This window comes from Aquibium oceanicum (genome assembly GCF_001889605.1).
Classification (GTDB): domain Bacteria; phylum Pseudomonadota; class Alphaproteobacteria; order Rhizobiales; family Rhizobiaceae; genus Aquibium; species Aquibium oceanicum.
Map to the genome: position 1 here is coordinate 3,159,699 of NZ_CP018171.1, position 111,781 is coordinate 3,271,479.

Genomic DNA, 111,781 nt, shown 5'->3' on the forward strand with positions numbered 1-111,781 from the left:
GTCGGCATCGACGATCTGGCCGACCCGCACATCCGCGAACTGCGCCAGCGGCTCGGCGAGGAGGACGACTGGGAACGGCGATTCGCGCTCGTGGAGACGTTCCTGATCGCGCGCCTCCGCAGCGGCCCGGCGGCCTCGCCGGAAATCGCCTGGGCCTACGACCGTATCCTGCGGCGGCGCGGCGGCGAGCGCGTCGCCGACATCGCAACCGCGCTCGGCTGGAGCCGCAAGCATCTCGCCGAACGCTTCCGCACCGAGATCGGCATCGGTGCCAAGGCGGTCTCGCGCATGGCGCGCTTCAACCGCGCGCTGGAGATCGCCCGTCAGGAAGCGCGGCGCGACTGGGCCGGCATCGCGGCCGATTGCGGCTATTCCGACCAGGCGCATCTGGTGCGCGAATTCAGGATATTCTCCGGCAGTTCGCCCACCGCGCTGGCGCCGCATCTCGCCTGAAGCGACGGTTACATTTCTTCAAGACCGGCCGGCGCGCCGAGGGCAGGATGCGACCCGTCATCCCAACCGGAAAGGAAATGCAATGGACATCGAAGCCCCCCGCATCTACCCCACCCTGCGGTTCCGCGACGCCGCGAAGATGATCGACTGGCTCTCCGAGGCCTTCGGCTTCACCGTGCATGCGAAACACATGGCCGATGGCAAGGTCGTCCACGCCGAGCTCGCACTCGGTTCCTCGATGATCATGTGCGGCGACGTGAAGGACGACGCCTACGGCGCCATGGTCGGCGCGCCGGAAAGTCAGGGCGGCAAATCGGTCTACATCGCCATCGACGACGCCGACGTTGCCTGCGAGCGCGCCCGGGCCGCCGGCGCCGAAATCCTCGAGGAACCCGTCGACCGCGACTACGGCAGCCGCGACTTCATCTGCCGCGACCCGGAAGGCAACGTCTGGTGCTTCGGCACGTATTGGCCCAAGGCGCAGGAGAATGCGGGATAGGAGGTCGGCGCCCCCGTTTGAAAGCATGAGGGCGTTCGCGCGCCTCTGTGCGCCTTTTCAACAACCCCTCCCCGGCTCTCTACTTGCCGCACAACTTCTGTGTCCGCGCTCGTGTTGCGCGGACGAACCGTTGGTCTACACTGGACGGCCAGAACAGACGTCAGGGAGGACGTTATGGACGCCGTCGTCGACGCCGCCACCGGCCAGTTCGAACTCAACGAGGACCAGCGCGCGATCCAGGAGATGGCGCGCACCTTCGCCGCCGACCGGGTCGCGCCGAACGCGCTGCAGTGGGACAAGGACCGGCATTTCCCCGATGACGTGATCCGCGAGACCGGCCCGCTCGGCTTCGGCGGCATCTACGTGCGCGACGACGTGGGCGGATCGGGCCTTGGCCGGCTCGACGCGGTGCTGATCTTCGAGGCGCTCTCCTACGCCTGCCCTGCCTTCTCCTCCTTCATCTCCATCCACAACATGGCTTCGTGGATGATCGACCGTTTCGGCAGCGACGAGCAGCGCCAGCGGCTCCTGCCGCCGCTGACCTCGATGGAACAGCTCGCCAGCTATTGCCTGACCGAGCCCAACTCCGGCTCCGACGCCGCGGCCCTGCGCACGAAGGCGGTCCGCAGCGGCGGCAACGGCTCCGACTACGTGCTCAACGGCGCGAAGCAGTTCATCTCGGGCGCAGGCGACAGCGACGTCTATGTCGCCATGGTGCGCACCGGCGAGGATGGGCCGCGCGGCATCTCCACGCTGGTGATCCCCAAGGATGCGCCGGGCCTGTCCTTCGGCTCGGTCGAGAACAAGATGGGTTGGCATATGCAGTCCACCCGACAGGTGATCTTCGAGGACTGCAAGGTGCCGGCCGAAAACCTGCTGTCGGGCGAAGGCGCGGGCTTCCGCATCGCCATGGCCGGGCTCGACGGCGGCCGGCTCAACATCGCCGCCTGTTCGCTGGGCGGCGCGCAGTCGGCTTTCGACAAGTCCATCGCCTATGCCGCCGAGCGCAAGGCCTTCGGCAAGACCATCGACCAGTTCCAGGCCATGCAGTTCAAGTTCGCCGACATGGAGACCGACCTCCAGGCCTCGCGCATGCTGCTCTACACCGCAGCCGCCAAGCTCGACGCCAAGGCCCACGACGCCGGCAAATGGTCGGCCATGGCCAAGCGCTTCGTTACCGACCGCGGCTTCGACGTCGCCAACGAGGCGCTCCAGGTGCTCGGCGGCTACGGCTACCTGCACGACTACGGCATCGAGAAACTGGTCCGCGACCTGCGCGTCCACCAGATCCTCGAAGGCACCAACGAGATCATGCGCGTCATCATCGCCAGGCATCTGGTGGGGAAGTAGCAGTCCAGGCAGTCGGCAGTCGGCAATAGGCAGTCGGAACTGCCGCACCCGCTACCTTCCCCCGACTGCCGACTGCCGATTGCCCACTGCCGCTCTACCAACTCATCCACCCCGGAGGACCCCCCACATGACCACCATCGCCTTCATCGGCCTCGGCAACATGGGAAATCCCATGGCCGCGAACCTGGTCAAGGCCGGGCATGCGGTGCAGGGTTTCGATCTCGTTCCCGCCAATCTCGACACCGCGAAGGCGAACGGCGTTTCGGTCATGGCCGATGCAGCCGCGGCGGTGGCGGGCGCCGAGATCGTGATCACCATGCTGCCGGCGGGCAAGCATGTCGTGTCGGTCTACGAGGAGATCGCGCCGAAGGCGGCACCGGCCACGCTGTTCATCGATTCCTCCACCATCGACGTCGCCTCGGCGCGCCGGGCGCACGCAATCGCCGGGGAGCACGGCCTGCTCTCGGTCGATGCGCCGGTTTCCGGCGGTACGGGGGGTGCCGCGGCCGGCACGCTCACCTTCATGGCCGGCGGCGCCGACGAGGCCTTCGCCAAGGCCGAGCCGATCCTGAAACCCATGGCGGGACGCATCGTCCATTGCGGCGGCGGCGGCGCCGGCCAAGCCGCCAAGATCTGCAACAACATGATCCTCGGCATCTCCATGATCGGCGTCTCGGAAGCCTTCGTGCTGGCCGAAAAGCTCGGCCTGTCTCACCAGGCACTGTTCGACGTCGCCTCGACCTCGTCGGGCCAGTGCTGGTCGCTGACGACCTACTGCCCGGTGCCGGGCCCCGTCCCCGCCTCCCCCGCCAACAAGGAATACAAGCCGGGATTCGCGGCCGCGCTCATGCTGAAGGACCTGAAGCTCGCCCAGGAGGCCGCCGGCGCGTCCGGAGCCGTGACGCCGATGGGCGCGGAAGCGGCGCAGCTCTATGCCTTGTTCAACGCCCAGGGCGGCGCGGACGCGGATTTTTCCGGCATCATCAACTTCCTGCGCGGCAAGGAAGCCTGACGAGAAGACGCCCGGAACAAAATCTCGGCGCCGGCGTAAAAAAGTGGCAGATTCAGATTTGCTTAAGCACCTGATAACTCGACGGTAAGGATGTGCGTCTAGAACGGATTGCGAGGCGGCCAACGCGAAGGTCGCCCACCGCTCCGGATCAGGTCTCGCGTACCGGAGCCGTAAGTTTCGCAAGCGTTCGAGTACAGCGAACAGCCAGGCGTATCGTGGCAAGCCGCGTTCTTCCCTGCCCGGGAGAGCGCGGTTTTCGCGTTCTGGAGACCCTTTTTGCCTATCCCTTGCGGGTGCGGCTCAGGCGCTTGTGATTGCGGCTGACCTGCCGCGCCGCCGGCTTCAGCGCCGCCACCGCCACCTCGCCAGCGAGGTCGACCAGCGGCCCGGCATGCGAGGTCGCGCGGAACATCGACATCGGCAGCATCGCCGCGCCGCGCAGGAAGGCCAGTTGCGCGGCCATGGCGCCTTCGGCCACGGCTGCCATCTTCTCCGAAACTGCTGCCAGGCTTTCGGGGCGGCCGGCCAGTACGGAGCTTCCGGCCTCGGCGGCGAGGATCGGCATGCGCATGGCCATCACCATCGGTGTCAGCATGAGCTGCTGAGCAAGCTGCGCCGCTTCGCGCGCGGTCTTGGCCGACGATCTCTTCGTCATGGATTTTCCGATCTCGTCATTTGGGGAGCGAGACCGGACACCTCCGCGCCTTCAGAGTCAATCAGGTATATTTTCGATCGCGAACGGAACCTTCCTCGCAAATCCGCCTCGTGCTGCCGCTCACCCCTTCGGCTTGAACGCCTCGTCGACAGGCGGGCGCAGCGCGTTGGCCAGCCGGTTGGTCTCGTTGGCCTTGCCCGCCACCGCCAGCACCTCCATCAGCATCGGATCGGTCATCCCCTTGGCGCGCGCGGCCGCTGTGTGGGAATAGGTGCAGTATTCGCAGCCGTTGGTCGCCGACACCGCGATATAGATGAGTTCCTTGGTCAGCGGGTCGAGCGCGCCCGGCCCCATGATCTCCTTCAGGCTCTCCCACATCCGCTTCAACTGCGCGGGATCGTGCGCCAGCACCTTCCAGAAATTGTTGATCCAGTCGCTCTTCCGCGTCGCCATGATGTCGTCGTAGACGGCACGCACCTCCGGCGAGGCATTCTCGTACTCGATCAGCGGAACGATGGGCGGGTTGGACATCGGCGTTCTCCGGTCGCATGAGTTCCCTTGAGGCTCCCGACCGACAACCGGGAGCCTCGATGCCGGTCTGGCAGCTATCCGGCCTTGGCAAGGTCTTCCTTCGCCGCGTCGAGCGCCTTCACGATCCGCTCGCAGGCCATGTCGATGATCTCCTTGGTCCAGATCAGCGGCGGCGACAGGATCATGGTGTCGCCGGTGGCCCTTAGCATCATGCCGTTGGCGATGGCGTGGTCACGCACCAGCGTTGCCGCCGAGCCGGCCGGCGCGAAGCGTTCCTTGGTCGCCTTGTCCTTCACGATCTCGATCGCGCCGAGGAAGCCGAAGCTGCGCACCTCGCCGACGAGATCGTGCCCGGCGATCCGCTCCTTCAGCGCGGCGGCAAAATACGGCCCTGTCTCGTCGCGCACGCGCTCGATCATGCCTTCCCGCTCGATGATCTCGAGGTTCTTCAGCGCCACGGCGCAGGCGACCGGATGGCCGGAATAGGTGTAGCCGTGGAAGAACTCGCCGCCCTTCTCCACGATGGTCGAGGCGACGCGGTCCGACACGAACAGCGCCGACAGCGGCTGGTAGCCCGAGGTCAGCGCCTTGGCTGTCGTCATGGTGTCGGGCTCGATGCCCATCGATTGCGCGGCGAACCATTCGCCGGTACGCCCGTATCCGGTGATCACCTCGTCCAGCATCAGGAGCACGTCGTACTTCCGGCAGATACGCTGGATCTCCGGCCAGTAGCTCGCCGGCGGGATCTTGACGCCCCCCGCCCCCTGCACCGGCTCGCCGATGAAGGCGGCGACATTGTCCGCCCCGGCGCGCAGGATCTCGTCCTCGACGGCCTTGGCGGCCCTCAGCCCGAAATCATGGTCGCTCTCGCCGGCGTGCTGCAACTCGTAGGCATAGGGCATCATCACGTGGGCGATATTGGGCACCGCCCCGTACAGCTGCCCGTGCATGGCATTCATGCCGCCGAGCGAGGTGCCGGCGATCGTCGAGCCGTGATAGGCGCTCTGGCGCGAGATCACGCGGTTCTTCTGAGGCTTGCCCTCCAGCGCCCAGTAGTGCCGCACCAGCCGCAGCGCCGTGTCGTTGGCCTCGGAGCCCGACGATCCGTAGAAGACCTGGTTCAGGTTCGGCGGCGAGATCTCGGCGAGCTTCTGCGACAGCAGCACCGGCGTCGGCGTCGAGCAGCGGAAGAAGGAATTGTAGTAGGGCAGCTCCTTCATCTGCGCATAGGCGGCCTCGGCCAGTTCGTCGCGGCCGTAGCCGATGTTGACGCACCACAGCCCCGCCATGCCGTCGAGGATCTCGTTGCCTTCCGAATCGTAGATGAACGGCCCCTTGGCATACGTGATCATCCGCGCGCCGGCGGCCCGCAGGTCCTTGTGGTCGGTGAAGGGATGCAGATGGTGCGCGCCGTCGATCGCCTGGAGCTGCGCCAGCGAAAAGTTCTGATAGGTCATGATCTTGTGATCTCCCGTTGAATCGATCCGGCAAGGGCCGGGGCGGTATCAACGGTGACGCGGCGGCGAATAGCCGATGCGCGCGCAAAGCCGCAGCAGCTCCGAATGCAGCGTGCGCCGCGACGGTGTCACGGCGGGATCCGCATGCTCGGGAAGGCGGGCGGCGAAAGGCATGCCACCAGTGTAGACGAGGCCGGGCGGAAGGTTCAAGCCGCGTCGCGTCCCCTCGCCCGCGCCCGGTACGTCGCGTAGGCGATCAGGACGAAACACAGCAAAAGGATGACCGCTGGCAGGCCCGAAGGCCCGATCCATTCCATCGCCAGGCCGGCGCCCGGCGGCCCCACCATGCCGCCGACGCCCCACATCAGCGCGAAGGCGGAGTTTCCGGCCACCAGCGCGCTGCCGGTGAAGCGGTCGCCCAGTTCCACCAGCGTCATCGTGTAGACGCCGTATCCGACGCCACCCATGATCACCAGCAGCGGCCAGATCAGCGGCGTCAGGATGAGCAGCGGCAGCAGCGCCGCGCAGGCCGCCACCGCCGAAGCGCAGGCGATCATCATGGCGCGCCCGCCGAACCGCTCGGCGGCGAGCCCGAGCGGCATCTGCAACAGGATGTTGCCGAGCGCCAGCGAAGTCACCAGCGCCGGCAGCGCGAGCTCCGGCAGGCCGTAGCCGGCGCCGAAGAGCGGTATCAGGGCATAGGTGCCCTGCTGGTCCGCCGCGGCGACCCCGACGGCGACGAGCAGCGCCGGCGCGGTTGCCGCGAACCACAGGATGCCCCTGCCCGGCGCCGCTTCCTCCTCGAAGCCCGGCATGGGGCGGCGGATCGAGGCGAGGATCGCCGCGCAGCCCAGGAATCCTCCGGTCCCGATCAGGAAGGGCGGCCAGCCGTCCGGCCCCACCAGGCTGAGCGCCAGCGGTCCGGCCGCATAGCCCGCGCCGCCGACCGTGTTGAAGACGCCCATCACGCGGCCGCGCCTGCCGGCCGGCGCCAGCGCCAGCGCCCAGACTTCACCCAGGATGTAGAGCGGATTGACGGCGAAGCCGACGAGGAATCGCAGCACGAACCAGCCGAACCAGTTCTGCAACAGCGCGATCGCCAGGAAGCAGACCGCCGCCACGACGGCGCAGGAGACCGCGAGCGTGCGCCCGCCGGCGAGCCTCACCAGACTCGGCACCAGCGGCGCCGAAAGGATGATCCCCAGCGGCATCATGGCCGCCGACGCGCCGATCATCGACGGAGAAAATCCCTGCTTCTGCATCAGCAGGGTGAAGAGCGGATAGGAAAGACCCTGCGCCGCCCCGAACACGGTTGCCGCCGCAATCACGCCGGCAAGCGCCCCGTACGGCGGTCTTCCCTCCGCTGGCAGGTCCTGCTCCTCCGCCATCAGCGCTTCACCTCGGGAGGCGCGTCACGCGCGTTTCTCGTCATCGCAGCGATCTGCGCCTGACCCGCTCCCGGTACGCGGCGAAGACGATCAGCGCCAGGCACATGGCGGCAAGCACCGCCGGCAGGCCCTGCACGCCGCCGAGTTGCATGGCGAAGCCCGAGCCGGGCGGCCCGGCAATGCCGCCGAGGCCCCACATGACCGCGAATGCGGCATTGCCAGCGACAAGCGCGGAGCCGGTGAAACGGTTGCCGAGTTCGATGAGCGCCATGGTGTAGATGCCGTAGCCGGTGGCGCCGACGACGAACAGCAGCGGCCACACCGCGACGGTCTCGATGAGTGCCGGCAGGAGCAGCACGCCGAAGGCGCTCACCCCCGCGCAGACCAGCAGCAGGTGGCGGGGCGCGAAGCGTTCGGCCATCAGCCCGAAGGGCAGCTGCAGCACGATGTTGCCGGCGATCATCACCGTGAGCAGCGCCGACATACCATGCGGAAGGATGCCGTATGCGGCGCCGTAGACCGGCAGCAGCGACAGCACGCTCTGCTCGAATGCCGCCGCCACCGCGGTCGCGAGCAGCAGCGCGGGTGCGAGATGGATGAAGCTCTTCAGCGGAACGTGCGTGCGGTCCTCCGTCATCGAGGGCAGTCGCCTCGCGATGACGATCAGGATCAGGATGCAGGCCAGGAACGCGCCGATGCCGATGAGGAACGGCGCCCAGCCTTTCGTGCCCACCAGGAACAAGGTCAGCGGCCCGCCGGCGAAGCCCGCGCCGACGATCGCGGTATAGAGACCCATGATGCGGCCGCGTCGCGCGTCGGGCGCCAGCGAGATCATCCAGACTTCGCTGAGCACGTAGAGCGGATCGATCGCCACCCCGATCAGGAAACGCAGCAGGAACCAGGCCCACAAATTCTGCAGCCATCCCACGCCGGCAAGCAGCACCGCGGCGAAGATCGCGCAGGCGATCGCCAGTGCCGGCGCACCGGCGATGCGCGTCAGCCGCGGAACCAGCGGTGCCGACACGATGATGCCGAGCGGCGTCATGGCCGCCGAAAGGCCGATCATCGCCGGCGGCAGCCCCTGCTCCTGCATGAGGAAGGTGAACAGCGGATAGGACAGCCCCTGCGCCAGCGCGAAGACGGTCACCGTCGCCGTCACGCCCGCAAGGGCGGCGACGGGCAGCGGCGGTCGCGTCTGGGCGGCTGCTTCGGTCATGGCGCTCGATAATCCGGCGATGTGCATGGGGTCGAGAGCCAGGCAGGCCTCCGGCGGTCGTCCAGCATGCGCCGACCGGCTAGCTCTTCTCCAGCATCCCGATCAGGCGCTTCGCATCCTGCGGCGCAGCGCTCTTCACGTCGTTGTCGAAGAAGCACCAGACGTCCCGCCCCTCCCCGCGCCATCTCGCGATGCTCTTCGCCCAGCTTTTCAGCGCCGCGTCGGAATAGCTGCCCTGGTAGCGCCCGCCCGGTCCGTGGTTGCGGACGTAGACCCAGGATGCGGTCACCTCGCACGGCGCCGGTGCGGACGCATGGTCGGAGATGCAGAGCGCCGCGTCGAACTCGGAAAGCAGGTCGAGGATCGCTGGCTCGTACCAGCTCTCGTGGCGGAATTCCAAGCTGTAGCGCCACTCCTTCCAGAGCCTATCGAGGAAACCGGCAAGCCGCTCCCGGTCGACCTTCATCTGCGGATGGAGCTGGAAGAGCACCGGCCCGAGCTTGTCGCCGAGAAGTTCGAGACGCGATCGCAACAGGTCGAACGAGTCCTCGTCGATCTTCAGCCGGCGGAAATGCGTGATGAAGCGAGACGCCTTCCATGCGAAGCGAAAATTGTCCGGCGTCGATTCCCGCCACTTCTCCACCGCCTCCGGCGTCGGCGTCCGGTAGAACGGCGCGTTGAGTTCGGTCGCGGCGAACTGGCCAGTGTAGTACTGCAGCGCGTCCTTCTTCTTCACGTCGCCCGGGTAGAACGGCCCCCACCAGTCGGCATAGTGCCACCCGGACGTGCCGATGCGCAGGTCGGCGGTCTTCCGCCCCCTGGAACCCGTGGCCTTGCCGCGGCTCCGGGGCGCCTTGCTCGCTTTCGTCTTCGTGCCTGTCGCGTGTCGGGCGTCCATGCCTCTTCAAACGCCGGCGGCGCCGAAATGGTCCCGCACCGTCATGGCGACGCACATGTCGCTTCCCTTGCCCTTCTGGTCGCCACCCCTGCTATCGCCCGCGCGGCGGAACGCCAAAATTGGCTGGAGGGGAACAAGGTCGATCATGAACGCAGAGATACCGCCCATCGATGGCGCTCCCGCCGCCGAGCGCTCGCGCCGGGGCGGCCGCGCCGGCAGCCGTGCCAGGGGTGCCGCGGCCTTCGAGCAGCCGCCGTTCCGCCGCCTGAAAAACCCGCTGCCGCCGACGAAGCTCGTCTCTGACGACGAGCTGGAATCGATCCACCTCGCCTCGCTGCGCGTCTTGAAGGAGATCGGCGTCGACGTGCTGCACGACGAGGCGCGGGCCATGATGAAGGCCGCCGGCGCCGACGTGCGCGACGGCTCCGAGCGCGTGCGCTTCGATGCCGACATGATTTTGGATCTCGTCTCCCACTGCCCGTCCGAGTTCACCCTGCACGCGCGCAATCCCGCCCACGACGTGCGCTTCGGCGGCAACGAGATCACCTTCTCGATGATGGCCTCGGCGCCGAACTGCTCCGACCTCGACGAGGGCCGCCGCCCGGGCAACCAGGCCGACTACCGCAACTTCCTCCGGCTCGCCCAGATGCACAACATCATCGGCTGCACCGGCGGCTATCCGGTCGAACCGATCGACATCCACCCGTCGGTGCGCCACCTCGAATGCATCCGCGACCTGTCGCTGCTGACCGACAAGGTGTTCCACATCTATTCGCTCGGAAAGGAGCGCAACCTCGATGGCATCGAGATCGCCCGCATCGCGCGCGGCGTCAGCCACGAGCAGATGCTGGAACAGCCCTCGATCTTCACCATCATCAACACCAACTCGCCGCTGAAGCTCGACATACCGATGATGGAAGGCATCATCCAGATGGCCTCGCACGGCCAGGTCGTGGTGGTCACGCCCTTCACGCTCGCCGGCGCCATGGCGCCGGTGACGATGGCCGGTGCGCTGGTGCAGCAGAACGCCGAGGCGCTCGCCGGCATCGCGTTCGCCCAGATGGTGCGCAAGGGCGCTCCGGTCGCCTATGGCGGCTTCACCTCCAACGTCGACATGAAATCCGGCGCGCCCGCCTTCGGCACGCCCGAATACATGAAGGCGCAGCTCGTCGGCGGCCAGCTCGCGCGGCGCTACGGCATTCCCTACCGCACGTCGAACACCTGCGCGGCCAACACCGTCGACGCGCAGGCAGCATACGAAAGCGTCTTCTCGCTCTGGGGCGCCGTGACGGGCGGCGGCAACCTGATCATGCATTCCGCCGGCTGGCTGGAAGGCGGGCTGCGCTGCTCGTACGAAAAGACCATCCTCGACATCGACCTGTTGCAGATGGTGGCCGAGTTCATGACGCCGCTCGACCTGTCAGACGAGGCGCTCGCCGTCGAGGCAATCCGCGACGTCGGCCCCGGCGGCCACTTCTTCGGCACCCCGCACACCCAGGAACGCTACAAGACCGCCTTCTATTCGCCCGTCCTGTCGGACTGGCGCAACTTCGAAAGCTGGTCCGAAGCCGGCTCGCCCACCGCCCTCGACAAGGCCAACAAGGTCTGGAAACAGCGCCTCGCCGAATACGAGAAGCCCCCGATCGACCCGGCGATCGAGGAAGAGATCAACGCCTTCGTGGCCAAGCGCACTGCCGAGGGCGGCGCGCCGACGGATTTCTGAGGGGCGAGTCGGGTGGAGAAGAAGCCCCCCCCTCCGTCACGGGCTAACGCCCGCGACACCTCCCCCCCACTGCGTGGGGTGGAGGATAAGCCGTCACGCGCCGCAGCGCCCATCCTCCACCCCACGCAGTGGGGGGGAGGTGCCGAGCGGAGCGAGGCGGAGGGGGGGAATCCCGAGCGTCCGTCGCGAAGCCGACGAAAGCAAGGCACCACCGAGCGCGCCCGCGCCCTGCGATGGGTCGAAAACAGTGCCGAAGGACTTCTCTGGCTCGAACTGAAAGGTGGCAAGCTCGGCGGCCACAAGTTCACCCGCCAACTCCCCATCGGCCCCTACTTCGCCGACTTCGCCTGCCGCAAGCAGAAGCTCGTCGTCGAAGTCGATGGTTCCCACCACGCCGAAAGCCCCCATGACCGCCGCCGCGACGAATTCTTCTGCACGCACGGCTGGTCCACCCTCCGCTTCTGGAACACCGACGTCCTCAAGCACCGCAGCTCCGTCTGCGAAACGATCCTCGCCGCCCTCGTCGGCCGCCTTGCCGAAAATGTCACCGCAGCCGATCTGCGCTTCGTCTACGCCGCAGGCACTCGGAAAGATCGACCCCCGCTCCGATCGGCTCCGCCGACCACCTCTCCCTCGATCGACGGGGCAGAGGAAAGGCACCCCGTGACCAGCCGCAGCGCTCTTCCTCTCCCCCCGGCGGGGGGAGAGGTGGCATCGCAAAGCGATGACGGAGTGGGGGAAGAGCCGGGCCGTCGCACCAACTCGTCCTATCCACCTCATTCACCCACGGAACCCACCTCATGAAATCCCACGTCAAGGCAGTCGTCATCGGCGGTGGCGTCGTCGGCTGCTCGGTGCTCTACCACCTGGCCAAGGCCGGCTGGACCGACATCATGCTCATCGAGCGGTCGGAGCTGACGTCCGGCTCGACCTGGCACGCGGCCGGCGGCTTCCATACGCTGAATGGCGATCCCAACGTCGCCAAGCTGCAGGCCTACACGATCTCGCTCTACGAGGAGCTGGAGAAGATGACCGGGCAGGCCTGCGGGCTGCACCTGGTCGGCGGCTTCCAGATGGCCGATACGCCCGAACGCATGGATTTCCTGCGCCTGGTGCACGCCAAGTGCCGCTATCTCGGCATGGACACCGAACTGGTCACGCCGTCCGAGGCCAAGGCCATGTTCCCGATCATGGACGAGACCAACTTCGTCGGCGCCCTGTGGGACCCCGTCGAAGGCCATCTCGACCCCTCGGGCACCACGCACGCCTACGCCAAGGCGGCGAGGATGCTGGGCGCCGAGATCGTGCTGCGCAATCCGGTCAAGGAACTGACGCAGGAGCCGGACGGCACCTGGAACGTGATTACCGAGCAGGGCACGGTCAAGTGCGAGCACGTCGTGAATGCCGGCGGGCTGTGGGCGCGCGAGATCGGCCGTATGGTCGGGCTCGAACTCCCCGTGCTCGCCATGGAGCACATGTACCTGCTCACCGAGGACATGCCGGAGGTGATGGAGTTCAACAAGGCGACCGGCCGCGAGCTCTGCCATGTCATCGATTTCCGCGGCGAGATCTACACCCGCCAGGAACGCCAGGGCATGCTGCTCGGCACTTACGAGAAGGCTTGCAAGCCCTGGTCGCCGGTCAACACGCCGTGGGATTTCGGCCACGAACTGCTGCAGCCCGACATCGACCGCATAGCGCCGTCGCTGGAAGTCGGCTTCCGCCACTTCCCCGCGATCGAGAAGGCCGGCATCAAGCAGATCATCAACGGCCCCTTCACCTTCGCCCCCGACGGCAATCCGCTGGTCGGCCCCGTCCAGGGCCTCACCAACTTCTGGTCGGCCTGCGCGGTCATGGCGGGCTTCTCACAGGGTGGCGGCGTGGGGCTCGCGCTGTCGAACTGGATGGTGAACGGCGACCCGGGCTTCGACGTCTGGGGCATGGACGTTTCCCGCTTCGGAGAGTGGGCCGGCCTGCGCTACACCAACGCCAAGGTGCGTGAAAACTATTCGCGCCGCTTCTCGATCCGCTTCCCCAACGAGGAGCTCCCCGCCGCACGTCCGGCTCAGACCACCCCGCTCTACGACATCATGCTATCGCAGAACGCCGTCATGGGCGATTCATGGGGACTCGAGACTCCGCTCTGGTTCGCGCCGAAAGGCACTGAGCCGAAGGACATCGTCTCCTTCCACCGTTCCAACGATTTCGAGCATGTCGGCAACGAGGTCCGCGGCGTGCGCGAACGCGTCGGCGTCACCGAGATCGCCAACTTCGCCAAATACGAGGTGTCAGGCGCGGGAGCGGAGGATTTCCTCAACCGGCTGATGACCAACCGCATGCCGAAGTACGGCCGCATCGTGCTCACCCCCATGCTCAACGAGCGTGGCAAGCTGATCGGCGATTTCACCATCGCCAAGGCGGGTGACGAACGCTTCATGATCTGGGGCTCGTCCGCCGCCCAGAAATACCACATGCGCTGGTTCGAGAACCACCTGCCGAAGGACGCTTCCGTCCGCATCCACCGCTTCGACCAGACGCTGGTCGGCCTCTCCATCGCCGGCCCGAAGTCGCAGGAACTGCTGCAGAAGCTCGTCGACGAGGACGTGTCGTCAAAAGCGTTCCGTTTCATGGATTTCCGCAAGATGGCGGTCGGCGGCGCGCCATGCATGGTCAACCGCATCACCTACACCGGCGATCTCGGCTACGAGATCTGGATGGCGCCGGCCTACGAACGCAAGGTCTACGCGGCCATCAAGGAGGCGGGCGAGGAGTTCGGCATCGTAGATTTCGGCATGCGCGCGCTGCTTTCCATGCGGCTAGAGAAGAACTTCCCCACCTGGTTCCGCGAGTTGCGCCCCATCTACGGCCCCTTCGAGGGCTCGATGGACCGTTTCGTCAAACTAGAGAAGAACGACTTCATCGGCCGCGACGCGGCGGCGAAGGAGAAGGCCGACGGCCCGAAGCTGCGTCGCGTCTCGATGATCGTCGACGCGCTCGATGCCGACGTGATGGGCGACGAGCCGATCTGGGCCAGGGTCGGCGACAAGGACTACGGCACCGTGGAAGCCGCCCACGGCCACGGCCCGAAGCGCTACGACGCCGAAGGCAAGATCGCCGGCCCCTCCCCCGCCGAGAAGGGCGCGGCCTCGATCCTGGGCAGCGTCGATGGCGAATGGCGCGTCGTCGGCTGGGTCACCTCGGGCGGCTACGGCCACTACGTGCAGAAATCGATGGCGCAAGGCTACGTCCCGGCCGAACTGGCCGACGACGAGAGCGAGAACCTGTTCGAGATCGAGATCCTCGGCCACCGCCGCCCCGCGCGCATCAACGTCGAGCCGCCGTTCGATCCGGCGGGCGAGAAGATGCGGGGGTGACCGGAGCCCGGTTAGCGCCTGCAGACGAAGTAGATCTCGTTGTTGAGCACCGCCGTGGTGCCCCGCAACGGCAGGCAGGCGGTGCGCTCGATGCGGAAGCCGTGCGCGACGAGCGTTTCGCGAAACCGCCGGTGGTCGAAGCCGATATGGGTGCCGCACCAGCCGTCCACCCATTCGCGATCCACCGGCCGCGAAAAGGTCGTGCGCCAGATCCGTGACGGGTTGGCGCCCTGCCTTCCGCCCTTCCACCAGCGAAAGACGTTCTTCAGCAGCGCCGACGGCCCGGTTTCGATCGGCACGCCGAAAACGAAGACGGCGCCTGCCTTGCCGAGCCTGGCGACGTTGTCGAGCAGCGCCGCGTTGGCCGCGTCGGAGAGATGTTCGCAGACCTCCATGCAGTAGACGACGTCGAACGTGCCCGCGAGTTCGTCGATGAAGTCCGGCACCGCGCCGAAGGTCGTGGCGCCCTCGAAGGTCATCTCGCCGAGCAGCCAGGGATCGTAGCCGAACAGGTTTTCCTTCGCCGTATACCGGCTGAGCTGGTTGAAGAACGCGCCGTCGCCGCAGCCATAGTCGAAGATCCTCTGGCCGGGTTCGATCGGAACGATGCGAGCGGCCTGGTCGAGCCGCCGCGAATGCGCGATGGACTTCAGGAATTCGTTGGTATTGCGGGTGAGGTCTGCGTACATCGCGACGGTTCTAGACACGACCACCGGAAACTCAAGCGCTCGCCGCGACGGTCGCAACCGACGTGAGGACGCTCCGGGAGCGCCCTCTCTTGCCGGATCGCAAATAGAACCGTAACCACAGGAACCACGACGACCGCATAGAGAATACGAAGAATGAAGGCCGCCACCCATCCGCGACAGGAAGAGCGTCTCGCCCGGCTGCGCGAATACGACATCCTCGACACCCCGCGAGAGAGCGACTTCGACGACATCGTCGGGCTGGCTTCGCAGATCTGCGAGACGCCGATCTCGGTGGTGAACCTGATCGACAGGGAGCGGCAGTGGTTCAAGGCAGAAGTCGGCCTCGGCGTTCGGGAGACGCCGCTCGAGACGTCGCTCTGCTCGCACGCGGTCCTCGAGCAGGACTACATGGAAATCCCGGACACGCTGGCCGACGACCGCACCGCCGACAACCCTTTGTGCCTCGACACGAATGGCCTGCGATTCTACGCGGGCTTCCTGCTGAAGTCCGCCGAAGGACTGCCGATCGGGACCCTTTGCGTTCTCGACACCAAGCCGCGCCGGCTTTCCGACGCCCAGCGCAATGCCCTGCGGGTGCTCGCAAGGCAGGTGGTGAACCAGCTCGACCTGCGCCTCGCCCTGTCGCGCCAGGAGCTCATGCGCCAGGAGATCGACCATCGCGTCAAGAATTCGCTCCAGTCGATCGGCGCCTATGTCAGGCAGCGGCGCAGGCGGTCGCAAAGCGATGAAGCGAAGGACACGCTCGCCGCTGTCGAGACGCGCATCGAGGCGGTAGCCTCCCTGCACGAACAGTTCTACCGCGCCGACGACGGCAGACGGCTCGACCTCGCGGAACTCGGAGCGCGGCTCCAGGAACTGACCGCCGAGATGTGCCCGCCCGGCATCTTTGTCGAGGTGCGGCTTCCCGCCGTCGAGGTCGGCGCGAAGTCCGCCTCAGCGCTCTCCATGGTCATGAGCGAATTCATCGCCAATTCCATCAAGCACGCCTTCGATGACCGCACGGAAGGACGCATCGAGGTGACGGGCGCGCTTTCAAGCGACGGCCGGATCGAGATCCAGTGCCGCGACAACGGCGCGGGCGGCGCCGGCGTGGTCACGCGGGACCGGTCCAGCGGCGGCCTCGGCCTGCGCATCATCGAGGCGGGCGTGGGACAACTCCGCGCCAGTCCCCGCTGGACGTCGGATGCCGGCGGCACCACACTGTCCTTCGCCTTCGACGGCGGGTAGACGGCGGCGGCCGACACGACGTGGTTTCAATCACAGGAAAGTCCGGGGAGTGATCACATGAAAGCAGATGCGGAGGCCTTGTCGCCGGAAGAACTCCTCGAAGCCGAGGCCGCGGTCGACCTGCCCGAAATCGGCGCGCGCGACCGCTACGACGCGCTGATGAAGGTCGTGACCAATCGCGTCACCGTGCGCGCCTTCGATCCTGACTTCGAGGTGCCGCGCGAGCATTTCGAGATGATTCTCGAGGCCGCCCGCCACGCGCCGTCCGGCGCCAACGCCCAGCCCTGGCACTTCATCGTCATCACCGAGCCCGAGTTGAAAGAGAAGATCGCCGGCTACTTCGTCGAGGAACAACGCCGCCGCGCCAAGCTCAAGATGAAGTTCCCGACGCCCGACTATCGCGGGCTCGCCACCGCGCCGGGCTTCATCGTTGTGGCGACCGATTTCCGCTGGGTCTCCGCCTTTCCGGTGCTGAAGGACGACACGTCGGACCTGAACCGGATGTACCGGGAGAATGCCGAGCGCATCCTCCTCCAGTCGGTCGCGGCCGCCACCATGTCGGCCCATCTCGCCGCCGCAGCACTCGGCTACAATGTTTGGTGGATCACCGCGATCGGCCAGGAAGCTGCGCAGGAGGCGATGAAGCCGCTGCTCGGCATTCCCGAGGAGCTTTCGGTGCTCGACATCATGGCCTTCGGTCCGCCGGCCAAGGCGCCCTACAAGCGCTGGCGCAAGCCGCTGGAGGAGATCGCCAACTGGAACCGGTTCGATCCCGCGCACCACATGACCGGCGAGGAACTGGAGGACTGGATCCAGACCCGCCGCCACCGCGTCATGTTCAAGGACGCCTCGAAGGTCGACTGATCGGCCGACGATAAGAAAAGAGATCGGAAACGCCATGGCTACCCCCGACCGCTCGCCCCGCCTCGCCGTCCTGATCGACGCCGACAACGCGTCCGCCAGGATCGCCGACGGCCTGTTCGAGGAGATCGCCAAGATCGGCGAGGCCAGCGTGCGCCGCATCTACGGCGACTTTTCCAGCACTCGCTCGAAGGCCTGGATCGAAGTCTTGGCCAAGCACGCCATCGTGCCGCATCAGCAGTTCGCCTACACGACCGGCAAGAACGCCTCCGACATCACGCTGGTCATCGACGCCATGGACCTTCTGCATTCCGGCCGTTTCGACGGCTTCTGCCTCGTGTCGTCCGACAGCGACTTCACGCGGCTCGCCTCGCGCATCCGCGAGCAGGGCATCGACGTGTTCGGCTTCGGCGAGCAGAAGACGCCCGAAAGTTTCCGCCAGGCATGCCGGCGCTTCATCTACACCGAGAACCTGCTGCCCGGCGCGGCCAACGACAGTTCCGACAGCGGCGACGAACGCCCGACCGGGACGCTGCAGCCGCCCAGCGCCGCCGTCCCGCTGATCCGTCGCGTGCTGGCCGAGATGGAGAGCCCCGACGGCTGGGTGCATCTGGGCGGCGTCGGCACGCAGCTGGTCAACCGCTACCCGGATTTCGATCCGCGCTCCTACGGCTTTCGCAAGCTGTCGGATCTCGTGCGAAAGACCGGCGCCTACGAGGTGAAGTCCGGCCCGGGCACCTCGCTGGTCATGCGGCCGACACCCAAGGCGGCGGAGACGAAAGCCGCGGAGCCGGCCGCCAAGCCGCGGTCGCGGCGCAGGACGTCGGCCAGGCGAAGACGGACGCGAAGTAGCGGGGACGGGCATGGAGACGGCAGGGTCGAGCTTCGGACGTCATCGCAAGATCATGCCATTCGATCCGGCTGGCGGCCCCGGCGGCGCAACCGACGAGGCGGCGCTCCGGCGCGCCTCGCGCGAAAAGGCCGCGGCGCTGAACAGCCACGTGCTCGGCTACGGCGCGCTTGCCGAGGCGGAATGGGCGGCGGCGGGTATCGCAGCACCCGATCTCCCAGCCATGCGCCGCTATCGCCTCGACCGCATCCGCGCCGAACTGAAGCGGCGAGATCTCGCCGGCGCCCTGCTCTACGACCCGGTCAATATCCGCTACGCGACCGATTCCACCAACATGCAGCTCTGGGTTGCCCACAACCCCACGCGCCACTGCTTCGTGGCGACCGAGGGGCCGGTGGTACTGTTCGACTATTTTTCCTGCGAGCACCTGTCGGACCATTCCGGTGTGGTCGACGAGGTCCGGCCGGCGGTGTCGTGGATGTATCTTTACGGCGGCGAGTTGACCGAAAGGAAAGTCCGCCGCTGGGCCGCCGGCATCGCGGACCTCGTGCGCGAACACGGCGGCGGAAATGCCCGCCTCGCGGTCGACCACCTGAATCCAGAAGGCGTGGCCGAACTCGCCCGCCTCGGCGTGTCCATTCACAACGGCGAAGCCGTGATGGAGAATGCCCGCCTGATAAAATCGTCCGACGAGATCCTCGCCATGCGCCGCGCCATCGGCGCCTGCGAGGCAGCGATGACAGAAATGGAAGCCGCGTTGACCCCCGGCATCTCGGAAAACGCGCTCTGGGCCGAACTCCACCGCGGCAACATCGCGCGCGGCGGCGAGTGGATCGAGACGCGGCTTCTCGCCTCCGGCCCGCGCACCAACCCCTGGTTCCAGGAGTGCTCCTCGCGCATCGTGGAGGCGGGCGATCTCGTCGCCTTCGATACCGACCTCATCGGCCCCTACGGCTTCTGCGCCGACATCTCGCGCACCTGGCTCGCCGGCGACGTGCGCCCGACGAACGAGCAGCGCGACCTCTACCGCATCGCCGCCGACCAGATCGCGGCGAACACCGAGCTGATGCGGCCGGGCGTCTCCTTTCGCGACCTGGTGGAACGTTCAGTCGTGCCGCCCGGCGACTGCTACCCCACCCGCTATGGCGTCCTCTATCACGGCGTCGGCCTCGCAGACGAATACCCCACCCTGCCGCATGCCTCCGACTGGACCGACGATACGCCCGACGGCATCCTGGAGCCGGGCATGGTGCTGTGCGTGGAAAGTTACATCGGCCGGCTCGGCGGCCGCGAGGGCGTCAAGATCGAGGAGCAGATCTTGATCACCGAGGTGGGCAACGAGAAACTCTCAGCCTATCCGCTCGACGAGCGGCTCCTCGGCGCCTGAGGCTGCCAGTACGCATCGCGAGAAAGACTACCGCTGGTCGCGGTTCCGCGAGGCCGCGCCGGGCGGCGGTTCGCGCCGCTGCCGCTCCCGCACATAGGCGAAGGCCAGGATGCCGATGATCGCGATCGACGATCCGATCATGCCGAATAGCCAGAACATCTGGTCCCCCATCGTCCATCCCCTCTCGGCCCCGAAGCCACAAGTTTCCGGCTGCCGCGCCCTTGCCCAGTCTGCGCGACCGGAGCCGATCGATCAACCGCCTGTGCCGATTGCCAGTTTGAACGTCGGCGCCAGGCGCGAGCACACATAGGGCAGTCCCTTGCGCCGCGCCGTCCACCCTGCCACGACGAGGTCGGCCGCCTTCGGCTCGAAGCGCCCGATCAGGTGCCAGCTGCGGCAGTCGACGGCGCAGACGTCCGCCCTGCCCTCCGCCACCGCCACGGCCGATGCGCGGTGGGACCCGGTCTCGACGCGTTCGCCGAAGAGCGCGAGCGACTGTCCGACCGCATCGAGGTCGCGGGTGAGCGCGATGAGGCCGGACATGGAATCCTGTGAATTGTAGGCGAGCCGCGCGCCGCGCATGGCCTCGAGCGACAGCACCGCCTCGCCGTTATCCGGCGGTTCCCGGCCCGCCGCCTCGCCCCCCCGCATCAGCACCGCACTCGAATAGAGTTCCCCCTGCCCGCCATCGAAAGCAGTGTAGTCCGGCTGAGCGACGACCCGCACATGCTCCTGAAGCCCGAGCTCCATCGGCCCCCAGCAGGTCTGCGCGAAGAGGAGTTTCGGGTGGCGCCAGAGCGTCTGCACGTCGAGTTCGTCCGGCGGCAGCGTCGCCGGATCGGGCGCAATCACCCGCCCCTCCCTGTCGCGGATGCCGCCCGGCACCGCCGGCATGTCGCCATTGCGCCGGGTCAACCCCTCCGGCGCCTCGACCCCCTGCGCCCGCAGCCGATCGCGGATCGCCGCCCAATCGGCATCCACCTCGCCGCGAACTTCCGGCCAGTCGTACATCGGCAGTGCTGCGATGAAGTCGCTCATGTGCGCATCAACGACGGACCGGTGCCTGATGGCAAGCCCCGGCCCGAGCGCCGCGGTCCCGAAAAGCCCGCGTCAGTCCTTCGGCGGCTTTGCCGGCACCGGCGCGGTGCCGCTGAGCCCGCCGACGCCGCGCGTGCGCACCCGCGGGCGATAGGCCCGGTGTGGCTCCGGCGCGCGGCGCAGCACGGGGTGCGCCACCGGTTCTTTGGCCTTGAAGGCGAAGGCGCCGAACAGCGCGAGATAGTTCGGGAAGACATAGCCGCCGTTCATCCGGATCCATTCTTCGCGCCGCTCGCGAAACAGCGCAGGCAGGCGGTACCACGACACGTTCGGCATCTTGTGGTGGACGAGATGCAGGTTGTTGTTGAGGAAAAGCAGCGACAGCGGCGAGCGCTCGACGATGATGGTGCGCCCGTCCGGCCGTTCCGACCACTGGTGCTCGGCGAAGGTCCGCACAGAGATCAGCGCCTGCCCGAGCCACACCGGCCCCACGACGTAGAGCCAGACCGGCATCCCGAAGCCATAGGCCACCACCGGCAGCACGACCGCGAGCCCGGCGCCGTGCAGCAGCCAGGCCTTGCGGATGACGCGGTCGCCCGCCGCGATCGCCCGCATGTCGGAAATGATGAAGCCGACGCTGCCCAGCCAGGGATTGATGAGCATCCGGCCGAGCATGGTGTTGTTGAGCCGCAGCACCATCTTCATGGCGCGCGGCAGTTCCTCGTGCTGCCACAGCGCCTGGTAGTAGCTCTCCGGATCGTCGAAGGGATCGGTCAGCCGGTCGTCGGCATGGTGGCGAAGGTGGATCGACTTAAAGCGACGGTAGGGCCACACGAGCCCGACCGGCAGCCCGACCAGCGCCTCGTTCAGCCGCGCCGAGCGGGTCGGGTGGCCGTGCGAGGCCTCGTGCATCAGCGAGGATTGCAGCGCCAGGACGACGCCGAGCCCCCCAAGCGCCAGCACCGGCCAATCGGGCCACACCAGCAGTCCGATCGCCAGCCACGCGAGATAGCAAAGAAGGATCAAGGCCACTGTGGGCCATTCGATGCGAAGGGCGCCCCCGCCCACTGAGATACGTTCCATGTCCTCGTCAATGTTGTTCGAGCCCGGAATCCCCCGATTCCTGACAGGATGATGTCAGCAGCCTTGAAATGCTGCAACGCGATAAAGCGCACAATGCGTTGACATTGCGCATCGAAAGCAGCACTTGTTGTGAGAAGTAAACATTTGCGGACTCACGCATGGACAAGCGCGATCTCTCCGGCATCTTCCGCGACCGGCTGAAGATTCTGCTCGCCCGCTCGGCGCTCAATCAGTCGGCCTTCGCCGCCAAGGTCGGGATCGACCGCTCCGCGCTCTCGCAGCTGCTATCGGGCGTCTCGACCCGCCTGCCCCGAGCCGAGACGCTGCTCAGCATCGCCTCCGAACACCGCGTCTCGCTCGACTGGCTTCTCGGCCTCTCGCAGGACGAGGCGCTGACGGGCGAGATGCGCGCAACGCTCGAACTCGAGGAGGCGACCGGCGGCTACGACCGCACCCTGCTCGCCCGCTGGCACACCGAGGCTGCCGGCACCAAGATCCGCTACGTGCCCGCCGGCATCCCCGACCTCCTGCGCACCGACGCGCTGATCGACTACGAATCGGACATGTCGAGCCGCAGCCGCGAGGTGCAGGCCGGCGAAACGCAGTACCGCATCGACTATTCGCGCCGTCCGGAGACGGACATGGAAATCTGCATGCCCCGCCACGTGCTGGAGATTTTTTCCGCCGGCATGGGCGTCTGGTCGGCCTTCCCGCAGGAGGACCGGCGCCGGCAGCTGGAGCACATGGCCGAGCTTCTGGAGGAGCTCTATCCGGCAGTGCGGCTCTATCTCTACGACGGCCGCCTGCGCTACTCGCTCCCCTACACGATCTTCGGCCCCTACCGCGCCGCGATCTATGCCGGCGACATGTATCTGGTGCTGAACGCCACCGCCGCGATCCGCGCGCTGACGAAGCACTTCGACAATCTGATCCGCGCCGCCACCGTCAACGCCCACGAAGCGGCTGCATTCGCGGCGCGGCTGGCGCGCGGCGACGATTGACGGGACATAACGATTTCTTTATATCGTTATCTTCCCTCCCCTCTTCAGAGCCCGTCCGAAAGCCCCCACACATGACCAACCCGATCGACGCCCTCATCGCGGAAAAAGGCGTGCTGCTCGCCGACGGCGCCACGGGCACCAACCTCTTCGCCATGGGTCTCGAATCCGGCGACGCTCCCGAACTGTGGAACGAGACGGCGCCGCAGAAGATCGCGGCCCTGCACCAGGGTTTCGTCGATGCCGGTGCCGACATCATCCTCACCAACTCCTTCGGCGGCACGCGCCACCGGCTCAAGCTGCACGGGGCGCAGGACCGGGTTTTCGAACTGAACCGCCGTGCGGCCGAGCTTGCCCGTACCGTCGCGGACGCCGCGGGCCGCAAGGTCATCGTTGCCGGTTCGGTCGGCCCGACGGGCGAACTCCTGCAGCCGCTCGGCGCCATGACCTACGAGGAGGCCGTCGAGGCCTTCGCCGAGCAGATCGAGGGGCTGAAGGCCGGCGGCGCCGAGGTCGCCTGGATCGAAACCATGTCGTCTCCCGACGAGATCCGCGCCGCGGCCGAGGCCGCCATCCGCGTCGGCCTGCCCTACACCTTCACCGCTTCCTTCGACACCGCCGGCCGCACCATGATGGGCCTCGCGCCGAAGGACATCTTCGGCGTCACCGAAAACCTGCCCGAACAGCCCGCCGGCATCGGCGCCAATTGCGGTGTCGGCGCTTCCGACATCCTCGCCTCGCTGTTCGACATGACGGCCGCGAACCCGGACGCCACCGTCATCGTCAAGGGAAACTGCGGCATCCCGGAGTTCCGCGGCACCGAGATCCACTATTCCGGCACGCCGGAACTGATGGCGGATTACGTCCGCCTCGCCGTCGATGGCGGCGCCAGCATCATCGGCGGCTGCTGCGGCACCTCCTTCCAGCACCTGGCGGCGATGCGCGAGGCGTTGGACGCCCACCGCAAGGGCGAGCGCCCATCGGTCGATGATGTCGTCACCCGCATCGGCCCGCTGCGCAACAAGGTGGCAGCCGAAAGCGGCGCTGGCACCGGTGCCGGCGAAGCCCGCCGCGAAAGACGGCGTGCGAGAGCGTGACGGAAAGAACCTGTTGAAGCGGTTTTCCTGATCGACTAGTCACATTCAGGAGTTGAATCGCGAGGTTCTCTTGAGCGACGATCTCGATAGCCGTTTCGGAGCGCTTCGTGCTCCTGAGCGAGTAATGTCCTGGGAGCGGGGAAGAACTCCCAACTCGCTCTGCCGTCTTGGCACTGACGTGGCCGAAAGTCTTACCGGGCTGGAGCGGTGTGTGCAGAACATCCTGCTCAGATTCGCCGCGACGACACAGAACTATCTCTGGGCAATGAACGCCGATGGGAAGATTCTGATCGCCGTGGAAGAGATTGCCGAATTCGATGGGATCCCCAACACGCGCGGGTATCCGAGGCGGAGGGGGCACCGTCATCCGTCCGAGGATCAGAAACTCGGCCATCCCACCTTGGTTCAAGGCGGAGAGGTACGTATCGCCGGAGAACTCGCCCTCGACGAGTACGGCGATGGCGTCCGGTGGGTCCTGAACGCCAATTCCGGCAGGTATTGCCGGCAGAAGCCACCGCGGAAGGAGCAGGTGGATGCCGTGGTCGAATTATTTCGCGAAAGCGGTCTTGACGTTGAAGTCGACTACCTCTGATCTATGAGTCGTATCGAAAATGGAGCGGGACTAATGTCGGCAGACCGGCTGATCCAAGAGGAGTTCCTGCAACGCCTGGCGAGTTTTCGGCCGAGTGACAGAAACCGTTTCAAGCGCGCTTTCGCATCCGAGAAGGAAACGGCCAGCGCCGAGCACGCGATACAGCGTTTCGTCGAAGGCTGGGAGAATGGATCGTGGGTTGAGACCTATGCGCTCGAGCGCATCGGCAAATGGCTGGCGGTCAACGCTCCAAGCGAACCTCTGCAGCGTATAGACAGTTGGGCACGCCACCGGCAGACGAAAGCCAGAAAGGCGCTCAGGACCGGCATACGCGAGGGAAAAAGCCTTGAGGAGCGCGACCGTTCGCTTCTCATGACGCAGTAAGGCGACCGAGCGCAGCGCCGGAAAACTCATAGATCGGAAAGATTGCCGGCGAAGCTTTCGCTCCGCCGGCTGCCTCACCCGCCCATGGGACGCTCGCACGCCTCGCCGCAGATCGCGGCCAAGTGCACGGCGCCCCGCACCGCCACTACCGCCTCGTGTCGAGCGCCGAGGCGAGGCGTATGAGCTGGAGGAACTCCGCGCGGTAGCCGAACGGGTCGGCGCCGCGCGCGGCAGTGGCGATCTCCATGATCCGGTCGTAGCCGAAGCCGGCCGTCTGGTCGGTATTGCGGAGCTTCTGCCCGAAGGCGGCGACCGCCACCGAGAAGCGTTGGTCGGCACTCGCCTTCGCAAGCGAATCGATCTCGTTGGCCGGCGTCACCGGCGTCTCGATCAGCTTCGAAACGTCCTCGTCCGGCAGCTTGTAGCGGATCTTCACGAAGCCGTACTCGTCGCCATGCGCGATGCCAGTGGCATTGTCGGTCTTCGCCTCGCCGTAGCGCAGGTCGTCGATCACGCGCGCCGGGCTGCCCGCCGGCGTGATCTCATAGATCGCGGTCACCGAATGGCCCGAGCCGATGTCGCCGGCGTCGACGCGGTCGTTGTTGAAATCCTCGCGCGCCAGCGCCCGCGTCTCGTAGCCGATCAGCCGGTATTCGGCGACGGTCGCCGGATTGAACTCGACCTGGATCTTCACGTCCTTGGCGATCGGGAAGAGCGTCGAGGAAGCCTTCTGCACGAGCGTCTTTTCGGCCTCCGCCAGCGTGTCGATATAGGCCGCCGTGCCATTGCCGTTCTGGGCGATCGTCTGCATCATCTGGTCGTTGTAATTGCCCCGGCCGAAGCCGAAGACCGAAAGGAAAACATTGCTCTGGCGCTTTTCCTCGATCAGGCGCTTCAGATCCTCGTCCGAGGTCTGACCGACGTTGAAATCGCCATCGGTGGCCAGAAGCACGCGGTTCACCCCGCCCTCGACGAAGTTTTCCGAAGCCAGCCGGTAGGCCTCGCGCAGCCCCGCTTCGCCCGCCGTCGAGCCGCCCGCGTCGAGCCTTTCGAGCGCGGCGAGGATCTTCGATTTCTCAGACCCCTTGGTGGGTTCGAGCACGGTTCCGGCGCTGCCGGCATAGGTCACGATCGAGATCGTGTCCTCGTCCGTCATCCGGTCGACCAGCAGCCGGAAGGCGCTCTTCAGCAGCGGCAGCTTGTCGGACTGGTTCATCGAGCCGGACGTGTCGATCAGGAAGACGAGGTTCGACGCCGGTCGCACCGCCGGCTGCACGTCGTAGCCCTTGATCGCGACGTGCATCAGCTTGGTGTGCTCGTTCCACGGCGTCGGCATCACCGTCACGGTCGAGTTGAACGGCACGGCCGCGCTCTTCGGCCCCTTCCAGTCGTAGGGGAAGTAGTTGACCATCTCCTCGACCCGCACCGTGTCGGCCTGCGGCAGGATGCCATTCTTCAGCGAGGCGCGGACGAAGGAATAGGAGGCTGTGTCCACGTCGATGGAGAAGGTCGAAACCGGGTCCTCCTGCACCGACTTCACCGGATTGGTGTTGAAGGCCTCGACGCGGTCGCGGTTCTCCTCCGCCTCGGGGATCGTGTCGGACGGCGCGACGATGCCGACAGGCGCCGGCGGTGCAGCCGACAGTTTCGCCGTGCCGCCGTCGAGGTTGCGGGTCCCCCGCGAGGAAACCTTCGGCGAAGGGGCCGCGGCGGGCGCCGGCGCGAGGGCCTCCGCGGCGCGATCCTGCTGAATGGCCTGCGGTCCGGCCCCCGGCCCGATCAGCGACAAGTTGTCCGAGGTCTCTTCCGCTGCCCGCTGCGTGGGGGCGGACGGGCCCGACGGGGCTGCACCGGTCCCTTTCGTGTCGCCCCCATTGACGAAGACGCTGCTGCCGCTGCGCGACAGAGGTCCCTCGGTCACCAGTTGGTAGGCGGCATAACCTGCGATCGGCAGCGCCAGCACGCTGGCGATCGCGGCGGGCGATAAAAACTTGCGGTCCATGATCCTGCTCCAAAGCCTCGTTGCTCTGGTGCTGAGACGAACCTGCCGGTGCGATCCTTGGGTCGCGGTCGAAGAGTTTTCGTCGAAGGCCTCCATCGCGGCGGCCACTGCGCGCTCGCGCGCCGCCTCGTCGGGCTTCGGCGGCTGCGCCTTTCGCAGGATATCGAATTCGTCCCTTGCCATGATCAGTCTTCCCGCGCCTCGGACATCAGCGTCTTCAGCCGCTTCTTCGCTTCGTGGATGTGCCACGACACGGTCGCTTCCGCGCATCCCATGACATCCGAGGCCGCGTCGTGGCTCAGGCCTTCGCCATAGACCAGGAGCACGGCCTCGCACTGCTTGGGCGGAAGTTGCCGCACCGCCTCCCACAGACGATCGGCTGCATCTTCCGGCTCCGGACCGGTCGCCGCGTCCACCAACGCGTGGACGGCGTAGGCCTGCGTCTTTGCGCTCTCGCGCGAAAGTTTTCGTCCGTGGTCGCGCGCCGCGTTCAGCGTCAGCTGGTAGAGCCAGGTGGTGAAGCGGCCCTCGCCGCGAAAACCACGGATCGCCTTGCCGAGCCTGACGCAGACCTCCTGCGCGATGTCTTCCGCATCTGCCTTGCGCCCACACCAGCGCCAGGCCACCCGGTAGATGAAGTCGTAGTGCCTCGCGACCAGCCGTGCGAACGCCGCGCGGTCGCCCTCGCGCGCCAGCGCGAGAAGGTCGCGATCGTCCGGTTCGGCTTCTGCAAGCATCGCCTTCATTTGCACCTGTGACGAAGCGGGTGCGCCATTCCTTGGGCGGTTCGCGAAATAATCGTCACGCGATCCGGGCCGGGTTGCCTCGGGCCGTCGCACCTTCGGGTACGTCTTTGGTCACCACCGAGCCCGCGCCGACGATCGCCCGGTCGCCGATCGTCACGCCGGGCAGGATGATTGCACCGCCGCCGATCCAGACGTCCTTGCCGATCGTCACCGGCCTCGCCTGCTCCAGCCCCGCCGCGCGCTTCACCGGGTCGCGATGATGGTCGGCACAGTAGATCTGCACCGCCGGTCCGAGCATCGTCCTCGTGCCGATGGTCACCCGCGCCGTATCGAGGATCACGCAGCCCGAATTAATGAACACACCGTCGGCCAGGAAGATGTTGAAGCCGTAGGGGCAATGGAACGGCGCCTCGATCAGGACGTCCTCTCCCATGCCTCCGAAAAGTGCCGCCAGAAGCGGCGCGACCGGCCCGCGGGCTGCCGGCGCCAGCGTGTTGTGGGAGTGCACCGCGGCCTTCGCCGTCTCGCGCAGTGCGTCGAGTTCCGGGTCGACGCAGCAATACCACTCACCCGCCGCCATCTTCTCGCGTTCAGTTGATGTCATGAGGCCTCCCGGCGGTCTTGTGGAAGGCGCGTTCCGGGACCACATAGGGGCCGGGTCGGACCGCGCCGGCTCCCGTCCTTTCCCGTCCAAGCCCGGTCTGAATGGACACCTCCCGCATGCGTCGGTATCTATGAATGGAATCGCAGAACAGGGGAAGACCGCAAGCGTGAGCCAGCTTCGCGTCCAGCGCCGGCTCGCGGCGATCCTGGTGGCTGACGTCGTCGGCTACAGCCGCCTGATGCGCGCAGACGAGAGCGCGACGCTCGACAGGCTGATGCGGCTGCGGCGCGAACTGATCGACCCCAAGCTCGCCGAATATGGCGGCCGCCTGGTCAAGTCGACCGGCGACGGCTTTCTCGGCGAATTCCCAAGCGCCGTCGACGCGGTCCAGTACGCCGTCGACATTCAGCGCGAGATCCGCCGCCGCAACTTCGACGTCGAGGCTGACGAGCGCATGGACCTTCGCATCGGCATCAATGTCGGCGACGTGGTCGTGGAAGGCGACGACCTCTACGGCGACGGCGTCAACGTCGCCGCCCGCATCGAAGGCATCGCCCAGGCCGGCGGCATCTGCATCTCGGCAACCGTGCACGACCAGGTGAAGGACAAGCTCGACCTCTCCTTCGAGGACCGCGGTCTGCGCGAGGTCAAGAACCTGTCGGAGCCGGTGCGCACCTACAGCGTCGGCCTCGACGCACCTGCCGAAGGCGAGGCCGGCCCGCGCCGCATGGTCATCGCCGACACCCCGTCGATAGCAGTCCTCCCTTTCGACAACATGAGCGGCGATCCGGACCAGGATTATTTCTCCGACGGCATCTCCGAAGACATCATTACCGACCTGTCGAAGCTGTCGTCGCTGATGGTCATCGCGCGCAATTCATCCTTCACCTACAAGGGCCGCGCGGTCGACGTGAAGCAGGTCGCGCGCGACCTCGGCGTCCGCCACGTGCTCGAAGGCAGCGTGCGCAAGGCCGGCAACCGCGTGCGCGTCACCGCGCAGCTCATCGACGGCGCCACCGGCGGCCACGTCTGGGCCGAGCGCTACGACCGCGTGCTGGAGGACATCTTCGCCATCCAGGACGAGATCACCATGAACATCGTCCAGGAGCTGAAGGTCCGCCTCAAGCTCGACGAAAAGGACCGCATCGGCGGGCGCGCCTCGCCCCACGTCCAGGCCTACGACCTGACGCTGCGCGGCCGCGACCTCCTGAGCAAGGTAAACCGCGAGCGGCTGATGGAAGCCTCGAGTCTCTTCGAGCAGGCCGTCAAGCTCGATCCGCAGCTCACCTTCGCGCGCTCGGGTCTGGCCTTCGCCAACATCCTGGCTTACGTCAACAACTGGACGGAACACCCGAAGGAGACTCTGGAATTCGCGCTCGCCACGGCGCGCAAGGCGGTCGAGCTCGGCCCCGAGGACGCTCTCGCGCACCGTGCGCTGGCGGTAACCCTGCTCTGGGAGCGCGATCTGGAAAATGCCGCCGCAGCACTCGACAAGGCGGCCGAACTCAGCCCCGGTGACGCCGAAACCCTGGTCACGCGCGGCAACATGCTGGTCTACCTGCACCAGCCGGATGAGGCGATCGCCAACCTCGAAAAGGCGATGCTGCTCAACCCGCGCTATCCCGACATGTGGCTGCACTTCCTCGGCCATGCCCACTTCATGCGCGGCGAATACGAGACGGCGGCGTCGATGATGCGCGAACGCATCGAAATGGCGCCCGAGACCGACATATCACGCGTGCTCCTCGCCTCCGCCTGCGGCCATCTCGGCCGCTTCGAGGAAGCCCGCGAGGTCTGGGAAGAGGTCTTCCGCGTCAATCCGAACTATTCGCTCGAACACCGCGGCCGCGTCCTCCCCTACAAGGACCCCGCCGACTGGGAACGTGTCCTCGAAGGCCTGGCCAAGGCCGGGCTCACCGAGTAGCCCCTCAAAGTCTGGCGAACGCCGCCATGTGGAACGCCTGCTGCCCGGCGGAATAGCGGTGTTCCACCCCGAACGGACACGCGTTGCGGTCGAGGCAGCCTGCCGACCGGCACGCCCCGCCTTGCGGCGAGCGCACATGCTCGACGCAGCCGGCATAATCGAAACGCTCGATCGAATGCGCCGCGACCGGACAGGCCCTCAGGCACGGCTTGCCCTCGCAGGCATCGCACAAATGCACCGGCGCCCCCGCCTCGCCGCCATGGACGGCGAACGCCGACGCCAGCTTCTCGTAAAACAGGAGCGCTCCCCGATAGGCATGCCACAGCCCGTATTCGGGATGCATGAGGATGCCGAGCGGCGATGGCTTTAGCCCTTCCGCCCGCATCGCCCATTGCTGGAAGGGCAGGTAAGGCCGGTCCGACGGGAAGACCGCCCTCGCCCCGAAGCGCCCCGCCACTGCCTCCAGGACTTCGCGCGACCACGCATCCAGCGGATCTGCTTGCGACGCAGACCGCCCCGCGCGCCAGCGCGAAAAATACGGCCAGAGCGTCCCGCCTGCGTGCCCGACGAGCACGACGCAGGCAGCCGGACGTCCGTCGGACCCGGCCGGCGCCTCCTCCGCGTGGAAATCCACACAGCCTCGCGCAATCAGACCGTGATTTGCAAGTTCTGTGGCGAGAGCGCCGGGATCGATCGCGGCCATCCCCTCACCGCCTCCCGCCTTGCGCCGCTCAGGCAGCCAGCGTCTCGTCGAGCAACGTGACCAGCCGCTTCCAGTGCCGTTCCGCGCCGGCCGCGTCGAACACGGAGTGGTCGGGCACGCACCAGCCGTGCTTCATGCCGACATAGTTCTCGATCACGTGGTCGACCTCCGCCTCGCGCAGCGACCGTTCCAGGAGCCCCGCCTGCTCCGGCGGGAAGGACCCGTCGACGCCGGCCGCGCCGACATAGATGCGCCCCTTCATCTCGGCCGCGCGCTTGTGCGGGCTGTCCTCGGCGTCCGTCGCAAGGTTGCCGCCGTGAAAACTCGCCGCCGCGGCGACACGGTCGGGGTAAGCGGCGGCGGCGCTCAGCGCGCGCGCCCCGCCCATGCAGTAGCCGGTGACGCCCACCGGGCCGGAAAACCCCTCCGCCGAAAGCGCGTCGAGGAAAGCGCCGGTGTCGGCGATGGTCTTCGCCTGCGTGGTCTCGCGCATCATGCCGAAGAGCTGCGCCTTCTTGTGCTCGTCGGCGAACGCCTTGGTATCGAATTCGGGCTTGTCGGCGAAGCGGTAGAACAGGTCAGGCACCAGCACGGCGTATCCCTCCGCTACCAGCCGTCCCGCCATCTCGTCCAGCGCCGGCCGCAGGCCAAAAATGTCCATGTAGAGGATGACGGCCGCCTTGGCGTCGCCGTCCGGCATGAACAGGCCCGCCCGGCAGCTGCCGTCGGCGGTCTCGATCTGGATGGTGCGCTTGGTCAAGGATCAGGCTCCGGAAGGTTCAGGGTCCGGAGCCTTGTCGCATTGCCGGGGGCCGGCGGGCAAGCCTTCAGCGCGAGACCTGGCCGACCCAGCCGTGGGCCTTGCGGCGCTCCGGCCGGACCATGCGCGTCAGCACGTCGCTACGCAGCACGAAGTGCTGGTACAGCGCGCCGACGGCATGCAGCACGACCGCGCCGATGATGAGGGGCTTCGCCAGTTCGTGCACTTCCGCCGCGGGCGCGATGCCGAAATACCAGGCCGCGACGCCGCTGAGCGGCATGCCGAACATGAAGAGATAGAGGAGACCGTGGACGGTATGGGCGAGCACCTTCAGCCAGCGGTTCTCCTGGGCCGGCAGTAGCGGCACGCCGTGAACCAGCCGTATGCCGAAACGGATCGCCGCCAGCGCCAGGACGGCGAGACCGATATAGACGTGGATGTCGGCATTGAAGAGATCGTCCGCGCTCGCGTCCGTTCCGCGCCGGAAGGCCCGCCAGGCGGGCGCCATGTCCTCACCCAGGACAAGCTGGATGACGATCAGCGCGGCGATCGCCCAGTGGAGGACGATCTGGGCGGCGGTGTAGCCGGCGGGACGGCCGGTGGCGGTGGCGGCGGTGGCGGCGGTGGCGGCGGGGGCAGGCATGGCAGGATCCTTTCTATACCTCTCGTGCGAGAAGGCTTCAGAATGGTCCCGAGGCTAGGATGGCGGCTTGATCCGGAACAAGCCGGGCAATGTTTCGCAAGGTAAAGTTATGTAAAGTCCGGCCGGATCGGCCGCGGCGGGTGGTCGCGGAGGGCCACAAACTCCAGCGCCGCGCGCTCAGCGTGTCTTCGGCGGTCCGGAGAAGGCGCTTCTCCAGACTTCCTTGTGAATGATGTCGGCCACTTTAGCCCGGCCTGTCTCGGGCTCCCTTCAAGTGAAGGCGTCGGGCATCGACTCCTTCTTGCGGGCGATGAAGTCCTTCAGCCCGTCGGCGATGCCCTCGTCCAGCGCCGGTGCCTCGTAGCTCTCGAGCCAGCGGCGCGCCAGTTCGTTGGCGCGGTTCTCCGCCCGCTTCTCGCCCTCGGCTAGCCACTGCTCGTAGGAATTGTTGTCGGCGATGGACGAGCGATAGAACGCGGTCTGGAAATTGGCCTGCGTGTGCGAGCAGCCGAGATAGTGGCTCCCCGGTCCCACTTCGCGGATGGCGTCCAGAGCCTGGCCGTTCTCGGAGAGATCGACGCCCTGGGCGAGCTTCTGCTGCATGCCGAGCTGGTCGATGTCCATCATGAACTTCTCGTAGCAGGAGGCGAGACCGCCCTCCAGCCAGCCGGCGGAGTGCAGCACGAAGTTGGTGCCCGCGAGCATCGTTGAGTTCAGCGTGTTGGCGCTCTCGTAGGCCGCCTGTGCGTCGGGCACCTTGGAGGCGCAGAGCGAGCCGCCCGTGCGGAACGGCAGGCCGAGCCGGCGCGCGAGCTGGCCGGCGCCGTAGGAGACCAGCGTCGGTTCGGGCGTCCCGAAGGTCGGCGCGCCCGACTGCATGGAGATCGACGAGGCAAAGGTACCGAACAAGACAGGCGCGCCCGGCCGCACCAGCTGCGTGAAGGCCGCGCCCGCCAGCACCTCGGCCAGCACCTGCGTCAGCGTGCCGGCCACCGTCACCGGGCTCATCGCGCCGGCCAGGATGAACGGCGTAATGATCGTTGCCTGGTTGTTGCGGGCATAGACCTTCGCCGCGCCCAGCATCGTCTCGTCGAACACCATCGGCGAGTTGGCATTGATCAGGTTGATCACCACCGTGTTGTCCTCGACGAACTTCTCGCCGAACAGGATTTTGGCCATGTCGACCGTGTCCTGTGCCCGCTCCGGCGCGGTGACCGAGCCCATGAACGGCTTGTCCGACAGCGTCATGTGCGCGTGCACCATGTCGAGGTGGCGCTTGTTGACCGGCACGTCCACCGGCTCGCAAACCGTGCCGCCCGAATGGTGCAGCGACGGCGCCATGTAGGCGAGCTTCACGAAGTTGCGGAAGTCCTCGATCGTGGCGTAGCGCCGGTTGCCCTCGAGGTCGCGCACGAAGGGCGGCCCGTAGACGGGCGCGAACACGGTCGCATTGCCGCCGATCTGCACCGACCGGGCCGGATTGCGCGCATGCTGGGTGAACACCGGCGGAGCGCTCTTGAGCAGCGAGCGGCACAGCCCCTTGGGAAAGTGAACCCGCTCTCCCCGCACGTCGGCGCCTGCTTCGCGCCACATCGCCAGCGCTTCGGCATCGTCGCGGAATTCGATGCCGATCTCCTCCAGGATGAGGTCGGCATTGGCCTCGATCAGCGCCAGCCCCTCTTCGTCCAGCACCTCGTAGACCTTGATCTTGCGATCGACGAAGGACTGCTGGATGCCGGGTCCGCCTCCCGAGCGGGCGGCACGACGCGCCGTTGCGCCGCCGCGGTCGCCACGCGCACGCCGACCCGCGCCGGCCTGTTGTTCGGCTGCCAGATTGTCGTCCATTGAACCTATCCTGAAACCGGGTCTCGGGCCCATCTCGGCCACGGTGCCGGATCGTAGCCATCGACCTTTTCCGAACCGTCTCGCAAACGCCAAGACTTGTCGCAAAATCGACACGAAACGCCCTTGGATTCCGGTCGTTTTCGTCGCTTAGGAAGTCGCAAATCGACTATGCCGTCGCTGCCCTTGCCGAATACACATTGACCGTTACCTAAGGTACAATCCCCCATAGTCGAACGCTTCCTCTGGAGCAGCCTCATGTCCGACGACGAAATCATCCTCTCCGAACTCCCCGACGACGAACTCGTCCAACAGATGCACGATGATCTGTATGACGGACTGAAGGAGGAGATCGAGGAAGGCACGAACATCCTCCTCGAACGCGGCTGGGCACCCTACAAGGTGCTGACCGAGGCGCTCGTCGAGGGCATGCGCATCGTCGGCGAGGATTTTCGCGACGGCATCCTGTTCGTTCCTGAGGTGCTCTTGTCGGCCAACGCCATGAAGGCGGGCATGAGCATCCTGCGCCCGCTGCTCGCCGCCACCGGCGCGCCCAAGCAGGGCAAGATGGTCATCGGCACCGTCAAGGGCGACATCCACGACATCGGCAAGAACCTCGTCGGCATGATGATGGAAGGCGCCGGCTTCGACGTCGTCGACCTCGGCATCAACAATCCGGTGGAAAAGTATCTCGCCGCCATCGAGGAGCACCAACCCGACATTCTTGGCATGTCGGCGCTGCTGACCACCACCATGCCCTACATGAAGGTGGTCATCGACACGATGAAGGAAAAGGGCATCCGCGACGATTACGTCGTCCTCGTCGGCGGCGCGCCGCTCAACGAGGAGTTCGGCAAGGCCGTCGGTGCCGACGCCTACTGCCGCGATGCCGCCGTGGCGGTCGAGACCGCCAAGGAGTACATGAAGCGCCGGCACAACGTCCGCGCTTCCGCCTGATCGTGACTGGTCGGGAGGCGGCTAGTCGGCCGCCTCCGCGATGTCCTCGCCAGCGTTCTGGGTCGCATTGACCGTGTTGGCGGTGTCCCGCCCGAGCCCGCGGATGGTGTTCGCACAGGCGGTCGTCGCCAGTGCGAGCGTCGCGATCACGAGGATACGGAGGATGGAGGTCTGCATTGGCCGCACTCCTTGAAGAGCAGTTCGAGGCGCGGGAGGAACGCGCGGATAGCCAAAAGGTTCTCGTCATCGCCTGCGGGATGATCGCGCGAGAAGTACTGGCCGTGAAATCGCGGCTCGGCCTCGACCATCTCGACCTCACCTGCCTTCCGGCCGACTTCCATTTTCACCCCGACCGCATCGCCCCCGCCATGGACGCCGCCATCGCCGAGGCGCGCTCGGAGGGGTACTCCGACATCTTTGTCGGTTATGCCGATTGCGGCACCGGCGGCATGCTCGACCGCGTCTGCGAGAAGCACGGCGTCGCCCGCATCGCCGGGCCGCACTGCTTCGCGTTCTACCAGGGTCTTTCCGCCTTCGACGCTATAGGCGACGGCGACATGACCACCTTCTACATGACCGATTTCCTCTGCCGCCAGTTCGACGCCTTCTTCATCAGGCCGCTCGGCCTCGACCGCCATCCCGAACTGGCGAAGGACTACTTCGGCCACTACGAAACGCTCGTCTACCTCGCCCAGACCGAAGATGCCGCCCTGGAGGAAGTCGCGCGCGACGCCGCCTCTATGCTCGGCCTTCGCTATGAAAAGCGCCTGACCGGCTACGGCGATCTCGAACCCGCGCTGCGCGACGCCGCCGGCCCTTCCTGACGATCCTGCCCTGATCGGCTGAACACGAAAGAGCCGAAATCCGGGAATAGCCCTGCGCTGGAAGCACCTCGAAGATCCGGGTGGCGCTTTTTGTCATCAAGGATTAACCGCTGGCGATGCAGGATGGACGCGAGGGCGGGAAACAGGCGCGCCGACGGGTATGCCTGCCGTGGGGGCCGCAAATGAACGAAATGAACCCGCGCATCAGCCAGCCGGCCTTGCGCCGGCGCCGGCCCAGACGGTTGTCCGAGGTTTTCCTGCGTCTTGCCGCGGAAGCCGAAGGCAGGGTCACGGTCGAGGCGGTGCGCGATGCGCTGGGGGATCGCAGCTTCGCCGCGCTGCTCGTCTTCTTCGCGTCCTTCAACCTGCTTCCGCTGCCGCCCGGCTCGTCCGTCATCCTCGGACTGCCGCTGATCATCGTCTCGGCGCAGATGGTCATGGGCAACAAGACCGCGTGGCTCCCCGCCTTCCTGATGCGCAAGTCCGTCAGCGCGGAGCACTTCCGGAACTTCGCCGCCCGGTCCGTTCCGCGCCTCATCTATATCGAGCGGTTGATCAAGCCGCGCTACTGGCCCTTCTGGCGCAGGCGGGGCGACCGCGTCATCGGCGCTATCGCCCTCATCCTGTCCATTGCCGTCTTCCTTCCCATCCCGCTCGGCAATTGGCTTCCCGCCTTCGCCACGGCGCTGGTCGGGCTGGCGCTGTCGGAGCGCGACGGCGTCCTCTTCGCGGTCGGCTGCGTCGTCGGGGTGACGTCCCTCGCCGTCATCGCCGTCGTGGTCGCCTCCGCCGGCGCGGTGCTGACGCTCCTGTGGGAAACCGCGGGCATGCATCACTGGTGGTGACCGCGCCGTCGGCCTGAACGGCGCTCGCGGCGACGGCCTGCACGATTGCCCAAAGGCGACGTCGCTTTTGAATGGGCGCGCGTCGCCTCATGAGAAGCGGCCAGCACACGGTTGCGGCAATGCTCGCCGGACATCCAGCGCGGAGCATGGCCGATGGCCGATCTGATCGTCGTCTACTGGCGGGACATTCCCGCGCAGGTCATCGTCAAGAAGGGTCGCACCAACGCCAAGCGGGAGCTCTCGCTGCGCTTCACCGAGGCGATCGACATGGCCGCCATGCGCTCCGGTTCGGCCGAGAGCGACGACTACCTGGCCGAATGGCGCAAGGCCGATCCGGTGCCCGTGAGCGACGATCTCGAAGCCGAAGCCAACAAGGCGGTGGCCGCGATCGAGGCCGAGTTCGACCGCGACCGTCTGGTCGCCCTTGCCAAGGCGGGCGGTCATGACCAGCGCTGATCCGAACACCGGCACCACCACGGCGAAGGGACCGGCAAGTGCGGCGCCGCAATCGCTGCCTCCGGCTGCGGCGGCCGGCGTGACCCAGGCCTCGATCGTCAAGAAGACCGCGCCGAAATCGGACTACAAGCCCTCCGACGTGTCGCCGCAGCGCCGCGTCCAGCGCCGCTACTCCATGCGCCTGTGGTCGATCCGCCATTCGCGCGCGCTGGAATGGTTCTACGCGCGCTTCGCCGACGTCTTCCTTCTCCTGCATCCGCTGTGGAAGGGCATCGGCTACGGCCGCGTCGAAGCCCCGGTCAAGTTCGTCGAGAAGCGGGTCAAGGGCCTGATGTTCGACTGCCGCATGTGCGGCCAGTGCGTGCTTTCCTCCACCGGCATGTCGTGCCCGATGAACTGCCCCAAGCAGCTTCGCAACGGCCCGTGCGGCGGCGTGCGTGCCAACGGCAACTGCGAGGTCGAGCCCGATATGCCCTGTGTCTGGCTAAAGGCTTGGGAAGGCTCGCGCAACATGGTCAAGGGCGACGCGATCCTCGCAGTACAGAAGCCGGTCGACCAGTCGCTGCGCGAGACGTCGGCCTGGCTGCGCGTCACCGCGCGCGCGGCCGCCGAACGCGAGAAGCGTGGCGAGGCAGCATGAGCGTGTCCGACCAGAACCCGGCCGGCCTCGACCTGCCGCTCGACCCCCTGCCCGGCCACTCTTCGCGCGGACGCCTGGAAAGGGTGCTTCGCCGCGGCGAATTCGCCGTCACCGCCGAGTTGAACCCGCCCGACAGCGCCAATGCGCAGGATGTGTACGACCGGGCGGCGATCTTCGAAGGCTGGGTCGACGGCATCAACGCGGTCGATGCCTCGGGCGCCAATTGCCACATGTCGTCGGTCGGCATCTGCGCGCTGCTCACCCGCATGGGCTTTGCGCCGATCATGCAGATTTCCTGCCGCGACAAGAACCGCATCGCCATCCAGGGGGACGTCCTTGGCGCCGCCGCCATGGGCGTCGGCAACATACTGTGCCTCACCGGCGACGGCGTTCAGGCGGGCGATCAGCCCGGCGCCAAGCCGGTCTTCGATCTCGACTGCATGTCGCTCTTGGAAACCATCCGCATCATGCGCGACGAGCGGAAGTTCCTGTCCGGCCGCAAGCTCACCACGCCACCCGAGGTCTTCCTCGGCGCCGCGATCAATCCCTTCGCGCCGCCCTTCGACTTCCGCCCGCACCGGCTGGCCAAGAAGGTCGCCGCCGGGGCGCAGTTCGTGCAGAGCCAGTATTGCTATGACGTGCCGATGTTCCGCGAATACATGAAGCGCGTGCGCGACCTCGGGTTGGTCGAGAACTGCTTCATCCTATGCGGCGTCGGCCCCCTCGCCTCGGCCCGCACCGCCAAATGGATGCGGACCAACGTGCCGGGCGTCCACATCCCCGACGCCGTCATCGCGCGGCTCGAGGGCGCTGCCGACCGGAAGAAGGAAGGCAAGCGCATCTGCGTCGACATCATCAACGAGGTGAAGGAGATCGAGGGCGTCTCCGGCATCCACGTGATGGCCTACCGGCAGGAGGAGTTCGTCGCCGAGATCGTCGACGAGTCCGGCGTGCTCAAGGGCCGCCGGCCTTGGCGCCGCGAAGCCGGCGCCGACGATGCACGCGTCGCCGAGAAGCTCGACCGCATCCTGCACGAGGAAGACGCGCAGTCGCCGGGCGACCTCGTCCGGCAGGCCGCCGGATAAGAATTCGCGTTCCCGAACCGTAGAAACATGAACCGCGTCACGCACGCACGGAGAGTTTGAAAATGACCCGCACGATCGTCGCCTCCGCGACCAGGGAAATCATCATTGGCTTCGATCAGCCCTTCTGCGTCATCGGCGAGCGCATCAACCCGACCGGCCGCAAGAAGCTCGCCGCCGAGATGGTCGCCGGCAACTTCGAGACCGTAATAAAGGACGCACTCGAACAGGCCGCCGCCGGCGCTACCATGCTCGACGTCAATGCCGGTGTCACCGCCGTCGACCCCAATGCCACCGAACCCGCTTTGCTCGTCCAGACGATGGAGATCGTGCAGAACCTCGTCGACCTGCCGCTGTCGATCGACAGCTCCGTCTCGGCCGCCATCGAAGCCGCGCTGAAGGTCGCCAAGGGCCGTCCGTTGGTCAATTCGGTCACCGGCGAAGAGGAGAAGCTGGAGGCGATCCTGCCGCTGGTGAAGAAGTACGACGTGCCGGTCGTCGCCATCTCCAACGACGAGACCGGCATCTCCATGGACCCCGACGTGCGCTTCGCGGTCGCCAAGAAGATCGTCGAGCGCTGCGCCGATTTCGGCATTCCCGCGCACGACGTTGTCGTCGATCCCCTTGTCATGCCGATCGGCGCGCTGGGCGATGCCGGCCGCCAGGTCTTTGCGCTCCTGCGCCGCCTGCGCGAGGAGCTGAAGGTCAACACCACCTGCGGCCTCTCCAACATCTCCTTCGGCCTGCCCCACCGCCACGGCATCAACGCCGCCTTCATCCCCATGGTCATCGGCGCCGGCATGACCTCGGCCATCATGAACCCCTGCCGCCCGCAGGAGATGGAAGCCGTGCGCGGCGCCAACGTGCTTGCCGGCACCGACAAGGACTGCACCACCTGGATCCGCACCTACAAGGACTACAAGCCCGGCGAACACGCCGCCCCCGCGCCGGTCCAGGTCAACGCACCCGGCGACGCCGGCGGCGGCCGCCGCCGCGGCGGACGCGAGGCACGGATGGCGCGGGGGTGACTCTGCATTGGTGCGCACTGACTTGAACACCCCCGCCGATCCCCTCGTCCTCTTCATGCCCTCTGGCAAGCGCGGGCGCTTTCCCGTCGGCACGCCCGTGCTGGATGCCGCGCGCTCGCTCGGCGTCTACGTGGAAAGCGTGTGCGGTGGCCGGGCGACCTGCGGGCGCTGCCAGATCGAGGTGCAGGAAGGCAGCTTCGCCAAGCACAAGATCGTCTCGTCCAACGCCCACATCTCGCCGAAGGGGGCGAAGGAGGCGCGCTACGAGCGCATCCGCGGCCTGGCGGAAGGCCGCCGCCTCTCCTGCTCGGCCACCATCCAGGGCGACCTCGTCGTCGACGTTCCGCAGGACACGGTCATCAACGCCCAGGTCGTGCGCAAGTCTGCGATCGACCGTATCATCGAGCGCAACCCCGCCGTCCAGCTCTGCTACGTCGAGGTCGACGAGCCCGACATGCACAAGCCGCTCGGCGATCTCGACCGGCTCAAGGTGATGCTGGACAAGGACTGGGGCTGGGACAACCTGCTCGTCTCGCAGTACCTGATCCCGCAGGTGCAAGGCATCCTGCGCAAGGGCAACTGGGCCGTGACGGCCGCCATCCACCGCGATCTCGAGGCCTCGCGGCCCAACATCATCGCGCTGTGGCCGGGCCTGCACAACGAGGCCTACGGCATCGCCTGCGACATCGGCTCGACCACCATCGCCATGCACCTGGTCTCGCTGCTGTCCGGGCGCATCGTCGCCTCGTCGGGCATGCAGAACCCGCAGATCCGCTTCGGCGAGGATCTGATGAGCCGCGTCTCCTACGTCATGATGAACCCGGAAGGCCGCGCCCAGCTGACGAAATCCGTGCGCGACGCCGTCACCGAACTGACGCGCAAGGTCTGCGCGGAGGGCGGCGTCGATCCCAACAACGTGCTCGACGCGGTGATCGTCGGCAATCCGATCATGCATCACCTCTTCCTCGGCATCGACCCGACGGAGCTCGGCCAGGCGCCCTTCGCGCTCGCCGTCTCCGGCTCGGTCCACACCTGGGCGAGCGATCTGGGGCTCGGCATCAACACCGGGGCGCGCATCTACATGCTGCCCTGCATCGCCGGGCATGTCGGGGCGGACGCCGCCGGCGCCACCCTGTCGGAAGGCCCGCACCGCCAGGACCGCATGATGCTGCTGGTCGACGTCGGCACCAATGCCGAGATTGTGCTCGGCAACCGAGACAGGGTCGTCGCGGCCTCCTCGCCCACCGGTCCGGCCTTCGAAGGCGCCGAGATTTCGTCCGGCCAGCGCGCCGCCCCCGGCGCCATCGAGCGCGTGCGCATCGATCCCGCCACGCTGGAGCCGCGCTTCAAGATCATCGGCTCCGACCTGTGGTCCGACGAGCCCGGTTTCGACGCCGAAGCGGAAAAACTCGGCATCACCGGCATCTGCGGCTCGGCCATCATCGAGGTCGTGGCCGAGATGTTCCTCGCCGGCATCATCTCGGAGGACGGCGTCGTGGACGGCACGCTTGCCGCACGGACCGACCGCATCCGCCAGACCGGCCGCACCTATTCCTACCTGCTCCACGCCGGCAAGCAGGAGATATCCGTCACCCAGAACGACGTGCGCGCCATCCAGCTCGCCAAGTCGGCGCTCTATGCCGGCATCAAGCTGCTGATGGAGAAGCTCGGCGTCGACCACGTCGACACGATCTGCCTCGCGGGCGCCTTCGGCTCCTTCATCGACCCGAAATACGCGATGATCCTCGGCCTCATCCCGGACTGCGACCTGTCGGAGGTTAAGGCCGTGGGCAACGCCGCCGGTACGGGCGCCCTGATGGCCCTGCTCAACCGCGACTACCGCCGCGAGATCGAGACGACCGTGCGCCGCATCGTCAAGATCGAGACGGCGCTGGAGCCGCGCTTCCAGCAGCACTTCGTCAACGCCATGGCGCTGCCCAACAAGGTGGATTCCTTCCCGCACCTCGCGGCTGCAGTCACTCTGCCCGAGCATTCGCCGCGCAGCGAGGATGCCGGCGACGAGGCGACGCCGCGCCGCCGCTCGCGCGAGGAGCGGGCGGCGCGCCGGAACCGAAGCTGACCGGAGGCGTTTGACGGAAGCCTTCCGCCGGAAGCCGGCTGCCGTCCAGGCCATTGATCGGACTTGACGATTTCCGCGGAAGGGGTCTTGATTGATCCCTTAGCGATCGGAATGTCCATGCCAAGCCTGAAGAGCCGTCTGGTCGGTCTGTATCTCAAGCTCACCCGCAAGAAGGGCTTCGCGAGCGCCAAGGACCTGCACGACTGGATCGTCTGGTCGAGGAAGCGCCAAAGCCACCTGCCCCCCGCCTCGATCATGCGCCGCATGGACGTCACCAGCCGCGAGATCGACGGCTTTCCCGTCTACGACGTCGTGCCCCGCGAGCGCTCCTCGGGCCACATCGTCTATTTCCACGGCGGCGCCTACTGCTTCGAGATCACGAGCTATCACTGGAAGCTCATCGCCGACATCGCCGAACGCACGGGTGCCCGCGTCACCGTGCCGATCTATCCCCTCGCCCCGGAGCACGACTTCCACGACATGTTCCGCATGGCGATGGCGACCTACCGCTCCGTGCTCGGCCAGAGCCGCGCGAGCGACGTCGTCTTCATGGGCGACTCCGCCGGCGGCAACATGGCCGTCGTGCTCACCATGATGGCGGCGAGAAAGCACGTGCCGCTGCCCGGTCGTCATGTCCTCATCTCGCCCGGGCTGGACATGGCGGTGACAGAGGCGATGACCGAGGCGGCCTGCCAGGATCCGTGGCTGGACGTGCCGGGCGGCGAGGAGGCGATCCGGCTCTACAGCGCCGGCATCGACGTAACGGACTGGCGCATCAGCCCCCGCTATGGCGACCTGTCGGTGCTGCCGAAGACGCTGATCTTCACCAGCACGCGCGACCTGCTCTGCTCCGGCACCATGGATTTCGCCGCGGCGGCGCGGCAGGCCGGCATCGACGTCGACCTCGTGGTCGAAGAGGGGATGTACCATGTCTGGCCGCTGATCGAGACCATCGAGGCGCGCCGCGCCAGGGACCGCATAGTCGAATTCCTGCGCGAGGTGGAAATGCCGAAGCCCGGCCGTGCGCCCGCCCCCGTCTCTGTCACGGCTCTCCCCGCCGAATAGCTGCGTCGGCCGGTCTCAGAATCGGCCGCTCTCCCGGAACGCCTCGAAGGTCGCGCGGATGTGGTCCGCCGCCGCCAGCACCGGCGCCGAGGCGTCCGGCGCGACGACCATGACGAGGTTGTAGTTGCCGATGTCCGGCAGCCCGTCTTCTTCGCCCAGCACGACGAGATCGCCCGCCACGAAGGATTTCGGCAGCGGGGCTACCGCGAGATCGGCCAGGATCGCCGAACGCTGTCCAGCCGTGTGGGCGCTCATGTAGGCGACCCGATACTCCCTGCCCATCTGTCCAAGCGCCTCCAGCGCGCCGGCGCGCCAGGCGCAGCCCTCCTCCCACAGCGATACCGGCAGCGGCTCGCGCATGTGGGCGCATCCCCCCTTGGCGCCGGCCCATACGATCGGCTCCGTCAGCAGCACTTCCGCGTCGGGCGCGATCGTCTTGAACGAGTTGGTCATCAGCGTGATGTCGAGCCGCCGGTCCTCCAGCCGCCGCCGCAGGCTGGCGCTCTGGTCGATCACGACGTCGACCGCGATCGAGGGATGCGACTGGGCGAAGCGCTTGAGCACCGTCGGCAGCACCCGCTCACCGTAATCGTCCGGCGAGCCGAGCCGCACCACGCCGCTGATATCGGGCACGATGAATTTCGACACCGCCTCGCGGTTGATCGCCAGCATGCGCCGCGCGTAGCCGAGCAGCATCTCGCCATCGATGGTGAGCGTTACCGCGCGCGCGTCGCGCTTGAAAACCGAACGCCCGAGCTGCTCCTCGAGCTTCTTGATCTGCATGGAGACAGCCGACGGCGTGCGGAACACGGCCGAGGCCGCGACCGTGAACGAGCCCGTGTCGGCGATCGCCACGAAGGTGCGCAGCACATCGAGTTCGAGCAGCGGCATGGGATGGTTGAGCGGTGCGTTCATGATGGGTTCCGTTCAGTTACGCTGATCCATATGATCATTCCATTTCGATTGATTGAACTATGGGATTGCCGCAAAGTCAAGCTGTCGCAAGGGAAATAGAAGATCGGAAAGGAAAGCCATCATGTTCCCCGTCACCGCATTCGGCCTGTTCGTGGAGGGCCTCACCCGCTTCCACGATCCCGCTTCCCGCGCCGGCACCCGCGTCCCGGAAAGGCACCGCGAGCAGCACACCGCGTATCGGCGCGAGCGTCTTTTCCGAAACCATCCGCGTGTCTGACGCGGCCAAACCGAAACGCGCCGGGCGTATCCCGAGCATCGAAAGCGGCCGGATCGGCGATCCCCCCGCAAACCAGAGGAGAAGTGAAATGTCCGTCATCGGAACCATCGGCAACCTGGCCCGCGCCTACAGGCGCCGCCGTGAAATCGCCCGCACCGAAAGAATGATCGGCGCCATGCCGCCTGAACTGCGCAAGGACGTCGGCTGGCCCGACAGCTACACCGCGCAGATCGGCCGCCCCGTCAGCCACGACTGGTCCAGGCACTGACATGAACCGACACGACCGGCGCCGTCGGCGCGAACAGGAACCCGCGCCGGCGGTATCCGCCAGATGTCGTTCGCCACGATGACGCAATCGCGCCACAGCTAACCCCGCCGCACCGCCGTCAATCGCCTGTAAACCAAAGGGTTTTCGGCCCCTGAAACGGAATGTCGCGATGTCGCTTTTCATGCGTTCCGCTTCGCATTCTCGTGTGCCGCGCCGCACCGCGAAGCCTATATGAGCCTCACACGAGCCGCCCGCTCCATTGCGCGAAGGACGACCCGCGAAACCCCGATTGCATGGAGACCGAAATGAAGTTCTTTACCCGCATGTTCGCCCGCCGCCCGTCCACCATCGCGACGGAACTCGAGCGCCAGCGCCTCGGCCGCACGATGCCCGGCCAGACCGGCGCGCTCGCCGCCGCCCGTCTCGGCTACACGCTCGGCTGATCCAACCATCCATCCGAACCGCATGACGAGGCGCCCGCGGACCGCTCGGTCCCGCGGGTGTCTTTCATTTCCCTTCGCGCACGCATCCGTGTTCGAATCGGAGGATTATTTGCTCTCCACCCGCTCCGGGGACGTTGACAGCGCCGGGTATTCCGGACGACACTTTTTTCGAAAGCGACATTAGATCGCCGGCCAATCACTCGGTTCTCGCGGGGCAGCACGTGAACGCCAAAGCGTCGGTCAAGAGATCCCTGGTCTTCTTTCTCATTCCCGACTTCACCATGGTCGCGTTCGCCACGGCGCTCGAACCGTTGCGCATCGCCAACCGCATGCTCGGTCACGACGCCTATCGCTGGCGGCTCGCCAGCTCCGACGGCAAGCCCGTCCGCGCCTCCAATGGCGTCGAGTGTGCGGTCGACACCTCGCTCGACGACGAGCGCCGCAAGATGGGCGGCCCAGAGCGGCCCTCCATGGTGGTGGTGTGCAGCGGCATAAACGTCGAGAAATACTCGAACCGCACCGCCTTCGCCTGGCTGCGCGAGGAATACAATCGCGGCGTCGCCGTCGGCGGCCTGTGCACCGGCGCACACGTGCTGGCCTCCGCCGGCCTGCTCTCCAACAAGCGCTGCGCCATTCACTGGGAAAACCTTCCGGGCTTCTCGGAGAAATTCCCCAAGGCCAACGTGTTCGCCGATCTCTTCGAGGTCGACCAGAACATCTACACCTGTGCCGGCGGCACCGCCTCGCTCGACATGATGCTGAAGCTGATCGGCGAGGATTTCGACGAACTCCTGGTCAACCGCATCTGCGAGCAGATGCTGACCGATCGCGTGCGCAGCCCGACCGACCGCCAGCGCCTGCCGCTGCGCGCCCGCCTCGGCGTGCAGAACTCCAAGGTGCTCGGCATCATCGAGCTGATGGAGGCGAACCTCTCCGAACCCCTGTCGCTGATCGAGATCGCTGACGGCGTCGGCCTGTCGCGCCGCCAGATCGAGCGGCTGTTCCGCCAGGAGATGGGCCGCTCGCCGGCGCGCTATTACCTCGAAGTCCGCCTCGACCGCGCCCGCCACCTCCTGATCCAGTCCTCGCTGCCGGTGGTCGAAGTGGCCGTGGCCTGCGGCTTCGTCTCCGCCTCGCACTTCTCCAAGTGCTACCGCGAACTCTACGCCCGCTCCCCCCAGCAGGAACGCAACGACCGCAAGCAGATGCTTGCGGCGTGAGTCAATTCCCTTGGATGAGGCGGCGAAAGAGCCTGCACCCTCATCGGAGGGACTCTCGTTCACGTTCACCGATGTATTGGACCGGAGCGATTATGTTGCAATGTGCATGCGACTATCACAACCGTCGCTCAAATCCTTAATTAGTGAATTTTTTATTGTTTTTTCAATCATATTGATTGCTCAATATCTATTCACCGCAAAGACATTTTCGGAATACGGTCGTTATTTTTTCTTAGAAGATGGATATATTCATTTCATGATGACTGTATTTCTCCTATTTGCATTTGCGCTTATAATTCAGAGGATTTCTACGATGCGCAAAGCGCGGAGGCATTTTCCTAATATAATAGGCGCAAACGAAGAATTCGAGATATACTTTAATCAGCTGGGTATCGAGCACTCATCCGAGGGTGCATTTTCACGACTGGAGTGGGCCATCGTCAAATACGTGCTTGAAACGAAACAGCATTTTTTCCTTGGTTTAGGTCCATACAACGCAGTCATCGTGCCGAAACGACTCTTCTCAGATGCGCTGCAGTTGGATGCGTTCCGGGGCTTTGTTCACCGCAGAGCGGGAGTCGGAAGCGAGACCGTCAAAGGTTAGAGAACCCAAAATGCCCATAGAACTTTCACCTCAATTCTCCCACATGCGCGACCGGTTCTGCCAGATCTTCTCCCCGATCAGGCAATCGTAACCCGCCGTCGCAGCAATCAATTGCACCGGCAACCGCTCGCTCTCGCGCGGCTCGGGGAACAGGCCGGCGAGCTCCAGCACCAGCTTGCGCCGGATCGCCTCTGGAAACTGCGACCAGTCGTTGACCGGAATGACGAAAGCGCCCGGCCCGCCGATCACGCAGTTCTCGTAATAGACGTCGAGGTCCTTCACGTCGTAGACGGTCGAGAAGCCGCTCCGCGTCATCAGCGGCAGGCCGTTGATCGTGATGCCCTTTTCCACGATCCCGTCGCGCGTCACATCGACCTGTTCGCCCTGGTTGTTCGGCCCGTCGCCGGAGATGTCGATCACCCGCTTCATGCCGCGGAACCCGTTGTCCTCGAACAGGCCCTCGGCGAAGGTCAGCCCGCCCGAGATCGACGTCCTGCGGGCGCTGCGCGGCGGCGTGGCCGTCATCTGCTCCACGAAGGCCTCGGCCTCGCCGAGCGACCCGATGCGGGTCCACGGGACCACGACGCGCTGCGTGAAGTCGCCGGCCCATTCGAAGTAGGTGACGGCGATCTTGCCGTGCACGCCGTCGCGGATCGCCTGGATGACGTTCTCGTGCACGAGCGCGGCGGCATATCCGTCGCGCTGGATCTCCAGCTCCATCGGCGACATCGAGAGCGAGACGTCGACCGCCAGCACGAGTTCGACGTCGACCACCTCGTCGTCCTCGGGATGCGTCGCGTTCTGGGCAAGACCCGGAAGGGGGCCGAGGAGCAGCGAGGCGAGCCCGACCGCCAGCGCACCGAAGGCCGTCTTGCGCATGGGACGGGCTCTTGAGCCAGTCCGCGTCCTGTCTTCCGTCATCAGCCTCGCTCCATGCCGCTCCAGATCTTCTCGCCGATCGTGCAATCCGACCGCCCCGCCACGAACTGCGCAGCCGTGCCGGAGGCCTTCCGGAACAACGTCTCGCCGCCCGAAAGCTCGATCACGAGCTTGAGGCGCACGGCCGCCGGAAACTGGTCCCAGTCGCTGACCGGAAGGATGAAGGCGCGCGGGCCGCCGATCACGCAGTCGGCGTAATAATGGTCGAGTGTGCCGGCGGTGCCGCCCGCGAAGGCGCGCGGATCGAGCATCAGGGGCAGCCCGTTGATGGTCACCCCCTCGTCCACCGCCGCGTCGCGCGACAGCGTCACCAGTCCGCCCTCGTTGTTCGGCCCATCGCCCGATATGTCGATCACACGCCGCGTGCCGCTGAACTCGTTGTCCTTCAGCACCCGCATGGAATGGCGGATGGCACCGGAGATGGATGTCTGGAAGAGGTTCGCCACCTTCGCCGCCTGGAGCTGGTCAGCCACGCGCCGGGCATCGGCGGCGCTGCCGATCGCGGTCCAGGGAACCACCATCCGCCGCGAACCCGACGCGCCCCATTCGAAATAGGTGAGCGCGATCCGCCCGTGCGGCCCGTCGGCGATCGCCTGGATCACCTCGCGCGACCTCAGCGCCGCCGCGTAGCCATGCCGCTGCAGCGCAAGTTCTTCCTTCGTCATGGAACTGGAGGTGTCGACCGCCAGGACGAGTTCGACGTCGACGGGATCGAGGGAATTCTCCGCCACCCGGTCCGAAGCACGAAGCGGCAGGGACGATATCAGGGCGAGCGCACCGACGGCCGCTCCCGCAATCCTGGAGACGCAACGGCTCATGGGCACGATGATAAGGAAAAAGCCCGCCATTGAAAGCGCACCCCCGGCGCGGCCGGCTCATGCGCGTTCACATTCGCGCGAACGTGGCCGGCGCGGGAACGCCGGACACCGGCCCGCTGCCGCGATCGCAGGCAGACGATCAATTCGGCGGCTGCTCCGCCCGCCCGCCGCTTGCTCACCACCGACACAATGCTGTCAGCAGCTCTTGCCCCGGTGACAAGTTTCGCATGTCCGCCGCGCCGCGATCGCGCTAGTCAGCGCGCACCGGACGACCGATCCGGCTCCTTCTCGCCACTCAGCCGGTGCCCGCCATGAACGACTATCTTCCCCAGCTTCTGCTCGCCTGGTCGATCCAGACCATGGGCATCGTCGCGCCCGGCCCGAGCGTGATGCTGATCCTCGGCGTCGCCACCGGCAGAGGGCGGCTGCCGGCATTGGTGACGGCATTCGGCGTGGCCTGCGGCTCGATCGTCCTCGCCACTGCGACGGTCCTCGGCATCACGGCGATCTTCGCCGAAGTCGCCGCCTTCATGACGGCGATCCGCTTCATCGGCGCCGCCTATCTGCTGTGGCTCGCGTACAAGGCCTTCCGCAATGCCGTCAAAGTGCCCGAACTGCACCTGAAACAGGTCCCGTCGCTCAGCGCATGGCGGGCCGGCCTCACCGGCTTCACGCTGCAGATCACCAATCCGAAGGCGATTCTTTTCTGGCTGGCCATCGCCAGCGTCGGCGGCGTGGGCAACGCGCCGGCGCCCGCCATCGCGCTGTTCATCGCGGGCGCCTTCGTCAATTCCTTCATCGGCCACGGCGGATATGCGCTGCTCCTGTCGTCCGGACCGGTGCGCCGCATCTATTTCCGCTTCCGCCGCTGGGTCGAAGCCGCGCTCGGCGGCTTCTTCGCCGTCGCCAGCTACACGCTCGCGACGTCTCGCTAAGAAGTCGCGATCAGCTGCGCGGCTTCAGGTTCTCCGGATCGTAGAGCGGCTTGTACCCCACGGCGGCCACTTCCACCGGATAGGTCTCGCCAAAATACTCGACCTCCAGCTTGCGCCCTTCCTGGCACCAGGCCCAGGGCAGGTAGGCGAGCGCGATGTTCTTGCCGAGTGTCGGCCCGTAGGCGACCGAGGTCGTGAAGGAACGGCGGCCGAGTTCGTCGACCAGCGTCTCGCCCGTTTCCGGGTCCAGCACCGGCATGACGCCGACCGGATAGCGCGCCACGCCCTTCGAATCGCGGTTCTCGGTCATCACAAGCGTGCACAGCATCGCCGGCTGATGCTCGCGGGCGCGGTATTCCAGGTGCTTCGCCTTGCCGCGGAAATCCGCCTCCTTCACCTTCGGGCGCGCCAGGTCGGCTTCCAGAAGGTTGTACTCGGTCAGAAGGTCGGCGTTCTGCAGGCGCAGGCTCTTTTCCATGCGCCGCGAGTTGGCATAGGTCTCGACGCCGAAGGCCATTACGCCGGTCGAGCGCAGCGCGTCCCACACCGCCAGCCCGTCCTCGTAGGCCATGTGCAACTCCCAGCCCTGTTCGCCGACATAGGAGATGCGGAAAGCGGTCACGTCCTTCCCGGCGATGCGGATCGGCTTGATCGCGGCGAAGGGGAAATTCTCCTGCGACAGCGCCTCGGGCTCTTCCACGACCTGTTGCAGCGTAGCCCGCGCGTTCGGACCCCAAATTCCGATCGTCACATACTTCTCGCTAACGTCGGTGATCGTGACATCGAAGCCTTTGTCCTCTGCGACGCGGCGCATGTAGTGGAAGTCGCGCGGACCCGCGTCCGCGCCGTCGACCACGCGGCAGCGATCGGCCATGCGGATCACCGTCAGGTCGGCGCGCACCATGCCCTCGTCGTCGAGGAAGTGGGTGTAGATGCCCTTGCCGATGTTGGCGTCACCGCCGATCCTGGCCGCGCAAAGCCACTCCATCAGCGCCACGTGGTCCGGACCTTCCACGTCGTACATCGCGAAGTGCGACAGGTTCACGATGCCGACGTTCTCGGTCATCTCCAGATGCTCGGCATTGGAAACGCGCCAGAAGTGTCGGTTGTCCCACTCGTTCTCGCGCACCGGAACGCGGTTGCCATATTTCTCGAGCAGGTGCTCGTTGGCGGCGTAGCCGTGCGCCCGCTCCCATCCGCCGAGTTCCATGAAATGCCCGCCGAGTTCCTTCTCGCGCTCCCAGAAGGGCGAGCGGCGCACGTCGCGCCCCTTGGAGAAGGGTTCGCGCGGGTGGACGGCGGGATTGTAGACCTTCATCGCCGTCTCGGTGCAGCGGTCCCAGATGAACTGCTCCTTCATCTGGTGCGGATAGAAGCGCGCATAGTCGATCTGGTGGTGGTCGATCTCGGTGCGGCCGTCCGTCATCCAGTCGGCGATCAGCTTGCCCACCGCCGGACCGTCCTTGACCCAGACGGCAACCGCGTACCACAACCCCCTCGCCTTCTGGCTCTCGCCCGCCGACGGTCCGCCGTCGGTCGTCACCTGCAGCAGTCCGTTGAAGGAATGGCTCTCGTTGTAGCCGAGTTCGCCCAGGATCGGCGTCAGTTCCATGGCCCGCTCCAGCGGCTCCATGATCTGCTCCATGTCGAGGTCGCGCTGCGACGGCGACAGGCGGGACTCGTGCTTCTCCAGAATGTCGCGCGGGTGGCAGAGCCGCGGATTGGTCTCCTCGTAGTAGCCCCACTCGATCTGCCCTCCCTCGGCGGTCTTCGGGTCGCCGGTGTCGCGCATGTAGGCCGAGTTGCCCTGGTCGCGCAGCAGCGGCCAGCCGATCTCCTTGCCGGTGCCCGCGAACTCCGTATAGGGCCCGAAGAAGGTCAGCGGGTGGTCGATCGGCATCACCGGCAGGTCCTCGCCCGCCATTTCCGCGATCAGCCGTCCCCAGATGCCCGCGCAGACCACGACGTGGTCGGCCTCGATCGTGCCCCGGTCGGTGACGACGCCCTTGATCCGGCCGTTCTCGATGACCAGCGACTTCGCCGGCGTGTTGGCGAAGGCCCTCAGCTTACCCGAAGCCTCGGCCTGGTCCACGAGCTTGCCCGCCACCGTCTGCGAGCGCGGGATGACGAGGCCGGCATCGGGGTCCCACAGGCCCCCCTGCACCATGGATTGCTCGATGAGCGGGAATTTTTCCTTGATCTCCGCCGGCCCGATCAGTCGGGCGCGCGTGCCGAAAGCCTTGGCGGAGGCGACCTTGCGCTTGATCTCGTCCATGCGCGCATCGTCGCCGACACGCGCCACCTCCAGCCCGCCGACGCGGGCGTAGTGGCCCATCTTCTCGTAGAAATCGATCGAGTAGAGCGTCGTCCAGCACGACAGGAAATCGTGGCTCGTCGTGTAGCAGAAGTCGGACGCATGCGCCGTCGAGCCGATGTCGGTCGGGATCGATGACTTGTCGATGCCCACGATGTCGTCCCAGCCGCGCTCGATCAGATGGTGTGCCACCGACGCGCCCACGATCCCGCCCAGCCCGATGATGACGACCTTCGCCCTTGCCGGAAATCCTGCCATTGTCCGCCACTCCCGATGTCTTTCGGGCGCGGACTATAGGGCGGCTCGGCGTCGGTGTTGCAGCCTGTTTGCGACATCGTCGACGAGCCCCGCGACCCCCGACGCTCATACCGGAGCGACGGATCGAGGAAGTCGGGCGGCGGGGGCGATGGGCGTTAATCTTAACATCAAGTTAAGATCACGCCTTAACCGATTCTGCGGCCGATCATGTTATGAGCAAGACATGAATTACATGGCCGCCGCCCAATCGAAAGCGTCCCACCCGCACGATCGTCCCGGGAGTGACAGTCTATCGGCAGCATCCGTCCCGTCCGCTTGGCGCGTTGACCTTCGCTCGGAGTACGATTTCCTCCAGCCGGAGTATGCCGAGCTCTTTGCCGCATCGGATGCCACCGCCTTCCAGCATCCGGTCTGGCTCCATCACATCTATACATCGCTCGCGCCCGCCCGCCGGGCGCGGATGGCGGTGGTCACCATCCGCGACGCCGCCGACCGCCTCGTCGGCCTGGTGCCGCTCATCCTGCGCACGAAGACGGGCGTACGGCTGCTGGAAACCACCGATCTCGGCGTCTCCGACTATGCCTGCCCGGTCCTGCATCGCGACGTCGCGGCGGAACTCCTCGCAACGCCCGGGCTTCGCGAACGAATCGCTTCCATTCTTCCGCCCCACGACATCATGCGCATCCGCCCGATCCGCAGTGAACACGCCGATGTCTGGCAGGCGCTCCTGGGTGGCAAGCCGGAATTCCTCGGCTTCTCCGCGCACGCGACCGAACTCGGCGACGATCACGCCCGCTGGCGCGCCGAAAAGGCGGTGAAATCCCTGCGGGGACGCCTTTCGCGCGCCGAAAAGCAGATCGCCAAGCAGGGCGGCGCGACGCTGCACAGGCTGCAAACCGAAAGCGACATCCGCGCTGCTCTCGCCGCGATCCAGTCCCTTCGTGCCGGCCGCTTCGATGGCGATCCGATCCAGGAAGATCTCGTCCGCGACTTCTATGCCGAAGCCGCGCTTGCCGGCGCAAACGAAGGCTTCGCCGGCCTCTACCGGCTCGACATCGACGACGCGCCCGCGGGCTACGTCTTCGGCCTCTGCTGGCGTGGGGTCTACCACTACCTGCTGATCGGCTGCGACTACCAGACGTACTCGCGCTGCTCGCCGGGGCTGGTGCTCTACGACCGCATCATCGGCGACTTGATCGATCGCGGCGACCGCGTGTTCGACTTCACCATCGGCGACGAGCCCTTCAAGGCGGATTTCGGCACCGAGGCAACGCCGATGTTCGGCCTCTTCGAGACGCCGACCTGGCTCGGTCGCCTCGCCCGAACCGCCTTCGAAGCGCGGGAGCGGCGCAAGCGCGCACGCGATTCCGAGGACGGAGCGGCGGGCGGAAAATAATGCAGCTGTCGGGGGGACACATGGCTGACGTCAGCAAGATGCCTTTTCTGGAGAACTCGATGATCGTGGCGGCGCATGCCGACGACGAAATCCTCTGGTTCAACTCGATCGCCGCCGATGTCGACCAGGTGATCGTCGTCTATTGCGACTTCTGGGCCCATCCGGACCTCGGGTCCGCCCGCGCCGCCTCCTTCGCCGAATATCCGCGCGACAACGTCGAGTGCCTGAAGATCGACGAATCGGGCGCCGCCGGCTGCGCCAACTGGGCATCGCCGCAGTTGACGAACTACGGCATGGCCCTCGGCGTCGAAGCCAACCGGCGCGCGATCATGCGTCTGGCCAAGAAGTCGCTCTCGATGGTCGCCGCCTATGATCGAAACAGGATCGCGGGCGAGAGCGTCCTGTCGGCCTATCGCCGGAACTTCGACGCCATCTGCGACGCCCTGCGGCCGAAACTCCGTGCCGACATGAACGTCTTCACCCACAATCCATGGGGCGAGTACGGTCACGAGGAACACATCCAGGTCTTCCGCGCGCTCGAAAAGCTGCGCGACGAGATCGGCTTCCGCCTCTGGATTTCCAACTACTGCACTGACCGGGCGATGCCGCTGGCGCAGCGCTATTTCCGCTCCGAGCCGGCCGACTACGTCCGCCTGCCCTGCAACAAGGCCTTCGCCGAACAGGTCGCCTCCGTCTACAAGAAGCACGGCTGCTGGACCTGGGCCGACGACTGGGTCTGGTTCGACGACGAATGCTTCATGGAAGCCCCGCGCGAACACTCCCGGGACGAGCCGCACCGCCACCTCTTCCCGCTGAACTTCTTCTCGATCGGCGATTTCCCGCAGCGCAAGGGATGGCTGCCCCTCGCGATGACCGCCACCGCCGCCTCGGTCGCTCTCGCGGCCACCATCGCGGACTGAGGATGCGGGACGACGAAAAGCGCGCGGCTGGAAAACCGCAGCGCTCGTTCGAGGATTCGAGTGGTGCATATCTGACGCTTGGTACCGACTTGGAAGTCCGCAATGGGCTGGGGAGCAGAATGGCGACTTTCGGAGAGCTGTTTGCGAAAGCGGATCTTCAACTGCTTGCTAAGTGGGACAAACGTTGACCCAAAATAACCACCCGCATTATACTTCTACGTGGAGTTCATGATCGCGTTCCCCTTTCCGTTTGGATCCGGTAGAGAATTACGTCCCTTCAATATCGCGGGTATGCAGTGCCAAAAAAACGTTCTTCACCGCTGATTTTCCTAAGTCACTCAGTTGCCGATATTCGACTGGTTGAAGCTTTCGAAACATTACTTGCCAAAGCGCTGAACATAACCTCCGAGAGTATCTTCTGCTCCAGCCTAGAGGGTCAGGGTGCAACGAAGGGAACGAATTTTGTCGACGCAATCAAAGACAAGGCTGTTGAGGCCAAGGCGATCGTTGCACTAATATCGCCGGCTTATATGGAAAGCCCTTTTTGTCTTGCCGAGTTGGGTGCATCTTGGGTTTTGAATACTCACCGCTTCCCTATCGTCGTTCCACCGAACACGTTTGAGGTCATGCAGGCCACTCTTCTAGGAGTGGTTGGAGTGAGGATTGATCAAGCAGAAGCTCTTTCGCAACTCTTAGAAGATATCGGTGAGGCGTTGTCACTGCCGGCTCCAAAGGCCGGTGTGCGAGCGCGAGCGATGCGTGATTTCAGCAAGGCGTGGCCTGAACTGGAGGATAGTTTAGGAAAAGCCAAGCGCGTTGATGCTTCTACCCACGATAAGGCACTCGCCGACCTCAAGACATCGCGGGAAGCGTGGGAGGCTAGTGAGCAAGAGCTAGAAGTGGCTAAGGCTCATATAGAGGCGCTCAAAAATACCAAGGACGCAACGCAGGTCGCAGAAGTCAGTAAAGCGTTCGAGGATACAGATTGGGAAACTGAATTGGATAGCGCTATTAGCGAAATTTCTGGCCTAGCGTCCGAAGTGGGTGGCGGACAAGTCTTGCGGCACATGATCTTGGAACTTCTCGGGAAGCCATCCCATCCTGATCTCAATGACGAATATATCGGACGAGCTATCGAGATTGACGTTTTTGATCCCGACTCCAAGACTTGGAACCATCTTTCGGACGAGATGAAGGCCCTTTCGAAAGCGATGGAAAAGGTGCAGGCCGTTTTCGACGAATACGAGGACATGGCATCAGAACTAAAGCGCCAAGGCAAGCGCAATAAAGCCGACGACATCCGGTTCTGGGAACAACAGCTGAGACTGTAGGCTTGCCTTCTAATCAGGGGCTCATAAACCCAGTTCGATCGGGTCTTAATCTTCTGGCCTGACACGGCCGCTTCGGTAAAACAGAAGCGCTACGGTTTCGAACGCGATAAGGTCGCCTCCTGCCGTCCCCCTCGGGTACCAGGCGTCCGATCCGCACCACCAGGCAGCGACTCAGGCGAAGGCCCAGACGTCCTCGGAATAGATGCCGATCTGGTATCCCGCCGTCGTCAGCTTGACGAGCACCCGCCCGACATCTTCGGGCCGCAGCGATCCCAGTTCCACCTTGATCATGCCGGGGCGGTAGCGGTCGAGATCGAGCTGGTCGAACACGATCCAGTCCGCCCCCTCGCAATCGACGAGGAAGGCGTCGATGTAGTCGATGCCGTTGCGGTCGAGCACGTCCTGCAGCGTGTCGGACGCCACTTCGATGTCCTTGAGATAGGGCGTGTAGGCCTGGAAATGCGTGTCCAGTTCGCCCCAGGCGCCGACGCCAGACATCAGGTTCGTGTCCGTCGTGGTGGAGCAGCCGATGAATTCCATCGGCAGCTTGCCCGATTCCAGCGCGGCGGAATCGAAAGTCTTGACCGAGATCGTCCCCTTCGCCCGCGTCACCGCGACCGGCTCGATGACGAAGCGGTCTTTGTCGGGATAGTTCTTGCGCAGCCGCGATTGATTGTAGGGGATCGGCTCCACCAGCACCGCGCGCGATCCGGGGATGCGCTTCAGCCAGGGCGTCACGTCGTCGTAGAGTTCCCCGTCGCAGGCGCCGACATTGACCATCTGGAAGGGACGGCCCTTGCCGAAGCGCGCCTTGAAGGCGGCGTGCGCGAGGAACTTGGTGCCCTGCAGCGAGGGTCCCCGGCGCAGGATGGAGGCCGGCAGGCCGAGCGACGCCGCCAGGCGCGCCGTATGCCGGAGGGAATTGCGGATGGCGTCGTTCATGCGGAAAGCCTTCCCGTTGCTGTGTCGAAACGCGGCTTCCATCGTGTCAGCACAATGAACAGCATTCCGGCGATGAACACGAAATAGAACCGGTCGTCCGGCAGCGGGAAGCTGGCGAACTTGCCGAGCGTCCCGATGGCGAAGGCGAACATCAGCGCGTTGGCGCGGCCGTCGCCCATCTTGCCGGCGCGCTGGAGCAGCGCCCAGGCGGCGATGAGGACCACGTAGAGCCCGGGCCAGTCATTGTCGATGAACGCTACCATCAGGCCCCGCACATAGCCGTGCGCCATGGCGAACAGCGAGAAGTCGGGCGAGAAGTTGATCATCGAATGCTGGATCTGGACGCATGAGAAGTAGAAGTGCGGCCACCATCCCGGATGCCCGGACAATTTCTCGATCGCCACGCAGGAAACGAAGGACACCGCGAACGTGACCGCGATCGGCAGCTTGCGCCAGCCGAAGACCAGCGCCGTCAGGAGAAGCGCGAAAACGAAGATGATGTTGTCGGGCCGCACCAGCACGGAGGCGAACAGGAGCACGCACGCCGCGATGTCCTTGCCTTTCATCAGCCAGTAGACCGCCACGAGCGACAGGACTGCCAGCAGCATGTCCGGCGTGACGGCCGTCGTCATGTGCGTCAGGTCGGCGAGCATGAGAGCCGGGATGAGCAGGAACGAGGCCTGGAGCGCCTTTTCCTCGCGAAGCCAGAAGAGGGCCAGCAAACCGATGCCGAGCAGCGGCAGCACGTTGAGCAGGACCGACGCATGTGTGAGCCCGAAGACCGGCTCGAGCAGGCGCAGCGCCTGGACATAGGCGATCTTCACCCGGAACATCGAAAGCTGCGATTCGAAGTCGGCCGGGTTCTCCCACTGGTGCACGTTGTAGGGATTGCCGTACTGGAGATTGTAGAGCTGCCCTTCGCGGGCGCCCTTGCTGATCTCGGCCCAGGTCTCCCTGTGCAGGTCGACGGGATCTTCGTAGCGGTTCTCGAGCGCCGAGCCGATATAGGCCAGCATGTCCCAGTTGTAGTCCGGGCGCACCCAGGAATAGACCGCGATCAGCACGACCGTCGCGACGAGAAAGACTGCGCCCAGCCGCTCGATCAGCGTCTTGTTCGATGCCGCCTCGACCGCCCTGTCGGCCACCTGCGTGCTCAAGGCCCAGTCGATGGCCGTCGTCCGTTCCGCTGCGCTCATTGACGCTCTCCGTTCCCCGTTATCCGCTCAGGAAACCTGGCTTTTCACGAAATCCTTCACGATCGCGACGATCCCGCGCGACAGCAGGCTGTCCAGCGCGTCGACGAAGGTGTCGACATGCTCGCGCCGGCAGATCAGCGGCGGCTCGAGGCGGATGACGTTGCGATTGTATTCGGTGAAGGCGACCAGCACGTTGTAGTCGCGCAGCAGAAGCGCGCCGATGAAGCCGGAAAGCGACCCCTTCAGCTTGTCGTCGAGCACGCTCACCACCGGGCGCAGCATCATCGGCAGCGTCTGGGAGAAGTCCTGGAACTCGAGGCCCACCATGAAGCCCTTGCCGCGCACTTCCTTGATGATCTTGGGGAACTTCCGGCGCAGGCCCTCCAGCCTCTCCAGCAGGTAGTCGCCGGTGTCGGCCGCGTTGTCGATCAGCCCCTCGTCGTAGAGCACGTTCAGCGCCTCGATGGAGGTGATGCACGCCTCGCCGATGCCGCCGAAGGTCGCCGGCGCGTGGATCATCGCCGACTTCGGCGTGCCGTAGGCCTTCATGTAGACCTCGCGGCGCGCGATCATGGCGCCCATTGCGGTCTTGCCGCCGCCGAGCGACTTCGCGAGCGCCGTGACGTCCGGCACCACCCCGTAATGTTCGAAGGCGTAGAAGCGTCCGGTGCGGCCGAGCCCGCACTGCACCTCGTCGGCGACCCACAGGACGCCATACTGGTCGCACAGCGTGCGCAGCTTCTGCCAGAACTCGGCCGGCGCCTGGATGATGCCGCCGCCGCCCTGCACCGTCTCCAGCACGATGACGCCGATCTCCGGATCGGAGCGGAAGGCCCGCTCGATCGCCTCGATGTCGCCGAAGGGCACCCGCACCGTGTTGTCGACGAGCTTGAACTCGCCGCGATAGAGCTGCCCGTCGGTGATCGACAGCACGCCCTTCGTCTTCCCGTGGAACGAGTTCTCCGCGTAGACCACCTTCGGGCGCTTCGGCCCGGCGGCGCGCTCTGCCACCTTGATCGCCGCTTCCATGGCTTCGGAACCCGAGGAGCCGAGGAACACCATGTCGAGGTCGCCCGGCGAGCAGGCGGCGATGTTGTGCGCGAGTGCGGCCGCGTATTGCGACATGAAGGCGATGGCGATCTCGTGCCGCTTCTCCTCCTGGAACTTGCGGCGCGCCTCGAGGATGCGCGGATGGTTGTGACCGAAGGCCAGCGAACCGAAGCCGCCGAAGAAGTCGAGGATCTTCCGGCCGTTCTGGTCGATGTAGTACATGCCCTCGGCACGCTCGATCTTCACCTTGTGGAAGCCGAGCAGCTTCATGAAATGCAGCTGGCCGGGGTTGAGGTGCGCCTTGAAGAGGTCGGTCATGCGCGCCACGTCGAGCGACTTGGCGTCCTCGACGCCAAGCAGCACCGGCTTCGGCGTCTTCGTCGGCGCGAGTTCCGGCGCGTGGATCACCGCGCGGGCATCCTTCGTCTCGGGTTTGGCCATCATGTTCATGTTCGCTTGTCCTCTCATTCCGCGGGCGCGTGGACGACCGGGCGCGCCAGCGGCTTGCCGATCTTGGCGCGATATTCGTTGTAGGCGGCGATCAGCATGTCCTCGTCGCGGTACTGCGGCACCCAGCCGAGGTCGCGCTGTCCCTTGGAGACGTCGAGCAGGCAGTCCTCGTCGGCGATCAGGTACTGTTCGGGATCCATGATCGGCATGTTCATCAGGTCGAGCAGGTCGAGCGTGCGCTTCACCGCCCATCCCGGCGTCGGGATCAGGAGAGAGCGCGAGCCGGCGTGACGGATCAGGTCGCCGAGCAGCTTCTTCACCGGCGGCGGGTTCAGCGAGCCCAGATTGTAGGCCTCGTTCGGCACGCCGGCCTTCCAGGCCAGCCGGGCCGCCTCGGCGCAGTCGAACACCGAGATGAACTGGTAGGGATTGCGGCCCGAGCCGATCATCGGCACCGGCAAATTGTGGTCGATCAGCTTGAACAGCTTCTCCAGGATGCCGAGGCGTCCCGGGCCGATGATGAGGCGCGGGCGGAACAAGGAGATGTTCATGCCGCGCATGCGCCATTCGGCCGTCAGTTCCTCGGTCCGCAGCTTGGAAAGACCGTATTCGCCGAGCGGCGCGACCGGATGGTCCTCGGTCATCGGATAGTGGACCGTGTGGCCGTAGATCATGTCGGTGGTGAAATGCACCAGGTTCGGCGCGCCGGCGCGCTCCATCGCCTCGACGATGTTCTCCGTCCCGTGCACGTTGACCGGCCAGAAGAAGTCGTGCCGCATAGCCCGCACCTGGATCGGCGAGAGCATCTTGGCCGACAGATTGTAGACCATGTCGTCGGCCTTGATCCCGACCGCCTCGACCGACGTCCGCTTGGTGACGTCGCAATGGACGAATTGTACCCTGCCGTAGTGTGCCAGGTCGCTGCGCACGATGTCGGCGACGATGACCTCCTCGCCGTCGGCGAGCAGTTTGGGAGCGAGGTGGCGGCCGACGAACCCGTCGCCGCCGAAAATGATGTGTCTCATCGGGACATTCCGTTCGTTGTCATGGAATTTGCTGCAAGCTCCGTGCCAGCCGCATGGTCCTCGCGACCGCTCTGGGCGATCAGGATGGTGCCGATGCAGATGAAGCCGATGCCGGCGATGCGCCACGCATTGAGGTCCTCGCGGAAGACGAAATAGGCGAACACCGCGACCGCCACGTAGGCGAGGCTGAGGAAAGGATAGGCGAAGGAGAGATCGACCTTGGACAGCACGTAGAGGTGCGAGGCCATCGAGATCACGAAGACGCACAGGCCGAAGAAGATCCACGGGCTGAACACGATCTGCAGGATCTTCACGATTGGGTTGACGCCGGCGAACGAAAGCGGCCCCATGTTCATCATGCCGTACTTCAGCATGAGCTGCGCCGCCGCGTTGGTCATCACGGTGAAGAGTATGAAAACGATGTACTTCATCTTGTCCCCTGTCCCTCGCCTATTCCCTTACGGCAGGCGTCGGAATTATCGGTGAAACCGATCCTGACAATTTTATCGATCGCCGCACTTCGTCACCCGAAGGCTTTGATCCTGCGGTTCATTCGGCGGCCATCGCCGGCAATTCGTCGCCCAGCCGCATGACGGTGCGACGCCAGAAGTCGGACATGAAGACCGGGTCGCGAAGCCGCTCGAAACGGTGCCATCGCGGGAACGATGCCGCGAAGACCTCCGGCGGCATCCGGCCGTCCTTGTAGGGGTTCACCGCGCCGCCGGCCGAGACCGTCAGCCGATCGAGTTCGGCCAGAAGCTCCAGCGTCGAGGCGCCGCGGTTCGGAAAATCCAGCGTCAGCGTGTAGCCCGGCCGCGGAAACGACATCATGCCCGGCGACGCGACCTCGCCGAAGCGCTTCAGCACGGTGAGGAAGGACCCCTGCCCCTTCTCCCGCGCCGCCGCGAGCAGCGCCGGCACCACGTCCGCCGCCGCGTCGAACGGCACGACGCTTTGGTGCTGGTAGAGCCCGTTCGGTCCGTAGAGCCGGTTCCAGTGCCGCACCCCGTCGAGCGGGAAAAAGAAGCCACTGGCCGAAACCCGGTGCCGGCCTTTCCGGCGCACGGCGTTGAGGCGGTAGGCGGCGTTGAACACCGTCAGGAAGGCGCGGTTGAGCACGTTGACCGGTGGCTGAAACGGCACGGCGAGTTTCCCGCCGCGCGCCGGGTATCCGGCATTGTTGTCAGTTGCGTGGTTGCCCGTCAGCAGCAGCCCCCGGCCCGCCTCCGAACGCGACGCGAGCTGGTCGATCCAGGCCACGGCATATTCGTTTTCGGCGTCCGCCTGCTCGGCCAGCGCGAAATATTCCCGCAGGCTGCCGAACGGTCTCGCCTCCTGCACCACGTCTGGCGCGCCGACCCGCATCAGCTTGATCGAAGCCGACAGGATCAGCCCGGTCAGCCCCATGCCGCCGATCGTCGCCGCGAAGAGATCGGAGTTCTCCGCCGGGCCGCAGCGATAGGTCCGGCCGTCCGATCGCAAGAGCTCGAACGACGCGACATGGCAGCCGAACGTGCCCTTGCGGTGATGGTTCTTGCCGTGGACATCGTTGGCGATCGCGCCGCCCAGCGTGACGAATTGCGTGCCGGGCACCACGGCCGGAAACCAGCCGCGCGGCGCCGCGAAGGCGATGATGTCGCCCAGCATCGCGCCGGCTTCGGCCGTCAGCGTCCCCGTCTCCTCGTCGAACTCCAGGATGCGGTCGTGGCCGCGCATGTCGATCAGCCGCCCCGGAGCGTTGAGGCAGGTGTCGCCGTAGCTGCGGCCGTTGCCGTAGGGGAGTAGAGTACCGCCCCGCGCGCCGCCGTCCTTGAGCAGCGCCATGGCGTCGGCCGCGCCCAGCGCGCCGTCCGCGGCGGGAAAGAGCCGTCCGAAACTCTCCAGCGCCGCCATGGTCAGAACGCCGCGATCACGAGCAGCACCGCGCCGAGCGCCGAAACGAGCTGGCTGCGCCAGTCGCGGATGATGAAGACGATCGGATCGTCGTGCATCTCGCGCCGCCTTGCCAGCACCCAGATCCGCAGCGTGATGTAGAGAACGATCGGCGCCAGCGGCCAGATCATCCACGGGTGCGGGTAGAGTTCGCGCACGCTCAGGCTGTCGATGTAGAGCGCCAGCACCATCGCCGAGGCGAAGGCAGACGCCACGCCGGCATTGGCGACGATCTCGATGTCCTCCGGCCGGTATCCGCGTCCCGCGATGCGCGAACCCTTGCCGATCTCGGTCGTGTCGAGTTCGACGAAGCGCTTCACTAGGGCGAGCGACAGGAAGAAGAACAGCGAGAACGCCAGCAGCCAGAACGACACCTCGGTTTCTGTTGCCACCGCACCCGCGATGATGCGCATCGTGTAGAGGCCGGCCAGCGTGAAGACGTCGATCAGCAGCATGCGCTTGAGCGACAGCGAATAGGCCGTGGTCGCCACCAGATAACCGGCCAGCACCAGCCAGAAGAGCGGCGGCAGGAAGGTGGCGGTAATGGCGCTGATCGCGAGCAGCGCGACGACGGATGCCAGCCCGAAGGGGATCGACAGCTGCCCGCTTGCGAACGGCCGGTTGCGCTTTGTCGCGTGCCTGCGGTCGAGCGGCAGGTCGAAGAAGTCGTTGACGATGTAGATCGCGGAAGCCGCCGCGCTGTAGGAGATGAAGGCGAGCACGCAGGCCAGAAGCATCCCGGCGTTAAGGTATTCGTGCGACAGGATCATCGGCACCGCGATCAGGCTGTTCTTCAGCCACTGGTGCACGCGCAGCATCCTGACGACCGAGCGCAGGTTCGGCTTCACGCCGCCGATCAGCTCCGATCCGTGGCTCGCCTGCCAGCGGGCCGCGTGCCGGTCCGGCGCCACCACGATGGCGGCGCGCGCGGCGTCGAACACTTCGAGGTCGTGGCGGCTGTTGCCGACATAGTCGAAGCCGCCGTCGCCGAACATCTCGATCAGGCGCGCGCGCTTGCGGTGTGAGGTGAGGTTGTGGCCGGCATCGTCGGTGGCCAGCACCACGTCGAAGACGCCCAGATGCGCCGCGATCGCCTCGGCGAACTTGCGCGGCGTGCCGGTCGCCAGCAGTATCCTGCGGCCGGCGGCATGTTCGTCCCTGAGCCGCGCCACCACGTCCGGGCGGTAGGGCAGGCTCTCGGCATCGATGTCGACGCGCGCCGCGATCTCCATCTTGAGCCGCGCCGGACCGGCCATGAGCCACACCGGCACCATGAAGAGGAAGAGCGGGTTCTTCTTGAAGAGCAGGAACAATCCTTCCCACAGAAGATCCGTCGAGATCAGTGTACCGTCGAGATCGACGGCGAGCGGAATGGCGGTTGTTTCCGACCGTGCGTCCATGTGATGCCAACCTGTAGCGTATCTGCGCCGGTAAGAGGCGCGTCGAGCGCCAGACCTAGCCGGCACGGGCTACCGAAGGCTGAATCTTTGTGGAAACAGGTGGGCGGAGACCGGCCTTTCAGGCATCAGGCTTAATGGCCGGTAATACGGATCGCTAAAATGCCTTGCGCTCCGCGGCCTGTCTCTGCGAGGCAGGTCGGCGCGACGAAATCCGGTGGCGCTTTCGTTGCATTCGCGCTGCCGGCCGGGCGATAGTCTCCCGCGGTGCAGGAATGGAATCGGCATGGCGGAATATTCGGCCCTAGCGCTCCTGAAGAACGCGCTGACGGGCAACCGGGACTGGAAGCCGGCATGGCGCAAGCCCGAGCCGAAGCCCGAATATGACGTCGTCGTGGTCGGCGGCGGCGGCCACGGACTGGCGACCGCCTACTATCTGGCCAGGGAACACGGCATCACCAACGTCGCCGTGGTCGAGAAGGGTTGGCTCGGTTCCGGAAACGTCGGCCGAAACACCACCATTGTCCGCTCCAACTACATGCTGCCGGCCAACGTCCGCTTCTACGAGCATTCCATGAAGCTGTGGGAAAACCTCTCCCACGAGCTGAACTATAACGTCATGTTCTCGCAGCGGGGCATCCTCAACCTCGCGCACACGCCTTCCCAGGCCGACGACTTCATCCGCCGCGGCAACGCCATGCTGCATGACGGCGCCGATGCCGTCTGGCTGACGCCGGCCGAGATCGCGAAAAAGGTGCCGGGCCTCGACGTCTCGGCCAAGGCGCGCTTCCCCATCGTCGGCGGGCTCCTGCAGCCCCGCGCCGGCACCGCCCGCCACGACGCGGTCGCCTGGGGCTATGCCCGCGGCGCCGACCGGCTCGGCGTCGACATCCTGGAAAACTGTGAGGTCACCGGCTTCCTGCGCGAGGGGGAGCGCGTCACCGGCGTCGCCACCGCGCGCGGCGAGATCCGCGCGAAGAAGGTGGCGATCGCCGTCGCCGGCTCCACCGGGCGCGTGATGAAACTCGCCGGCATCGACCGCCTTCCGATCGAGAGCCACGTCCTGCAGGCCTTCGTGTCGGAATCGCTGAAGCCCGTCATCGACACCGTCGTCACCTTCGGCGCCGGCCATCTCTACGTCTCGCAATCCGACAAGGGCGGACTGGTCTTCGGCGGCGACATAGACGGCTACAATTCATACGCCCAGCGCGGCAACCTGCCGGTGGTCGAGGAGGTGATGAGCGAGATGGCTTCCCTCTTCCCCGGCCTTGCCCCGGTCCGGCTCCTGCGCTCCTGGGGCGGCATCATGGACATGTCGATGGACGGCTCGCCCATAATCACCACCGGCCCCCTGCCCGGCATGTTCCTGAATTCCGGCTGGTGCTACGGCGGCTTCAAGGCGACGCCGGCCTCCGGCTGGTGCTTCGCCTGGACCATCGCGAAGGACGCGCCGCACCCGCTCAACGCCGCCTTCACGCTGGACCGTTTCCATCGCGGCGCCGTCATCGACGAGAAGGGCCAGGGCGCCACGCCCCGGCTGCACTGAGATGCTGATCCCCTGCCCCTATTGCGGCCCGCGCGACGTGTCGGAATTCACCTACCAGGGCGACGCCAACCGCCCGCGTCCCGATCCGCTCTCGACGGACCGCCAGGCCTGGGACGGCTACGTCTACGACCGGCTCAACACGGCCGGCGACCACCGCGAATACTGGCAGCATTCCGGCGGCTGCCGCGCCCATCTGGTGGTAGTGCGCTCCACCCTCACCCACGCGATTGTCTCCGCCGGCTTCGCCCGCGACGAGGCGGCGGCGAAACCGAAGAAGACCCGCCGCAAGGCCGGAGCAAAGCCATGAGCGGCAGCCGCGCGGCGACCGGCGGCCGCATCGACCGGACCTGCCCCATCTCCTTCCGCTTCGACGGCAAGACCTTTCACGGCTATGCCGGCGACACGCTCGCCTCCGCGCTTCTGGCCAACGGCGTCTCCACCCTCGGCCGCTCCTTCAAGTACCACCGCCCGCGCGGCCTGCTGGCGGCCGGCGTCGACGAGCCCAACGCGCTGGTCACGATCCTGCGCGGCGACGTGCGCGAGCCCAACGTGCCCGCCACCCAGATCGAGATATTCGACGGCCTGACGGTCGAGAGCCAGAACCGCTTCCCCTCGCTCGATCTCGACGTCGGCGCGGTGAACCAGATCGCCGGCAAGCTGCTGTCGGCGGGCTTCTACTACAAGACCTTCATGGGTCCTGTTGCCGGGCCCTTGACGGGCACCCGCTTCTGGATGTTCTGCGAGCGCTTCATCCGCCGCGCCGCCGGCCTCGGCCGCGCCGGCACGGCCGCCGACACCGCCCGCTACGAGAAGATGAACGCCTTCTGCGACGTGCTGGTGGTCGGCGGCGGCCCCGCCGGCCTGATGGCGGCCAGGGCTGCGGCGGAAAATGGCGGTCGCGTCATCCTCGCCGACCTCGAACCCGAATTCGGCGGCGCGCTGAAATGGTCGTCGGAAACGATCGACGGCGAACCCGCCCGCGCCTTCATCGACCGCTCCGTGAGCGCGTTGGAAGACGCGCCAAACGTCCGCCTGCTGCCACGCACCGCCGTGTGGGGCTACTACGACGGCAACACCCTCGCCGCGCTGGAACGCGTCGGCGATCACAAGCCAGATGCCCCGAAGGGCGAGCCGCGCCACCGGCACTGGGTCATCCGTGCCGGCCGCGTCGTTCTCGCCACCGGCGCCTTCGAGCGGCCGATGGTGTTCCCCGGCAACGACCGCCCCGGAATCATGCTGGCCGACGCCGCCGCCCGTTACGCCGTCGAATACGGCGCGCTTCCGGGCCGCAAGATCGTCGTCTTCGCCAACAATGACGGCGCCTACGCCTCGGCGGTGGCCCTGCGCCAGGCTGGTGCCGACATCGTGGCGATGATCGACGTGCGCAGGTCCGTCTCGGACCACGCGCGCAGGCTGGCGACCCGCGCCGGCGGCGAACTGCTGCTCGGCCACGCCGTCGTCGACACCACAGGCGGCAGCAGCTTCGCCGGCGCGAAGGTCCAACCCTTCGACGAGTCGGCCGGCACGCTCTTCGGCGCCGCCCGAACGATTCCCGGCGATTGCCTCGCCGTCTCCGGCGGCTGGTCCCCGGCGATCCATCTCGCCAGCCAGGCCGGCGCGCAGGCCCGCTGGGACGACCGCCTCCAGGCCTTCCTGCCGCCCGAGCCCGGAAGCTCCTGGACCGGTACCGGCGCCTTCCTAGGCCGCTTTGGCACCGCCGAAGCCCTTGCGGACGGCATCGAGGCGGGCGGCGGTTCGGTCGATCTCCCCACGGTCGACGATGACGCCCCCGACCTCGCCCCGGCTCCGGTCTTCGAGATCAGGCCAGCCGGAGGCAAGGGCTCCAAGGCCTTCGTCGACTTCCAGCACGACGTCACCGCCGAGGACGTGCGGCTCGCCCACCGCGAGGGCTTCGTCTCGGTCGAGCACCTCAAGCGCTACACCACGCTCGGCATGGCGACCGACCAGGGCCGCACCTCCAACGTGCCCGGCCTCGCCATCATGGCCGGCGCGCGCGGCATGGCGATCCCCGATGTCGGCACCACCCGCTTCCGTCCGCCCTTCTCGCCGGTCTCGATCGGCGCGCTGGCCGCCGAGCGCTTCGGCGACCTGAAGCCGCACCGCCTGACGCCGATGCACGACTGGCACCTCGAGGAAGGTGCCACGATGCAAGCGGCCGGCCTCTGGCACCGGCCGATGATCTACGGCCATCCGGGCGAGACGGTCGAGCAGGCCTATGTGCGGGAGGCGAAGGCCGTGCGCGAAAACGTCGGCATCGTCGATGTCTCCACCCTCGGCAAGATCATGGTCCAGGGCCCCGACGCCGGCGCCTTCCTCGACCGGGTCTACACGAACATGTTCTCCACCCTGCCCGTCGGCAAGGCGCGCTACGGCCTCATGCTGCGCGAGGACGGTTTTGCCTTCGACGACGGCACCACGTGGCGCCTCGCCGAGACCGACTTCCTGATGACGACCACCACGGCCAATGCCGGCAAGGTCATGCAGCACCTCGAATACCTGCTCGACGTCGCCTGGCCCGACCTCAAGGTGATCCTCACCTCCGTCACCGACCAGTGGGCCGGCGCCGCGATCGCCGGGCCCGACGCGCGCAAGGTCCTTCAGGCCTGCGTCAACGGCACGGACGTGGACGATGCCGCGCTGCCCTTCATGGGCACCGTGCACGGCGAGATCGACGGCGTGCCGGTCATGATCTGCCGCCTCTCCTTCTCCGGCGAACTTGCCTACGAGGTCTATTGCGGCGCCGGCCACGGCCAGCAGGTCTGGGACACGCTGCTGGAAGCCGGCAAACCATTCGCGATGGTGCCCTACGGCCTGGAGGCACTAGGCACCCTGCGCATCGAGAAGGGCCACGTCACCGGCGCCGAGATCGACGGCCGCACCACCGCGCGCGACCTGCATCTCGGCTGGATGCTGTCGAAAAAAAAACCCTTCGTCGGCTCCGCCATGATGGACCGCGAAGGCCTCGTCGCCGACGACCGGCTCCAGCTCGTCGGCCTGATCGCGCTCGACAACCGTCCGCTCAAGGGCGGCGCCCATCTGGTCGCCCACGCCGACCGCGCGCTGCGCGATTCCATCGGCCACGTCACCTCCGTCTGCTTCTCCCCCGCGCTCGGCAAATACATCGCACTCGCGCTGGTGAAGGGCGGCAAGTCGCGCCACGGCACCCGCGCCTTCATCTCCGATCCGATCCGCAGGCGCTACGGCGCGGTCGAGATCGTCAGCCACCATTTCTTCGATCCGGACGGGAGCCGCATGCATGGCTGAGCAGGTCTCTCCCCTCGGCCCAGCGTGGGTCCCGGGCAGGCACGGCCGCGCCGACGGCGAACCGGGGGTCGTTCTGTCGGAAACGCGTCCCGGCTCCATCGTCCAGGCCGCCGCCTTCCCCGGCAGCGAAAAGGCGATCATCGCCGCGATCAGAAAGGCGGCCGGCCTTTCCCTGCCCGACGGTGCCGGCGGCGGCGTCGCCACCGACACGAAAGCAGCCTTCGGCATCGCCCCGGGCCGCTTCCTTGTCGTCGACCAGTCCGAAGGCCTCGCCGACCGCCTCCGTGCCGCCATCAAACCGGCCGAAGGCGCCGTCACCGACCTCTCCCACGGCCGCACCGCCATCCGCGTCTCGGGCCCCCTCGCAGAATGGGTGCTCGCAAAACTCTTCGCGATCGACTTTTCGCTGACCGCCTTACCCCTCGCCGCCGCCAGCGCCACCCAGCACCACGACATCCTGGCCCAGATCCAGCGCACCGGCCCGGAAAGCTTCGACCTCTATGTCTTCCGCTCCCTAGCCCGATCCTTCTGGATGATGCTGTGCCATGCGGCGGAGGAAGTTGGATACGAGGTGCGGTAGCAGCGAGTGGCCTGTGGTTGGTAGCTGCGGTAGCCGCGAGGTGATTGACGGGATCGGAGTGGATTTCAGCCTGACGGGCTTTAGGGCGACGTAGCCGGAGAAACGGCCATTCGGGCGGACGCACTGTTTCGACAGCAACGCGCCCTATCTTGGTCGTTCAGGTGGACTATACCCTTGCCTGGAAGCAGATGCGGGGGCTCTGTCCGGAGCGTCCGCCACGCGCGCCGATTTCAGTCATCGCTCGCCCTCGGTAAGCTCCCGAAAGCTCCTGTCTATTTCCAGCGCGCAAGGTCACCGACTAGCACGGCTCGCCCCATCAGACTTGGGTGCCTCGCCCTGCAAATAGCGAGCAAAGCAGCCCCAGCAGGGCAATGTTGACAAGCGGCAGCAGCGCCAACATCCACGGCCAGAGCGGCTCGGGAGCGAGGTCTGCGAAGCCGATCCACGGCTGGCCCATCAGCAGCAGAAACACAGACGACATAGCATCGCCTTCCACGCCGAAGAGCTTGAAGGCGGAGACAAGGAAAATCGCCAGGGCGACGGCGTAGAGAGCCAGGAGAACATAGGTGGCCGCGCGGCAATATCTGGTCATCGCGCCTCCGCATTGCGCATGAGGTAGACCGGGATCGGCGACATCTTGGTCTCCAAGCAGAAATGAACTTCTGATTGGATACTGCCCTCGAAGCACGCCGTTTGATTAGTGAATTCAGTCTCGCGCACGAAGACTGAAATCATGCAACCGAACCAGCGCCGCTACTTCGACATCCAGGCTGCGTTTTCGCTGAGGCTGGAGCGTGCCGATATCTGGCCTCGGAACCAGCGGACGAGCGTTTCGAGGGCGGGCTCCTCCCGCCGGCTTTCCTTGATGCAGAGATAGTAGTCCTCGCTTGTCGGGATGGCGGTGTCGTCGAGCAGCGAAAGCGAGCCGACCTCGACGTCCCGTGCTACCAGGAAATCCGGGACCAGGGCGGCGCCGAGCCCCGCGCGCACCATCTCCAGCGCAGTAACGTAATGGGAAGCAAACAGCCAGCGCCCGCCGGGCGGTTTGACAGTGGGACGACCGGCGAGCTCGGAGTGCCGATGCCAGTCGTGTCCGATGCGGCCTCGCGTGAGATCCGTGGTGATCAAACGCGGCGCTCCGTCGGAAAGTGTCGCCGAGGCGACGACCGGGACCAGCCTTTCGGGCCATAGCAGCAGCGAGTAGAATCCCTTTTCCGTCGGCAGGGTGGTGACGAATGCATCCGCGACCGCGTCAGTCAGTTCGGGATCGCTGGCGTACATATGGAGATGAAGGTCGAGCAACGGGTTGGCGGCATAGAACTGGGACAGACGGGGAACCAGCCATCCCGGCCCGAAACTGCTGCACACGGCCAGCCGAACCGTTTCGTTGCGTCTGCCGATCGTGTCTCCGACCGATCGCTCGATCGCCGCGAAAGCCTCCTGCAACTTCCCGGCCAGGCTTGCGCCCGCCTCGGTGAGCGCGATCCCGCGCCCTTCCTTGCGGAGCAGCCTCTCTCCCACCAGGTCTCCGAGAAGCCGTAGCTGATGACTGACCGCGCTCTGTGACACACCGAGTTCTTCCGCGGCTCGCGAGACGGAACCATGTCGAGAGACGGCCTCGAAAGCCTGCAGGGCCCGAAAATTCTGCCTGAACTCCATGACTATCTGTAGTTTCTTCTGCGGGACCGCGCCAAGTCCGGAGTTTCCGTATGGCGACCAAACTCACTACAAGCCGCCTCCATGCCGGTCAGATTGATGAATCCCAGCAAGCTACTGCCTATCAATCTCATTAGACACCATCACATCCGACATTACTATATGGGAGCCTCTAGTCGGGAACCCAGAAATGTCTCGTGCAAGTGTAAACTTTAACCGTCGACATTTGCTCGTGGGCGCGACAGGCGCCGCCGGTCTCCTCCTACTCGGAGATGTGATGGCCAACGAGGTCATGAAGGAGATATCCGATCTGAAACCAGGCGAGTTCACCTGGCATCCCGACAGACAACCGACTGGGCCAGTCGCCGTGGTGGTCTCCATTCCCGAACAGCGCGTCCATGTCTATCGCAATGGCGTGAGAATCGCGGCCTCGACGTGCTCGACGGGAAAGCCCGGCCACGAGACGCCGACTGGAGTGTTCGTGGTGCTGCAGAAGGACAAGCATCACCGGTCAAGCACCTACAACAATGCGCCAATGCCCAATATGAACCGACTGACCTGGTCGGGCATCGCGCTACATGCGGGCAACCTACCAGGCTACCCGGCGTCGCACGGGTGCATACGGCTACCGATGGCGTTCTCGGAGAAGCTGTTCGAAATCACACATCTCGGCACGCCGGTGATCATTGCCGGATCTCATTCCGATCCGTGGGAACTCACTCATCCCGGCATGGTGCTCTCCGGCTATGCCGAGAAAGAATTCGAGCAGGTCGAAGCCGGACTCGAGGGAAAGAAGCATCCGAAGGATTGGGTCGAGGCGGAATCCTATCCGGTAACGTCGATCGTCGTATCGTCGGCGGACAAGCGGATTGACCTGATCGAGAATGGAGAAGTTGTCGCGGAAGGCCGTGCAACCATTTCAGGCGCCGGTCGCCTCGGCAGCCATGTCTTCGTGCTCAACGGGGGGCATGGCGCTATCCAGGGTATGCACTGGACTGCGATAAGCCACAACAGCGACGCCGGCGGCTTCTTTCAGCCGGAAGAGCGCGCTCTCAATCGGGTTTCCGCCGATCAGGCGTTCCTTAGGGCAATGCGTGCGCGGCTTCATGCCGGAATGGTGTTCATTCTGACCGACGTGCCGCTCCATCCGGAGCGCCGGTCAGGGCGCGACTTTGTCATCATGTCTTGAGGAGGAACAGCCATGAGAATCGTGCGAGCTGAAGAGGCGTTCTTTGTCCTGTTCGCAGGAGTCGCACTTGCAGCCTGCCAGACGGATACTGGGGGCAATGTCAGTCAGTTGCCATCAAGCCCAATTCCGGAGGTCGGCTACGACGCCAAGGTCTCGAACGCCGCTGTCGAATCGTGCCGCAGCGCTTTGACAGCACAGACGCAGGGCGGAGTGGACGTCGTTGCCAGCGAGTTCTCGCAGGCAAATGTGACGATCTACATGACGGTCGGACCCCAGCGCGCGCCGTGGAAATGCCTGGTTTCCAACAGCGGAGCTGGCCCCGAGCTCGAATATTTGGGCACGAACGGCTGACGATGCCCCCAAAGGCAATCGCGTCGGAGGAAAGCGTTCGCCCGACCGGTCGGTATCGGAAGGAAACACAAGGTGAGGAGCGTGTCATTGTGAGCGGTCGAATTGTCCTTCTGGTGGCCGGAACCGTGATGACTGCATTGCCGGCCTTGGCCGACGAACAACAAGCCATCGACGGATGCATCGACAAGGTGCGGGAGGTTGGCGGACCCGACGGAGCCGGCGGCGGCAAGTTGATCAGCTCGGATTTCTCGCAGGCTGGCACCCTTGTGATGCTGCGCGATGCCGGGGGAACGGTGTGGCGCTGCCTTGCCGCGAACGATGGCAGTGTAGAGGACATCAGTATTCTCGAGGCGGCCGACGACGGCGGCGGCGCAATGGCTGGTGCCGGCGACAATCGCGCCGTCATAAGATTTCCGCGCGGTGCAAGCGGCACGACACTAAGCGGCGCGATCATCGGGCGTGACGATTTCGACTACATTCTTGGCGCTCGTGAGGGACAGGTCATGGGGAGTTTCGCTGAAGGTCGACGGGACCAACGGCGACGGTGTGATCTATTTCAACATTCTTCCGCCCGGCAGCGATAACGAGGCGATCTTCGTCGGATCCATGGAGGAGAAGGCTGAAGCAAGCGTCCGGCTTCCGACGAGCGGAGATTATACGATCCGTGTCTATCTCATGGGCAACGACAAGGATACGGACAAGACCGTCGGCTACAGGCTCGATGTCGCGATCTCCGACGGGCCGCCCCCTGACGACGCGCTGGTGCCTGGCACCAACTATCATGCGACCGGCGAGATCGAATGCAGCTTCAAGGACAATCCGCAGGTGAAGAAGTGCAGCTTCGGTGTCGTGCGCCAAGGCGGCGGCGACGCAACCGTCGACGTCACATTCCCGGATGGCTTCGTGCGCAAATTGGAGTTTCGCAATGGCAATGTGACCGCATCGGACGGCGCCGAGACCAAAAGCGAGAGGCAGAGCGACAACACCGTCGTCCAGGTCAACGCAGCCGAAACCTTCATCATTCCGATCATCGTCAACGAGGGCGGCTGATGGGCCTGGGCAGCCGCTTGGCGAAAATGTCGTCGGTCCCGTTCATCGCCGAACTGGCGTCTCTTGAAGGATAATGAGGTGAAGAAGCTTATCTGTCCCGTTCTCGGAGCGGCTGCGCTTCTGATGTGGGCAATCCCCGCCCTTGCCGCCGACCGCAGCCACATGATCGATGTCTGCCGAAGCTATGCCGCCAAGCACCTACGCGTCGACAGAGAAGGGCTGGCTTGGACCGGCGGCTTTCGGGCTGCCAGCAGATATAGCTAGACAGTCCGCAACGGCCTCGCCACCGCTCGAAATCTGCCCCGATACCAACCGTCAAATCTTCACCCCCACCCCCTCACCCCCCGCTGATCGCCGTCAGCACATAAACCTCCGCGCCCACCGCCAGCGGCGTCCCAAGCCCCGCCCGCTCGCCATCCACGAACACGTTCATGTGCTTGCGGATCGCCGGGCGCGTGTCGCGGATGCGGTCGGCCATGCCGGGCCAGAGCCGGTCGAGTTCGTCGATCATGTCCGAAACGGTCGCGGCCGACAGCGTCACCACCCGCCGCGATCCGGGAAACAGGTCGCACAGCGCCCCGGACAGCTTGACCGTGACGCTCCCGCCCGTGCCGCGCGGTGCCGCGCCGGTGTCCTCGTCGATCCGCATAACGGAAGTCTATCGCTCGATGACGAAGGTTTCCACCGACGAGATCGCCGGCAGGTGGCCGGCGACCGGCGCCCAGGTCTCGCCCTCGTCGACGCTGGCGTAGAACTCGCCGCCGCCGGTGCCGAAATAGACGCCCGCCGGCTCCAGCCTGTCGGTCGCCATAGCCTGGCGCAGCACGCCGAAATAGGCGTTCTCCTGCGGCAGTCCGGCGCGCATGTCCTGCCAGGTCTTTCCGCCGTCGCGCGTGCGCCACACCGCGGCCTTCGCATCGGGCACGAAGCGCCCGAGTTCGGCGCCATTGAGCGGGATCATGTAGACGGTCTTGGGGTCGCGCGGATGTGCCGCCGTCGGGAACCCGAAGGTCGAGGGCAGGCCCGCCTCGATGCTCTCCCACGTGCGCCCGCCGTCGTCGGAGCGGTACATGCCGCAATGGTTCTGCTGGTAGAGCAGCTGGTCCGTGCCCGGCGCCAGCACCACGCAGTGCACGCACTGGCCGAATTCCGGATAGCGCTGGTCCTCGGGGAAGAAGTCCGCCCGCGTGCCCTTGTTGCGCGGCTCCCAGGTCTTGCCGCCGTCGTCGGTGCCGAACACGCCGGCCGACGAGATGCCCACCCACATGCGGTTTTCGTCCTCCGGATGCGGCACCAGCGAATGCAGGATCAGCCCGGCGCCGCCGGGGTTCCAGTGCGGCCGTGTCGGATGGTCGCGCAGGCCCTTCACGTGGCTCCAGCTCTTGCCGCCGTCCTCGCTGCGGAAGAGCCCCGCCGGCTGCACGCCCGCATAGAGGCCGCCATGGCCGGGCGCCAGGCTCCACGCCGAGGCCACCGGCTCCTCGCCTTCCGCGTAGGCCAGGCCCTCGCTCGAATGCGTCCAGGTCTCGCCGAGGTCCATGGAGGTCCACACCGCCGGGCCGAACCACTCGTTGCCGCCCGCCGCATGGATCGCGTCGGTCGCCGGGTCGGCGACGGCATGGTTGATCGGCCAGGTGTTGCAATAGGGGCCGCGCAGCGACCAGTCCTTCCGGGCCTCGTCGCTCTCGGCGATGAACAGGCCCTTCTTGGTGCCGATGAGCACCAGCACGCGTTTCGCCATGCGGCGTCCTCCTCAAATTTGAACGGTGCCGAGGCGTTCCCCTGCCCCTTCCGGGCGCCTGCTGGACATTTACGTTGATATCAACTTTAATGGGCCATGTCAAAAGGTCAATCCCCGAGTTTTGCTACGACGCTGGAGGTTCGCGACGCGTGCCTGTGCCTGCACGTGCAGCGCGCCGCGCGCTCTTTGGCGCGGCTTTTCGACGAGGCGTTCCGGCCCGTCGGCCTCACCAACGGCCAGTTCTCGCTCCTGATGTCGCTAAACCGCCCGGGCCCCGCCCGCATGCGCGAGGTCGCAGCCCTGCTCGCCATGGACCGCACGACGCTCACGGCGGCGCTGAAGACGCTGGAGCGGCGCGGCCTGCTCGCGGTCGACGTCGATCCCGAAGACCGCCGCGGCCGCCTCCTCACCCTGACCGACACCGGCCGCGAGACGCTTGTCCGCGCCGTCCCGATCTGGCGGGAAAAGCACGCCGAACTGGAAGAAGGCATCGCCGATCCGCACGGCCTGCGAGCGGCGCTGCTGGGGATTTCGTAAGAGTGTTGGCGGCGGCGCGATGGGCTAAGCTTGGATCCCGCATATGCAAAGCCACGGGCCTCGCCCCCCTCACTTCACGAACGTGACGAACTCCTCCAGCGGCACCCGCTCCGTGCGCAGCCTGTTCTCCGGCTTCGAGGTGTCCTCGTAGCCCAGCGCCATGCCGCAGGTGACGATCTCTTCGTCGGGGATGCCGAGCACCGGCCGGATCTGCCGGTGATAGGGCGCGAATGCCGCCTGCGGGCAGGTGTGCAGCCCCCTGCCCCGCGCCGCGATCATGATCGACTGCAAAAACATGCCGTGGTCGATCCACGAGCCATGGTTCAGCCGGCGGTCGATGGTGAAGATCATGCCCACCGGCGCGTCGAAGAACACGAAGTTGCGGTCGTGCTGGGCGCGCATCTGGTCGACGTCGCGCTTGCCGATGCCGAGCGCGCCGTAGAGCGCGAAACCCACCGCGCGGCGCCGCGCGTAATATGGCTCGAAGAACTGGTCGGGATAATACTTGTACTCGTCCCATTTGGCCTTTTCGGCGCGGATGCCGGAATTCATCACCGCGTCGGTGATCTCCTGCTTCTTGGCGCCGGAAAACACCCAGACCTTCCACGGCTGCATGTTGGTGCCCGACGGCGCGCGGCTCGCCACCTGCAGGATGTCCCTCACCACCGCCTCGTCCACCGGATCGGGCAAGAAAGCCCGCACGGAACGGCGCGAAGTGATCGCTTCGTCGACGATGTCGGCCTCGTCGATCGTCTCTTTCCGCTTGTCTGGAGCCAGCATGGGCACGTCCCTCTTCGACGCGACCTCCTTTGCACATCGGAAGCGATTGGTCCAATCACGGACGACGTGCGGGCACAGGAGGCGGATTCGGGCGCCGGTCCGGCATGGCCTCCGAAAAACAGCTTGAAACTTCCCTCGCGCCGCGTTTGATGAAAATACTGAGGATTTTTTCATGGAGACGCCAGCATGCCGGGCCCAACCGGTGACGTGCTTCTGGCGGGAGACCTGCGCGCCCTGCGCAAGGCGCGCCGGATGACGCTCGCCGATCTCGGCGCGCGGCTCGACCGCTCGGTGGGCTGGCTGAGCCAGGTCGAGCGCGGCCTGTCCGATCCCTCCGTCGAGGACCTGAAGCGCCTGGCGCAGGCCTTCGGCGTGCCGCTCGGCCTGTTCTTCCGCCACGAGGCGCCACACGAGCGCGAAATGGGCGTCGTGGTGCGCGCCGGCCGCCGCCGCTCGCTCGGTTCCAGCGAGAGCGGCCTCACGGAGGAACTCCTCTCCCCCGATCTCGGCGGCAGCTTCGAGCTGGTGCGGTCCGAATTCGCCCCCGGCGCGCGCCTGTCCGAACCCGCCCTGCGGCAGACCGAGGAAGCCGGCTACGTCGCCTCCGGCCGCTTCGACGTCGAGATCGACGGCACCTGGCACGAACTCGGACCCGGCGACAGTTTCCGCTTCAGGCAAAAACCCTTCCGCTGGCGCAATCCGGGCCTCGAGCCCGCGGTCGTCATCTGGGCGATCTCGCCGCCGGTCTATTGAGCCAAACCGATGCAACGACGCTTCCCCTTCAAGGACGAACGCCATGGCTGACCTGCCCTCCCACGCCCGCGTGGTCATCATCGGCGGCGGCGCCGTCGGCGTCTCCTCGCTCTACCATCTGGCCAAGGCCGGCTGGACCGACTGCGTGCTCCTGGAAAAGAACGAGCTCACCTCCGGCTCGACCTGGCATGCCGCCGGCAACGTCCCGACCTTCTCCTCCTCCTGGTCGGTCATGAACATGCAGCGCTATTCGGCCGGGCTCTACCGGGGGCTGGCCCAGGCCGTCGACTATCCGATGAACTACCACGTCACCGGCTCGATCCGCCTCGCCCACACGGCCGAGCGCATGCAGGAGTTCCAGCGCGTGCGCGGCATGGGCCGCTACCAGGGCATGGACATCGACATCCTCGGCCCGGACGAGATCCGCCGGCACTACCCCTTCATCGAGACCCACGACCTCAAGGGTGCGCTCTACGATCCGGCCGACGGCGACATCGATCCCGCCCAGCTCACCCAGGCGCTGGCCAAGGGCGCGCGCGACATGGGCGCCACCATCGTCCGCTTCTGTCCCGTCACCGGCGTGCGCCGCGACGGCACGGAATGGGTGGTCTCCACGCCGAAGGGCGAGATCCGCTGCGAGAAGGTCGTCAACGCCGCCGGCTACCGCGCCGCGGAGGTCGGAAAGATGTTCGGCCGCGACGTGCCGATGATGGTGATGAGCCACCAGTACATCCTGTTCGAGGAAATCCCCGAACTCGCCGCCTGGAGCCGCGAGGCCGGCCGCAAGCTGCCGCTGCTGCGCGACGTCGACGTCTCCTATTATCTCCGCCAGGAGAAGAACGGCATGAACCTCGGCCCCTACGAGCGCAACTGCCGCGCCCACTGGACGGGCGCCGACGACCCGATGCCCGACGATTTCTCCTTCCAGCTCTTCGCCGACGATCTCGATCGCCTGGAAGCCTATCTGGAAGACGCCGTCGCCCGCGTGCCGATCCTCGGCACGGCCGGTCTCTCCAAGGTGATCAACGGCCCCATCCCCTATGCCCCCGACGGCAACCCGCTGATCGGCCCGATGCCGGGCGTGCCCGATGCCTTCGAGGCCTGCGTCTTCACCTTCGGCATCGCCCAGGCCGGCGGCGCCGGCAAGGTGCTGGCCGAATGGGTCACCGAGGGCGCGACCGAGTGGGACATGTGGTCCTGCGATCCGCGCCGCTTCACCGCCTTCGCCTCCGCCCCCGACTATGCGGTCGCCAAGGGCGTGGAGATCTACGGCCACGAATACGCCATCCACTTCCCGCGCCATTCCTGGCCGGCGGGTCGCAATCGCAAGTTGTCGCCGATCCACGACCGGATCGCCGCGCTCGGCGCGCAATTCGGCGCCTACAACGGCTGGGAGCGCGCCAACTGGTACGCCCAACCCGGCGACGACACCTCCGAGGAAGCCACCCAGACCTTCCGTCGCGATGGACCGTGGCAAAAGCGCATCCGCGAGGAGTGCCTTGCCGTGCGCGACGCGGCCGGCATTCTCGACCTGCCGGGCTTCTCGCGCTTCCGCCTCCAGGGACCCGGCGCGGGCGAATGGCTGTCGACGCTGATCACCGGCGCCGTGCCGAAACCCGGCCGCATCGGGCTCGCCTATTTCGCCGACGACAAGGGTCGCATCGTCACCGAAATGTCGGTGATGGCGCTGGCCGAGGACTTCTTCTTCCTCATCACCGCCGCTGTCGCGCAGTGGCACGATTTCGAGTGGCTGGCGAAGAAACTCCCGCAAGGGACTCCAATCACGCTGAAAGACGTCACCGAGGATTTTGCGTGCCAGATCCTCACCGGCCCGAATTCCCGCGCCATCCTGGCCGACGTCTCGAACGCCGACCTGACGAAGCCCTGGCTCACCCACCAGTCCTGCCAGATCGCCGGCCGCTGGCTCCAGCTGGTCCGCGTCTCCTTCGCCGGAGAACTCGGCTGGGAACTCCACAGCAAGGTCGAGGATACCGCCGCGATCTTCGACGCCGTGTGGCAGGCCGGCCAGGCGCACGGGCTGAAACCCTTCGGCATGTTCGCGCTGGATTCGCTGCGGCTCGAAAAGGCCTATCGCGCCTGGAAGGGCGACCTCTCGACCGACTACACCATCCTCCAGGGCGGGCTCGAACGCTTCGTGAAATGGGACAAGCCCGACTTCACGGGCAAGGCCGCCCTGCTTTCCGAAATGCAGCAGGGCGCGGCCAAGCGCTTCGCCACGCTCGTCGTGGACCAGCCCGGCGACTGCGACGCGCCCTACATGTCGACGCTCTGGCACGACGGGAAGATCGTCGGCGAGACGACGTCAGGAGGCTGGGGCCACAGGGTGGACAAATCCATCGCGCTCGGCATGCTGCGCGCCGACCTCGCCGCGCCGGGCACCCGCGTCGAGATCGAGATCTTCGGCGACCGCTTCTCCGCGACGGTTCAGGAAGACGGGCCGCTTTGGGACCCGGCGAACGAGAGGCTGCGCGCGTGACCCTGCCCTTTCCCGACGAGAGCTTCGGCGCCTTCCTGTTCGACATGGATGGCACGATCCTCAACTCTATCGCCGCTGCCGAACGGGTCTGGTCGATCTGGGCCACGAGACACGGCATCGACGTCGCCGCATTCCTGCCGACCATCCACGGCAAGCGCGCGATCGAGACGATCGGGCAGCTGAATCTGCCGGACATCGACCTCGTCGCCGAAGCGGAGGCGCTCGCGCAAGCCGAGATCGACGATGTCGAGGGGGTGGTGTCGATCGCGGGAGCGGCCGCCTTTCTGGCCGCCCTGCCCGCCGACCGCTGGGCGATCGTCACCTCCGCGCCGCGCCGGCTCGCGCTTCGACGGCTGCAAGCCGCGGGCCTTCCCGTCCCGCCCCTGATGATCACCGGCGAGGATGTCAGTCGTGGCAAGCCAGCACCCGACTGCTTCCTGCTAGCCGCAGAACGGCTCGGCCAGGCGGTTGGCGACTGCCTCGTCTTCGAGGACGCACCGGCCGGCATCCAGGCCGCCGAGGCCGCCGGCGCGCGGGTCGTCGTCGTCACCGCGACACACATGCACCGGCTGGAGACGTCCCATCCGATGATCGCTGGATACGGCGATGTCACGCCCCTGCTCGACGGGCGCGGACGGTTGGTGATCGCTGGCAACACCTTATCCACGGACGGAAGGAACCGGGTGTGACCTCCATCATCCTAACCGACGGCGGCATGGGCCAGGAACTGCTGCGCCGCTCCGGTGCCGAGCCCACGCCGCTTTGGTCGGCGAAAGTCCTCATGGAAGAACCCGCCCTCGTGCGCGATCTCCACGCCCATTTCATCCGCGCCGGCGCGCGTGTCGTCACCATCAACAGCTATGCAGCAACCCCCGAACGCTTGGAGCGTGAAGGCGTCGGCGACATGTTCGAAACGCTGCAGCAGCGCGCCATCGACCTCGCATATGAGGCGCGCGATGCGGTCGGCACGGACTGCGCCGTCGCCGGCTGCCTGCCGCCGCTGTTCGGCTCGTACCAGCCGGAATTGCGGCGGCCCTTCGACGAGACGCTAGCCATCTATCGGCGCATCGTCGCCCGGCAGGCGGAGCACGTCGACCTCATCCTGTGCGAGACCATGGCCTCCGCCGAGGAAGGGCTCGCCGCCGCCATCGCCGCCTGCGAGAGCGGCAAGCCGGTCTGGCTGTCGTGGACGCTCGCCGACCACGGTGCGCCGCGGCTGAGAAGCGGCGATACGATCGCGGAGGCAGCGCAGGCCGTCGCGCACCTGACCCTCGCCGCCCGCATGGTCAATTGCAGCTGGCCGGAAGCGGTGGACCGCGCGATGCCCGAACTCTCGGGCCTTGGCGGGGCGGTCGGCGCCTACGCCAACGGCTTCACCGCCATCGAGCCGCTGAAGCTCGGCGGCACGGTGGCCGACCTCGAGGCGCGCACGGACCTCGGCCCGGATACCTACGCCGATTTCGCGCTCGGCTGGATCAGGAAGGGCGCGACGATCGTCGGCGGCTGCTGCGAAGTCGGCCCGCAACATATCGCGCGGCTGCGCGACAGGCTGGCCGAGGCCGGCCACCAGATCGGAGGATTTCATGCCTAGCCCCTCCTCCCGCCTCACCGGCATCATCCCCTCCGGCAAGGACGGCTGGGAGCTGCACTTCGCCGCCATGATGCGAAGACAGGCCGGCGAGGACATCATGATGCTCTCCGTCGGCGACCACGACTTCGACACGCCGCAGGCGACCGTCGATGCCTGCGTGGCGGCCGTGAAGGCGGGCTATCACCATTACACGCAGCTTCCGGGCCTGCCGCGGCTGCGCGCGGCGATGGCGAAAATCTCGACGCGCTGCACCGGTGTCGAGACGGCGTCCAGCGAAGTCATCGCCACCCCCGGCGGCCAGCTGGCGCTCTACGCCGCCGTCCAGGCGACGATGGATCCCGGCGACCACGCGATCATGGTCTCCCCCTACTACGCCACCTATCCCGGTACCTTCCGCGCCGCCGGCGCCTCATTCACCATCGTCGAGGCAAAGGCGGAAAACGGCTTCCAGCCCGCCGCCGCCGACATCGAGGCCGCCGTCGGGCCGAAGACCCGCGCGATCCTCATCAACACGCCCAACAACCCGACGGGCGCGGCCTATACGCGCGCGTGCCTGGAAGGCATCGCCGACATCTGCCGCCGCCATGATCTCTGGCTCCTCTCGGACGAGGTCTACTGGACCCTGCCGGGTGCCGCCGGCCACCTCTCGCCCCGCGCCCTGCCCGGCATGGCCGAACGCACGCTTGTCATCAACTCCATGTCCAAGAGCCACGGCATGACCGGCTGGCGCATTGGCTGGCTGACCGGCCCGGCCGACATGGTCGCGCTCTTGGTCAGCCTCAACCTCGTCACCACCTACGGGCTGACCGACTTCGTCAGCCGCGCCGCAATCGAGGCGCTGGAGAACGACTACGGCGTGGCCGAGATCGCCGACACCTACGGCCGCCGCCGCGAGGCCTTCCTCGCCGAGGTGCGCGGCATGAACGGCATCCGCGTGCGCGGCTCCGAGGGCGGCATGTACGTCATGCTCGACGTCTCCGCCATCGAGCCCGACTGCGAGGCCTTCGCCTGGGCCTTCCTCGAACGCGAGAAGGTCGCCGTGATGCCCGGATCGAGCTTCGGCGACGCCGCCCGCGGCCACATCCGCATCAGCCTGTGCCAACCCGAACCCGTTCTGGCCGACGCCGCCGCCCGCCTCCGCCGCTTCGCGGCGGGCTATACCGGGCAGCGCGAGCGGGCGTGATGGGTTTCCTCTTGACGCCGCTATCGCGTCGGAACCCCCACCCCTGCCCCTCCCCTCAAGGGGGAGGGAGACGCTGCATCTGCCGCATCCGACAGATTGGCCAAGCGTCTACCGCAGGCAACGCTTCCGCGATCCAGTCCCCCTCCCCCTTGAGGGGAGGGGCTAGGGGTGGGGGTACCCTCCACCAGTCCGATTTCGGGTAAGGACGAGCTGGCCTTCCCGTCCGTCAACATGGAGCCTTCCGCATGACCGCCATCCCCGCCAAGGCCCGCGCCGTCATCATCGGCGGCGGCGTCTCCGGATGTTCCGTCGCCTATCACCTGGCCAAGCTCGGCTGGAGCGACATCGTGCTGCTCGAACGCAAGCAGCTGACCTCCGGCACCACCTGGCACGCCGCCGGCCTCATCGGCCAGCTGCGCGCCTCGCAGAACATGACGCGGCTGGCGAAATACTCGGCCGATCTCTACACGAAGCTGGAGGCGGAGACCGGCGTCGCCACCGGCATGCGCCAGGTCGGCTCCATCACCGTCGCGCTGACCGAGGAGCGCAAGGAGGAGATCTACCGCCAGGCCTCCCTCGCCCGCGCCTTCGACGTCGACGTGCGCGAGATTTCCCCCAACGAAGTCAAGGAGATATACCCTCATCTCAACGTCGCCGACGTCGTCGCCGCCGTTCACCTGCCGCTCGACGGCCAGTGCGATCCCGCCAACATCGCCATGGCGCTGGCCAAAGGCGCCCGCCAGCGCGGCGCCACCATCGTGGAAGGCGCAAAAGTCACAGCCGTCACCCAGGCGAACGGCCGCGTCACCGGCGTCTCGTGGGAAAAGGACGGCGAGGCCGGCACCATCGCGGCCGACATCGTCGTCAACTGTGCCGGCATGTGGGCGCGCGAGCTCGCCTCGCAGAACGGCGTCGCCGTGCCGCTGCACGCCTGCGAGCACTTCTATCTCGTCACCGAGCCGATCCCCGGCCTCACCCGCCTGCCCGTGCTGCGCGTTCCCGACGAGTGCGCCTACTACAAGGAGGACGCCGGCAAGATGATGCTCGGCGCCTTCGAGCCGGTCGCAAAACCCTGGGGCATGGACGGCATCCCCGAAAGCTTCTGCTTCGATCAGCTGCCCGAAGACATGGAGCATTTCGAGCCGATCCTCGAAATGGGCGTCAACCGCATGCCCATGCTCGCCACCGCCGGCATCCACACCTTCTTCAACGGCCCCGAAAGTTTTACCCCCGACGACCGCTACTATCTCGGCGAAGCGCCCGAACTCGGCGGCTATTTTGTCGCCGCCGGCTACAATTCCATCGGCATCGTCTCGTCCGGCGGCGCCGGCATGGCGCTGGCGCAGTGGATCGCCGACGGCGAGCCGCCCTTCGACCTGTGGGAAGTCGACATCCGCCGGGCGCAGCCCTTCCAGAAGAACCGCCGCTACCTGAAGGCGCGCGTCACCGAGACGCTCGGCCTGCTCTATGCCGACCATTTCCCCTACCGCCAGATGGCGTCCGCCCGCGGCGTCCGCCGCTCGCCGCTGCACGAGCACCTGAAGGCGCGCGGCGCCGTCTTCGGCGAGGTCGCCGGCTTCGAGCGCGCCAACTGGTTCGCCCGCCCCGACCAGGAGCGCGACTACCGCTATTCCTGGAGGCGCCAGAACTGGTTCGGCAACCAGCGCCTCGAACATCTCGCCGTACGCAACGGCGTCGGCCTGTTCGACATGACCTCGCTCGGAAAGATCCGCGTCGAGGGCCGCGATGCCTGCGCCTTCCTGCAAAAGCTCTGCGCCAACGACGTCGACGTGCCCATCGGCCGCATCGTCTACACCCAGATGCTCAACGCCCGCGGCGGCATCGAGAGCGATCTCACCGTCTCGCGCCTCACCGAGACCGCTTTCCTGCTCGTCGTGCCCGGCGCCACCCTCCAGCGCGACCTCGCCTGGCTGAGAAAGCATCTCGGCGACGCCTTCGCCGTCGTCACCGACGTCACCGCGGCGGAAGCCGTTCTCTGCCTCATGGGCCCCGCCTCACGCGATCTCCTTGCCCGCGTCAGCCCGAACGACTTCTCCAACGCGACGAACCCTTTCGGCACCTGGCAGGAGATCGAGATCGGCATGGGCCTCGCCCGCGCCCACCGCGTCACCTATGTCGGCGAGCTCGGCTGGGAGCTCTACGTGCCCACCGACCAGGCCGCCCACGTCTTCGAGGCGATCGAGGAGGCCGGGCAGGATGTCGGCCAAGGGGCGGGCTTGAAGCTCTGCGGCCTGCACACGCTCGATTCCTGCCGCATCGAAAAGGCTTTCCGCCATTTCGGCCACGACATCACCGACGAGGACCACGTTCTGGAAGCCGGCCTCGGCTTCGCGGTCAGGACCGCCAAGGGCGACTTCATCGGCCGCGACGCGGTTCTCGCCAAGCGCGACGCCGGCCTAGACCGCCGCCTCGTCCAGTTCCGCCTCGCCGACCCCGAACCGCTGCTGTTCCACAACGAGGCGATCGTCCGCGACGGCCGGATCGTCGGCACCGTCACCTCCGGCAACTACGGCCACCACCTCGGCGCAGCCATCGGCCTCGGCTACGTGCCCTGCCGCGGCGAGACCGAAACCGACCTCCTCTCCTCCACCTACGAAATCGAAATCGCCGGCACCCGCCACGCGGCCGAGGCCTCGCTCAAACCGCTGTACGACCCGAAGGCGGAGCGGGTCAGGAAGTAGGAAATCGGTGCGTCCTTCGAGGCTCGCCCACTCAAGCCCGGAGCCACCGCTACCTACGTCGTGCGGGCTCGCACCTCAGGATGAGGACCCTCCGTGTCCGAAGGAGATGCGAGGCACCGACGCTGCCAATCTCCCCCCTGGAGGGGGAGATGCCCGACAGGGCAGAGCGACTGTCTTGGTGGTCAAGCGGTTTCTTCGCGCCATGGTTGCCTGGTCCGGAGGATTGCGTTGAGGATTGTGAGGAGTTTTCGGGCCGTTGCGATGAGAGCGACCATCCTGGGCTTTCCCGCTGCGACGAGCCGGTCGCGGAAGGCCTTGAGGATGGGGTTGTGCCGGATGCCGACCATCGCGCCCATGAACAGCAGGGAACGGACGCCCGCCCTGCCGCCGCCGATGAAACTCCGGCCCCGCCACTGGCCGGACTGGCGGGTGAAGGGGGCGAGGCCGACGAGGGCCGCCACCTGGCGTCGGTCGAGGCTGCCCAGTTCCGGCAGTTCGGCGATCAGGCTGCGGGCGATGGTGGGGCCGACGCCGGGCACGGAGGACAGGAGGTCCTCCTTGGCGCGCCAGGCCGGCGAGCCGCGCACGCTGTCGTCGATGTCCCGGTCGAGGCTGGCCAGTTCCTTCTCCAGCGCCTTGATCAGGCGCAGGATGCTCTTCCTGACGCGCGCGGGCGCCCGCTTCTCGCGCTGGCGCTCGGCGCCGATCATGGCCACGATCTGGCGCCGGCGCGTCACGAGATCGGCCAGCAGCCGGGTGGCCTCGTCGGGCAGCGGCCGCACCGCCGGCTTCGTCGCCTCTGCGAAGAGGGCGATGACGGCGGCGTCGATCGGGTCCGTCTTGGCCCGCTTGCCCAGCGCCTGGGCGAAGTGGCGTATCTGGGACGGATTGACGACCACGACCGGAAGCTCCGCTCCCGCCAGCGCCGCCGCCACGACGGTCTCGAAGCCACCCGTCGCCTCTACCGGGACGACCCCGCACGACAGCGCGCAGAGCCGCTCGACCAGCGCCGCGAGGCCATCGCCGTCGCGGCCCACGTGGAATGCCTCTCCACCCGGCCTGACATGCACGTCGAGCCGGTCCCTCGATACGTCGATCCCTACACAAACGGTGGCGTCCATCCTGTCCCTTCCTTGCGCAAGCGGGCTCGTTGTGCGGCCCAAGCGACTGTTCGGGTTCGATGGAACGGCGGGCGAAGACCCCAGCTCTGCCACGGGATCGACGTCCCCAGGGGGAAACGGTCCTTCGCCCGCCACCGCAACCGGAGATGTACCAGATGCGGACGGATTTGAGTTACAAGGGGGGCGCCTCGCGAGATGCGGCCATATCCGCCCTCGCGCTGCGTCATTCCGGGGCCGCGAAGCGGAACCCGGAATCCAGAGCCGAGGATCGGCAAGACGACACGCCCGTGCTCCGGCACGAACCCGCGACGGCCGCTGATCTGGATTCCGGGTTCCGCTCCGCGGCCCCGGAATGACGTCTCGACGTCCCCGCATCCGAAGCGGCCGGCTCCGACAAACGGTCCTCATCCTGAGGTGCTGACCTGCCACTGAACTTTCATCCAGCGGCGGTTAGAGCCTTGGCCGTTTCTGTTACGCCGTAGGGCGCGGTTCGAGCAACCGGTGGAGACGCGAAGCCCTTATCGAGCGAAGCGTCGGAGGCGGTTGCGGCGAGAGTTCCGGCGAAGGCCGCCGGGGTCTGGTATCCGAGCGAGGAATGAGGTCTCGCAGAGTTGAAGTCCTGCCGCCACTCGGCGATGGCGTTGCGGGCGTGGTCGAGGCCGAAGAACAGGCTCTCGTTCAGGAGTTCGTCGCGCATCCGGCCGTTGAAGGATTCGACGTAACCGTTTTGCATGGGCTTGCCCGGCGCGATGTAGTGCCATTCGACGCGATGATCCTTCGACCAGGCGAGGATCGCGTTCGAGGTGAACTCCGTGCCGTGGTCGGAAACGATCATGTCCGGCTTGCCGCGACGGCTGATCAGATCGGTCAGCTCACGGGCCACCCGACGACCGGAGATCGACGTGTCGGGGATGGCGCCCAGGCATTCGCGGGTCACGTCGTCGACGATGTTGAGCACGCGGAACCGCCGCCCGCAGGCAAACTGGTCGTGCACGAAGTCCAGCGACCAACGCGCGTTCGGCCTCGCCTCGACCAGGATCGGCGCCCGCGTGCCCACCGCGCGTCGCCGCGCCCGGCGCTTGCGCACTGTCAGCCCCTCCTCGCGGTAGAGCCGATAGATGCGGTTGATCCCTGATGGCTCGCCCTCGCGCCGCAGCAGGATGAACAGGCGCCGATAGCCGAAACGCCGGCGCTCGTTGGCGAGATCGCGCAGCCGGCCGCGCAGTTCGGTCTCCGGCGCCCGGCACGACTGGTAGCGGATCATCGTGCGATCGGCACCGACGATGGAACAGGCCCGACGCTCCGACAGACCCATGACGGCCTGCAGATGCGCGACGGCTTCGCGCTTGGCGGCGGGCCCTACCATTTTTTTGACAGGAGCTCGCGAAGGGCCGAGGCTTCCAGCATCTGCTCGGCGAGCAGGTTCTTCAGCCTCCCCTTCTCGTCTTCCAAAGCCCTCAGGCGCTTGGCGTCGGACACGTCCATGCCGCCATACTTCGCCTTCCAGTTATACAGCGTCGCCTCAGAGACCCCGTGCTTGCGGGCCAGGTCACCTGCCTTCGCACCCGCCTCGTGCTCGCGTAGAACCCCGATGATCTGCTCTTCCGTAAATCGCTTTCGCTTCATCTGTCCGTCCTTCGATCGAGAGCCGGACTCTAACTCCAGGTGGAGGAAAAACTCAGTGGCAGGTCAGCAGGTCAGTGCGAGCCCGCGAGTGCCTCGCGAGGAGCATCCTGTTTCGGTCTATTCGATCGTCGGGTTTCGACCCCTTAGTAGCCATTCCCGCGCCCAACCACCGCTGGCGAAAGCGGACGCTGAGCTCATGAAACAGAATACTATGATTCTGTTTCAGATTTGATGAGCACAATGGTATTCTCGATATAGGTTACATCGCTAGCCGACAGTTCATCGAGATAATTTCCAACTTTGCCCCTGCGCACCTTCGGTGCGCCCATTCGAGGCTGGAGCCATGGGCGGTCAAACCGCTGCGCCTGCTCCACCTCCTTCATTGCAGAAAACGATGTGCGGTTCCCTATGCTCGCCAGAACGCTATCGCTGACGGGTAAATCTAGATGCGTGGTGACGCGTTTAAAGACCGCTGTATAGTCAGCGGACATATCCTCATAGCTCGCTATCAGCACCGGTAGCTTAGCGCTAAGACCGCGCCACATTTCCTGAAACTGAATCAGATTATGTACCCCGAAATAGGGGTCGCGAATAAAGCTCGAAATATCTCCAGTATACCCGAAGAAATCATGGAATCGCCCGGTGATCTGGTGAAACAGACTGACTATCGTGTCGCGTGGGTCGCGTTCGATGTATATGATGCGATCATGGTTCTTATAGTCAACGATCCTCCGGGTAGGATCGAAGTCCAAAGGCGGTTTGGCGCCGTCGTTGTATTCGAACCCGTCATGGGTAAATGGAACATTGGGATGACCAGCGAGGTGCAACCCGTACCGTAACCAAGTGCGGCCGGATTTAGGAAAGGATACGACAAGCCTCTTCATAACTGGATCTTCGTTCTGCGATAGAGTCGCAATGGCGCACTGCCGCCGATGCCCGTTTGTCCCACGTACGATGAAGCAAATCCGCACCGAGTGATCCGCTCGTGCAGATTACAAACCTCGAACAACCGATCGGGTGTCCTGATCGCAAACACATCATTCGACATCGCCAACAGGCTATCCAGCACCGTATCGCGCTTGTCAGCAGACAGATGCTGATAGACCGCAAGGAACAACACGACGTCGTAGGAAGCGCGCAAAAGATCGGCGTGACGGCCCGCAAAATCAGCCCAAGGCAGGATGGTATCGGCGCGGAAATCCGCCTCGGGCCAATGGGCTGTGAGAGCGCGCGCCGATAGAATTCGCCCCGGATCGATGTCGAACCCATGGACCGAGTTGGCGCCCGCCTCCATGAGCTTCTGAGCAATCAACCCTTCGGCGCATCCGATATCAAGCACATTGGCCTCGGCACAAAAAGGTAAAAGCGAATCAATATCAAGTAGACGCGACTCTTTGGGCCATTTGCCATGGAACCCGAGTTCCGGTGCCAAAAGATAGTGCTTGCGGCCATCATCACGAGCTGCCTTTAAGAAGAGCGCGCCATACGCCGCCCAAGAAAAGCGGCTAATAAGAGCGCGTGCGGCTTGGGCGCGAATCTCTGCGGCCTCAGGATTGATCATGACATCGAGGATGGCCGCAGCGACTATCTTGGCATCGTCAGGCACAACGATATTGGCCGTCACGCCGGCTTTGGCGATCGCCAGTGTCCCCTTGTCCGAGCAGACTACTGGCACGCCGCATGCCATGGCTTCGGCCACCAGATTGGCCCAGCCTGCAAACCGTTCCAAATGTAAGATACAGTCGCAACCGTGGTAGAAAGCTCGCAAATTTGCCTCCTCCACGGTGCCCAGAAATGTCAATCGCCCCTGTTCAGTCAGCGTCTGAAGTTCGGGCGGCAGCGTACCGATGGGGGGCGTCTCCTTCCGGATCACATGAAACGCAACGTGATCCGGCAACAACGGGGCGATCGCCGTCAGATCGTTCAGATACTTGGCTTGCATGCCAACGACGAAGTTCGCGTATTCGCGCTTGGGGCGCCGGATCGGGGGCGCAAAAAATGCCGGATCGATACCGCCTTCAACTATGGCAAACCGATCACCATTGAAATGGGTATAGCTGCCAGGTGCCCAGTCGCGAGTGTTGAAGACAACCGAATGTGGCGCAAATGTTCGGTTGGCTTTCAGGAACCGATCTTTCCGGCTGCGGTCGTTCAGGACAGCCTGGACTCGGGTCCCGAACACTTCTGAATGAAAGCGGTCAAGTTGGTTGATGAATGATTCTGAGAACCCGGCACCGGGCAAGATCGTAGCGTCCCACTTCCGCGCCAAAGCCTGCTTCATCGACAGGATTTCGCAATTGTTGGGGTGAAAGGGCCCACTCAAGTCTTCGAAGGCAAAGCTGATTTCGATACCGAACGGCTCGATAGCGCTTTGAAGCCGCGAAAATCGCAGCAGTCCTCCGGCCAGCACGTTTTTTTCGGCGACCACGAGAATGGACCGCCATTGCGGCGAGAACGGTGCCTGCGGCATTGACGCTGTCTTGCGTAAGAAAGTGATCTTTCCGCACCGCTCAATCGGCTCGAACCCTTTTGCGGTCAATTCGGCGACCAATTGGGTCGGCCCAACATTAGGATTCAAACTATCATCAATCGCAATGACCCCACCGTCCAGAACATGGGGCGCCCAGCGCATAAAATCCTCTCGCACTGCGTGGTAGCGATGATCTCCATCGATAAACAACAGGCCAATGGGGCGCGTCCAACTCAGCGCTACCTGATCACTCGGCATATTGATCAAGGCCGCATCTTGATAGATGCCAGTCTCAAGCATCACTTTGAAGAAATCCCGCCGGTCCTCCACGCCAAACTTTCCACCCAGTTGACCAGTGAAGGTTTCATGCGGATCGATGCAATACAGTCTTGTGCGGCCCCGGCTCAGAACTCGGCGCATTCCATAGGCAAGCGCGACCGCCGATTTTCCTTTGTAGCTTCCTATCTCGACAATGTCACCGTCATCTACCGCCGCTGCATATTTTGCTAACATCAGCCCTTGTACAACGTTGATGCCTCCGACTGCAGTTTCCAGAAATTTCTTGAATTCAATTTCCGTTTTAAGGTATGATATATCACCTTTTAAATCAATATTATCTTTCATTAGTGCAATTTACCTTCAAGAATACAGATCTAATTTGATGTTATCTAAGTAGATCGTGCGAGCTGCTTCCCGCTATGATGCGGAACTGATGGCAGTTATCTGGAGCCGTCACTGGACGCAATTTTTGCGCCTCAAACGGTCCTAAATTTAGATGGTTTGAAACAGAATTCAAAATTCTGTTTCAGAATCGAAAGGCGGTGACGGGTGCGAGACGCATCAGCGCCCCCGTAAAATGGCCTCTTCCGCCATTCTATCCATCAAAGCCGCGATTGCAGTCCTGAACCGGTCCAATTCGGCGTAGGTGGTCTGGAAGGACGTGCGGACGCGCTCCGACCTTTCCGTGTAGTCGGCTAGTTCAACCCGCACACGGAGGTCACCTCTAGAATTTTCCGGGACAATTTCCACGCCCACGACCAAATTTTCACCTTCCAGCATCTCGTAGCCCCACGCGACGGTCAGCGGAGCTTCGGGTCGGATTGGATATGTGGAAAGCTCCTCGCCGAATACCCTCACATCCTGGTCGTGAATCCAAAAGCCGCCATGTCCCGAAAACTTGTCGGAGATAACGGCAACGTCGAGGCATCCGTCATCGGAAGCGAAGTAGCGGAGAACAAGCTGGCTCATGCGCGCCATTGTTGGGCACAACACAAACATCTACAAGGAGTATGGCTTTCGAAACAGTGTTCGCAATTCTGTTTCAGTTGCGAGCGAATTTCATCGAACGCCTGCTCTGCCGTCCTCGTGGCCGAAACCTGCCAGTCGGCTTCCCACCCCATCCCAGCCGTTCGGAATTGAACGGAACACAGGATTCCGTTCCAACTCCCGCGTCACCCGACCAAGGCCCGCCCCTCTGACTCCCAACTCGCGCCACCGAGCATGAGCCGCTGAACGATCGCGTCTTCGGCTCCCACGCACACCCCGCCCCCGTGGACACCCCCTCCTCATCCAAACGCTTATCCTCTGCAGGAACCTCCTTCCCCCTCCTCCATCGCTTCCCCACACATCCGTTTTATCCACACCCCCACCACCCCACCCCATAATCCCTCCCGAACACCGGAAGGGACCACATGGACTGGCAGGCGGCGATCGAAAGACAGGGAGCAGCACTACGAATGATCGTGGCGGGGCTCGTGGCCATGGTCGGCGCCGGCACGGACCCGGCCGCCGACGCCGCCGCTCTCGCCGAAGAGCGCCCGACGCTGGCGCGCTTCCGCCATCGCGCCCTCTTGCGCATCGTGCGGCCGGCCGAGGCGGCGGCGCGGCGGCTGGTGATCGCGCTGGCGCTCGCGGTGCAGGCCATTCCCTCGGCGCAAGCCCCCGGCGGATCGCAAGCCGCGCTGCCGCCCGCCCCAGCATTCGTCATGAAACGACGCGCCCGCCGGCCGCATGGCCCGCATCCGCTGCGCCTGCCGCTCACCGACCCGGAGCGCCGCCTGCGCGCGCGCCGCGTGGCTGAGCGCGACCTGCCGCGCATCACGGTGCCGGGCGTCGTCGAGCCGCTGCGCCCCCGCAACCTGCCCCTGCCGGCCCCGCAGGACCGGCTCGACGCGACGTGCCTCGTCCTGCGCATCCGCGCGCTGGCGTCGGCCCTCGACGACATGGACGGCGAAGTGCTGCGCTTCCGCCGCTGGAAGGCGCGCAACGCCGCGGCGCTCGCGCGGTCCCGCCTGGCCGACCGCGCCCGAACGACGCCGGCAAGGCGCCGCCAGGCCTTCGGCCGGATCTCGCCCTTGCGCCACGGCCGTCCGCCCGGCGGCCGCCGGAAACCCACCCACGACGTGCATTCCATTCTCGTCGAAGCGCACGCGCTGGCCTTCTGGGCGCTCGAAAGTCCCGACACGTCGTGAGCGCGCGTGGCGGTTCCACCGGGGACAGTTACCTTTTTTCCGGAAACGCACTGCGTTCTCGGAACATCCGCGCGAAAAAAAAGCAAACTGTCCCCAGCCCCCGATCTCCCTCATCCTGAGGTGCGACCCTGAGCCTGTCGAAGGGGAGCCTCGAAGGACGCACCTACCCCTTCGCCACCGCCTCCACGTGCCGCGAAAAGTCTGGCGTCCCCATCAGCGCCTTGCAGCGCTCGAAGCGGTTCACCGAATAGGCCCAGAAATCCTCGGCGGGGTTCCGGTTGGCATGCTGGATCAGGCCCCACAGCGTCCACAAGAGGTCGCACATGGCCTTGTAGATCACGATCCGCCCGCGTTCCGCCGCCGTCGGTTCGCCGCCGAACCAAGCCCGGATCATCTCCTCCTCCTGGTCCGCGTCGAATCCGGCCTCCACCGAAAGATCGCCGAGATCCCACATCGGGTCGTTCATGCCCGAATATTCCCAGTCGACGATCCACATGCGCTCCCCCGTATCGAGGAAATTCTCGCACAGCGGGTCGCAGTGGCACGGCGCCAGCGGCAGCGGACGCGCGTCGAGCGCGGCCCGCACCGTCCCGGCCTCGGCGACCACGTCGTGGTAGCCGTCGGGCAGCGTCACGTCCTTGGTCGAAAGCACCTTCAGGTAGCCGTCGATCATCGAAAACAGCTCGAACCGGAACGGAAACACTGCCCCCGACTCGTGCAGCTTGCGAAACGCCTCGCCGGCCCGCGCGGGCGAGCCCGCGCGGGTGCGGAAGGCGTCCGGCGACATCGTCTCGGCGCCCTCGACGAAGCGGCTCACCATCACCCCGTCCGCGCCGAAATGCATAACCTCCGGGCTCACACCGGCCTTCGCCGCCTCTTGCGCCGCCACCTTCTCGTTGCCCCGGTCGATGTATTCCTCCGTCCCCTTGCCGGGAATGCGCAGGCAATGGTCGGCGGCCCGGTACACCCGGTTGGTAAGCCCCCCCAGCCGTTGCAATGGTCCGCTGTACGCTTCAAACCCCGGCGTCTTCACCAGCGTCGCGCGCGCGTCCTCGAGGTCCGTCCTTGCCGCTTCGTCCGTCAATCGTCGTCTCCCTTTCGCTCCGTTTCCGCCCCCGACGGTTCCACATTATCGCCTCCTCCGCTAGGGTGGGGCGACGCAAGGGAAATGGCAGAGAGGATCATCCATGGCCGACGAAAAGCACGACGGCGCGCTCGGCGCGGTCTATTCGGCGAAATCGCCCGAGGAGATCGCCAGGCACTACGACAGCTGGTCGGCGACCTATGATACCGACATGTCGGCCAACGGCTACCGCCACCCCACGATCTGCCTGGCGCTGCTCACGCGCCACGTGCCGCGCGCGGCCGCGCCGCTGCTCGATGCCGGCGCCGGCACGGGGCTCATCGGCGAGTGGCTGCGCATCGTCGGCTATCCGGCGGTCGAAGGGCTCGACCTTTCGGAAGGCATGCTGGCGCAGGCGGCGAAAAAGAACGTCTACGCAAAGCTGCACCGGCTGGCGCTCGGCGGCCCCCTGCCCTTCGATGACGACCACTTCGCCGGCATCGTCTCGGCGGGCGTCTTCACCACCGGCCATGTCGGCCCCGAAGGCCTGGACGAGCTCGTCCGCATCTGCCGCCCCGGCGGCGCCATCGTGCTGACGGTGAAGAACACCCTCTGGGACGACTTCGCCGCCCACGTCGCCGGCCTTTCGGGCAATGGGTTGGTCGAGACCGCCGAGGAGACCGAACCCTACGTCTCCATGCCCGGCGAGGCCGGAACGGTCCCCAGCCGCGGGCTGGTGCTGAAGGTGCTGTGAATGCACACGATAGGGTCGTTCCCTACGCCTTCACGCGCAAATTCTGCGCATCGTACAGCGGCTGCATGTGGATCGCTGCCGGCACCCGGTCGGTCGCCACGACCAGCTCGTAGTTCCCCTCGGCCAGCCAAGCGTCCGTCACGCCTTCCGCGCGGCGGAGGTAGCCGAGCCCGATCGGCTTGCCTACCGTGTAGCCGTAGCCGCCGCTGGTCAGATAGCCGGCGAACTGCCCATCGCGCAGGATCGTTTCGCGCCCAAGCAGCACCACGCCGGGGTCTTCGACCGTGAAGCAAGCGAGCCGCTTTTTCAGCGGTGCGTTCCCGATCTTCGTCACCGCCTCGCGGCCGATGAACGGCGAATTCGATTTCAGCTTCACCGCCCAGCCGAGCCCCGCCTCGAAAGGTGTGTCGTTGGGCGTGATGTCGGAGCCCCAGGCGCGGTAGCCCTTTTCGAGCCTGAGCGATTCCAGCGCCCGGTAGCCGACCGGCGCTATCCCGTGGCGGCCGCCGGCTTCCATCAGCGCGTCGAAGATCGCGCCGAGGCCGGCGAGCGGCGCATGCAGTTCCCAGCCGAGTTCGCCGACATAGGTCACCCGCAGCGCCCGCACGGCCTGCCCGGCAATGGCGATCTCGCGCACATGGCCGAACGGAAACGCCTCGTTCGAAACGTCCGCCTCGGTGACGGTCGACAGCACGTCCCGCGCCCTCGGCCCCATCAGAGAGAGCGTGCCGAAACGCTCGGTGACGTCGCTCAGCACGGCCTCGCCGCCGGCCGGCAGATGGTCCCGTATCCAGCCGCCGTCATGGGCGCGGAAGCCGGTACCGGTGACGATGTAGGAAAGGTCGTCGGAAAGCCGCGCCACCGTCAGGTCGCATTCGATGCCGCCGCGCGAATTGAGCATCTGGGTGTAGGTCAGCCGCCCCGGCTCGCGCGCGACCCGGTTGGAACAGATCTTGTCCAGCGCAGCGGCTGCGTCCCGCCCGCGAAGCTCGAACTTGGCGAAGGAGGACTGGTCGAAGATGCCGACCTTCTCGCGCACCAGCCTGTGCTCGTCGCCGACCGGATCGAACCAGTTCTGTCGGCCCATGGAATAGGCGTCCTTCGGCTCGACGCCTTCGGGCGCGAACCAGTTCGGCCGCTCCCAGCCGAGCTTGGAGCCGAAGACGGCACGGCGCTCCTTCAGCCTGTCGTAGAGGGGCGAGACGATGCGCGGCCGGCCGCTGACATACTCCTCGTGCGGGAAAGCGACCGTGTAGTGCTTGCCATAGGCTTCGAGCGTGCGGTCGCAGACCCATTGCCGGTCGCGGTGGAGTTCGGAGAAACGGCGGATGTCGACGACCCACAGGTCGAGCGGTGCCTCGCCCGCCACGGCCCACTGCGCCAGCGCCCATCCGGCGCCGCCGCCCGACGCGATGCCGAAAGCGTTGAAGCCCGCTCCGACATACATGTTGGCGCATTCGGCCGGGCGTCCGAGGATGAAGTTGCCGTCCGGAGTAAAACTCTCCGGCCCGTTGATCATCTGCTTGACGCCGGCGTGTGCCAGCGCCGGCACGCGGGCCACCGCCTGTTCCATGTGCTGCTCGAAATGGTCCCAGTCGTCCGGGAAGAGCTGGAACTGGAAGTTGTCGGGCACGTCGCCCATGGTCCAGGGCTGCGGGTCCGGTTCGTAACCGCCCATCACCAGCCCGCCGACCTCCTCCTTGAAATAGGTGCGCCGGTCGGGGTCGCGGATGGTCGGCGCGTCCGCCGACAGGCCCTCGATCTTTTCCGTAATGATGTACTGGTGCTTGACCGGCTGAAGCGGCACCTCGATGCCGGCCATGGCGCCGATCTGGCGTGCCCACTGGCCGCCGCAGTTGATCACCTTCTCACATTCCACGACCCCGTCGGTCGTGTGCACGGCGGTGATCGTCCCGTCGTCCATGTCGAAGCCGGTGACCTGCACGCCTTCCACGATTTTCGCCCCGTGCATGCGCGCGCCCTTGGCCAGCGACTGCGTGATGTCGGAGGGGCTCGCCTGTCCGTCGGTCGGCAGCCAGCTCGCGCCGACGAGGTCCGACACGTCCATCAGCGGCCACATGCGCTTCACCTCCTCAGGCGAGACGAGGTGCATTTCCATGCCGAAGCTCTGCGCGGTGGTGGCGAGGCGCCGGAACTCGGTCCAGCGGTCCCGGTTGGTGGCGAGGCGCAGGCAGCCGGTCATCTTCCAGCCGGTCTCCAGCCCCGTCTCGGCGTCGAGCTGCTTGTAGAGGTCGACGGAGTATTTGAGCAGCTGCGTGATCGAGGCCGAGGAGCGCAGCTGACCGACCAGTCCGGCCGCGTGCCAGGTCGAGCCGGAAGTCAGCCGGCCTTGCTCGATCAGGAGCACGTCGGCCTTGTAGTCCCTCGCCAGGTGATAAGCGGTGGAACATCCGATGATGCCACCGCCGATGACGACGTATTGCGCGTGGGCGGGAAGCGCCATGGCTCAGGACTTTCCGAATTCGCTTCTATAGGCGTCGAGCGCAGTCGCCAGCCTGTCGAGGTTGAGCTGGGCGTAGGCGGCGTAGTCGATGCCGGGATTGTCGAGGTGGACCTCCGACACCATGCCCCACATCGCCTCGCGCAGGAGCGACGCGCACTGCATGGCCGTATGCGCCCTGCGGATTTCCGGCGTCGGCGCGGCGTCGAAGTAGAGGCCCAGGAGCTCGTCGGACTCCTCCCGGGAGAACTCGGCGTTGGAGGCGATGCCGGCGAGATCGAACATCGCCGTTGTGAAGCCGGCATATTCGAAATCGATGATCCACAGCCGCTCGCCATCGTGCAGGAGGTTTGCCGGCAGGAAGTCGTTGTGGCCGAACACGATGGGCAGCGGGACCTGCGCCTTTTCCAGTTCGTCGGCCAGTTCGACATAGCCAGGCAGCTCGGCGCTGACGCGGCTGCGGTCGGTCCTGAGCGTGCGCGCATAGTCGCGGATGACGTGGAACGGCCAGAACATGAAGCCTGGCCCGGAGACGTGCTTGGGCATCTCGACGTGGAAGCGCCTGACCATCCGCGCCACGTCGGGAATGGAGGCCCGCATGTCCTCTGCCGCATAGGTGCGGCCCTCGATGAAGCGGGAGACCATGACGCCGGGGCTGGTATAGACGATCTCCGGCGCGAAGCCGGCCTCGTGCGCGGCTTTGGCGGTCATCACCTCGCGGCTGCGGATCACGTGGTGGAAGACGTAGTCGCGGCCGAAGCGCACGACGTACTTGCTGCCCTCGTTCTCGACCGTAAAGCTCTGGTTGCTGAGGCCGCCCTCAAGCAGTTGCGGTTCGATCGGTCCGGTCCAGAGCGGCAGGACCCAGATGCGGGCCATGGCGTCGATCATTCGGATGTTTCCCTAGGTGACGAGGCCGAGGTTTCGGCGCATGCGAAGTGCCGCGGCCGAGATCAGCCGGTCGGCGATGATGGCGATGAAGGCGACTGCGAGCCCCGCGACGATGCCGCGGCCCGTGTCGGCCTTGGTGAGCGCGATGTAGACCTCCTGTCCGAGGTCGCGCGTGCCCACCAGGGCGGTGATGACCAGCATGGAGATCGCCAGCATGATGGTCTGGTTGATCCCCAGCATGATCTCCGGAAGGGCGAGCCTGAGCCTGATCTTGGTGAGCAGCTGGAACGGCGTGCAGCCCGCCGCGCGGCCCGCCTCCACGAGCCTGGGATCGACCTGCTGCAGTCCATAGGCCGTATAGCGGATGGCCGGCGCCAGCGCGTAGGCGATCACCGCGATCATGGCCGTAAAGTCGCCGACGCGGAACAGCATTACCACCGGCATCAGGTAGACGAAGGACGGCAGGGTCTGGAGCGTGTCGATGACCGCCTGCACGACGCGCCACACGCGCGGCCGCGTCGCCGCCCACATGCCGACCGGCATGCCGATCAGGAGCGCGCCAACCACCGAGATGCCGCAGAGATAGACGGTGGTCATCGCCTCTTCCCAGAGCCCCGACATGGCGACGAGCGTGGCGAGTGCGGCCACGAGTGCGGCGAGGCGCAGGCCGCCAAGGCTCCAGCCGGCGAGCGCCACCAGCAGCGTGACGCCGAGCCATGGCAGGCCGAGGAGGAAGCGCTTGAACGGAATCAGCACGTTCAGCAGCAGGGCATTCTTCACGGCCTCGAGCTGGTCGAAGAAGTTGACGTTGATCCACCGCACCACCTCGTCCCAGAAGGTGCCTGTCGAGAGCGCCCAGTCCTCCGGCCAGCGCTGCAAGGGCGCCGAGACGAGGCCGGCAAGGACGCTCACGGCGACGAGCGCGATGGCGACGGTAAGATAGGGATGGCGGGCGATCCAGCCGGCATCGTCGGCATGGACGTGCTGCCCGGCCCGCCGCGCCAGCGCCTGCGAGATGCGGTCGAGCAGGATGGCGAGCGCCACGATCGCGACGCCGGCTTCAAGGCCCGCGCCGATGTCGAGCCGTCGAAGGGCCGCCAGCACGTCGTAGCCGAGCCCGCCCGCGCCGATCATGGAGGCGATGATGACCATGTTGAGCGACAGCATGATGACCTGGTTGACGCCGACCATCAGGCCGGGCGTCGCCGCCGGCACCATGACGCGCCACGTCATCTGGCGGCGCGTGCAGCCCGTCATGCGGCCGAGATCGGAGATTTCCGACGGCACGCCGCGCAAGGCCACCACCGCCACACGCGTCATCGGTGGCATGGCGTAGATGATCGTCGCCACGATCGCCGAGACCGGGCCGAAGCCGAACAGGAACAGGATCGGCACCAGGTAGGCAAAGATCGGGATCGTCTGCATCAGGTCGAGTACCGGCGAGATCAGCCGCTCGAAGGCGCGCCAGCGCCACGCCGCGATGCCCAGAAGCAGCCCGCCCACCGCGCCGATAGGCACCGCCACGACGATGGAGGCGAGCGTCACCATCGCGCTGTCCCACTGGCCGAAGAGCAGGATGAAGCCGAGGCAGCCGAAGGCCAGACCCGCCAGCGACAGGCCGCCGGCGAACCATGCCGCGACGGTGAAGAGGGCGATGACGCCGATCCACGAGAGCGGCGGCGCGACCTGCACTGCCTGCGAGCCCTGTCCCGAAAGCAGACCCGTCGAGAGGAAGCCGAGCACGAGTCGGTACGGCGCTTCGACGAGCGAGGCGAGGAAGCGGGTGAGATCGGTGAAGGTGAAGAGGCCGAATGTTGCGTCGTCGACCAGCCAGCGCATGAAGGCACTGATCCAGCGCGCGAAGGGCGGCGTCCAGGCGCGCGGATACTCCTGCGCCCATGGCATCGCGGCGTCGGCAAAGGCCCAGAGCGCCGCAAACAGGCAGAGCCCGACGATCCAGACAACCAGGCGGTGCGACGGCGCCGCGGCATCGCGGCCGTCCGCTTCCAGTGCGCTCGCGGGGCCGGCGACGGACACCGGTCAGCCCCGCATCATGACGGCGGCGACCGTGTCGCGGTCGAGCGTCCCCACCGCCTGGCCGTCGGGCGATTTCACAAGGAGCCGCGTGCCCGTCTCGCCGAACAGCGGTGCGGCTTCCGCAACTGTCGCTGCGGCGGAGACTTCGCCGGCATAGCTGTCCGCGGCGACCGAGCCCGGAAGCCGGCTGGCGAGCGGACCGACCCGCAGCACCTTGGCCTTGGCGACGTTGCGGGTGAATTCCGACACATAGGAATCGGCCGGCGCCAGCACGATCTCCTCGGGCGTGCCGACCTGGACGACGGCGCCGTCCTTCATGATGGCGATGCGGTCCCCGAGACGGATCGCCTCGTCGAAATCGTGGGTGATGAAGACGATGGTCTTCTTCAGGACCGATTGCAGCCGCATGAACTCGTCCTGCATCTCGCGCCGGATAAGCGGATCGAGGGCGGAAAAGGGTTCGTCGAGGAACCAGAGCTCGGGCTCCACGGCGAGCGAGCGGGCGATGCCGACGCGCTGCTGCTGGCCGCCGGAAAGCTCTCGCGGAAAGAAGTGCTCGCGCCCGGAAAGGCCGACAAGTTCGATCATCTCGCGCGCCCGCGCCTCCCGCCGTGCCCGCGCGACCCCTTGGACTTCCAGAGGAAAGGCGACGTTGCCGAGCACGCTCATGTGCGGGAGCAGCGCGAAGTTCTGGAACACCATGCCCATCTGGTGGCGGCGGATCTCGATCATCCGCTTCTCGCTGGCGGCGAGCAGGTTCTCGCCGTTGAACAGGATCTCGCCCGCGCTCGGCTCCACCAGCCGCGACATGCAGCGCACCAGCGTCGATTTGCCGGACCCGGAGAGCCCCATGATGACGAAGCACTCGCCGGCATGGACGCCAAGGCTGACGTCCCGCACCGCCGGAATCGCGTCGCTGGCCGAAAGTTCTTCTTTGGTAATGGCGCGCGCGGAAATCAGGCGCGCGACGCGCTCCGCATCCGATCCGAAGAGTTTCCAGACCGACCGGCAGACCAGCTTGGCCGCGGCGTCCGGCGCCGTTGTCTCAGGCATGCTTCCGACGCGTTCTTTTCCACTGGACGCCGTATACTCGTCCGGAGCCGGCCGCCCGGCACGCGCCGGGTCGGCCGATTGTCCGGCCTGGCGAGAGCCTCAGTTGATCCAGCCGGACCAGCGGCTCTCGTTCTCGGTCATCCAGTTGGCCACGACGTCCTCGATGGACTCCCCGTCGAGGTCGACCTTGGTGATCAGGGCACCCATCTCGTCATTGTCGATGGTGAAAGCCTTGATCGCCTCGTAGGCGCCGGGCCACTTGTCCTTCACGCCGGCCCAGGCGACCTTCCAGATCTCGCCGAACGGCTTGCCGCAGTCGTAGGCCATGTCGGGGTTCGATCCCCAGGACGGATCGCCGTAGCACTCGGCGGTGTATTCGGGGAACTCGATCCACTCGCCCTCGTACTTGGCCGGCGCCCAGTGCGGGGCGTAGACCCAGAGAAGGATCGGCGCCTGGCGCTGGTAGGCGCTTTCGAGTTCGGCGAACAGCGCCGCGTCCGTTCCGGCATGGATCACCTCGAAAGGCAGGTCCAGCGCCTCGACGCGCTCGTCGTCGAAGCCGCCCCAGGTGACGGGTCCGCCGAGATAACGCCCCTTCGGCGCGGTCTCGGCCGTGGAGAAGGCCTCGGCGCAGGCTTCGTCCTTCAGTGCTTCCCAGCTGGGCAGGCCGGGACATTTGTCGGCCATGTAGGCGGGGTACCACCACTCCTCCTTGGCCTTCATGCCGGTCGGGCCGACATTCTCCACCTTGCCGGTGGCGGTGGCGGCGTCCATGGCCTCGCGGCCGGTCGTCTCCCACATCTCCATGGCGACATGCAGGTCGCCGCTTTCCAACCCCGCGAACTGGGCGAGATAATCCGCCTGCACGAGTTCGACGTTGTAGCCGGCCTTCTTCAGGATCTCGGCCATCAGGTTGGTGGTGATCAGCTGCCCGGTCCAGTCGTGCAGCGTGAGCTTGATCGGATCCGTGGATTCCGGCTCGGCCTGGGCCGGCGCGGAGGCCAGAGACAGCCCGCCCGCCACGAGCGCGGACGAGACGGCAAGTCTGAGCATTGTCCTGGAGAACATCGATCGTATCCCTCTTTGTCTTTGCATCGGCAACGACCCGGCTTCTTCGCGGCCGGATTCCCGTCTCATCGGTCAAGTGTGAAGTGCCGCAGCGTTAGCTGTCAACGGCAATGTGGGATTTGTTGGCTTTTGATTGGGGTTTTGTGGTTTTGCGAGTTGAATTGCCTATCGAAGCGGCACAAAATGCACATCGCGGAGGCCGTCCATGCAGTTCACACCGCGCCAGACCGAAATCATGCTCGCCGCCCGTCGCGACGGCGCTGCCAGCATCTCGGCGCTCGCCGCCAGCCTCGGCGTCTCGCTGGAGACGGTGCGACGGGACATCCGGCCGCTGGTCGACGACGGCCATCTGGTGAAGATGCACGGCGCCATCCAGCTTCCCGACCACGGTCGCGAGGCGCCCTTCGACCGGCGCATGCGCGAGAACGCCGTCGAGAAGCGGCGCATCGCCCACCACATAGCGGCCAGCATCCGCGACGGCGACAGCATCATGCTGGACACGGGCACGACTACGAGCATCCTGGCGCGCGAGCTTTCAGCCCGGCGCGAACTGACCATCGTGACCAATTCCTCCGACATCGCGCGCACGCTGGCGACGGTCAACGGCAACAAGGTCTTCATGGCCGGCGGCGAACTGCACGGCGACAACGGCGCGGCCTTCGGCCGGACGGCCATCGACTTCATCGCCCGGTTCCGCGTGCGCCACGCGATCATTTCCATCGGCGCCGTCGACGCCGCGCTCGGGCCGATGGACTATCTGCTCGAGGAAGCCGAGTTCGCACGCATGGCACTCCAGTGCGGTGAGCGCCGCATCATCGCCACCGACCACACCAAGTTCGGCCGCGCCGCGTTGGTGAAGGTCTGCGGCTTCGGCGACTTCGACCTCTTGGTCAGCGACCGTGCGCCGCCGGGCGAGATAGCGGAGGCGATCGAAGCGGCGGGGGCGACGTGGGAGGTAGCGGAGAGTTAGTCAGGGGAGCCAGGATAGCATTGATTCTCGTCGCCCAAAAGGCTATCTGTACGCTTTCAAGAAGTACGGAAACTCTAATGCCTCGCCCAGCAGTCGAAGACAACGCCCGGATGTCGATCCGCATCAAGCCCCGGGACAAGGCGACGATCATGCGCGCCTCGATGCTGGCGGAGACGGACATGACGGACTTCATCATACGGACTGCCGTGAAGGCGGCCGAGGAGTTGATCGAGAAGGCGGAAACCACTCTGCTGACAGAACGAGACAGCATCCGCGTCCTCGAGCTTCTGGAAAGCCCTCCGGAGCCGAACGAGAGAATGCGAGCTGCTGCCCGAGCTTTGCCGCTTAAGGAATGACACAGCTGGCGTGGCGCGAGGAACCGATCAGCAAATCGCACGACCGGGAGAACTTCGACTGCGGCGAACCACACTTGAACGACTATCTTCGCCGCCACGCCCGAAAAAATCACGAACGAGGTGCGTCCAAGACGTTTGTCGCCCTGTCGCGCGCAGACGAGAGGAAGATCGTCGGCTACTACAGCCTTAGCCCGGCTGCGCTCGCATTCCAGCGCACGCCCGAGATCATCAGGCGCGGCCTTGCCCGGTACGACGTACCAGGGTTCAGACTCGGCCGATTGGCCGTCGAGCGGGGGATGCAAGGGAACGGCCTGGGAGGACAATTGCTCCTTTCAGCGGCGCGTCGGTGCATCCTCGCTTCGTCGGAAGTGGGCGGCATCATTCTCCTGATCGACGCGAAGAACGAGCATGTCGCCGGGTGGTACGGCCGCTATGGCCCGATCGCGCTCGCGGACGAACCTTTGTCCCTCGTGCTTCCGCTGGCGCCGATCGCCATGCTGCTGCGGTCCGAGGGCAAGCTGTAGCTTTGATCCCTTCCGCTCAAAGCGCCGGATCGCCCACGATCTCGATCAAGCTCGGCCCGTCCGGCGCCGAGGCGCGCCTCAATGCGTCGCCGAGGCTCGTCAGGCTGTCGATGCGCTCGGCTTGCATGCCGTAGGCCTGCGCGGCGAGACAGAAATCCGGCGCCGAGGGCCTGACGCCGACCGGCGCGATGCCTGCTTCGACCATCGCGCTTTCGATCTCCTGGAAGCCGTTGTTGTTCCACACGACGAAGACCACTTTGGCCTTCTCGTCCATGGCCGTACCGAGCTCGGCCAGCACGAACTGCATGCCGCCGTCGCCAGCCAGGCACACGACCGGCACGTCGGGCCGGCCGAGCGCGGCGCCGATGGCGGCGGGCGGTCCGTAGCCGAGCGCGCCGTAGCCGGTCGCGGCATTGTACCAGCCTCCCGGCCGGTCGTGGTCGTAGAAGAGATTGCCGGCATAGATCGCCTGCGTGGAATCCCCGACGATGAACGCTCCCGGCATCGCCTCGCGGATCGCTTCCAGGGCACCGACATGCGTCCGGTAGCGGTCGCCGATTTCTTCCCAGGCGGCTTCGCGCGCGGCTTCCGCCCGCGCCGCGCCAGTCGATGGAGTATCGCTTGCATCCGAAGCATCTCCGGCCGAGCGGCTTCTCTCGATTGCCGCAGACAGGCTTTCGAGCGCTACTGACGCGTCAGCCTGGATCGCGATCTCCGCCGGCCGACGCGCCAGCTGTGCCGCGTCGATGTCGATCCGGACGAGGTTCTGGAGGTCCGGGAAGCCGCCGACCGCGTACATGTCGTAGTCGGTCGGCCCGAACTCGGTCCCGACCGCCAGAACCGCGTCGCTGTCCGCAAGCAGCGCCCGCACCGCCTTGAGGCTCGGGCTGGCAGGCACCAGCAGCGGTTGGGCGTGCATGATGCCGCGCGCGTTGGCGGTGGCGACCACCGGCGCGTCGAGGCGCTGAGCGATCCGCGCGACGAGGTCCGCCGCGCCTTTGGCGCCGCCGCCGATCAGGATCGCCGGCCGTTTCGCCTTCGCGAGCACTTTCGCCGCGCGGTCAATAGCATCCGGGTCCGGCAATACCGCGCCACCGCTATCCGCCACAGCGCCGTCCTCGGAACAGGGCAGCGACATCACGTCGGTCGGTATCTCGATGTGCACCGGCCCCGGCCGGCCGGAGGAGAACAGCGCGAAGGCGCGATCGATCGCGGGCGCCAGATCCTCCGGTGCCTCGATACGCTCCGACGACAGACAAAAACTGCGCATCAGCGCCCGCTGGTCGGGAAGTTCGTGCAGGTGGCCGAGCCCCTTGCCCAGCGTGGCGCGGGCGTTGACGCCCGAGATCGCGAGCACCGGCACGGAATCGGCGCGCGCCTGCGCCATCGCCGTCACGGCATTGGTGAGGCCCGGACCGGTGATCAGGAAGGCGACTCCCGGCTTGCCGGTGGCCCGCGCATAGCCGTCGGCCATGAAGCCCGCCGCCTGCTCGTGCCGCGGCGTGACGTGACGGATGCGCGAGGCGGCGAGGCCGCGGTAAAGCTCGATCGTGTGGACGCCGGGAATGCCGAAGACGATCTCGACGCCCCTCGCCTCGAGCAGCCCGACCAGCATCTCCCCGACGGTCTTCATGCGCATGCCTCTTGGTTGTCTGGAAAAGGTCGCGGTGCCCGCAGCCGCTTCACCGACCGTCCCCAGTCCTGTCACCGGCGCAGGATCGGGCGCGTCAGGCAGGTCGGACCGCCCTCGCAGGCGATGCACAGGGCATCCGCCTCGAAGGTCTTCACAGTGCAGCCGGCGGCTTCCATGGCGGCCTTGGTCTTCGGGAAGCCCGCGACCGCGATCACCTCGTGCGGCGCGGTCGGCAGCACGTTGAGCGACAGGCCGAGGCTCTTGGCGAATTCCTCCGGGTCGCCTTCCACCAGTTCGATGCCGCGCGCCTTCAGCATCTGCCAGAACGGCGCCGGCAGCAGCGGCGAATGGACCAGCGCGAGATCGTCGGCGAGCGGGCTGATGACGGACATCAGGTGCAGGCAGGCCTCCTCGCCCTGCCACAGCGGCAGGTCGTAGCCGAACACCGAAACCCCGATCGGCCCAAGGATGTTGGCGAGTTGCTGAATGCCCTTCTGGTTGGTGCGCACGCCGCGCCCGACCGCGAGCGTGTTGCGGTCGACCCAAACGCAGTCGCCGCCTTCCACCTGTCCCGCGCCCTCGACGCGCCCGAGGATCGGGATGCCGAGCCGGCGATAGGCGGCCTCGTGAAGCGCCGGCTCGTCGCGGCGCAGCGGCTTTCCCATGGAGAGGATGACGGCGCCGGCCTCGGTCATCAGCGACGGATCGTGCGTGAAGACGGAATCGGCCAGCCCGTCGTCGCCGTCATCCAGCCATTCGATTTCGGCACCCGTCTCCGCCACCAGCGCGGCGAGCCCGTCGTGCTGTGCGGCCGCCCTGGAATGGTCGAAGCCCGGACCGTAGTGCCATTTCGCCCGGTCCGCGCCGCGCATGGCACCCCTGGCGGAGCGCATCAGCACCCGCAGAAGCGGCGCCGCCATGGATTGAGACCCGATACCTTCCACGCCGCCGCCTCCCGGTTCTTGGCCACCGCCACGGTGGCGGTTCGTCCATACACGCTCGCCAAACGCGGCGGCAAGGGCCGCCATGGCTTCCGGGCCTGCCCGGTTGACGCCGTCGCGCAAACCGGTCCATCTTGGAACGAACAGGGGAACAAAGAGCGTGAACACACGCCTTGGCACGACGGGATCGGTGGGATCCGCCGCGGAATTGACGCGATGACGCAATCGCGCGCCGATGCAATGGCGGCGACGGCCGACGAACCGGCCGAGGCGATCCACATCGAGGACCTGCACAAGAAGTTCGGCCTGCTGCACGTGCTCAAGGGCGTCTCGCTGTCGGCGCGCGACGGCGGCGTCGTCGCGATCATCGGCGGCAGCGGCTCCGGCAAGTCGACGCTCCTGCGTTGCATCAACTGCCTGGAGAACCCGACCAGCGGCCTGATCCGCGTCAACGGCGAAGAGATCCGGCTAAAGGACGACGGTCACGGCGGCAAGATGCCGGCCGACCGGCGCCAGATCGAGCGCATCCGCTCGCGCCTTGGCATGGTCTTCCAGAGCTTCAACCTGTGGAGCCACATGACGCTGATCGAGAACGTCATCGAGGTTCCGGTGCACGTGCTGGGGGTGTCGAAGGCCGAAGCGACGGCGACCGGAGAGGCGCTGCTGGAGCGGGTCGGGCTCGCCGAGAAACGCGACGTCTACCCCGCCTTCCTCTCGGGCGGCCAGCAGCAGCGCGGCGCCATCGCCCGCGCGCTCGCCATCCAGCCGCGCGTGATGCTGTTCGACGAGCCGACCTCCGCGCTCGATCCCGAACTCGTCGGCGAAGTGCTGAAGGTGATCGGCGACCTGGCCCGGGAGGGCCGCACGATGGTCCTGGTGACCCACGAGATGAAGTTCGCCCGCGAGGTCGCGAGCCACGTGGTCTACCTCTACAACGGACTGGTCGAGGAAGAAGGCCCGCCCGACCAGCTCTTCGGCGCGCCGAAATCGGAGCGCCTGCAACAATTCCTCCGCACGGTCTCGTGAGGGAGGAGGAACACCGTGGAACGAACAACGCAAGAATGGAGTAGCACCATGAAATCCATCATGAAGCTTGCCGCCGGCGCCGTGATCTTCGGCGCGATGGCATTCGGGGCGCAGGCCCAGACCGTGAAGGTCGGCTTTTCGCCAGAGGCCTATCCGCCCTTCTGGTCGGCCGACGCCTCCGGCAACTGGACCGGTTGGGAAGTCGAGATCATCGAGGCCGTCTGCGCCGAGGCCAAGCTCGACTGCGAACTGACGCCGATCCCCTGGGACGGTCTCATTCCGGCGCTGACGACCAAGAAGATCGACGCGATCATGAACTCCATGTCGATCACCGCCGAGCGCGAGAAGTCGATCGCCTTTTCGGACAAATACTACAACACGCCGACCGCGATCGCGGGTCCCAAGGGCATGGATTTCGAGCCCACGGTCGAGGGACTTGAGGGCAAGATCATCGGCGTCCAGGTCTCCACCGTCCATTCGGCATACGTGAAGAAGCACTTCGCCGACGCGGTGGCCGAGATCAAGGAATACCAGACGCAGGACGAGGCGAACCAGGATCTCGCCGCCGGCCGCATCGATGCGACGCAGGCAGACGCCATCGCGCTCGACGCCTTCCTGAAGTCCGATCAGGGCCAGGCCTGCTGCGACCTGAAGGGCAACGTCGCGGAAGACCTGGAAATCCTCGGACCGGGCGTCGGCGCGGGCGTCCGCAAGGAGGACACCGAGCTCAAGGAGAAGCTCAACGCCGCCATCGCGGCCATCCGGGAGAACGGCACCTACGACGAGATCACCAAGAAGTACTTCGACTTCGACGTCTACGGCGGCTGATGTCCGGCCAGGCCGAATGACGGCCTGACATGCCCATGACGGTGCCCGCTCCCAGCTGCCCACAGGCCAGCGACCGGGGCGGGCACCGGCCCCGGCTCCACGTACGCTAAGGGAGACCTCCGCCGATCGAAACGCTCCTCCTCCCCCTCGCGCAGACCTCCACCTTCGACCTTCTGGCCCTGCAGCCGCCCGGCTGGGGCGGAAACCTTCTCTACGGGCTGCTCAACTCCGTCATCATCGCGGTGGGCGCGTTCGGCTTCGGGCTGATCATCGGGGTCGGCGGCGCCTACGGAAAGCTCTATGGCGGCCCGGTGATCCGCGATCTCCTGGAGGTCTACACGACCATCGTGCGGGCAATCCCCGAACTGGTGCTGATCCTGCTCCTCTATTTCGCCGGCACGGACCTGATCAATCGCGCGCTCGACGCCTTCGGCTACGAACCGATCGACATCAACGGACTGGTGGCAGGCATCTGGGTCCTGGCCTTCGTGCAGGGTGCCTATTCGACCGAGGTGATCCGCGGCGCCATCCTGGCGATCCCGCAGGGCCAGATCGAAGCGGCGCGCGCCTACGGCATGTCGCCTGGGATGCTGCTCCGCCGTATCACCATTCCCGCCATGCTGCCCTTCGCCATTCCGGGCCTCGCGAACCTGTGGCTCATCGCCACCAAGGACACCGCGCTGCTCGCCATCGTCGGCTTCAACGAATTGACGCAGCAGACCCGCACTGCGGCCGGCGCCACCAAGGCCTATTTCACCTTCTTCATGGCGGCGGGCGTGCTCTATCTGCTCTTGAGCCTCTTCTCCAATGTCATCATCGGCCGCATCGAGCGCTGGGCGCGGCGCGGCATGCCCGCCGCCGGAGGTGCCGGCTGATGGCCAACGTCGCCGAGATCACCCCCGACGAATTGCCCTCGCGGCGACGTTGGCTGCAGCCGCACCGGGCGATCATGATCGCGGTGGCGGTCGGCCTCGTGCTCTTCGCCGCCTTCACCATGCGGTGGGACTGGATCGAGGACTACTGGCGGCTGGCGATCGAGGGCATGTGGCGCACGATCTGGATCCTCGTCGTCACCTGCATCCTCGGCTTCATGTTCGCGATACCGCTCGGTCTCGTGCAGGTGACCGGCCCGCGATACCTCGCGATCCCGGCGCGGGCGTTCTGCACCGTCATCAGGGGCACGCCGCTGCTGCTACAGCTGTGGCTGCTCTATTACGGCCTCGGCTCGCTGTTTCCGCAGTTTCCGTGGATCCGCGGCTCGGACCTGTGGCCCTACCTGCGCCAGGCATGGCCTTACGCGGTGCTGTCGCTGACCATCTCCTTCGCCGCCTACGAAGGCGAAGTCATGCGCGGCGCCTTCGCGGGGGTTCCGCGCGGCCAGCTGGAATCCGCCCGTGCCTTCGGCATGAGCCGCTGGAAGATCTTTCGTCGTATCTGGCTGCCGCAGGCGATCCACCGCGCCCTGCCGACGCTGGCGGGAGAGACCGTGCTGCAGCTCAAGGCCACGCCACTGGTGGCGACCATCACCGTGATCGACATCTTCGCGGTGGCAAGCCGCGTGCGCCAGGAAACCTTCATCGTCTACGAGCCGCTGCTCATCCTGGCGCTGATCTATCTTGCCATCACCGGCGTGATCGTCTTTGCATTCCGCAAGCTGGAAAGCCGGATTCCCTCGCGACTCGGCTGAGCGGACCATTCTCGAACCGGAGCGCAACATTGGCATTCGATCTGATCGTCAAGGGCGGGACGCTGCCCGATGGGGCCGTCGCGGACATCGCCATATCGGGGGACCGGATCGCCGCGATCGAACCGTCGATCGAGGCGGAGGCCGCCCGCGTCGTCGATGCTTCGGGCAACCTCGTCTCCCCGCCCTTCGTCGATCCGCATTTCCACATGGATGCGACGCTCTCCTACGGCATTCCGCGCATCAACGCGTCGGGCACCCTGCTGGAAGGCATCTCGCTGTGGGGCGAGCTGAAGCCGCTGCTCACCCATGAGGCCGTAAAGGAACGGGCGCTCGCCTATTGCGACTGGGCGGTCTCGATGGGGCTGCTCGCCATCCGCAGCCATGTCGACGTGTGCGACGACCGGCTGCTGGCGGTCGAGGCGCTGCTCGCGGTGAAGAAGGAGATCGAACCGTATATCGACCTGCAGCTCGTCGCCTTCCCGCAGGATGGGCTTTACCGCTCGCCGACGGCGCGCGAAAACACCATCCGCGCGCTGGACATGGGGGTCGACGTGGTCGGCGGCATCCCGCATTTCGAGCGTACCATGGCCGACGGCACGCGCTCCGTCACCGAACTGTGCGAGATCGCGGCCGAACGCGGGCTGATGGTCGACATGCATTGCGACGAGACCGACGATCCGATGTCGCGTCACATCGAGCAACTCGCCTACGAGACGCAGCGCCTTGGGCTGCACGGCCGCGTCAACGGTTCGCATCTGACGTCGATGCACTCGATGGACAACTACTACGTCTCCAAGCTCCTGCCGCTGATCGCGGAGGCTGAGGTGTCGGCGATCCCCAACCCGCTGATCAACATTATGCTCCAGGGCCGCCACGACACCTTCCCCAAGCGGCGCGGCATGACCCGGGTCAAGGAGATGCTGGCGATGGGCATCCGCGTCGGCTTCGGCCAGGACTGCTGCCTCGACCCTTGGTATTCGCTCGGGGCCGCCGACATGCTCGACGTCGCCCATATGGGCCTGCACGTGGCGCAGATGTCGAGCCCAGCGGAGATGCGCAAGTGCTTCGACATGGTGACGACCGAGAGCGCGGCCATCATGGGGCTGGAGGACTACGGCCTGGAGTTGGGCAAGGCGGCCAGCCTCGTAGTGCTGGAGGCGGGCGATCCGATCGAGGCCGTGAGGCTGCGCGCGGCCCGGCTCGCGGTGGTGGCGAAGGGCAAGGTCGTGGCAGAGCGCCCCTCCTCCGCTGCCCAACTGTCGCTGCCGGGACGGCCGGCGAGCGTCGATCGCCGGCACAGGATCTGACGACCCCTCCCATGGCGACGCTGTAGCGACGGTCGTTTCAGGCAATCAGGTCGGCATCTTTCAGAGGATTGGCGAAATGCCAGTCGACCAGCTGCGGCATGTGTCCGGCGACGTTGATGCCGGCGAGCGCCGCGTCGCGGATGATGACCGGCCGGGCGATCTCGGGCTGCTCTTCGGTCGCCATGTGGGCGCGGATGCGTTCTTCCGCCTCGCCCGCCGACATCGGCAGCCGGAACCGCGTCGTAAGCACCGTGCCGGTGTCGAGCGCCAGGACGCGGTAGCCGGGCTCGTGCGGCAGTCCATCTATCGAGAGCCCCGTCTCCTCGGCCACCTCGCGTCGCATGTTGCCGACGATGTCGATCTCGCCATCTGCGACGTCGTCGGGCTCGAAGGAGCCGGAGGGGAAGTAGACCTTGCCGGCGCTGACCGTGTGCGCCCC

109 protein-coding genes and 1 pseudogene (2 of these 110 only partly in view) are annotated in these 111,781 nt (G+C 66.0%); 60 read left to right on the plus strand and 50 right to left on the minus strand.

Annotated elements, in window-relative coordinates:
• The 4 genes from BSQ44_RS15415 to mmsB all read left to right on the plus strand — a co-directional run.
• Positions 1-453, plus strand: partial view of a helix-turn-helix domain-containing protein gene (locus BSQ44_RS15415; RefSeq protein WP_072605720.1) — the 3' portion only. 384 nt of this gene lie to the left of the window's left edge; the window shows 453 of its 837 coding nt (coding positions 385-837); its start codon lies off the left edge, out of view; its stop codon occupies positions 451-453.
• 82 nt (positions 454-535) lie between these two features.
• Positions 536-952, plus strand: coding sequence for a VOC family protein (locus BSQ44_RS15420; protein ID WP_072605722.1), 417 nt, complete (start codon positions 536-538; stop codon positions 950-952).
• A 174-nt stretch (positions 953-1,126) separates the two neighbouring features.
• Complete coding sequence (locus BSQ44_RS15425; RefSeq protein WP_072605723.1) at positions 1,127-2,302, plus strand: isobutyryl-CoA dehydrogenase; 1,176 nt, start codon at positions 1,127-1,129, stop codon at positions 2,300-2,302.
• A 127-nt stretch (positions 2,303-2,429) separates the two neighbouring features.
• Complete coding sequence (gene mmsB, locus BSQ44_RS15430) at positions 2,430-3,314, plus strand: 3-hydroxyisobutyrate dehydrogenase (protein ID WP_072605724.1); 885 nt, start codon at positions 2,430-2,432, stop codon at positions 3,312-3,314.
• A 280-nt stretch (positions 3,315-3,594) separates the two neighbouring features.
• On the opposite strand, the gene BSQ44_RS15435 is transcribed toward mmsB, so the two are convergent.
• The 8 genes from BSQ44_RS15435 to BSQ44_RS26905 form a co-directional block, all read right to left on the minus strand.
• The gene (locus BSQ44_RS15435; protein ID WP_072605725.1) at positions 3,595-3,969 is read right to left on the minus strand and encodes a hypothetical protein; all 375 of its coding nucleotides are present in this window, start codon (positions 3,967-3,969) and stop codon (positions 3,595-3,597) included.
• Positions 3,970-4,089: 120 nt separating this feature from the next.
• On the minus strand, positions 4,090-4,500 hold the full coding sequence (locus tag BSQ44_RS15440; RefSeq protein WP_072605726.1) for a carboxymuconolactone decarboxylase family protein: 411 nt from the start codon (positions 4,498-4,500) through the stop codon (positions 4,090-4,092).
• Positions 4,501-4,574: 74 nt separating this feature from the next.
• Entirely contained in the window at positions 4,575-5,957 is a 1,383-nt protein-coding gene (locus tag BSQ44_RS15445) for an aspartate aminotransferase family protein (protein WP_072605727.1), read from the minus strand.
• Positions 5,958-6,005: 48 nt separating this feature from the next.
• The gene (locus tag BSQ44_RS26900) at positions 6,006-6,167 is read right to left on the minus strand and encodes a hypothetical protein (RefSeq protein ID WP_157894604.1); all 162 of its coding nucleotides are present in this window, start codon (positions 6,165-6,167) and stop codon (positions 6,006-6,008) included.
• Positions 6,164-7,345 carry an MFS transporter gene (locus BSQ44_RS15450; protein ID WP_072605729.1) on the minus strand — a complete coding sequence of 394 codons (1,182 nt, stop codon included), beginning with the start codon at positions 7,343-7,345 and terminating at the stop codon, positions 6,164-6,166. The genes BSQ44_RS26900 and BSQ44_RS15450 overlap by 4 nt, the downstream gene beginning before the upstream one ends.
• A 40-nt stretch (positions 7,346-7,385) precedes the next feature.
• The gene (locus BSQ44_RS15455; RefSeq protein WP_072608095.1) at positions 7,386-8,561 is read right to left on the minus strand and encodes an MFS transporter; all 1,176 of its coding nucleotides are present in this window, start codon (positions 8,559-8,561) and stop codon (positions 7,386-7,388) included.
• A 79-nt stretch (positions 8,562-8,640) separates the two neighbouring features.
• The gene (locus BSQ44_RS15460) at positions 8,641-9,459 is read right to left on the minus strand and encodes a DUF72 domain-containing protein (protein ID WP_083534767.1); all 819 of its coding nucleotides are present in this window, start codon (positions 9,457-9,459) and stop codon (positions 8,641-8,643) included.
• A gap of 6 nt (positions 9,460-9,465) precedes the next feature.
• The gene (locus tag BSQ44_RS26905; protein ID WP_157894605.1) at positions 9,466-9,606 is read right to left on the minus strand and encodes a hypothetical protein; all 141 of its coding nucleotides are present in this window, start codon (positions 9,604-9,606) and stop codon (positions 9,466-9,468) included.
• Between BSQ44_RS26905 and BSQ44_RS15465 the strand changes: the two genes are divergently transcribed.
• From BSQ44_RS15465 to BSQ44_RS15475, 3 genes are all read left to right on the plus strand, one after another.
• Complete coding sequence (locus BSQ44_RS15465) at positions 9,605-11,182, plus strand: trimethylamine methyltransferase family protein (RefSeq protein WP_072605731.1); 1,578 nt, start codon at positions 9,605-9,607, stop codon at positions 11,180-11,182. The two genes, BSQ44_RS26905 and BSQ44_RS15465, sit on opposite strands and share 2 nt — an antisense overlap.
• Before the next feature lie 78 nt (positions 11,183-11,260).
• Positions 11,261-11,986 (plus strand): endonuclease domain-containing protein, encoded by a 726-nt coding sequence (locus BSQ44_RS27845; protein WP_335623202.1) that lies wholly within the window; start codon positions 11,261-11,263, stop codon positions 11,984-11,986.
• Positions 11,983-14,556, plus strand: a complete 2,574-nt coding sequence (locus BSQ44_RS15475; RefSeq protein ID WP_072605733.1) for a GcvT family protein — start codon at positions 11,983-11,985, stop codon at positions 14,554-14,556. Before BSQ44_RS27845 ends, BSQ44_RS15475 begins: the two co-directional genes overlap by 4 nt.
• An 11-nt stretch (positions 14,557-14,567) precedes the next feature.
• Here the strand turns inward: BSQ44_RS15475 and BSQ44_RS15480 are convergent, their stop codons facing one another.
• Positions 14,568-15,263 carry a class I SAM-dependent methyltransferase gene (locus BSQ44_RS15480; RefSeq protein ID WP_162276744.1) on the minus strand — a complete coding sequence of 232 codons (696 nt, stop codon included), beginning with the start codon at positions 15,261-15,263 and terminating at the stop codon, positions 14,568-14,570.
• Positions 15,264-15,398: 135 nt separating this feature from the next.
• Between BSQ44_RS15480 and BSQ44_RS15485 the strand changes: the two genes are divergently transcribed.
• From BSQ44_RS15485 to BSQ44_RS15500, 4 genes and pseudogenes are all read left to right on the plus strand, one after another.
• Positions 15,399-16,493, plus strand: coding sequence for a histidine kinase dimerization/phosphoacceptor domain -containing protein (locus tag BSQ44_RS15485; protein WP_072605737.1), 1,095 nt, complete (start codon positions 15,399-15,401; stop codon positions 16,491-16,493).
• A 57-nt stretch (positions 16,494-16,550) separates the two neighbouring features.
• Entirely contained in the window at positions 16,551-17,357 is an 807-nt protein-coding gene (locus BSQ44_RS15490; RefSeq protein ID WP_072605739.1) for a nitroreductase family protein, read from the plus strand.
• A 34-nt stretch (positions 17,358-17,391) separates the two neighbouring features.
• Positions 17,392-18,210 (plus strand): annotated as a pseudogene (locus BSQ44_RS15495) (NYN domain-containing protein); the annotation flags it as partial.
• A 7-nt stretch (positions 18,211-18,217) separates the two neighbouring features.
• Positions 18,218-19,591: a M24 family metallopeptidase gene (locus BSQ44_RS15500; protein WP_072605741.1), complete on the plus strand. Its 1,374-nt coding sequence runs from the start codon at positions 18,218-18,220 to the stop codon at positions 19,589-19,591.
• A gap of 27 nt (positions 19,592-19,618) precedes the next feature.
• Here the strand turns inward: BSQ44_RS15500 and BSQ44_RS26910 are convergent, their stop codons facing one another.
• From BSQ44_RS26910 to BSQ44_RS15510, 3 genes are all read right to left on the minus strand, one after another.
• Entirely contained in the window at positions 19,619-19,762 is a 144-nt protein-coding gene (locus BSQ44_RS26910; RefSeq protein WP_157894606.1) for a hypothetical protein, read from the minus strand.
• Between the two features lie 81 nt (positions 19,763-19,843).
• Positions 19,844-20,629, minus strand: coding sequence for a phosphate/phosphite/phosphonate ABC transporter substrate-binding protein (locus BSQ44_RS15505; RefSeq protein ID WP_072605743.1), 786 nt, complete (start codon positions 20,627-20,629; stop codon positions 19,844-19,846).
• A 72-nt stretch (positions 20,630-20,701) separates the two neighbouring features.
• Entirely contained in the window at positions 20,702-21,712 is a 1,011-nt protein-coding gene (locus BSQ44_RS15510) for a fatty acid desaturase (RefSeq protein ID WP_072605745.1), read from the minus strand.
• A 158-nt stretch (positions 21,713-21,870) separates the two neighbouring features.
• On the opposite strand from BSQ44_RS15510, the gene BSQ44_RS15515 reads away from it, so the two are divergent.
• The 4 genes from BSQ44_RS15515 to BSQ44_RS15530 all read left to right on the plus strand — a co-directional run bounded on the left by BSQ44_RS15515 (position 21,871) and on the right by BSQ44_RS15530 (position 24,783).
• Positions 21,871-22,713, plus strand: coding sequence for a helix-turn-helix domain-containing protein (locus BSQ44_RS15515; protein WP_072605747.1), 843 nt, complete (start codon positions 21,871-21,873; stop codon positions 22,711-22,713).
• Positions 22,714-22,784: 71 nt separating this feature from the next.
• Entirely contained in the window at positions 22,785-23,807 is a 1,023-nt protein-coding gene (gene bmt / locus BSQ44_RS15520; RefSeq protein ID WP_072605749.1) for a betaine--homocysteine S-methyltransferase, read from the plus strand.
• Between the two features lie 70 nt (positions 23,808-23,877).
• Positions 23,878-24,399 (plus strand): hypothetical protein, encoded by a 522-nt coding sequence (locus BSQ44_RS15525; RefSeq protein WP_157894607.1) that lies wholly within the window; start codon positions 23,878-23,880, stop codon positions 24,397-24,399.
• A 33-nt stretch (positions 24,400-24,432) separates the two neighbouring features.
• Positions 24,433-24,783, plus strand: a complete 351-nt coding sequence (locus tag BSQ44_RS15530) for a hypothetical protein (protein WP_072605753.1) — start codon at positions 24,433-24,435, stop codon at positions 24,781-24,783.
• Between the two features lie 145 nt (positions 24,784-24,928).
• Here the strand turns inward: BSQ44_RS15530 and BSQ44_RS15535 are convergent, their stop codons facing one another.
• The 3 genes from BSQ44_RS15535 to BSQ44_RS15545 are packed head-to-tail and all read right to left on the minus strand — an operon-like array spanning position 24,929 to position 28,135.
• Positions 24,929-26,968: a vWA domain-containing protein gene (locus BSQ44_RS15535; RefSeq protein ID WP_072605755.1), complete on the minus strand. Its 2,040-nt coding sequence runs from the start codon at positions 26,966-26,968 to the stop codon at positions 24,929-24,931.
• Positions 26,969-26,970: 2 nt separating this feature from the next.
• Positions 26,971-27,531 carry an RNA polymerase sigma factor gene (locus BSQ44_RS15540; protein WP_072605757.1) on the minus strand — a complete coding sequence of 187 codons (561 nt, stop codon included), beginning with the start codon at positions 27,529-27,531 and terminating at the stop codon, positions 26,971-26,973.
• Between the two features lie 55 nt (positions 27,532-27,586).
• Complete coding sequence (locus tag BSQ44_RS15545) at positions 27,587-28,135, minus strand: sugar O-acetyltransferase (RefSeq protein WP_072605759.1); 549 nt, start codon at positions 28,133-28,135, stop codon at positions 27,587-27,589.
• A 238-nt stretch (positions 28,136-28,373) separates the two neighbouring features.
• Between BSQ44_RS15545 and BSQ44_RS15550 the strand changes: the two genes are divergently transcribed.
• Positions 28,374-30,059: an adenylate/guanylate cyclase domain-containing protein gene (locus BSQ44_RS15550; protein WP_235633431.1), complete on the plus strand. Its 1,686-nt coding sequence runs from the start codon at positions 28,374-28,376 to the stop codon at positions 30,057-30,059.
• Positions 30,060-30,063: 4 nt separating this feature from the next.
• Here BSQ44_RS15550 and BSQ44_RS15555 read toward each other — a convergent pair whose 3' ends face one another.
• From BSQ44_RS15555 to BSQ44_RS15570, 4 genes are all read right to left on the minus strand, one after another.
• A complete protein-coding gene (locus BSQ44_RS15555; RefSeq protein ID WP_072605764.1) occupies positions 30,064-30,762 on the minus strand; it encodes a 4Fe-4S dicluster domain-containing protein in 699 nt (232 codons plus the stop codon).
• A 28-nt stretch (positions 30,763-30,790) separates the two neighbouring features.
• The gene (locus BSQ44_RS15560; RefSeq protein WP_072605766.1) at positions 30,791-31,522 is read right to left on the minus strand and encodes a dienelactone hydrolase family protein; all 732 of its coding nucleotides are present in this window, start codon (positions 31,520-31,522) and stop codon (positions 30,791-30,793) included.
• Positions 31,523-31,589: 67 nt separating this feature from the next.
• The gene (locus tag BSQ44_RS15565; RefSeq protein ID WP_072605768.1) at positions 31,590-32,165 is read right to left on the minus strand and encodes a cytochrome b; all 576 of its coding nucleotides are present in this window, start codon (positions 32,163-32,165) and stop codon (positions 31,590-31,592) included.
• A gap of 270 nt (positions 32,166-32,435) precedes the next feature.
• The gene (locus BSQ44_RS15570) at positions 32,436-34,010 is read right to left on the minus strand and encodes a trimethylamine methyltransferase family protein (RefSeq protein ID WP_072605770.1); all 1,575 of its coding nucleotides are present in this window, start codon (positions 34,008-34,010) and stop codon (positions 32,436-32,438) included.
• A 255-nt stretch (positions 34,011-34,265) separates the two neighbouring features.
• Between BSQ44_RS15570 and BSQ44_RS15575 the strand changes: the two genes are divergently transcribed.
• Positions 34,266-34,964 (plus strand): corrinoid protein, encoded by a 699-nt coding sequence (locus BSQ44_RS15575; RefSeq protein WP_072605772.1) that lies wholly within the window; start codon positions 34,266-34,268, stop codon positions 34,962-34,964.
• 21 nt (positions 34,965-34,985) lie between these two features.
• On the opposite strand, the gene BSQ44_RS15580 is transcribed toward BSQ44_RS15575, so the two are convergent.
• Positions 34,986-35,141, minus strand: coding sequence for an entericidin domain-containing protein (locus BSQ44_RS15580; protein WP_072605774.1), 156 nt, complete (start codon positions 35,139-35,141; stop codon positions 34,986-34,988).
• 80 nt (positions 35,142-35,221) lie between these two features.
• On the opposite strand from BSQ44_RS15580, the gene BSQ44_RS15585 reads away from it, so the two are divergent.
• The 8 genes from BSQ44_RS15585 to BSQ44_RS15620 all read left to right on the plus strand — a co-directional run bounded on the left by BSQ44_RS15585 (position 35,222) and on the right by BSQ44_RS15620 (position 42,984).
• Entirely contained in the window at positions 35,222-35,788 is a 567-nt protein-coding gene (locus tag BSQ44_RS15585; protein WP_083535006.1) for a DUF1638 domain-containing protein, read from the plus strand.
• Between the two features lie 182 nt (positions 35,789-35,970).
• The gene (locus BSQ44_RS15590; RefSeq protein WP_083534768.1) at positions 35,971-36,633 is read left to right on the plus strand and encodes an exopolysaccharide biosynthesis protein; all 663 of its coding nucleotides are present in this window, start codon (positions 35,971-35,973) and stop codon (positions 36,631-36,633) included.
• A gap of 153 nt (positions 36,634-36,786) precedes the next feature.
• Entirely contained in the window at positions 36,787-37,089 is a 303-nt protein-coding gene (locus BSQ44_RS15595; protein WP_072605780.1) for a virulence factor, read from the plus strand.
• On the plus strand, positions 37,076-37,729 hold the full coding sequence (locus BSQ44_RS15600) for a methylenetetrahydrofolate reductase C-terminal domain-containing protein (protein WP_083534769.1): 654 nt from the start codon (positions 37,076-37,078) through the stop codon (positions 37,727-37,729). The genes BSQ44_RS15595 and BSQ44_RS15600 overlap by 14 nt, the downstream gene beginning before the upstream one ends.
• The gene (locus BSQ44_RS15605; protein WP_072605783.1) at positions 37,726-38,814 is read left to right on the plus strand and encodes a methylenetetrahydrofolate reductase; all 1,089 of its coding nucleotides are present in this window, start codon (positions 37,726-37,728) and stop codon (positions 38,812-38,814) included. Before BSQ44_RS15600 ends, BSQ44_RS15605 begins: the two co-directional genes overlap by 4 nt.
• Before the next feature lie 62 nt (positions 38,815-38,876).
• Positions 38,877-39,839 carry a methyltetrahydrofolate cobalamin methyltransferase gene (locus BSQ44_RS15610; RefSeq protein WP_072605785.1) on the plus strand — a complete coding sequence of 321 codons (963 nt, stop codon included), beginning with the start codon at positions 38,877-38,879 and terminating at the stop codon, positions 39,837-39,839.
• Between the two features lie 55 nt (positions 39,840-39,894).
• Positions 39,895-41,919, plus strand: coding sequence for an ASKHA domain-containing protein (locus BSQ44_RS15615; protein WP_072608098.1), 2,025 nt, complete (start codon positions 39,895-39,897; stop codon positions 41,917-41,919).
• A gap of 117 nt (positions 41,920-42,036) precedes the next feature.
• The gene (locus tag BSQ44_RS15620; RefSeq protein ID WP_083535007.1) at positions 42,037-42,984 is read left to right on the plus strand and encodes an alpha/beta hydrolase; all 948 of its coding nucleotides are present in this window, start codon (positions 42,037-42,039) and stop codon (positions 42,982-42,984) included.
• A gap of 15 nt (positions 42,985-42,999) precedes the next feature.
• Here the strand turns inward: BSQ44_RS15620 and BSQ44_RS15625 are convergent, their stop codons facing one another.
• The gene (locus BSQ44_RS15625; RefSeq protein ID WP_072605790.1) at positions 43,000-43,899 is read right to left on the minus strand and encodes a LysR substrate-binding domain-containing protein; all 900 of its coding nucleotides are present in this window, start codon (positions 43,897-43,899) and stop codon (positions 43,000-43,002) included.
• A gap of 121 nt (positions 43,900-44,020) precedes the next feature.
• Between BSQ44_RS15625 and BSQ44_RS26915 the strand changes: the two genes are divergently transcribed.
• The 5 genes from BSQ44_RS26915 to BSQ44_RS26355 all read left to right on the plus strand — a co-directional run bounded on the left by BSQ44_RS26915 (position 44,021) and on the right by BSQ44_RS26355 (position 46,711).
• Positions 44,021-44,176, plus strand: a complete 156-nt coding sequence (locus BSQ44_RS26915; RefSeq protein WP_157894608.1) for a hypothetical protein — start codon at positions 44,021-44,023, stop codon at positions 44,174-44,176.
• Positions 44,177-44,264: 88 nt separating this feature from the next.
• Positions 44,265-44,444 (plus strand): hypothetical protein, encoded by a 180-nt coding sequence (locus tag BSQ44_RS15630; protein WP_072605792.1) that lies wholly within the window; start codon positions 44,265-44,267, stop codon positions 44,442-44,444.
• Positions 44,445-44,749: 305 nt separating this feature from the next.
• Entirely contained in the window at positions 44,750-44,887 is a 138-nt protein-coding gene (locus BSQ44_RS27225) for a hypothetical protein (protein ID WP_169858330.1), read from the plus strand.
• Positions 44,888-45,168: 281 nt separating this feature from the next.
• A complete protein-coding gene (locus BSQ44_RS15635) occupies positions 45,169-46,107 on the plus strand; it encodes a GlxA family transcriptional regulator (protein ID WP_378215616.1) in 939 nt (312 codons plus the stop codon).
• A 10-nt stretch (positions 46,108-46,117) separates the two neighbouring features.
• Positions 46,118-46,711 (plus strand): YcxB family protein, encoded by a 594-nt coding sequence (locus BSQ44_RS26355; RefSeq protein ID WP_157894609.1) that lies wholly within the window; start codon positions 46,118-46,120, stop codon positions 46,709-46,711.
• A gap of 30 nt (positions 46,712-46,741) precedes the next feature.
• On the opposite strand, the gene BSQ44_RS15645 is transcribed toward BSQ44_RS26355, so the two are convergent.
• Together BSQ44_RS15645 and BSQ44_RS15650 are read right to left on the minus strand one after the other, a co-directional pair.
• On the minus strand, positions 46,742-47,590 hold the full coding sequence (locus tag BSQ44_RS15645) for a DUF1194 domain-containing protein (protein WP_072605796.1): 849 nt from the start codon (positions 47,588-47,590) through the stop codon (positions 46,742-46,744).
• A gap of 41 nt (positions 47,591-47,631) precedes the next feature.
• On the minus strand, positions 47,632-48,498 hold the full coding sequence (locus BSQ44_RS15650; protein ID WP_072605798.1) for a DUF1194 domain-containing protein: 867 nt from the start codon (positions 48,496-48,498) through the stop codon (positions 47,632-47,634).
• Between the two features lie 281 nt (positions 48,499-48,779).
• Between BSQ44_RS15650 and BSQ44_RS15655 the strand changes: the two genes are divergently transcribed.
• On the plus strand, positions 48,780-49,403 hold the full coding sequence (locus tag BSQ44_RS15655; protein WP_072605800.1) for a LysE family translocator: 624 nt from the start codon (positions 48,780-48,782) through the stop codon (positions 49,401-49,403).
• 10 nt (positions 49,404-49,413) lie between these two features.
• Here BSQ44_RS15655 and BSQ44_RS15660 read toward each other — a convergent pair whose 3' ends face one another.
• The gene (locus tag BSQ44_RS15660; RefSeq protein WP_072605802.1) at positions 49,414-51,975 is read right to left on the minus strand and encodes a GcvT family protein; all 2,562 of its coding nucleotides are present in this window, start codon (positions 51,973-51,975) and stop codon (positions 49,414-49,416) included.
• 223 nt (positions 51,976-52,198) lie between these two features.
• Between BSQ44_RS15660 and BSQ44_RS15665 the strand changes: the two genes are divergently transcribed.
• The 4 genes from BSQ44_RS15665 (at position 52,199) to BSQ44_RS15680 (ending at position 55,622) form a co-directional block, all read left to right on the plus strand.
• Positions 52,199-53,371, plus strand: a complete 1,173-nt coding sequence (locus tag BSQ44_RS15665) for a GNAT family N-acetyltransferase (RefSeq protein WP_072605804.1) — start codon at positions 52,199-52,201, stop codon at positions 53,369-53,371.
• A gap of 20 nt (positions 53,372-53,391) precedes the next feature.
• Positions 53,392-54,291 (plus strand): PIG-L family deacetylase, encoded by a 900-nt coding sequence (locus BSQ44_RS15670; RefSeq protein ID WP_235633246.1) that lies wholly within the window; start codon positions 53,392-53,394, stop codon positions 54,289-54,291.
• A gap of 2 nt (positions 54,292-54,293) precedes the next feature.
• Positions 54,294-54,479: a hypothetical protein gene (locus BSQ44_RS15675; protein ID WP_072605806.1), complete on the plus strand. Its 186-nt coding sequence runs from the start codon at positions 54,294-54,296 to the stop codon at positions 54,477-54,479.
• Positions 54,480-54,587: 108 nt separating this feature from the next.
• A complete protein-coding gene (locus tag BSQ44_RS15680) occupies positions 54,588-55,622 on the plus strand; it encodes a toll/interleukin-1 receptor domain-containing protein (protein WP_072605808.1) in 1,035 nt (344 codons plus the stop codon).
• Between the two features lie 171 nt (positions 55,623-55,793).
• Here BSQ44_RS15680 and BSQ44_RS15685 read toward each other — a convergent pair whose 3' ends face one another.
• The 7 genes from BSQ44_RS15685 to BSQ44_RS15715 form a co-directional block, all read right to left on the minus strand.
• Positions 55,794-56,564, minus strand: coding sequence for an FkbM family methyltransferase (locus BSQ44_RS15685; RefSeq protein WP_072605810.1), 771 nt, complete (start codon positions 56,562-56,564; stop codon positions 55,794-55,796).
• Positions 56,561-57,760 (minus strand): hypothetical protein, encoded by a 1,200-nt coding sequence (locus BSQ44_RS15690; protein WP_072605812.1) that lies wholly within the window; start codon positions 57,758-57,760, stop codon positions 56,561-56,563. Before BSQ44_RS15690 ends, BSQ44_RS15685 begins: the two co-directional genes overlap by 4 nt.
• Positions 57,761-57,787: 27 nt before the next feature.
• Positions 57,788-59,260, minus strand: a complete 1,473-nt coding sequence (locus BSQ44_RS15695) for an aspartate aminotransferase family protein (protein WP_072605814.1) — start codon at positions 59,258-59,260, stop codon at positions 57,788-57,790.
• Positions 59,261-59,274: 14 nt separating this feature from the next.
• Complete coding sequence (locus BSQ44_RS15700) at positions 59,275-60,285, minus strand: NAD-dependent epimerase/dehydratase family protein (protein WP_072605816.1); 1,011 nt, start codon at positions 60,283-60,285, stop codon at positions 59,275-59,277.
• The gene (locus BSQ44_RS15705) at positions 60,282-60,716 is read right to left on the minus strand and encodes a DMT family transporter (protein ID WP_072605818.1); all 435 of its coding nucleotides are present in this window, start codon (positions 60,714-60,716) and stop codon (positions 60,282-60,284) included. Before BSQ44_RS15705 ends, BSQ44_RS15700 begins: the two co-directional genes overlap by 4 nt.
• Positions 60,717-60,834: 118 nt before the next feature.
• Positions 60,835-62,178 (minus strand): FAD-binding oxidoreductase, encoded by a 1,344-nt coding sequence (locus BSQ44_RS15710; RefSeq protein ID WP_072605820.1) that lies wholly within the window; start codon positions 62,176-62,178, stop codon positions 60,835-60,837.
• Between the two features lie 2 nt (positions 62,179-62,180).
• Complete coding sequence (locus BSQ44_RS15715) at positions 62,181-63,617, minus strand: UbiA family prenyltransferase (protein WP_072605822.1); 1,437 nt, start codon at positions 63,615-63,617, stop codon at positions 62,181-62,183.
• 283 nt (positions 63,618-63,900) lie between these two features.
• On the opposite strand from BSQ44_RS15715, the gene BSQ44_RS15720 reads away from it, so the two are divergent.
• Genes BSQ44_RS15720 through soxG form a run of 4 tightly spaced genes read left to right on the plus strand, consistent with a single transcriptional unit; the run spans position 63,901 to position 69,025 of the window.
• Entirely contained in the window at positions 63,901-65,160 is a 1,260-nt protein-coding gene (locus BSQ44_RS15720) for a sarcosine oxidase subunit beta family protein (RefSeq protein ID WP_072605824.1), read from the plus strand.
• 1 nt (position 65,161) lies between these two features.
• Positions 65,162-65,467: a sarcosine oxidase subunit delta gene (locus BSQ44_RS15725; RefSeq protein ID WP_072605826.1), complete on the plus strand. Its 306-nt coding sequence runs from the start codon at positions 65,162-65,164 to the stop codon at positions 65,465-65,467.
• Positions 65,464-68,445 carry a sarcosine oxidase subunit alpha family protein gene (locus tag BSQ44_RS15730; RefSeq protein WP_072605828.1) on the plus strand — a complete coding sequence of 994 codons (2,982 nt, stop codon included), beginning with the start codon at positions 65,464-65,466 and terminating at the stop codon, positions 68,443-68,445. The genes BSQ44_RS15725 and BSQ44_RS15730 overlap by 4 nt, the downstream gene beginning before the upstream one ends.
• Positions 68,438-69,025, plus strand: a complete 588-nt coding sequence (gene soxG, locus BSQ44_RS15735) for a sarcosine oxidase subunit gamma family protein (RefSeq protein ID WP_072605830.1) — start codon at positions 68,438-68,440, stop codon at positions 69,023-69,025. Before BSQ44_RS15730 ends, soxG begins: the two co-directional genes overlap by 8 nt.
• A gap of 316 nt (positions 69,026-69,341) precedes the next feature.
• On the opposite strand, the gene BSQ44_RS15740 is transcribed toward soxG, so the two are convergent.
• Both BSQ44_RS15740 and BSQ44_RS15745 read right to left on the minus strand, forming a co-directional pair.
• Positions 69,342-69,617, minus strand: a complete 276-nt coding sequence (locus BSQ44_RS15740; protein WP_072605832.1) for a hypothetical protein — start codon at positions 69,615-69,617, stop codon at positions 69,342-69,344.
• 161 nt (positions 69,618-69,778) lie between these two features.
• Complete coding sequence (locus tag BSQ44_RS15745; protein ID WP_072605834.1) at positions 69,779-70,684, minus strand: LysR family transcriptional regulator; 906 nt, start codon at positions 70,682-70,684, stop codon at positions 69,779-69,781.
• Positions 70,685-70,958: 274 nt separating this feature from the next.
• On the opposite strand from BSQ44_RS15745, the gene BSQ44_RS15750 reads away from it, so the two are divergent.
• The 4 genes from BSQ44_RS15750 to BSQ44_RS15765 all read left to right on the plus strand — a co-directional run bounded on the left by BSQ44_RS15750 (position 70,959) and on the right by BSQ44_RS15765 (position 73,271).
• Positions 70,959-71,870: a L,D-transpeptidase gene (locus tag BSQ44_RS15750; protein ID WP_235633247.1), complete on the plus strand. Its 912-nt coding sequence runs from the start codon at positions 70,959-70,961 to the stop codon at positions 71,868-71,870.
• Positions 71,871-71,882: 12 nt separating this feature from the next.
• On the plus strand, positions 71,883-72,221 hold the full coding sequence (locus tag BSQ44_RS15755) for a hypothetical protein (protein WP_072605838.1): 339 nt from the start codon (positions 71,883-71,885) through the stop codon (positions 72,219-72,221).
• Between the two features lie 128 nt (positions 72,222-72,349).
• Positions 72,350-72,805 (plus strand): hypothetical protein, encoded by a 456-nt coding sequence (locus BSQ44_RS15760; protein ID WP_157894610.1) that lies wholly within the window; start codon positions 72,350-72,352, stop codon positions 72,803-72,805.
• Positions 72,768-73,271 carry a hypothetical protein gene (locus tag BSQ44_RS15765; protein ID WP_072605842.1) on the plus strand — a complete coding sequence of 168 codons (504 nt, stop codon included), beginning with the start codon at positions 72,768-72,770 and terminating at the stop codon, positions 73,269-73,271. The genes BSQ44_RS15760 and BSQ44_RS15765 overlap by 38 nt, the downstream gene beginning before the upstream one ends.
• A gap of 337 nt (positions 73,272-73,608) precedes the next feature.
• On the opposite strand, the gene BSQ44_RS15775 is transcribed toward BSQ44_RS15765, so the two are convergent.
• Positions 73,609-73,920, minus strand: coding sequence for a MoaD/ThiS family protein (locus BSQ44_RS15775; protein ID WP_072605846.1), 312 nt, complete (start codon positions 73,918-73,920; stop codon positions 73,609-73,611).
• Between the two features lie 9 nt (positions 73,921-73,929).
• Entirely contained in the window at positions 73,930-75,012 is a 1,083-nt protein-coding gene (locus BSQ44_RS15780; RefSeq protein ID WP_072605848.1) for a WD40/YVTN/BNR-like repeat-containing protein, read from the minus strand.
• 96 nt (positions 75,013-75,108) lie between these two features.
• On the opposite strand from BSQ44_RS15780, the gene BSQ44_RS15785 reads away from it, so the two are divergent.
• Positions 75,109-75,549: a MarR family winged helix-turn-helix transcriptional regulator gene (locus tag BSQ44_RS15785; protein ID WP_072605851.1), complete on the plus strand. Its 441-nt coding sequence runs from the start codon at positions 75,109-75,111 to the stop codon at positions 75,547-75,549.
• Positions 75,550-75,618: 69 nt separating this feature from the next.
• Here the strand turns inward: BSQ44_RS15785 and BSQ44_RS15790 are convergent, their stop codons facing one another.
• Positions 75,619-76,329: a nitroreductase gene (locus BSQ44_RS15790; RefSeq protein ID WP_072605853.1), complete on the minus strand. Its 711-nt coding sequence runs from the start codon at positions 76,327-76,329 to the stop codon at positions 75,619-75,621.
• Between the two features lie 186 nt (positions 76,330-76,515).
• Between BSQ44_RS15790 and BSQ44_RS15795 the strand changes: the two genes are divergently transcribed.
• The 6 genes from BSQ44_RS15795 (at position 76,516) to BSQ44_RS15820 (ending at position 85,055) form a co-directional block, all read left to right on the plus strand.
• Positions 76,516-77,082 (plus strand): helix-turn-helix domain-containing protein, encoded by a 567-nt coding sequence (locus BSQ44_RS15795; RefSeq protein WP_072605855.1) that lies wholly within the window; start codon positions 76,516-76,518, stop codon positions 77,080-77,082.
• Between the two features lie 43 nt (positions 77,083-77,125).
• The gene (locus BSQ44_RS15800; protein ID WP_072605857.1) at positions 77,126-79,579 is read left to right on the plus strand and encodes a GcvT family protein; all 2,454 of its coding nucleotides are present in this window, start codon (positions 77,126-77,128) and stop codon (positions 79,577-79,579) included.
• On the plus strand, positions 79,576-80,268 hold the full coding sequence (locus BSQ44_RS15805) for an HAD-IA family hydrolase (protein ID WP_378215574.1): 693 nt from the start codon (positions 79,576-79,578) through the stop codon (positions 80,266-80,268). Before BSQ44_RS15800 ends, BSQ44_RS15805 begins: the two co-directional genes overlap by 4 nt.
• Positions 80,265-81,170, plus strand: a complete 906-nt coding sequence (locus BSQ44_RS15810; RefSeq protein WP_072605859.1) for a homocysteine S-methyltransferase family protein — start codon at positions 80,265-80,267, stop codon at positions 81,168-81,170. Before BSQ44_RS15805 ends, BSQ44_RS15810 begins: the two co-directional genes overlap by 4 nt.
• On the plus strand, positions 81,163-82,353 hold the full coding sequence (locus tag BSQ44_RS15815; protein WP_072605861.1) for a pyridoxal phosphate-dependent aminotransferase: 1,191 nt from the start codon (positions 81,163-81,165) through the stop codon (positions 82,351-82,353). Before BSQ44_RS15810 ends, BSQ44_RS15815 begins: the two co-directional genes overlap by 8 nt.
• Before the next feature lie 245 nt (positions 82,354-82,598).
• Positions 82,599-85,055 carry a GcvT family protein gene (locus tag BSQ44_RS15820; RefSeq protein WP_072605863.1) on the plus strand — a complete coding sequence of 819 codons (2,457 nt, stop codon included), beginning with the start codon at positions 82,599-82,601 and terminating at the stop codon, positions 85,053-85,055.
• A 182-nt stretch (positions 85,056-85,237) separates the two neighbouring features.
• Here the strand turns inward: BSQ44_RS15820 and BSQ44_RS15825 are convergent, their stop codons facing one another.
• The 5 genes from BSQ44_RS15825 to BSQ44_RS15855 form a co-directional block, all read right to left on the minus strand.
• Positions 85,238-86,176, minus strand: a complete 939-nt coding sequence (locus BSQ44_RS15825; protein ID WP_072605865.1) for an IS110 family RNA-guided transposase — start codon at positions 86,174-86,176, stop codon at positions 85,238-85,240.
• A gap of 436 nt (positions 86,177-86,612) precedes the next feature.
• A protein-coding gene (locus BSQ44_RS15835; RefSeq protein WP_114579981.1) for an IS3 family transposase occupies positions 86,613-87,802 on the minus strand; the annotation gives its coding sequence in 2 pieces (ribosomal slippage) (positions 86,613-87,550 and positions 87,550-87,802; 1,191 coding nt in all).
• Positions 87,803-88,011: 209 nt separating this feature from the next.
• Positions 88,012-88,686 (minus strand): sulfotransferase domain-containing protein, encoded by a 675-nt coding sequence (locus BSQ44_RS15845; protein WP_072605871.1) that lies wholly within the window; start codon positions 88,684-88,686, stop codon positions 88,012-88,014.
• On the minus strand, positions 88,683-90,896 hold the full coding sequence (locus tag BSQ44_RS15850) for a class I SAM-dependent methyltransferase (protein WP_083534773.1): 2,214 nt from the start codon (positions 90,894-90,896) through the stop codon (positions 88,683-88,685). The genes BSQ44_RS15845 and BSQ44_RS15850 overlap by 4 nt, the downstream gene beginning before the upstream one ends.
• Before the next feature lie 216 nt (positions 90,897-91,112).
• Complete coding sequence (locus tag BSQ44_RS15855) at positions 91,113-91,520, minus strand: hypothetical protein (RefSeq protein ID WP_157894611.1); 408 nt, start codon at positions 91,518-91,520, stop codon at positions 91,113-91,115.
• 443 nt (positions 91,521-91,963) lie between these two features.
• Here BSQ44_RS15855 and BSQ44_RS15860 point away from each other — a divergent pair, with 443 nt between their 5' ends.
• Positions 91,964-92,743, plus strand: a complete 780-nt coding sequence (locus tag BSQ44_RS15860) for a hypothetical protein (RefSeq protein ID WP_072605878.1) — start codon at positions 91,964-91,966, stop codon at positions 92,741-92,743.
• A gap of 163 nt (positions 92,744-92,906) precedes the next feature.
• Here the strand turns inward: BSQ44_RS15860 and BSQ44_RS15865 are convergent, their stop codons facing one another.
• Positions 92,907-93,827, minus strand: coding sequence for a phosphotransferase (locus tag BSQ44_RS15865; protein WP_083534775.1), 921 nt, complete (start codon positions 93,825-93,827; stop codon positions 92,907-92,909).
• Between the two features lie 103 nt (positions 93,828-93,930).
• Between BSQ44_RS15865 and BSQ44_RS15870 the strand changes: the two genes are divergently transcribed.
• On the plus strand, positions 93,931-94,560 hold the full coding sequence (locus tag BSQ44_RS15870; protein WP_072605880.1) for a class I SAM-dependent DNA methyltransferase: 630 nt from the start codon (positions 93,931-93,933) through the stop codon (positions 94,558-94,560).
• A gap of 22 nt (positions 94,561-94,582) precedes the next feature.
• On the opposite strand, the gene BSQ44_RS15875 is transcribed toward BSQ44_RS15870, so the two are convergent.
• The 5 genes from BSQ44_RS15875 to BSQ44_RS15895 all read right to left on the minus strand — a co-directional run bounded on the left by BSQ44_RS15875 (position 94,583) and on the right by BSQ44_RS15895 (position 102,070).
• Complete coding sequence (locus BSQ44_RS15875; protein WP_072605882.1) at positions 94,583-97,024, minus strand: GcvT family protein; 2,442 nt, start codon at positions 97,022-97,024, stop codon at positions 94,583-94,585.
• 3 nt (positions 97,025-97,027) lie between these two features.
• The gene (locus BSQ44_RS15880; RefSeq protein WP_114579982.1) at positions 97,028-97,912 is read right to left on the minus strand and encodes a choline/ethanolamine kinase family protein; all 885 of its coding nucleotides are present in this window, start codon (positions 97,910-97,912) and stop codon (positions 97,028-97,030) included.
• A 12-nt stretch (positions 97,913-97,924) separates the two neighbouring features.
• Positions 97,925-99,949, minus strand: a complete 2,025-nt coding sequence (locus tag BSQ44_RS15885; RefSeq protein ID WP_072605885.1) for an ABC transporter permease — start codon at positions 99,947-99,949, stop codon at positions 97,925-97,927.
• 3 nt (positions 99,950-99,952) lie between these two features.
• On the minus strand, positions 99,953-101,002 hold the full coding sequence (locus tag BSQ44_RS15890) for a quaternary amine ABC transporter ATP-binding protein (RefSeq protein WP_072605887.1): 1,050 nt from the start codon (positions 101,000-101,002) through the stop codon (positions 99,953-99,955).
• A gap of 99 nt (positions 101,003-101,101) precedes the next feature.
• On the minus strand, positions 101,102-102,070 hold the full coding sequence (locus BSQ44_RS15895) for an ABC transporter substrate-binding protein (RefSeq protein WP_235633248.1): 969 nt from the start codon (positions 102,068-102,070) through the stop codon (positions 101,102-101,104).
• A 205-nt stretch (positions 102,071-102,275) separates the two neighbouring features.
• Between BSQ44_RS15895 and BSQ44_RS15900 the strand changes: the two genes are divergently transcribed.
• From BSQ44_RS15900 to BSQ44_RS15910, 3 genes are all read left to right on the plus strand, one after another.
• Positions 102,276-103,040: a DeoR/GlpR family DNA-binding transcription regulator gene (locus BSQ44_RS15900; RefSeq protein ID WP_072605889.1), complete on the plus strand. Its 765-nt coding sequence runs from the start codon at positions 102,276-102,278 to the stop codon at positions 103,038-103,040.
• 77 nt (positions 103,041-103,117) lie between these two features.
• Positions 103,118-103,396, plus strand: coding sequence for a type II toxin-antitoxin system TacA family antitoxin (locus BSQ44_RS15905; RefSeq protein WP_072605891.1), 279 nt, complete (start codon positions 103,118-103,120; stop codon positions 103,394-103,396).
• Entirely contained in the window at positions 103,393-103,920 is a 528-nt protein-coding gene (locus tag BSQ44_RS15910) for a GNAT family N-acetyltransferase (RefSeq protein ID WP_072605893.1), read from the plus strand. The genes BSQ44_RS15905 and BSQ44_RS15910 overlap by 4 nt, the downstream gene beginning before the upstream one ends.
• Before the next feature lie 16 nt (positions 103,921-103,936).
• On the opposite strand, the gene BSQ44_RS15915 is transcribed toward BSQ44_RS15910, so the two are convergent.
• Both BSQ44_RS15915 and BSQ44_RS15920 read right to left on the minus strand, forming a co-directional pair.
• Positions 103,937-105,553, minus strand: coding sequence for a 5-guanidino-2-oxopentanoate decarboxylase (locus BSQ44_RS15915; RefSeq protein ID WP_072608105.1), 1,617 nt, complete (start codon positions 105,551-105,553; stop codon positions 103,937-103,939).
• Between the two features lie 71 nt (positions 105,554-105,624).
• Entirely contained in the window at positions 105,625-106,497 is an 873-nt protein-coding gene (locus BSQ44_RS15920; RefSeq protein ID WP_114580077.1) for a dimethylarginine dimethylaminohydrolase family protein, read from the minus strand.
• Positions 106,498-106,710: 213 nt separating this feature from the next.
• Here BSQ44_RS15920 and BSQ44_RS15925 point away from each other — a divergent pair, with 213 nt between their 5' ends.
• The 5 genes from BSQ44_RS15925 (at position 106,711) to BSQ44_RS15945 (ending at position 111,342) form a co-directional block, all read left to right on the plus strand.
• A complete protein-coding gene (locus BSQ44_RS15925; RefSeq protein WP_072605897.1) occupies positions 106,711-107,520 on the plus strand; it encodes an ABC transporter ATP-binding protein in 810 nt (269 codons plus the stop codon).
• A gap of 48 nt (positions 107,521-107,568) precedes the next feature.
• Positions 107,569-108,348, plus strand: a complete 780-nt coding sequence (locus tag BSQ44_RS15930; RefSeq protein WP_072605899.1) for a transporter substrate-binding domain-containing protein — start codon at positions 107,569-107,571, stop codon at positions 108,346-108,348.
• 173 nt (positions 108,349-108,521) lie between these two features.
• Positions 108,522-109,223, plus strand: a complete 702-nt coding sequence (locus tag BSQ44_RS15935; protein ID WP_235633433.1) for an ABC transporter permease — start codon at positions 108,522-108,524, stop codon at positions 109,221-109,223.
• Entirely contained in the window at positions 109,223-110,035 is an 813-nt protein-coding gene (locus BSQ44_RS15940; protein WP_072605903.1) for an ABC transporter permease, read from the plus strand. Before BSQ44_RS15935 ends, BSQ44_RS15940 begins: the two co-directional genes overlap by 1 nt.
• Positions 110,036-110,064: 29 nt before the next feature.
• A complete protein-coding gene (locus BSQ44_RS15945; RefSeq protein WP_072605905.1) occupies positions 110,065-111,342 on the plus strand; it encodes an amidohydrolase family protein in 1,278 nt (425 codons plus the stop codon).
• A 37-nt stretch (positions 111,343-111,379) separates the two neighbouring features.
• Here the strand turns inward: BSQ44_RS15945 and BSQ44_RS15950 are convergent, their stop codons facing one another.
• Positions 111,380-111,781, minus strand: partial view of a hypothetical protein gene (locus BSQ44_RS15950; protein WP_072605907.1) — the 3' portion only. 336 nt of this gene lie beyond the right edge of the window; only the last 402 of its 738 coding nucleotides appear in the window; the start codon falls outside the window, past its right edge; its stop codon occupies positions 111,380-111,382.

Coding starts and splice junctions, on each gene's coding strand:
- BSQ44_RS15475 (WP_072605733.1), top strand. CDS start 11,983: ATGAAATCCCACGTCAAGGCAGTCGTCATCGGCGGTGGCGTCGTCGGC.
- BSQ44_RS15815 (WP_072605861.1), top strand. CDS start 81,163: ATGCCTAGCCCCTCCTCCCGCCTCACCGGCATCATCCCCTCCGGCAAG.
- BSQ44_RS15790 (WP_072605853.1), bottom strand. CDS start 76,329: ATGCTGGCTCCAGACAAGCGGAAAGAGACGATCGACGAGGCCGACATC.
- BSQ44_RS15695 (WP_072605814.1), bottom strand. CDS start 59,260: ATGAACATGATGGCCAAACCCGAGACGAAGGATGCCCGCGCGGTGATC.
- BSQ44_RS15570 (WP_072605770.1), bottom strand. CDS start 34,010: ATGGACGACAATCTGGCAGCCGAACAACAGGCCGGCGCGGGTCGGCGT.
- BSQ44_RS15845 (WP_072605871.1), bottom strand. CDS start 88,686: ATGAAGAGGCTTGTCGTATCCTTTCCTAAATCCGGCCGCACTTGGTTA.
- BSQ44_RS27225 (WP_169858330.1), top strand. CDS start 44,750: ATGAAGTTCTTTACCCGCATGTTCGCCCGCCGCCCGTCCACCATCGCG.
- BSQ44_RS15760 (WP_157894610.1), top strand. CDS start 72,350: ATGACTGCATTGCCGGCCTTGGCCGACGAACAACAAGCCATCGACGGA.
- BSQ44_RS15895 (WP_235633248.1), bottom strand. CDS start 102,070: ATGTTCTCCAGGACAATGCTCAGACTTGCCGTCTCGTCCGCGCTCGTG.
- BSQ44_RS15420 (WP_072605722.1), top strand. CDS start 536: ATGGACATCGAAGCCCCCCGCATCTACCCCACCCTGCGGTTCCGCGAC.
- BSQ44_RS15890 (WP_072605887.1), bottom strand. CDS start 101,002: ATGCCTGAGACAACGGCGCCGGACGCCGCGGCCAAGCTGGTCTGCCGG.
- BSQ44_RS15690 (WP_072605812.1), bottom strand. CDS start 57,760: ATGAGCGCAGCGGAACGGACGACGGCCATCGACTGGGCCTTGAGCACG.
- BSQ44_RS15620 (WP_083535007.1), top strand. CDS start 42,037: ATGCCAAGCCTGAAGAGCCGTCTGGTCGGTCTGTATCTCAAGCTCACC.
- BSQ44_RS15795 (WP_072605855.1), top strand. CDS start 76,516: ATGCCGGGCCCAACCGGTGACGTGCTTCTGGCGGGAGACCTGCGCGCC.
- BSQ44_RS15450 (WP_072605729.1), bottom strand. CDS start 7,345: ATGGCGGAGGAGCAGGACCTGCCAGCGGAGGGAAGACCGCCGTACGGG.
- BSQ44_RS15530 (WP_072605753.1), top strand. CDS start 24,433: ATGTCGGCAGACCGGCTGATCCAAGAGGAGTTCCTGCAACGCCTGGCG.
- BSQ44_RS15425 (WP_072605723.1), top strand. CDS start 1,127: ATGGACGCCGTCGTCGACGCCGCCACCGGCCAGTTCGAACTCAACGAG.
- BSQ44_RS15850 (WP_083534773.1), bottom strand. CDS start 90,896: ATGAAAGATAATATTGATTTAAAAGGTGATATATCATACCTTAAAACG.
- BSQ44_RS15940 (WP_072605903.1), top strand. CDS start 109,223: ATGGCCAACGTCGCCGAGATCACCCCCGACGAATTGCCCTCGCGGCGA.
- BSQ44_RS15595 (WP_072605780.1), top strand. CDS start 36,787: ATGGCCGATCTGATCGTCGTCTACTGGCGGGACATTCCCGCGCAGGTC.
- soxG (WP_072605830.1), top strand. CDS start 68,438: ATGGCTGAGCAGGTCTCTCCCCTCGGCCCAGCGTGGGTCCCGGGCAGG.
- BSQ44_RS15700 (WP_072605816.1), bottom strand. CDS start 60,285: ATGAGACACATCATTTTCGGCGGCGACGGGTTCGTCGGCCGCCACCTC.
- BSQ44_RS15910 (WP_072605893.1), top strand. CDS start 103,393: ATGACACAGCTGGCGTGGCGCGAGGAACCGATCAGCAAATCGCACGAC.
- BSQ44_RS15510 (WP_072605745.1), bottom strand. CDS start 21,712: ATGGAACGTATCTCAGTGGGCGGGGGCGCCCTTCGCATCGAATGGCCC.
- BSQ44_RS15675 (WP_072605806.1), top strand. CDS start 54,294: ATGCGGGACGACGAAAAGCGCGCGGCTGGAAAACCGCAGCGCTCGTTC.
- BSQ44_RS15930 (WP_072605899.1), top strand. CDS start 107,569: ATGAAATCCATCATGAAGCTTGCCGCCGGCGCCGTGATCTTCGGCGCG.
- BSQ44_RS15485 (WP_072605737.1), top strand. CDS start 15,399: ATGAAGGCCGCCACCCATCCGCGACAGGAAGAGCGTCTCGCCCGGCTG.
- BSQ44_RS15435 (WP_072605725.1), bottom strand. CDS start 3,969: ATGACGAAGAGATCGTCGGCCAAGACCGCGCGCGAAGCGGCGCAGCTT.
- BSQ44_RS15820 (WP_072605863.1), top strand. CDS start 82,599: ATGACCGCCATCCCCGCCAAGGCCCGCGCCGTCATCATCGGCGGCGGC.
- mmsB (WP_072605724.1), top strand. CDS start 2,430: ATGACCACCATCGCCTTCATCGGCCTCGGCAACATGGGAAATCCCATG.
- BSQ44_RS15615 (WP_072608098.1), top strand. CDS start 39,895: ATGCCCTCTGGCAAGCGCGGGCGCTTTCCCGTCGGCACGCCCGTGCTG.
- BSQ44_RS15855 (WP_157894611.1), bottom strand. CDS start 91,520: ATGAGCCAGCTTGTTCTCCGCTACTTCGCTTCCGATGACGGATGCCTC.
- BSQ44_RS15750 (WP_235633247.1), top strand. CDS start 70,959: ATGGCCAACGAGGTCATGAAGGAGATATCCGATCTGAAACCAGGCGAG.
- BSQ44_RS15460 (WP_083534767.1), bottom strand. CDS start 9,459: ATGGACGCCCGACACGCGACAGGCACGAAGACGAAAGCGAGCAAGGCG.
- BSQ44_RS15860 (WP_072605878.1), top strand. CDS start 91,964: ATGGACTGGCAGGCGGCGATCGAAAGACAGGGAGCAGCACTACGAATG.
- BSQ44_RS15445 (WP_072605727.1), bottom strand. CDS start 5,957: ATGACCTATCAGAACTTTTCGCTGGCGCAGCTCCAGGCGATCGACGGC.
- BSQ44_RS26910 (WP_157894606.1), bottom strand. CDS start 19,762: ATGGGGGACCAGATGTTCTGGCTATTCGGCATGATCGGATCGTCGATC.
- BSQ44_RS15880 (WP_114579982.1), bottom strand. CDS start 97,912: ATGATCGACGCCATGGCCCGCATCTGGGTCCTGCCGCTCTGGACCGGA.
- BSQ44_RS15500 (WP_072605741.1), top strand. CDS start 18,218: ATGGAGACGGCAGGGTCGAGCTTCGGACGTCATCGCAAGATCATGCCA.
- BSQ44_RS15925 (WP_072605897.1), top strand. CDS start 106,711: ATGACGCAATCGCGCGCCGATGCAATGGCGGCGACGGCCGACGAACCG.
- BSQ44_RS26915 (WP_157894608.1), top strand. CDS start 44,021: ATGTTCCCCGTCACCGCATTCGGCCTGTTCGTGGAGGGCCTCACCCGC.
- BSQ44_RS15740 (WP_072605832.1), bottom strand. CDS start 69,617: ATGACCAGATATTGCCGCGCGGCCACCTATGTTCTCCTGGCTCTCTAC.
- BSQ44_RS15825 (WP_072605865.1), bottom strand. CDS start 86,176: ATGGACGCCACCGTTTGTGTAGGGATCGACGTATCGAGGGACCGGCTC.
- BSQ44_RS15610 (WP_072605785.1), top strand. CDS start 38,877: ATGACCCGCACGATCGTCGCCTCCGCGACCAGGGAAATCATCATTGGC.
- BSQ44_RS15670 (WP_235633246.1), top strand. CDS start 53,392: ATGGCTGACGTCAGCAAGATGCCTTTTCTGGAGAACTCGATGATCGTG.
- BSQ44_RS15490 (WP_072605739.1), top strand. CDS start 16,551: ATGAAAGCAGATGCGGAGGCCTTGTCGCCGGAAGAACTCCTCGAAGCC.
- BSQ44_RS15800 (WP_072605857.1), top strand. CDS start 77,126: ATGGCTGACCTGCCCTCCCACGCCCGCGTGGTCATCATCGGCGGCGGC.
- BSQ44_RS15465 (WP_072605731.1), top strand. CDS start 9,605: ATGAACGCAGAGATACCGCCCATCGATGGCGCTCCCGCCGCCGAGCGC.
- BSQ44_RS15455 (WP_072608095.1), bottom strand. CDS start 8,561: ATGACCGAAGCAGCCGCCCAGACGCGACCGCCGCTGCCCGTCGCCGCC.
- BSQ44_RS15660 (WP_072605802.1), bottom strand. CDS start 51,975: ATGGCAGGATTTCCGGCAAGGGCGAAGGTCGTCATCATCGGGCTGGGC.
- BSQ44_RS15585 (WP_083535006.1), top strand. CDS start 35,222: ATGATCGCGCGAGAAGTACTGGCCGTGAAATCGCGGCTCGGCCTCGAC.
- BSQ44_RS15605 (WP_072605783.1), top strand. CDS start 37,726: ATGAGCGTGTCCGACCAGAACCCGGCCGGCCTCGACCTGCCGCTCGAC.
- BSQ44_RS15645 (WP_072605796.1), bottom strand. CDS start 47,590: ATGCGCAAGACGGCCTTCGGTGCGCTGGCGGTCGGGCTCGCCTCGCTG.
- BSQ44_RS15505 (WP_072605743.1), bottom strand. CDS start 20,629: ATGAGCGACTTCATCGCAGCACTGCCGATGTACGACTGGCCGGAAGTT.
- BSQ44_RS15745 (WP_072605834.1), bottom strand. CDS start 70,684: ATGGAGTTCAGGCAGAATTTTCGGGCCCTGCAGGCTTTCGAGGCCGTC.
- BSQ44_RS15550 (WP_235633431.1), top strand. CDS start 28,374: ATGCGCGCAGACGAGAGCGCGACGCTCGACAGGCTGATGCGGCTGCGG.
- BSQ44_RS15545 (WP_072605759.1), bottom strand. CDS start 28,135: ATGACATCAACTGAACGCGAGAAGATGGCGGCGGGTGAGTGGTATTGC.
- BSQ44_RS15905 (WP_072605891.1), top strand. CDS start 103,118: ATGCCTCGCCCAGCAGTCGAAGACAACGCCCGGATGTCGATCCGCATC.
- BSQ44_RS15775 (WP_072605846.1), bottom strand. CDS start 73,920: ATGCGGATCGACGAGGACACCGGCGCGGCACCGCGCGGCACGGGCGGG.
- BSQ44_RS15785 (WP_072605851.1), top strand. CDS start 75,109: ATGTCAAAAGGTCAATCCCCGAGTTTTGCTACGACGCTGGAGGTTCGC.
- bmt (WP_072605749.1), top strand. CDS start 22,785: ATGACCAACCCGATCGACGCCCTCATCGCGGAAAAAGGCGTGCTGCTC.
- BSQ44_RS15580 (WP_072605774.1), bottom strand. CDS start 35,141: ATGCAGACCTCCATCCTCCGTATCCTCGTGATCGCGACGCTCGCACTG.
- BSQ44_RS15755 (WP_072605838.1), top strand. CDS start 71,883: ATGAGAATCGTGCGAGCTGAAGAGGCGTTCTTTGTCCTGTTCGCAGGA.
- BSQ44_RS15915 (WP_072608105.1), bottom strand. CDS start 105,553: ATGAAGACCGTCGGGGAGATGCTGGTCGGGCTGCTCGAGGCGAGGGGC.
- BSQ44_RS15655 (WP_072605800.1), top strand. CDS start 48,780: ATGAACGACTATCTTCCCCAGCTTCTGCTCGCCTGGTCGATCCAGACC.
- BSQ44_RS15540 (WP_072605757.1), bottom strand. CDS start 27,531: ATGAAGGCGATGCTTGCAGAAGCCGAACCGGACGATCGCGACCTTCTC.
- BSQ44_RS15590 (WP_083534768.1), top strand. CDS start 35,971: ATGAACGAAATGAACCCGCGCATCAGCCAGCCGGCCTTGCGCCGGCGC.
- BSQ44_RS15705 (WP_072605818.1), bottom strand. CDS start 60,716: ATGAAGTACATCGTTTTCATACTCTTCACCGTGATGACCAACGCGGCG.
- BSQ44_RS15870 (WP_072605880.1), top strand. CDS start 93,931: ATGGCCGACGAAAAGCACGACGGCGCGCTCGGCGCGGTCTATTCGGCG.
- BSQ44_RS15600 (WP_083534769.1), top strand. CDS start 37,076: ATGACCAGCGCTGATCCGAACACCGGCACCACCACGGCGAAGGGACCG.
- BSQ44_RS15630 (WP_072605792.1), top strand. CDS start 44,265: ATGTCCGTCATCGGAACCATCGGCAACCTGGCCCGCGCCTACAGGCGC.
- BSQ44_RS15635 (WP_378215616.1), top strand. CDS start 45,169: ATGGTCGCGTTCGCCACGGCGCTCGAACCGTTGCGCATCGCCAACCGC.
- BSQ44_RS15515 (WP_072605747.1), top strand. CDS start 21,871: ATGGACAAGCGCGATCTCTCCGGCATCTTCCGCGACCGGCTGAAGATT.
- BSQ44_RS15900 (WP_072605889.1), top strand. CDS start 102,276: ATGCAGTTCACACCGCGCCAGACCGAAATCATGCTCGCCGCCCGTCGC.
- BSQ44_RS26905 (WP_157894605.1), bottom strand. CDS start 9,606: ATGATCGACCTTGTTCCCCTCCAGCCAATTTTGGCGTTCCGCCGCGCG.
- BSQ44_RS15685 (WP_072605810.1), bottom strand. CDS start 56,564: ATGAACGACGCCATCCGCAATTCCCTCCGGCATACGGCGCGCCTGGCG.
- BSQ44_RS15575 (WP_072605772.1), top strand. CDS start 34,266: ATGTCCGACGACGAAATCATCCTCTCCGAACTCCCCGACGACGAACTC.
- BSQ44_RS15440 (WP_072605726.1), bottom strand. CDS start 4,500: ATGTCCAACCCGCCCATCGTTCCGCTGATCGAGTACGAGAATGCCTCG.
- BSQ44_RS15715 (WP_072605822.1), bottom strand. CDS start 63,617: ATGGACGCACGGTCGGAAACAACCGCCATTCCGCTCGCCGTCGATCTC.
- BSQ44_RS15875 (WP_072605882.1), bottom strand. CDS start 97,024: ATGGCGCTTCCCGCCCACGCGCAATACGTCGTCATCGGCGGTGGCATC.
- BSQ44_RS15725 (WP_072605826.1), top strand. CDS start 65,162: ATGCTGATCCCCTGCCCCTATTGCGGCCCGCGCGACGTGTCGGAATTC.
- BSQ44_RS15535 (WP_072605755.1), bottom strand. CDS start 26,968: ATGGCAAGGGACGAATTCGATATCCTGCGAAAGGCGCAGCCGCCGAAG.
- BSQ44_RS15650 (WP_072605798.1), bottom strand. CDS start 48,498: ATGGCGGGCTTTTTCCTTATCATCGTGCCCATGAGCCGTTGCGTCTCC.
- BSQ44_RS15780 (WP_072605848.1), bottom strand. CDS start 75,012: ATGGCGAAACGCGTGCTGGTGCTCATCGGCACCAAGAAGGGCCTGTTC.
- BSQ44_RS15710 (WP_072605820.1), bottom strand. CDS start 62,178: ATGGCGGCGCTGGAGAGTTTCGGACGGCTCTTTCCCGCCGCGGACGGC.
- BSQ44_RS15565 (WP_072605768.1), bottom strand. CDS start 32,165: ATGCCTGCCCCCGCCGCCACCGCCGCCACCGCCGCCACCGCCACCGGC.
- BSQ44_RS15720 (WP_072605824.1), top strand. CDS start 63,901: ATGGCGGAATATTCGGCCCTAGCGCTCCTGAAGAACGCGCTGACGGGC.
- BSQ44_RS15625 (WP_072605790.1), bottom strand. CDS start 43,899: ATGAACGCACCGCTCAACCATCCCATGCCGCTGCTCGAACTCGATGTG.
- BSQ44_RS15665 (WP_072605804.1), top strand. CDS start 52,199: ATGAATTACATGGCCGCCGCCCAATCGAAAGCGTCCCACCCGCACGAT.
- BSQ44_RS15730 (WP_072605828.1), top strand. CDS start 65,464: ATGAGCGGCAGCCGCGCGGCGACCGGCGGCCGCATCGACCGGACCTGC.
- BSQ44_RS15555 (WP_072605764.1), bottom strand. CDS start 30,762: ATGGCCGCGATCGATCCCGGCGCTCTCGCCACAGAACTTGCAAATCAC.